At 59.1% G+C, this 115,343-nt stretch carries 96 protein-coding genes and 2 pseudogenes (2 of these 98 running past the window's edge); 54 read left to right on the top strand and 44 right to left on the bottom strand.

The genetic code is table 11. The features are described 5' to 3' along the window. The 11 genes from CAF87_RS04920 to CAF87_RS04870 all read right to left on the bottom strand — a co-directional run. Positions 1–2,550 carry the 5' portion of an autotransporter domain-containing protein gene (locus CAF87_RS04920; RefSeq protein WP_085731006.1) on the bottom strand. Its footprint begins 537 nt before the window's first position, so only the first 2,550 of its 3,087 coding nucleotides appear in the window; it begins with the start codon at positions 2,548–2,550; its stop codon lies off the left edge, out of view. Between the two features lie 41 nt (positions 2,551–2,591). Continuing rightward, entirely contained in the window at positions 2,592–5,543 is a 2,952-nt protein-coding gene (locus tag CAF87_RS04915) for an autotransporter serine protease (RefSeq protein WP_085731007.1), read from the bottom strand. A gap of 42 nt (positions 5,544–5,585) precedes the next feature. Continuing rightward, entirely contained in the window at positions 5,586–6,953 is a 1,368-nt protein-coding gene (locus tag CAF87_RS04910) for a TolC family outer membrane protein (RefSeq protein WP_085731008.1), read from the bottom strand. 2 nt (positions 6,954–6,955) lie between these two features. Beyond that, positions 6,956–8,305 (bottom strand): HlyD family type I secretion periplasmic adaptor subunit, encoded by a 1,350-nt coding sequence (locus CAF87_RS04905; RefSeq protein WP_085731009.1) that lies wholly within the window; start codon positions 8,303–8,305, stop codon positions 6,956–6,958. Continuing rightward, positions 8,302–10,080 carry a type I secretion system permease/ATPase gene (locus tag CAF87_RS04900; RefSeq protein WP_085731010.1) on the bottom strand — a complete coding sequence of 593 codons (1,779 nt, stop codon included), beginning with the start codon at positions 10,078–10,080 and terminating at the stop codon, positions 8,302–8,304. The genes CAF87_RS04905 and CAF87_RS04900 overlap by 4 nt, the downstream gene beginning before the upstream one ends. Before the next feature lie 205 nt (positions 10,081–10,285). Further along, a complete protein-coding gene (locus CAF87_RS04895) occupies positions 10,286–10,714 on the bottom strand; it encodes an AprI/Inh family metalloprotease inhibitor (RefSeq protein WP_170929566.1) in 429 nt (142 codons plus the stop codon). Positions 10,715–10,806: 92 nt separating this feature from the next. After that, the gene (locus tag CAF87_RS04890; protein WP_085731011.1) at positions 10,807–12,264 is read right to left on the bottom strand and encodes a serralysin family metalloprotease; all 1,458 of its coding nucleotides are present in this window, start codon (positions 12,262–12,264) and stop codon (positions 10,807–10,809) included. Positions 12,265–12,667: 403 nt separating this feature from the next. Beyond that, positions 12,668–13,753, bottom strand: coding sequence for a polyamine ABC transporter substrate-binding protein (locus CAF87_RS04885; protein ID WP_085731012.1), 1,086 nt, complete (start codon positions 13,751–13,753; stop codon positions 12,668–12,670). 56 nt (positions 13,754–13,809) lie between these two features. Beyond that, on the bottom strand, positions 13,810–14,154 hold the full coding sequence (locus tag CAF87_RS04880; protein ID WP_085731013.1) for a cupin domain-containing protein: 345 nt from the start codon (positions 14,152–14,154) through the stop codon (positions 13,810–13,812). A 29-nt stretch (positions 14,155–14,183) separates the two neighbouring features. Further along, positions 14,184–15,590, bottom strand: a complete 1,407-nt coding sequence (locus tag CAF87_RS04875) for an FAD-binding oxidoreductase (RefSeq protein ID WP_085731014.1) — start codon at positions 15,588–15,590, stop codon at positions 14,184–14,186. Positions 15,591–15,641: 51 nt separating this feature from the next. Beyond that, positions 15,642–16,457: an AraC family transcriptional regulator gene (locus CAF87_RS04870; RefSeq protein ID WP_085731015.1), complete on the bottom strand. Its 816-nt coding sequence runs from the start codon at positions 16,455–16,457 to the stop codon at positions 15,642–15,644. A 263-nt stretch (positions 16,458–16,720) separates the two neighbouring features. Here CAF87_RS04870 and CAF87_RS04865 point away from each other — a divergent pair, with 263 nt between their 5' ends. Then, on the top strand, positions 16,721–16,993 hold the full coding sequence (locus tag CAF87_RS04865; protein WP_085731267.1) for a DUF1652 domain-containing protein: 273 nt from the start codon (positions 16,721–16,723) through the stop codon (positions 16,991–16,993). A 58-nt stretch (positions 16,994–17,051) separates the two neighbouring features. On the opposite strand, the gene CAF87_RS04860 is transcribed toward CAF87_RS04865, so the two are convergent. Continuing rightward, entirely contained in the window at positions 17,052–19,526 is a 2,475-nt protein-coding gene (locus CAF87_RS04860; protein ID WP_085731016.1) for a UvrD-helicase domain-containing protein, read from the bottom strand. A 279-nt stretch (positions 19,527–19,805) separates the two neighbouring features. On the opposite strand from CAF87_RS04860, the gene CAF87_RS04855 reads away from it, so the two are divergent. Continuing rightward, complete coding sequence (locus CAF87_RS04855) at positions 19,806–20,501, top strand: pirin family protein (RefSeq protein WP_085731268.1); 696 nt, start codon at positions 19,806–19,808, stop codon at positions 20,499–20,501. A gap of 63 nt (positions 20,502–20,564) precedes the next feature. On the opposite strand, the gene pgm is transcribed toward CAF87_RS04855, so the two are convergent. The 4 genes from pgm to CAF87_RS04835 form a co-directional block, all read right to left on the bottom strand. Then, positions 20,565–22,211, bottom strand: coding sequence for a phosphoglucomutase (alpha-D-glucose-1,6-bisphosphate-dependent) (gene pgm, locus CAF87_RS04850; protein WP_085731017.1), 1,647 nt, complete (start codon positions 22,209–22,211; stop codon positions 20,565–20,567). A gap of 108 nt (positions 22,212–22,319) precedes the next feature. Next, positions 22,320–23,720, bottom strand: coding sequence for a PLP-dependent aminotransferase family protein (locus CAF87_RS04845; RefSeq protein ID WP_085731018.1), 1,401 nt, complete (start codon positions 23,718–23,720; stop codon positions 22,320–22,322). Between the two features lie 49 nt (positions 23,721–23,769). Beyond that, complete coding sequence (locus CAF87_RS04840; protein WP_085731019.1) at positions 23,770–25,233, bottom strand: hypothetical protein; 1,464 nt, start codon at positions 25,231–25,233, stop codon at positions 23,770–23,772. Between the two features lie 546 nt (positions 25,234–25,779). Next, positions 25,780–26,802 (bottom strand): zinc-dependent alcohol dehydrogenase family protein, encoded by a 1,023-nt coding sequence (locus CAF87_RS04835; protein ID WP_085731020.1) that lies wholly within the window; start codon positions 26,800–26,802, stop codon positions 25,780–25,782. A 270-nt stretch (positions 26,803–27,072) separates the two neighbouring features. On the opposite strand from CAF87_RS04835, the gene CAF87_RS04830 reads away from it, so the two are divergent. Continuing rightward, positions 27,073–27,987, top strand: coding sequence for a LysR family transcriptional regulator (locus tag CAF87_RS04830; protein ID WP_085709803.1), 915 nt, complete (start codon positions 27,073–27,075; stop codon positions 27,985–27,987). Positions 27,988–28,037: 50 nt separating this feature from the next. Here CAF87_RS04830 and CAF87_RS04825 read toward each other — a convergent pair whose 3' ends face one another. Then, positions 28,038–29,222, bottom strand: a complete 1,185-nt coding sequence (locus tag CAF87_RS04825) for a sugar transporter (RefSeq protein WP_085731021.1) — start codon at positions 29,220–29,222, stop codon at positions 28,038–28,040. A gap of 145 nt (positions 29,223–29,367) precedes the next feature. Here CAF87_RS04825 and CAF87_RS04820 point away from each other — a divergent pair, with 145 nt between their 5' ends. The 6 genes from CAF87_RS04820 (at position 29,368) to CAF87_RS04795 (ending at position 36,965) form a co-directional block, all read left to right on the top strand. Next, entirely contained in the window at positions 29,368–29,898 is a 531-nt protein-coding gene (locus CAF87_RS04820) for a hypothetical protein (protein WP_085731022.1), read from the top strand. A gap of 101 nt (positions 29,899–29,999) precedes the next feature. Further along, a complete protein-coding gene (locus CAF87_RS04815; RefSeq protein ID WP_085731023.1) occupies positions 30,000–30,347 on the top strand; it encodes a DUF4190 domain-containing protein in 348 nt (115 codons plus the stop codon). Positions 30,348–30,362: 15 nt separating this feature from the next. After that, positions 30,363–30,815: a DUF805 domain-containing protein gene (locus CAF87_RS04810; RefSeq protein WP_085731024.1), complete on the top strand. Its 453-nt coding sequence runs from the start codon at positions 30,363–30,365 to the stop codon at positions 30,813–30,815. A gap of 271 nt (positions 30,816–31,086) precedes the next feature. Further along, positions 31,087–32,340: a multidrug efflux RND transporter periplasmic adaptor subunit MexE gene (gene mexE, locus CAF87_RS04805; protein ID WP_085731025.1), complete on the top strand. Its 1,254-nt coding sequence runs from the start codon at positions 31,087–31,089 to the stop codon at positions 32,338–32,340. 15 nt (positions 32,341–32,355) lie between these two features. After that, positions 32,356–35,547, top strand: coding sequence for an efflux RND transporter permease subunit (locus CAF87_RS04800; protein ID WP_085731026.1), 3,192 nt, complete (start codon positions 32,356–32,358; stop codon positions 35,545–35,547). Continuing rightward, positions 35,544–36,965, top strand: coding sequence for an efflux transporter outer membrane subunit (locus CAF87_RS04795; RefSeq protein WP_085731027.1), 1,422 nt, complete (start codon positions 35,544–35,546; stop codon positions 36,963–36,965). The genes CAF87_RS04800 and CAF87_RS04795 overlap by 4 nt, the downstream gene beginning before the upstream one ends. 58 nt (positions 36,966–37,023) lie before the next feature. Here the strand turns inward: CAF87_RS04795 and CAF87_RS04790 are convergent, their stop codons facing one another. The 3 genes from CAF87_RS04790 to CAF87_RS04780 are packed head-to-tail and all read right to left on the bottom strand — an operon-like array spanning position 37,024 to position 40,334. Next, positions 37,024–38,004, bottom strand: coding sequence for an HlyD family secretion protein (locus CAF87_RS04790; RefSeq protein WP_085731028.1), 981 nt, complete (start codon positions 38,002–38,004; stop codon positions 37,024–37,026). A gap of 4 nt (positions 38,005–38,008) precedes the next feature. Further along, positions 38,009–38,209: a DUF1656 domain-containing protein gene (locus tag CAF87_RS04785; protein WP_085731029.1), complete on the bottom strand. Its 201-nt coding sequence runs from the start codon at positions 38,207–38,209 to the stop codon at positions 38,009–38,011. Next, the gene (locus tag CAF87_RS04780; protein ID WP_085731030.1) at positions 38,199–40,334 is read right to left on the bottom strand and encodes an FUSC family protein; all 2,136 of its coding nucleotides are present in this window, start codon (positions 40,332–40,334) and stop codon (positions 38,199–38,201) included. Before CAF87_RS04780 ends, CAF87_RS04785 begins: the two co-directional genes overlap by 11 nt. Before the next feature lie 192 nt (positions 40,335–40,526). On the opposite strand from CAF87_RS04780, the gene CAF87_RS04775 reads away from it, so the two are divergent. The 3 genes from CAF87_RS04775 to CAF87_RS04765 all read left to right on the top strand — a co-directional run bounded on the left by CAF87_RS04775 (position 40,527) and on the right by CAF87_RS04765 (position 44,878). Beyond that, the gene (locus CAF87_RS04775) at positions 40,527–41,582 is read left to right on the top strand and encodes a tetratricopeptide repeat protein (RefSeq protein ID WP_085731031.1); all 1,056 of its coding nucleotides are present in this window, start codon (positions 40,527–40,529) and stop codon (positions 41,580–41,582) included. 126 nt (positions 41,583–41,708) lie between these two features. Further along, on the top strand, positions 41,709–43,211 hold the full coding sequence (locus CAF87_RS04770) for an ATPase domain-containing protein (RefSeq protein WP_085731032.1): 1,503 nt from the start codon (positions 41,709–41,711) through the stop codon (positions 43,209–43,211). Continuing rightward, positions 43,208–44,878: an ATP-binding protein gene (locus CAF87_RS04765; RefSeq protein WP_085731033.1), complete on the top strand. Its 1,671-nt coding sequence runs from the start codon at positions 43,208–43,210 to the stop codon at positions 44,876–44,878. The genes CAF87_RS04770 and CAF87_RS04765 overlap by 4 nt, the downstream gene beginning before the upstream one ends. Positions 44,879–44,890: 12 nt before the next feature. On the opposite strand, the gene CAF87_RS04760 is transcribed toward CAF87_RS04765, so the two are convergent. The 5 genes from CAF87_RS04760 to CAF87_RS04740 are packed head-to-tail and all read right to left on the bottom strand — an operon-like array spanning position 44,891 to position 51,435. Beyond that, positions 44,891–45,268 carry a response regulator gene (locus CAF87_RS04760; protein ID WP_085683718.1) on the bottom strand — a complete coding sequence of 126 codons (378 nt, stop codon included), beginning with the start codon at positions 45,266–45,268 and terminating at the stop codon, positions 44,891–44,893. Positions 45,269–45,312: 44 nt separating this feature from the next. After that, positions 45,313–46,527 (bottom strand): hybrid sensor histidine kinase/response regulator, encoded by a 1,215-nt coding sequence (locus CAF87_RS04755; protein ID WP_085731034.1) that lies wholly within the window; start codon positions 46,525–46,527, stop codon positions 45,313–45,315. After that, the gene (locus CAF87_RS04750) at positions 46,521–47,114 is read right to left on the bottom strand and encodes a chemotaxis protein CheB (RefSeq protein ID WP_085731035.1); all 594 of its coding nucleotides are present in this window, start codon (positions 47,112–47,114) and stop codon (positions 46,521–46,523) included. Before CAF87_RS04750 ends, CAF87_RS04755 begins: the two co-directional genes overlap by 7 nt. Further along, positions 47,111–47,944 (bottom strand): protein-glutamate O-methyltransferase CheR, encoded by an 834-nt coding sequence (locus CAF87_RS04745; RefSeq protein ID WP_085731036.1) that lies wholly within the window; start codon positions 47,942–47,944, stop codon positions 47,111–47,113. Before CAF87_RS04745 ends, CAF87_RS04750 begins: the two co-directional genes overlap by 4 nt. Further along, entirely contained in the window at positions 47,944–51,435 is a 3,492-nt protein-coding gene (locus CAF87_RS04740; protein WP_085731037.1) for a response regulator, read from the bottom strand. Before CAF87_RS04740 ends, CAF87_RS04745 begins: the two co-directional genes overlap by 1 nt. Positions 51,436–51,698: 263 nt before the next feature. On the opposite strand from CAF87_RS04740, the gene CAF87_RS04735 reads away from it, so the two are divergent. The 11 genes from CAF87_RS04735 (at position 51,699) to CAF87_RS04680 (ending at position 64,107) form a co-directional block, all read left to right on the top strand. Continuing rightward, the gene (locus CAF87_RS04735; protein ID WP_085731038.1) at positions 51,699–52,064 is read left to right on the top strand and encodes a response regulator; all 366 of its coding nucleotides are present in this window, start codon (positions 51,699–51,701) and stop codon (positions 52,062–52,064) included. A gap of 97 nt (positions 52,065–52,161) precedes the next feature. Then, positions 52,162–53,451, top strand: a complete 1,290-nt coding sequence (locus CAF87_RS04730) for a glycosyltransferase (RefSeq protein WP_085731039.1) — start codon at positions 52,162–52,164, stop codon at positions 53,449–53,451. 601 nt (positions 53,452–54,052) lie between these two features. Further along, complete coding sequence (locus tag CAF87_RS04720; RefSeq protein WP_085731040.1) at positions 54,053–54,958, top strand: AraC family transcriptional regulator; 906 nt, start codon at positions 54,053–54,055, stop codon at positions 54,956–54,958. A gap of 227 nt (positions 54,959–55,185) precedes the next feature. Then, positions 55,186–56,496 (top strand): sugar ABC transporter substrate-binding protein, encoded by a 1,311-nt coding sequence (locus CAF87_RS04715; RefSeq protein ID WP_085731041.1) that lies wholly within the window; start codon positions 55,186–55,188, stop codon positions 56,494–56,496. 93 nt (positions 56,497–56,589) lie between these two features. Then, complete coding sequence (locus tag CAF87_RS04710) at positions 56,590–57,516, top strand: carbohydrate ABC transporter permease (RefSeq protein WP_085731042.1); 927 nt, start codon at positions 56,590–56,592, stop codon at positions 57,514–57,516. An 8-nt stretch (positions 57,517–57,524) separates the two neighbouring features. Further along, the gene (locus CAF87_RS04705) at positions 57,525–58,355 is read left to right on the top strand and encodes a carbohydrate ABC transporter permease (RefSeq protein WP_085709773.1); all 831 of its coding nucleotides are present in this window, start codon (positions 57,525–57,527) and stop codon (positions 58,353–58,355) included. A 31-nt stretch (positions 58,356–58,386) separates the two neighbouring features. Further along, complete coding sequence (locus CAF87_RS04700; protein ID WP_085731043.1) at positions 58,387–59,490, top strand: ABC transporter ATP-binding protein; 1,104 nt, start codon at positions 58,387–58,389, stop codon at positions 59,488–59,490. 16 nt (positions 59,491–59,506) lie between these two features. Next, complete coding sequence (locus CAF87_RS04695; protein ID WP_085731044.1) at positions 59,507–60,979, top strand: mannitol dehydrogenase family protein; 1,473 nt, start codon at positions 59,507–59,509, stop codon at positions 60,977–60,979. A 14-nt stretch (positions 60,980–60,993) separates the two neighbouring features. Next, positions 60,994–62,490, top strand: a complete 1,497-nt coding sequence (gene xylB, locus CAF87_RS04690; protein ID WP_085731045.1) for a xylulokinase — start codon at positions 60,994–60,996, stop codon at positions 62,488–62,490. A gap of 13 nt (positions 62,491–62,503) precedes the next feature. After that, positions 62,504–63,442 (top strand): carbohydrate kinase, encoded by a 939-nt coding sequence (locus tag CAF87_RS04685; protein ID WP_085731046.1) that lies wholly within the window; start codon positions 62,504–62,506, stop codon positions 63,440–63,442. A gap of 44 nt (positions 63,443–63,486) precedes the next feature. Continuing rightward, complete coding sequence (locus CAF87_RS04680; RefSeq protein WP_085731047.1) at positions 63,487–64,107, top strand: hypothetical protein; 621 nt, start codon at positions 63,487–63,489, stop codon at positions 64,105–64,107. A gap of 70 nt (positions 64,108–64,177) precedes the next feature. On the opposite strand, the gene CAF87_RS04675 is transcribed toward CAF87_RS04680, so the two are convergent. Then, entirely contained in the window at positions 64,178–65,479 is a 1,302-nt protein-coding gene (locus CAF87_RS04675) for an OprD family porin (protein WP_085731048.1), read from the bottom strand. 269 nt (positions 65,480–65,748) lie between these two features. Here CAF87_RS04675 and tssI point away from each other — a divergent pair, with 269 nt between their 5' ends. The 7 genes from tssI (at position 65,749) to CAF87_RS04640 (ending at position 75,106) form a co-directional block, all read left to right on the top strand. Beyond that, positions 65,749–67,944, top strand: a complete 2,196-nt coding sequence (tssI, locus tag CAF87_RS04670) for a type VI secretion system tip protein VgrG (protein ID WP_085731049.1) — start codon at positions 65,749–65,751, stop codon at positions 67,942–67,944. 1 nt (position 67,945) lies between these two features. Continuing rightward, on the top strand, positions 67,946–68,509 hold the full coding sequence (locus CAF87_RS04665) for a transglycosylase SLT domain-containing protein (RefSeq protein WP_085731050.1): 564 nt from the start codon (positions 67,946–67,948) through the stop codon (positions 68,507–68,509). Next, positions 68,506–69,039, top strand: a complete 534-nt coding sequence (locus tag CAF87_RS04660) for a hypothetical protein (protein ID WP_085731051.1) — start codon at positions 68,506–68,508, stop codon at positions 69,037–69,039. Before CAF87_RS04665 ends, CAF87_RS04660 begins: the two co-directional genes overlap by 4 nt. Before the next feature lie 150 nt (positions 69,040–69,189). Further along, a complete protein-coding gene (locus tag CAF87_RS04655) occupies positions 69,190–71,262 on the top strand; it encodes a type VI secretion system tip protein VgrG (protein WP_085731052.1) in 2,073 nt (690 codons plus the stop codon). Then, positions 71,259–72,110 (top strand): DUF4123 domain-containing protein, encoded by an 852-nt coding sequence (locus CAF87_RS04650; RefSeq protein ID WP_085731053.1) that lies wholly within the window; start codon positions 71,259–71,261, stop codon positions 72,108–72,110. The genes CAF87_RS04655 and CAF87_RS04650 overlap by 4 nt, the downstream gene beginning before the upstream one ends. Before the next feature lie 59 nt (positions 72,111–72,169). Continuing rightward, on the top strand, positions 72,170–72,964 hold the full coding sequence (locus CAF87_RS04645; protein WP_085731054.1) for a hypothetical protein: 795 nt from the start codon (positions 72,170–72,172) through the stop codon (positions 72,962–72,964). Positions 72,965–72,976: 12 nt separating this feature from the next. Further along, complete coding sequence (locus tag CAF87_RS04640) at positions 72,977–75,106, top strand: lipase family protein (protein ID WP_085731055.1); 2,130 nt, start codon at positions 72,977–72,979, stop codon at positions 75,104–75,106. Between the two features lie 90 nt (positions 75,107–75,196). Here the strand turns inward: CAF87_RS04640 and CAF87_RS04635 are convergent, their stop codons facing one another. Continuing rightward, positions 75,197–75,493, bottom strand: coding sequence for a hypothetical protein (locus CAF87_RS04635; RefSeq protein ID WP_085731056.1), 297 nt, complete (start codon positions 75,491–75,493; stop codon positions 75,197–75,199). Between the two features lie 495 nt (positions 75,494–75,988). On the opposite strand from CAF87_RS04635, the gene CAF87_RS04630 reads away from it, so the two are divergent. Both CAF87_RS04630 and CAF87_RS04625 read left to right on the top strand, forming a co-directional pair. After that, the gene (locus tag CAF87_RS04630) at positions 75,989–76,255 is read left to right on the top strand and encodes a DUF2790 domain-containing protein (RefSeq protein WP_085731057.1); all 267 of its coding nucleotides are present in this window, start codon (positions 75,989–75,991) and stop codon (positions 76,253–76,255) included. A 91-nt stretch (positions 76,256–76,346) separates the two neighbouring features. Beyond that, the gene (locus CAF87_RS04625) at positions 76,347–76,745 is read left to right on the top strand and encodes a hypothetical protein (protein WP_085731058.1); all 399 of its coding nucleotides are present in this window, start codon (positions 76,347–76,349) and stop codon (positions 76,743–76,745) included. Here CAF87_RS04625 and CAF87_RS04620 read toward each other — a convergent pair. Next, the gene (locus CAF87_RS04620; RefSeq protein WP_085731059.1) at positions 76,742–77,011 is read right to left on the bottom strand and encodes a DUF1652 domain-containing protein; all 270 of its coding nucleotides are present in this window, start codon (positions 77,009–77,011) and stop codon (positions 76,742–76,744) included. The genes CAF87_RS04625 and CAF87_RS04620 overlap by 4 nt on opposite strands. Before the next feature lie 371 nt (positions 77,012–77,382). Here CAF87_RS04620 and eco point away from each other — a divergent pair, with 371 nt between their 5' ends. Together eco and CAF87_RS04610 are read left to right on the top strand one after the other, a co-directional pair. Beyond that, the gene (gene eco / locus CAF87_RS04615) at positions 77,383–77,868 is read left to right on the top strand and encodes a serine protease inhibitor ecotin (protein ID WP_085731060.1); all 486 of its coding nucleotides are present in this window, start codon (positions 77,383–77,385) and stop codon (positions 77,866–77,868) included. A gap of 20 nt (positions 77,869–77,888) precedes the next feature. Next, positions 77,889–78,194 carry an NIPSNAP family protein gene (locus CAF87_RS04610; protein WP_085731061.1) on the top strand — a complete coding sequence of 102 codons (306 nt, stop codon included), beginning with the start codon at positions 77,889–77,891 and terminating at the stop codon, positions 78,192–78,194. A 21-nt stretch (positions 78,195–78,215) separates the two neighbouring features. On the opposite strand, the pseudogene ilvA reads toward CAF87_RS04610, so the two are convergent. From ilvA to CAF87_RS04595, 3 genes and pseudogenes are all read right to left on the bottom strand, one after another. Continuing rightward, positions 78,216–79,214 (bottom strand): annotated as a pseudogene (gene ilvA, locus CAF87_RS04605) (threonine ammonia-lyase, biosynthetic); the annotation flags it as partial. A 201-nt stretch (positions 79,215–79,415) separates the two neighbouring features. After that, complete coding sequence (locus CAF87_RS04600) at positions 79,416–80,339, bottom strand: magnesium transporter CorA family protein (protein ID WP_085731063.1); 924 nt, start codon at positions 80,337–80,339, stop codon at positions 79,416–79,418. A 7-nt stretch (positions 80,340–80,346) separates the two neighbouring features. Continuing rightward, entirely contained in the window at positions 80,347–81,921 is a 1,575-nt protein-coding gene (locus CAF87_RS04595) for a RimK family protein (protein WP_085731064.1), read from the bottom strand. Between the two features lie 92 nt (positions 81,922–82,013). Here CAF87_RS04595 and rimI point away from each other — a divergent pair, with 92 nt between their 5' ends. After that, positions 82,014–83,117: a ribosomal protein S18-alanine N-acetyltransferase gene (gene rimI, locus CAF87_RS04590; protein ID WP_085731065.1), complete on the top strand. Its 1,104-nt coding sequence runs from the start codon at positions 82,014–82,016 to the stop codon at positions 83,115–83,117. A gap of 5 nt (positions 83,118–83,122) precedes the next feature. Here the strand turns inward: rimI and CAF87_RS04585 are convergent, their stop codons facing one another. Beyond that, positions 83,123–84,268 carry a PQQ-dependent sugar dehydrogenase gene (locus CAF87_RS04585; RefSeq protein WP_085731066.1) on the bottom strand — a complete coding sequence of 382 codons (1,146 nt, stop codon included), beginning with the start codon at positions 84,266–84,268 and terminating at the stop codon, positions 83,123–83,125. Between the two features lie 50 nt (positions 84,269–84,318). Beyond that, on the bottom strand, positions 84,319–84,642 hold the full coding sequence (locus tag CAF87_RS04580; RefSeq protein WP_085731067.1) for a hypothetical protein: 324 nt from the start codon (positions 84,640–84,642) through the stop codon (positions 84,319–84,321). Positions 84,643–84,834: 192 nt separating this feature from the next. On the opposite strand from CAF87_RS04580, the gene CAF87_RS04575 reads away from it, so the two are divergent. Beyond that, positions 84,835–85,683: a Ku protein gene (locus CAF87_RS04575; protein ID WP_085731068.1), complete on the top strand. Its 849-nt coding sequence runs from the start codon at positions 84,835–84,837 to the stop codon at positions 85,681–85,683. Between the two features lie 54 nt (positions 85,684–85,737). Here CAF87_RS04575 and lpxO read toward each other — a convergent pair whose 3' ends face one another. From lpxO to CAF87_RS04560, 3 genes are all read right to left on the bottom strand, one after another. Next, positions 85,738–86,637 (bottom strand): lipid A hydroxylase LpxO, encoded by a 900-nt coding sequence (gene lpxO / locus CAF87_RS04570; protein ID WP_085731269.1) that lies wholly within the window; start codon positions 86,635–86,637, stop codon positions 85,738–85,740. 572 nt (positions 86,638–87,209) lie between these two features. Beyond that, on the bottom strand, positions 87,210–87,686 hold the full coding sequence (locus CAF87_RS29460) for a hypothetical protein (RefSeq protein ID WP_085731270.1): 477 nt from the start codon (positions 87,684–87,686) through the stop codon (positions 87,210–87,212). A 179-nt stretch (positions 87,687–87,865) separates the two neighbouring features. Further along, positions 87,866–88,327 carry an anti-virulence regulator CigR family protein gene (locus tag CAF87_RS04560; RefSeq protein WP_085731069.1) on the bottom strand — a complete coding sequence of 154 codons (462 nt, stop codon included), beginning with the start codon at positions 88,325–88,327 and terminating at the stop codon, positions 87,866–87,868. A gap of 351 nt (positions 88,328–88,678) precedes the next feature. Here CAF87_RS04560 and CAF87_RS04550 point away from each other — a divergent pair, with 351 nt between their 5' ends. Both CAF87_RS04550 and CAF87_RS04545 read left to right on the top strand, forming a co-directional pair. Next, positions 88,679–90,265 carry an ABC-F family ATPase gene (locus CAF87_RS04550; RefSeq protein ID WP_085731070.1) on the top strand — a complete coding sequence of 529 codons (1,587 nt, stop codon included), beginning with the start codon at positions 88,679–88,681 and terminating at the stop codon, positions 90,263–90,265. A gap of 138 nt (positions 90,266–90,403) precedes the next feature. Continuing rightward, complete coding sequence (locus CAF87_RS04545) at positions 90,404–91,591, top strand: MFS transporter (protein ID WP_085731071.1); 1,188 nt, start codon at positions 90,404–90,406, stop codon at positions 91,589–91,591. Between the two features lie 4 nt (positions 91,592–91,595). Here CAF87_RS04545 and CAF87_RS04540 read toward each other — a convergent pair whose 3' ends face one another. Together CAF87_RS04540 and CAF87_RS04535 are read right to left on the bottom strand one after the other, a co-directional pair. Further along, positions 91,596–92,633 carry a dienelactone hydrolase gene (locus CAF87_RS04540; protein WP_085731072.1) on the bottom strand — a complete coding sequence of 346 codons (1,038 nt, stop codon included), beginning with the start codon at positions 92,631–92,633 and terminating at the stop codon, positions 91,596–91,598. Between the two features lie 235 nt (positions 92,634–92,868). Beyond that, positions 92,869–93,480: an FMN-dependent NADH-azoreductase gene (locus CAF87_RS04535; protein ID WP_085731073.1), complete on the bottom strand. Its 612-nt coding sequence runs from the start codon at positions 93,478–93,480 to the stop codon at positions 92,869–92,871. Between the two features lie 129 nt (positions 93,481–93,609). Here CAF87_RS04535 and CAF87_RS04530 point away from each other — a divergent pair, with 129 nt between their 5' ends. After that, entirely contained in the window at positions 93,610–94,518 is a 909-nt protein-coding gene (locus CAF87_RS04530; protein ID WP_085731074.1) for a LysR substrate-binding domain-containing protein, read from the top strand. Beyond that, complete coding sequence (locus CAF87_RS04525; RefSeq protein WP_085731075.1) at positions 94,515–94,874, top strand: MmcQ/YjbR family DNA-binding protein; 360 nt, start codon at positions 94,515–94,517, stop codon at positions 94,872–94,874. The genes CAF87_RS04530 and CAF87_RS04525 overlap by 4 nt, the downstream gene beginning before the upstream one ends. Positions 94,875–94,876: 2 nt before the next feature. Here CAF87_RS04525 and CAF87_RS04520 read toward each other — a convergent pair whose 3' ends face one another. Next, positions 94,877–95,305, bottom strand: a complete 429-nt coding sequence (locus tag CAF87_RS04520; protein WP_085731076.1) for a DUF1294 domain-containing protein — start codon at positions 95,303–95,305, stop codon at positions 94,877–94,879. After that, complete coding sequence (locus CAF87_RS04515) at positions 95,302–96,132, bottom strand: undecaprenyl-diphosphate phosphatase (RefSeq protein WP_085731077.1); 831 nt, start codon at positions 96,130–96,132, stop codon at positions 95,302–95,304. The genes CAF87_RS04520 and CAF87_RS04515 overlap by 4 nt, the downstream gene beginning before the upstream one ends. Positions 96,133–96,436: 304 nt before the next feature. Here CAF87_RS04515 and CAF87_RS04510 point away from each other — a divergent pair. The 9 genes and pseudogenes from CAF87_RS04510 to CAF87_RS04470 all read left to right on the top strand — a co-directional run. Then, positions 96,437–98,068: pseudogene (locus tag CAF87_RS04510) on the top strand (methyl-accepting chemotaxis protein); the annotation flags it as partial. 85 nt (positions 98,069–98,153) lie between these two features. Then, complete coding sequence (pnuC, locus tag CAF87_RS04505) at positions 98,154–98,717, top strand: nicotinamide riboside transporter PnuC (protein ID WP_085731078.1); 564 nt, start codon at positions 98,154–98,156, stop codon at positions 98,715–98,717. Beyond that, positions 98,714–99,238 (top strand): AAA family ATPase, encoded by a 525-nt coding sequence (locus CAF87_RS04500; RefSeq protein ID WP_085731079.1) that lies wholly within the window; start codon positions 98,714–98,716, stop codon positions 99,236–99,238. The genes pnuC and CAF87_RS04500 overlap by 4 nt, the downstream gene beginning before the upstream one ends. Before the next feature lie 347 nt (positions 99,239–99,585). Continuing rightward, positions 99,586–100,035, top strand: a complete 450-nt coding sequence (locus tag CAF87_RS04495) for a hypothetical protein (RefSeq protein ID WP_085731080.1) — start codon at positions 99,586–99,588, stop codon at positions 100,033–100,035. A gap of 1 nt (position 100,036) precedes the next feature. Continuing rightward, positions 100,037–100,606: an adhesin gene (locus CAF87_RS04490; protein ID WP_085731081.1), complete on the top strand. Its 570-nt coding sequence runs from the start codon at positions 100,037–100,039 to the stop codon at positions 100,604–100,606. A 69-nt stretch (positions 100,607–100,675) separates the two neighbouring features. Continuing rightward, on the top strand, positions 100,676–101,656 hold the full coding sequence (locus tag CAF87_RS04485) for a heme utilization protein (protein ID WP_085731082.1): 981 nt from the start codon (positions 100,676–100,678) through the stop codon (positions 101,654–101,656). 63 nt (positions 101,657–101,719) lie between these two features. Further along, complete coding sequence (locus tag CAF87_RS04480; protein WP_085731083.1) at positions 101,720–102,400, top strand: C39 family peptidase; 681 nt, start codon at positions 101,720–101,722, stop codon at positions 102,398–102,400. Between the two features lie 44 nt (positions 102,401–102,444). After that, a complete protein-coding gene (locus CAF87_RS04475; RefSeq protein ID WP_085731271.1) occupies positions 102,445–103,191 on the top strand; it encodes a hypothetical protein in 747 nt (248 codons plus the stop codon). A gap of 47 nt (positions 103,192–103,238) precedes the next feature. Continuing rightward, positions 103,239–104,546 carry a hypothetical protein gene (locus CAF87_RS04470; protein ID WP_085731084.1) on the top strand — a complete coding sequence of 436 codons (1,308 nt, stop codon included), beginning with the start codon at positions 103,239–103,241 and terminating at the stop codon, positions 104,544–104,546. Between the two features lie 81 nt (positions 104,547–104,627). Here the strand turns inward: CAF87_RS04470 and CAF87_RS04465 are convergent, their stop codons facing one another. Further along, positions 104,628–105,953: a sigma-54 dependent transcriptional regulator gene (locus CAF87_RS04465; protein ID WP_085731085.1), complete on the bottom strand. Its 1,326-nt coding sequence runs from the start codon at positions 105,951–105,953 to the stop codon at positions 104,628–104,630. Positions 105,954–106,297: 344 nt separating this feature from the next. On the opposite strand from CAF87_RS04465, the gene CAF87_RS04460 reads away from it, so the two are divergent. The 3 genes from CAF87_RS04460 (at position 106,298) to nhaB (ending at position 109,713) form a co-directional block, all read left to right on the top strand. Further along, on the top strand, positions 106,298–106,564 hold the full coding sequence (locus tag CAF87_RS04460; RefSeq protein WP_085731086.1) for a hypothetical protein: 267 nt from the start codon (positions 106,298–106,300) through the stop codon (positions 106,562–106,564). Positions 106,565–106,846: 282 nt separating this feature from the next. Further along, complete coding sequence (locus CAF87_RS04455) at positions 106,847–108,136, top strand: hypothetical protein (RefSeq protein ID WP_085731087.1); 1,290 nt, start codon at positions 106,847–106,849, stop codon at positions 108,134–108,136. A 74-nt stretch (positions 108,137–108,210) separates the two neighbouring features. Beyond that, positions 108,211–109,713 carry a sodium/proton antiporter NhaB gene (nhaB, locus tag CAF87_RS04450; RefSeq protein WP_085731088.1) on the top strand — a complete coding sequence of 501 codons (1,503 nt, stop codon included), beginning with the start codon at positions 108,211–108,213 and terminating at the stop codon, positions 109,711–109,713. A 45-nt stretch (positions 109,714–109,758) separates the two neighbouring features. Here nhaB and CAF87_RS04445 read toward each other — a convergent pair whose 3' ends face one another. From CAF87_RS04445 to gnd, 3 genes are read right to left on the bottom strand one after another with little or no spacing between them, the layout of a single operon-like run. Beyond that, positions 109,759–110,568 carry a Cof-type HAD-IIB family hydrolase gene (locus CAF87_RS04445; RefSeq protein ID WP_085731089.1) on the bottom strand — a complete coding sequence of 270 codons (810 nt, stop codon included), beginning with the start codon at positions 110,566–110,568 and terminating at the stop codon, positions 109,759–109,761. Beyond that, complete coding sequence (gene zwf, locus CAF87_RS04440) at positions 110,565–112,088, bottom strand: glucose-6-phosphate dehydrogenase (RefSeq protein WP_085731090.1); 1,524 nt, start codon at positions 112,086–112,088, stop codon at positions 110,565–110,567. Before zwf ends, CAF87_RS04445 begins: the two co-directional genes overlap by 4 nt. Then, complete coding sequence (gene gnd / locus CAF87_RS04435) at positions 112,085–113,065, bottom strand: phosphogluconate dehydrogenase (NAD(+)-dependent, decarboxylating) (RefSeq protein ID WP_085708172.1); 981 nt, start codon at positions 113,063–113,065, stop codon at positions 112,085–112,087. Before gnd ends, zwf begins: the two co-directional genes overlap by 4 nt. A gap of 273 nt (positions 113,066–113,338) precedes the next feature. On the opposite strand from gnd, the gene CAF87_RS29215 reads away from it, so the two are divergent. Then, entirely contained in the window at positions 113,339–113,509 is a 171-nt protein-coding gene (locus tag CAF87_RS29215) for a DUF6026 family protein (protein ID WP_170929568.1), read from the top strand. Between the two features lie 213 nt (positions 113,510–113,722). Next, positions 113,723–115,343, top strand: partial view of a phosphoethanolamine transferase CptA gene (locus CAF87_RS04430; RefSeq protein WP_085731091.1) — the 5' portion only. The gene runs 128 nt beyond the window's last position; only the first 1,621 of its 1,749 coding nucleotides appear in the window; it begins with the start codon at positions 113,723–113,725; the stop codon falls past the right edge of the window.

Genomic DNA, 115,343 nt, shown 5'->3' with positions numbered 1-115,343 from the left:
GTCGATGCGATGCCAGCTGTAAGCCGCGCCGGCGGTCAGGCGCAGAGCATCGATCTGATGCCCCAGATACGCACCCAGGTGATAACTGTCGACCGAGGCCGACGAATGTGTACCTTTGCCCATGTTCAAAGAGCTGTCGCTATAACCGGTAACGAAACCCAGACGGGTATCTTCAGCAATCAAGCCGTCGACACCCGCCAGCAAGCCGCCAATGGAGCTGTTGGAGTCGGCATTTTTATAACCACCATCGCTCTTGCCCCAGGCGCCCAGCACTTTCAGCCAGGCATTACTGCGGTCATCGGTCGGCGCCCCGGCATCGAACAGATCCCGTTCGCGCAGGCGTTCGCCCACGGCATCGCGCAGGTAATGGCTGTCGTTGATCAGCATCGTGCCGATGGCCGGGTGAATCTCGCCGGACAGTTGCTGGAAGGCGTCTTGTGCAACCGCGGCGGTCGGCGACAGCAGCAGGGTTTCGAACAGCGCGTTGCCAGCCCCCAGACGTTCCACGGCTGCGCCGACCTCACGCTGGTTCGGGGTCAGGCCGACACTGGCGAACGAAGCGCCATTACGCCCGACGTCCAGTTGCACGCCATTTGCCGAGTAATCGAGTGTGCCACCAAGGAACGCATAACTTGGCAGAACCTGACCGAAACGGCCCTGAACGCCACCCGCCGCTTGCAGGATGTTGAACTGGCTGCCGAGCAGGGATTTCACCTCGCCGGTGGTCAGCAAGGTCGGGCTGTTTTCCAGGGACAGCGCAACGGTCGCGCCCTCGATGGTTGCAGTGCCACCGGCCACGACGCGGTCGCTGCTGGTAGGCGAGACTTCCACGGCGTAGGTCGAACCCGGCTCGAAGGTCACATCCCCCGCCACGTTCAAGGTGCCGATGGAGTTGCCCGGCGCAACGATACCGCCGCTTTTCGCGTTCAGCGCAGCGATGCTACCGTTACCGCCGAGAATGCCACCGTTATTGACCGTGACCGCCGATTGCAGCGACCCATTGATCGCCAGACGTCCCTGATTGACCAGGGTCGGGCCTGTGTAGGTGTTGGCGCCGGTCAGCACCAGGGTGCCGATGCCTTGCTTGGTCAGACCGCCGTGACCGGAAATGTCGTTGCGCCAGGTGTCGAGCCCGCAGGTGATGTCGGTGCACACACGCTCGGTGGGTTTGCCGGCATCAATGATCGCGCCGATGCCGGGCAGATCCGCCACGAACTGGCTGGAGCCGTAGGCGCCTTCGATGCGGAATTCGGCCGGGATGTCCTGCTCGGTGACGAACATCGCCGGACCGTCGATGCCCTTGCGCAGGTTGATCATGCCCCAGCCATACAGGGCGTCGATGCCCGGAGCGCCGAGGTCGGTGGCGGTGGTACGCAACACGCTGGCGACCTGAGCGCCGGTCATGTACGGGAAACGCTCCATCAGCACCGCCACGGCGCCGGCCGCGTGCGGAGCGGCCATCGAGGTGCCGTTGTAGTTGGCGTAGCCGGTGGTCAGGTTGTCGGCGTTGGTGCCGCCGATGATCGAACTGTAGATCTGCGTACCCGGCGCCGAAACGCAGAAGCTCGCGGTATAACCGCAACGCGAGGAAAAGGTACTCATGATGTACGGGTTGGCGCTGGCCTGATCCGGGTTTCTTTGCAGAGCCGAGACGGTCATCCAGTTCGGCGCGATTTCCGGCACGAAGTAGCCGAGGCCGGCGATGGCGTCCGGGTTGTTCAGGTTGTAGTCGTTACCGGCGGCAAAAATGGTCACGATCCCGCTGCGCGCGGCAGCGATTGCACCGTCATAGGCGCCGCCGGGTTTGGTGCCGAGCAGCGTGCGGATCTCGTTGAACTGCAATTGCGCGTCGTTGACGGTGAAGTGCGGGTACGCCGGGTCGCGACCGCCGAGGTCGAAACGGTCAGTGATGCCTATGCCCCAGCTGTTGTTGATGATTCGTGCGCCACTGGCGATCAGGGCATCCCAACCGGCCTTGTACACTGCGCCGTCGTTGCCACGGACGATGCCGTCTTCCGGGCCCGGGTCGCCGTTGTCGGCACTGATGATCTGCGCGCCGAATGCCACGCCGTGCATAACGCCACCGTCACGGCTGCCGGCCGCGATGCCGCCGACGTGGGTGCCGTGGGCACCGAGTTTACCGTTGGAGCCTACCGAGGGCGAACCGTCATAGAGGAACGCGTCCCCGGCTTTGACCGGGATGTACGGGTCGGTGTATTCGCGGATACCGCTGGTGACCAGGGTCACGACCTTGTTCGGCCCGGAAAACTCCGGGTGCGCCGCGTATACCGGCTGGTCGAAGATCCCCAGTTTCACGCCTTTACCGGTATAGCCGGCAGCGTAGGCGTAATCCGCGCCGATCGCGCCCAGGCCCCAGTCCGCCTTGAACTCGGCACTTCGCCAACTGGCCGGGTCCCCTGCCCGGCCATTTTCCACGTAGGGAGCAGCGTGTGCGCTGCCCCAGGTGGCCATGGCGCAGAGCAAGGCGCAGTTGAGGGTTTTCAGGCGAAAGCATCCACCCGATTGCGCGGGGGTGTTGTTGTTTTTCATCCAGCGACCTTCCTTAGTGATGTTGCACAAAATCCGTTTGTTCAGAACTGCCAGTTCAGGCTCAGGCCCACGCCGTGACTCTTCTCGCGACTGGCCAGTTGTCCGTTGTAATCAAGGTTCACCCGCACGTCGCGGCTCAGGGCCAGGCTGGCCTGTACCCCCACCAGCGCGGCGTCGCGTACCAGCGGCGAACTTTCGACGCTGTACGGCGCGCTGCCGCTGGCGAAACGCAAATGCTGTTCCGATTCAATGTCGGTGAGGCTGTGCTGCCAGCCGAGACGACCGCTGACATCAAGCTTTTGCGAGCCCGACAGGTTGATCGTCTTGATCGCCCGGACGCCGAGAGTACCGAGCACCGCGTCACGCTGATCGTCATTGCTTTTCAGCGCGGCAGCATCGCCCTTCTCGGTGAATCCGTCGCTGTCCAGATGCACGTAGGCCAGATTGGCGAACGGCTCCAGAGCCAACGGTTGCACGTTCAGTCGGTAGGCCGCCTCGCCGAATACCTGAGTGGTGGCGGCATCGACCTTGGCTTTCTGTTTGGCGCTGACGTCGCCGTATTGCAGGTCCCGCTTCACGTCGGCGCGATGCCAGCTGTAGGCGGCGCCGGTGCTCAAACGCCAGGCGCCGATGTCGTGCCCGGCATAGGCACCGAGGTGGTAGCTGTCGACCTTGGCCGAAGAATGCGTGCCGGAACCCATGCTCAATGAGCTGTCACTGTAACCGGTGACCAGTCCGATGCGGGTCTGCTCGTCCAGCGCGCCGTCGACACCGGCAAGCAGACCGCCGATCGATGTGCTGTAACCGGCGGTGTCGTGTTGCGAATCGGTGGTGCCCCAGGCGCCGAGGGCCTTGATCCAGCCGTTGCTTTTCGCGGTGTTCGCGTCGTGCAGGCGTTCGCCGATGGCGTCGCGCAACTGACGGCTGTCGTTGATAAGCACCGAACCGTGGGCCGGGTAGACTTCCCCGCTCAACTGCTGGAAAGCTTGCCGTGCATCGCTGGCGGTCGACGACAGCAACAGGCTTTCGTACACCGAGTTACCAGCCCCCATGCCTTCGACGGCACTGGCCACGGCCCGCTGGTTCGGCGTCTGGCCGACGCTGGCAAAAGACCTCGCGTTGCGTTCGACATTCAGCGCGATGCCGTTGCCGCTGTACGCGAGGCTTCCGCCAATAAACAGGTAATCAGGCACCACGGCACCGAACTGGCCCTGAATGCCGCCCGCCGCTTGCAGAATGTCGTACTGATGGCCGAGCAGGCTTTTCGCTTCAGCGGTGCTCAGCAGGGTCGGGCTGTTTTCCAGCGACAGGCTGACGGTGGCGCCGCTGATGGAAGCCGTGCCGCCGGCGACGATGCGGTCGCTGGCGGTCGGTGACAGCTCCACCGCGTAGGTCGAGCCCGGTGCGAAGGTCACGTCACCGGCCACATTCAAAGTACCGATGGAGTTGCCCGGTGCCACACGACCGCCGCTGCTGGCAGTCAATGCACCGATCCGCCCGGAACCGCCGAGGGTGCCGCTGTCATTGACCGTGACCGCAGACGTCAGCGATCCGTTGACGCTCAGCAGGCCGCCGTTGACCGTGGTCGGGCCGCGATAGGTGCTGTCGCCGGTCAGGATCAAATGCCCGGCGCCGGACTTGATCAGGCTGCCCTGATACACCCGGCCCGCAGCCGCCGCATCACGGGCCGTGCCGACGGCGTAATCCGTCTGCTCCTGTTGGCTGGCGCCGACCGGAACGCCGTTCTGCCAGCCTTTGTCTTGCAGGGTTTGCTGCCAGGCGCTGTGCTCGGCGAGGTCTTCGCTCTGGCGCTGAATCAGTGCCTTGTCGGAGATGTCGTTGCTCCACACATCGCGTTGCCCGGTGGAAAGATTCGCGTCGAACGCGCCGAGCAATTGACCCGGCCCGCCCATCGCCCGCTTCAGGTTGGCCACGCCCCAGCCGACCCGCTCGTTAGGTGCATCGGTCACGGAACCGTCGAGCTGAGTAGCGGTGGTCAGCAGCACCTCCAGCGCCTGCTGGTTGTTCATGTACGGATAACGCTCCATCACCAGCGCCAGGGCGCCGGTAGCATGGGGCGCGGCCATCGAGGTGCCGGACTTGATCCCGTAGCCACCGTCGGGAATGGTGCTGTCGATCTTCGCGCCCGGTGTGGTGATGCACCAGTATTTAGCGATGCCGCACTGGTTGTACTTCTGCTGATTGCTTTGATCCAGCCCCGACACGGCCAGCCAATGGCCCTCCAGTTCCGGCTGAAAGTACGGCAGTGCCGAGCGCACGCTGGCGTTGGGGTAACCGCTGTTGCCGGCGCTGAACACGTTGATCACGCCGCGGCGCGAAACATCGGCGGCGGCATCGAGCCAGGTACCTTTGTTCCAGTGCTGGGCGTAAGCCGCGTGCAGGTCCGCCAGGGTTCGATAACTGACATCCGGCGGCTGGCTGCCCCAGCTGTTGTTGATGGCCCGCACGCCAGCAGCGGCCAGTGCGTCGTACGCCGCTTTGAAGTAGCGAGGGTCGGGATTGGGGCCGAACAGGAAGCTGTCGTTCTTGTTGGTGTTGCCGACGTAGATCTGCGCATTGAACGCCACGCCGTGCATGCCGGTGCCATCGCGAGAGGCGCCCATGGTGCCAACCACGTGGGTGCCGTGCGAGTCGTTGTTCGGGTTGAGCGTGCCATTGACCGTGAACAGCGAGCCATCGACATAGCTGCCGCTGGCCAATACCGGGTGATAACGGTCGCTGGCGAACTCGGGGTGGGCCGCGTCGAAACCGGAGTCCAGCGCGCCGATCTTCACGCCCTTGCCGGTGATACCAGCGGCGTAGGCCTGATCGGCCTGCATCCGGTCCAGTCCCCAGTCCCGCAGGAACTCGGCGGAACGCCAACTGGCAGCGTCGCCGGGTTTGCCTGACTCCTGGTATTGCGCCTGGGCCGGGTTTAAAAAAATAACAAGCAACAGGATGCCGACCGAAGCCGGCTTGAAGCGTACGTCCATGTTCACCACTCGTTTTTGTTGTTTTGTTTAGAAACTACGGTGCTATTGCGTCCGTGGGCCTTGCCCGAATGCTTCGTCCACCCGAGCCAGATCCTGCTCACTCAAAGTGCCCGCGTAGTAATGCAACTTGGTCCAGGCCATGAGGTAGTCATAGCGTGCCTGGGCCAGATCGCGGCGGGTGGTAAATAGTTGTTGTTCGGCGTTCAACGCATCCAGATTGGTCCGTTCACCGCCGAGAATGCTTTGTTTGGTCGAGACCACCAGCGCTTCGGCCGAGGTTAGGGCTTTCTGGTAGGCGCGCAGTTTGTTGACCCCGGACAGGCACGCACTGAACTGGCGCCGCAGCTCGATCAGAGTCTCGCGGGTCTTGCCGTCCAATTCGTACTCGGCCTGTTCCATGCTGCGGCTGGCTTGACGCGTTGATGCTGAAACTCCGCCACCGGCGTACAACGGCACGCTGACCTCAAAACCGATGGTGTTGGTCTCGTAGCGCTGGTTGTAAGTGTTGCCACTTTCCGACTCGTTCTGGCGCATCGCGGCGTAGGCATTCACTTTCGGAAAATGCCCTGCGCGGTTGCGTTCGACTTCGTAACGGGCCACTTCCACTGCCTGGCGTTGTGATGCCAGATTCGGGTTATTGCTGATCGCCAGTTCGTGCCAGGTGTCGTAGTTGGCCGGCATCAAAGCGAAGGTCTGGAAGTTTTGATCCAGGGGCGCCAGATCAGTGATGTTCACCGCCGGCACGCCGACCAGTGCACCCAGTTCACGCAAGGCAGCATCCTGTTCGTTGCGGGCCTCGATTTCTTCGGCGGTCGCCAGTTCATAGCGCGACTCGGCCTCGAGAATGTCGGTGCGCGTGCCTTCGCCCTGCTTGAACATGTGTTCGTTCTGCTGGAACTGCTGCTCGTAGGCTTTCTTTTTGGCCTGGGCGATGTCGATCTGATCCTGGGCGAACAAGGCCTTGGTGTAATTGTCCAGGACCCGCACCAGCAGCTCCTGACTCTTGCCGCGGAAGTTCTCGTCGGCAAACAGCGACTGCGCCACGCCTTTGCGATAGGCCGCGTAGGCTTCATAGTCGAGCAACGGTTGCTGCAGGGTCAGGGTCGAGCCGTAACTGTTGTAGTTGCGTTCGTCGGTTCGATTGCGCGCCCGCTCGTCCAGCGAGGTGGCCTTCGAGGTGTTATGGCCCTTGTTGTAGTTGTAACCCAGTTTCGGCAACAACCCGGCGCGGCCAATGGCGCGGTTTTCAAGGCCTGCATCGCGCTCCTTGATCGCGCCAAGAAACACCGGGTCGTTACGTAATGCCTGTTCGTAGATTTCGAACGGCCCCATGGCCGCCACCGCACTGTTGCCCGCGAGCAGCGCGAACGCTGCCGCCAGCATGGAAAGCTTATTCATACAGCCGAACATCCTTATTCTTCAGTCAACGCGGAGCCGGCTCGGTCGAGCAGCGGTTTGAACAGGTAGTTGAGGAGAGAACGTTCGCCAGTGCGCACGAACATTTCCGCCGGCATGCCGGGCTTGATCACCAGACCGTTGAGCTTCTCCATGGCCTGATCGCTGACACTGCTACGCAACACGTAATACGGCACGCCGGTTTTCTCGTCGACCATCTGGTCGGCGGAAATAAGGCTGACTTCGCCGGGAACTCGTGGGGTCTTGCTCTGGTTGAATGCGGTGAAGAGGATGTCCACCGGCAAGTGCGTGCCGACCTTGTCGATCAGGTTGATCGGCAAGTGCCCTTCCACTTCCAGGCGAGTGCCTTGCGGAACGATTTCCAGCAGGGTTTCACCCTGGCGCACCACGGCGCCCTCGGTGTGCACACCGAGGTTGACGGCGACGCCGTCCGACGTTGCAACGATCTCGCTGTGTTGCAGGTCGAAACCGGCGGAGGTCAGTTGCTCGGACAGGGTTACGCTTTTCAGTTGCGCGTCGGCCAGTTGGGTGCGGACTTCTTTCTGGTATTCCTCGCCGTGCTGTTGCAGTTTCAGGCGCGATTCGAGAATGCCCTGTTCCACCCGGCCGCTTTCGCCGGTGTTCTCGGCCAGTTGCTGCTGCACTTGCGACAGCTGACGCTGGTATTCCATCAAGCGGTTGCGCGGAATGTAGCCGTTGTCCGCCAGCGGTTGCAGATTGCTCAACTGCTGTTGCAGGGAATCGGCCTGGGCGTTGAGATCGGTACGGGCGCGGCGCATGCCGGCCAGCTGCGCAGTGGCGCCTTCGATGCTGGCACGCAGCGCAGCCTGCTCGCGGGAGAACGCTTCACGACGGCTGCTGAACAGTTGCCGCTGGCCTTCCAGCACCAGCGCCAGACGCGGGTCCGCGTTGTCGCTCAGCTCTGGTGGAAACGTCACCTGCTTGAGGTTGTCGCGCTCGGCCTGCCAGCGCGCCACGCTGGCCCACGCCATGCGGTACTGGGCCTGCAGCGATTGCACGTCGGCAGCGACCTGCGTCTGGTCGAGGCGGAACAAAGGCTGTCCTTGCTTCACGATTTCGCCTTCGCGCACCAGAATCCGGCTGACCACTCCGCTGCTCATCGACTGCACGGCTTTGCGTTTACCGGAAACCACCACGGTGCCCTGCACCGGAATCCCTTGATCCAGCGGTGCCAGCGCGGCCCAGGCAAAGAAACTGCCGGCGCCGGCCAGCGCCAGAATCCAGCCCATGCGGGCGAAGAATTTCGCGTCGCGCTCCGGCCGCTCGGTGATGTAGGCGTGTTCCATGGTTGCTTCGTTTTGCGTGTTCATGCTCGCGCTGCTCATACACCCGAATTCCTTGTCGTGGGCTGGTACTGCCGGCTCATGCTGAGCCCGCCCGGTGCCTGCGCGGTTTTTTCAGTTTGCTGTTGTTGCTGATTGCCCGACAGCGCCTTGAGCACATCATGGCTCGGGCCGAATGCTTGCAGACGACCATCATTGAGTACCAGCAACTTATCGGCCTGGGCCAGTACCGAAGAACGGTGGGTCACCAGGACCACGGTGGTGCCTTGGGCCTTGAGCTGCACGATGGCACTGGACAACGCGGCTTCGCCGACGGTGTCGAGGTTGGAATTCGGCTCATCCAGCACCACCAGGCTCGGGTTGCCGTACAGCGCACGGGCCAGTGCCACTCGCTGTTTTTGGCCGCCGGACAGACCGCTGCCGTCCTCGCCCAGTTGCGTGTCGTAGCCTTGCGGCATGCGCAGGATCATTTCGTGTACGCCGGCCTGCTGCGCGGCGGCCACCACTTTTTGCGGATCTGCGTCGCTGAATCGCGCGATGTTCTCGGCGATCGTACCGCTGAACAATTCGATGTCCTGCGGCAGGTAGCCGATGTAAGGGCCGAGTTCGTCGCGGTTCCAGCGATGAATGTCGGCGCCGTCCAGACGTACCGTGCCGCCGAGGGTTGGCCACACCCCGACCAGCACCCGTGCCAGGGTCGATTTACCGGAGCCGGAAGCGCCGAGCACGCCCAATACTTCACCGGCCGCCAGATTGAAATTGACCATGTGCAGGGTCGCGGCACGTTGCCCGGGAGGGCCCGCGCTGACTTGTTCGAAGGTAATCTGGCCTTTCGGTGCCGGCAGCGCCATGGTGTCGTCGCTCGGCGGGTAAGCCTGTAACAAGGCATCGAGGCGGCGGTAAGCCAGTTTCGCCCCGCTCCACTGTTTCCATACGGCAATCAATTGGTCGATCGGGCTGAGCACGCGGCCCATCAGGATCGAACCGGCGATCATCATCCCGGCGGTCATGTCGCCCTTGATCACCAGCAAGGCACCCAGGCCCAGTACCAGCGATTGCAGGCACAGGCGCAAGGTCTTGCTCAACGAACTGATCACCGCGCCGGTGTCGCTGGCCTGGTTTTGCAGGCCGAGGAAACGCGAATGCACCTGGAACCAGCGCTTGCGCAGCGAGCCGAGCATGCCCATCGCCTGAATGGTTTCGGCGTTGTGCAGGTGACTGGTGGCCAACTGGCTGGACTTCTGCGAGAAACCGGCGGCTTCGCCCAGCGGTTTCTTGGTCATGTATTCGTTGAGACACGCCAGGGCGATCAACAGCAGCGCGCCGGCCGTGGCGAGGACACCGAGCCAGACGTTGAACAGGTAAATCACAAACAGATAGACCGGGAACCACGGCGCATCGAAGAACGCGAACAGCGCAGGCCCGGTGACGAACTGGCGAATGTGGGTCAGGTCGCCCAGAGACTGGCCGGCGTTGCCCTCGCCCTTGAACAGATTGCGCTCGAACGCGGCTTGATAGACCCGCAGGTTGAAACGCCGCTCCAGCTGGCTGCCGATACGGATCACGATGAAGCTGCGCACCACCTCCAGCAGGCCGATGAACGCGAAGAACCCCACGACCATCAACGACAGCATCGCCAGCGTGGTTTCGTTTTGCGAAGACAGCACCCGGTCATAGACCTGAAGCATATAAATTGAGGGCACCAGCATCAGCACGTTAATCAGTGCGGTAAAGCATCCGACGCTGATCAGAATGCTTTTATAGTCACCCAACGCCTTGAATAAGGGAGCGGTGGCCGGGGCCTTCGCCATCTTCATTGATTATTCCTGAAATGATATTCCCCGCCGTGCTTGGCGAGACTTCAATTAATTGCCCCGCACAGAGGACGGGACATACACCGTCAGTATTGGCTTACACTTCAATAACAACTTTCGCGATTTAAACCAGCGTCAGCGTTATTGCAGACTCGCTTATAACTGTAACGGGGCGCCTTATATTTAAACTGTGAGTCGGGTCAGGTGATCAGGGCTGTCTGGCAGCTCGCTCGAGTGTAATCACCAGGCCCGACTTCAAAGTGCTCAGATAAAGCCCATCACGTTGTCGGCTGAAGAACTGGATTCTTGAGCCTTCCTTGCCGGTGATCGAAAGACCGTCCGGATCGGGGAACCAGCCGATGGCGCTGTCCTGCAGCCACGCGCTCAGACATTCGGCGCCTTTGCCCAGCGTCTGGTTGGCTTCAAGGTCAATCAGGCAGGTGTTCGACGGTTTGTCTTGCAAAGCCTGGGCATCGGGAGCGTCGTTGCGGTCGCTCAGGGTCGCTTGCCATTGCCCGGCAAATACCGATGGGTCTTCGAGTCTGAGGCTGCTTGCCATGGTTGTTTCTCCAGAAATCATCATCAGCACCGGCAACAGATACGCTGCCGCTTTGCGGGTAAAAGCGAATTGGATCATAGGAAATTTCACTCCGGCGTGTAGCCTTGCTTACCGGCCAAAGCGATGCAAGTAAAGAAAGCGGCGCGTGATGCGCCGCTTTCTTGTTTACATCACGCTACGATGTCGCTGATCGCCGCCTGACCAACGGTGCTGACCTGGAAGTCCGCCACACCGTGCCCGGAGAAGTCCACCGAGAGCAGGCTGTTGCCGCCCGAGGAAGTCAGGACTGCATCGCCCGCCGCACCGGTGAAGGCGCTAACGAAGTGCAGGCCTGCACCTTTGGTGATACCGGTCAGGTCGATTTTGTCGAGACCGCTGACAAAGTCGAGGATCTGATCGATCGCACCCGGCTTGGAGTCGGAACTGGCTGCGAACACGAAAGTGTCCGAACCCGAGCCACCCCACAGCTTGTCGGCGCCACCGCCACCCCAGATGATGTCGTTGCCGGCACCGCCCTTGAGTTCGTTGGCGGCACTGTTACCGATGATCAGGTCGTTGCCCGAGCCACCGATGGCGTTCTCGATGGTGACGCCCTTGGCGATGGACACGTTGCCCACCAGGCCGCCAACGTCAGAGAACGAGGCTTCATTGAGGTTGATCTTCTGGTTCTGGGTGAAACCCGAGAAGTCGAAGGTGTCCTTGCCGCCCGCATCCCATACCGAGAACACCAGCTTGTCCGTCGACGAGGACGCGCTGAGGAAATCGCGACCGGCATTGGAGTTGAAGCCGTAGGTGGTGTCACCGGTACGGGTGGTGAGGTTGGCGCCGTAGAGCTTCTGGATCGCGGCAATGTCGTCCATCAGCGGGCCGGAGGCATAGGCTTCCACACCGCCCTTGCTGAAGTTCTGGCTGGTGTTGCTTTCACTCCAGTAACTCATGAGGCTGTAGCCGCGGGTATCTTGCCCGTAGGACGCGTCATTGTAGGTCGGATTGCCAGTCCCGGCGTTGTAGTCGCCAGGGTGAGACAGGCCTAGGGTGTGGCCAATTTCGTGGGTCAGGGTCTGACGCCCGTAGTTGTTCACACCTGGGGTTTTGTTGACATCGTATCCACTGCCGGTCAGGTACCAGGACTGACCGTCATAGCCTGGCTCGGTGCCTGGCAGGAACGCGAATGCCGCTGCGCCTTCCTGGCCGCCGCTGTAGTTACCGAAGGTCATGTGGCCGTCGCCACCTTTGGCCGCTTCGGTAAATGTCACATTGGCGACGTCGGCCCAGGATTGCATGGCGAGCACGGCCTGGGCTTTTTGCAGGGAACTGAACTGACTGAAACCGGTGACACCCAGGCCGCTGAAGTTAGCGGTTTTGGAGGTCAGAAAGGTGTAGGTCAGTTCGATCTTGCCGCTGCCGTCGAGGTCGTGCCAGGAGGCACCGTCGCGCAGCAGTTGAGTCGCGGCTTGATCCACCGAGAAGGAGGGTTTGCCATTGACCGTGAGGTTGCCGCCACGATCGTACTGATGGCTGAAGCTATTGATCTGATTGAACGCCGAGCTTGGCGCAGCCAGAGGTGCCGCGTTCAGCTGGAAAGCCTGTTCGGCGGTATCAATAGCGTTAGCTTTTACTTTCGACATAAACACACTTCCTTGTTTAGCAATGGAACAGTTTTTGTCCGATAGCGACAACCTCTGGCGAGATTGTCCTATCACTCGCCCAATGAAGGCGTAAGAAACCTGACACAATTTGAAATCTGTCGTCTAGCGATTTTTCGAGATCAAATTGAACTGTTCCGAGAAAGTCCCGTAAACAAAGCGCGTGCCGCTAAAAGAATGTTGTAAGCGTGGTGAGTTTGCCTAATTGTCTGACGATTTCTTATTTAAATATTAAATATCGGTAAGTTACTTTTTGTTAGCCGCGTCTCACTTCTCTGCACTTTATTAGTGCGGTGCCAGCGAAGTGACATCAAACAAACAAACACAAGTTACAGGCGTCATATACCGCTGTCGGAGCGGGGAAAAAACCGCTCCGACAGATTTTTCAGCTGCCGGTGCGGATCTTGTTCCAGACGCGAGTGCGGATCCGGTCGATGTTCAGCGGCATGGCTTCCAGCGCAAACAATTTGCCCATCATTTCCGGGCTCGGATAAACCTTGGTGTCGTTCTTGATCGCCGGGTCGATCAGGCTGTCGGCCTGTTCGTTGCCGTTGGCGTAGTGCACGTAGTTGCTGATCCCGGCCATCACGTCGGGCTGCAGCAGGTAGTTCATGAAGGCGTACCCGGCCTTGGCGTCCGGCGCATCGGCGGGTATGGCAACCATATCGAACCAGATCGCGGCGCCCTCCTTGGGAATCGCATAACCGATATCGACGCCGTTCTTGGCTTCTTTGGCGCGGCTTTCCGCTTGCAGGATGTCGCCGGAGAAACCGACCGCCACGCAGATATCGCCATTGGCCAGGTCGCTGGTGTACTTCGAGGAATGGAAGTAGCTGACGTACGGCCGCACTTTCAACAGCAGGGCTTCGGCCTTTTTATAGTCTTCGGGATTCTTGCTGTGATGCGGCAAACCCAGATAGTTGAGTGCCGCCGGCAGCAATTCCGGGCCGTTGTCGAGGATCGCCACGCCACACTTCTGCAGTTTTTCCATGTTTTCGGGCTTGAAGATCAGGTCCCAGGAATCCACCGGCGCGTTATCGCCCAGTACGGCCTTGACCTTGGCGATGTTGTAGCCGATGCCGGTGCTGCCCCACAGATACGGGAAGCCATGTTCGTTGCCCGGATCGTTGGTCTGCAAGGCCTTGAGCAATACCGGGTTGAGGTTCTTCCAGTTCGGCAACTGGCTCTTGTCCAGTTTCATCAGCGCCCCGCCCTGAATCTGCCGCGCCATGAAATGGTTGGATGGAAACACCACGTCGTAACCGGATTTGCCGGTCATCAACTTGCCGTCGAGGGTTTCGTTGCTGTCGTAGACGTCGTAGGTGATGCCGAGACCGGTGGCCTTTTCGAAGTTTTTCGCGGTGTCCGGCGCGATGTAGTCGGACCAGTTGTAGACCTTGACCGTTTCCGCTGCCTGAGCAAGGGACGCGGCGAGCATCAAGGGGGCGAGAGCGAGGGTCTTTCGGATCATGGATCGATTCCTGTATTGGCTATTGTTGTTGGCAGGCAATCAAAAGGATCAAAGCGTCAGAAAATCAGGACGTAGGTCTTGCGCACGGTCTCCTGGATGTCCCAGATACCGAGTGTGTTGGCCGGCAACATCAGTGCGTCGCCACCTTGTATGTGCAGGATTTCGCCGCCACCGTCCGGGGTGAACGTGCAGCGTCCGGAAATGAAGTGGCAGAACTCCTGGGCGGTGATCTGCCGCCGCCAGCGACCCGGGGTGCACTCCCAGACGCCGGTTTCGACGCCGTCGTCGCGTTCCACGCTGGTGGTCGAGGCAATCGCCACCGGTGTGCCGAGCGGCACGGCCACCGGGTTGGACTCATCCAGTTGCAACGTGGCGGTGTTCTTGAATTGGGTGATGCTCATGGCGTTACCTGTCTCGTAGTAAACAACGTTTAGTGCATGAAACCTTCCATGAACCCGGCCACCCGACTGGCTAGCTTGCGCCGCCAGGGCGCGGTTGCCGGGTTGGCCAGGGTCTGGTCTTCGTGGACGAAGCTTTTGATGATCGCGTTGTAGCCGAGCCAGCGGCACGGTTCCGGCTCCCAGGCCCGCAGCGCATGGATTCCACCGTCCGGCAGCACCCAGGGCTGATGCACCAGTTCGGTATCGCGCTCGAGAATCAGATCGGCCAGGGTGCGGCCACCGAGGTTGGAAGCCCCGACGCCCTCCCCGCCATAACCGCCGGACAGCGCAATGCCATTGGCCCGATCACAAAGCATGTGCGGTTTGAAATGCCGGGACATGCCGAGGTTGCCGCCCCAGGCGTGGGTGATCGCGGTGTTTTTCAGTTGCGGGAACAGTTCGCCGAACAGATAGCGCCGCAGTTCTACCTCGTCCCGGGTCAGATCGAAGTTGTGCCGTAACTGGCCGGCGAACTGATAGCCACCACGGGCACCGAAAATCAGCCGATTGTCGGCGCTGCGCTGGCCGTAAGTGACCTGACGACTGAATTCACTGAAGGCCTGGCCACGATTGAGGCCGATTTCGTCCCAGGTCGCCGCCGACAACGGTTCGGTGGCGACAATCAGGCTCTGCACCGGCAATTGATAACGCCCCAGCGGCGGCAATGTCACCGAATAACCTTCAATGGCCGGAGCGATCCAGCGACTGCGAACGCTGGCCTTGTCGGTGCGCAGACTGCCCGCCTGCCAGTGGGTTACGGGACTGTTTTCGTAGATCTTCACGCCCATGCCCTGAACGGTTCGGGCCAGGCCGCGCACCAGTTTTGCCGGCTGAATGGTTGCCACATGGGGTGCGTAGATGCCGCCATAAGGTTTGGCGACGCGAATCTGCTGCGCCAGTTGTTCAGGATTGAGCCAGCGATAATCGTCGTCGGTCAGGCCTTGGGCGTGCAGTTTGTTCAGATACTCGCGCAGGCTGGCTTCCTGCTCGGGATAGCGCGCGGCGCAGTACAGCACCCCGCCCTTGCGGTAATCGCAGTCGATGCCTTCGCGCTCGAGGACGACTTCCACTTCATCGGGAATGCTGTGCAGCAGATCGAATGAGGCGCGGCGTTGTTGTGGTGACAGGCCCGCCAGCAGGCGATCCTCGCCCAACAGATTGCCCATCAACCAGCCGCCGTTGCGACCGGACGCGCCAAAACCGGCGGTTTGCGCCTCGATAATGGCGATGTTCAGGCCCGGCGCGTGCTTCTTCAGGTAGTACGCGGTCCACAGCCCGGTGTAACCGGCACCGATGATTGCCACGTCGACGTCAAGGTCTTGTTCCAGCGCCGGGCGCGCGGTGAGCGGCTCGTCGAGTTGGTCCATCCACAAACTGATAGTGCGCCACGCCGGCATGCAAGACTCCGCCAATCCAGATTTCGATGGCGTCGATCCTAGTGGCTGACCTCAAGGACTGTCTTGCGCGCGTGCCCGCAAAGAAATTTGTTTGGCATAAGCCTTGGGTGACTGGCCGGTGTGCTGGCGGAAACAGCTATAGAACGCCGAAATCGAGTTGAACCCGGCGGCGAACGCCAGTTCATCGATGCGCAGCGGCGGCGTGGCGTTGTCCAGCGATTGCAGCAAATGCTGAAGCCGTGCCTGATTCACGTAGCGGTAGAAGCTCTGCCCCAGCACCTGATTCAGGAGATAGGAAATCTGGTTGCGGCTGTAACCGCACTCCTTCGCCACCCGTTGCAGATCCAGTTCGGGATCGAGGTACGGCTGCTGGCGCTGGAAATACTGCTGCAGGTCTTCAGCCATGAAACTCAGCTGGCGTGGCGACAGGCCCAGTCGGCTCGCCGCCGGACGCTGACTCGGCGTCGAGCTACTGGAGCCCTGCTCGCGCACCAGTGATGCGTATTCGTTGACTCGCCAGATTTTCGCGTCCTTGACGGTAATCGCTTCGCTGGAGCGGAACGACACCAGGCCATTGCCGCCGCGCAAGGTCACTTCGTATTGAATGAACGCGGTATTGCCGTCGATACGGATCCGGTCGCAATGCTCCAGCGCTTCGTCGGATTCACGGGGCATGCTGACGCGGACGTACTCGCGCAGTTCATCGAGACCGAGCACGCGGTTCTGGAAGAAATCGTTGTACTGAATGTCCGGATGGTACAGCGCCATGACGCCATCCAGATCCCGGTGTTTCCAGCACAGGTGATAGCGCATGACCGTTTCGGCCGTGGCCGGGGTCTGCTGCGGGCCGTCATCATCGGCGTGCATAAGGGACTCTTGGCAAAAGAACCGAGCTTGCCCAACTTCGGGCGCGGCATCAACAATCCGGACGTGATGGCACTTTGTCGATGATTTCATCGGCCGTGACTTACATCAAAACAATCCCTGCAATCGCCAAACGGCCTGAAAATTCTCACAGGTTTTTCACATTCAGATGCTACTTTTAAGGACAGTCATCGGTTGAGCCAATGAAGGCTCTTCCCACCTACCATGAGCAAACGGAAGCGCTCGATGAAGAAGGCGGGCAACACATGAGCAACGGGTCAAGCAAGGTCACGTTCCCCAATGCTTGCCAGCTGATGCGCTGGCATTTTCATCCCATGGGTTTTGAAGCCACGATGGACGCACCGGGCAGCATGATCGCCCGTCTGTTCGATCGGGCCAGCGGCGAAACCATGATCGCCATTGCCGGCATTCCTTGTGCCACGGTGATGAATGCGGCGGATGTCGAACGAATAATCGAAGCCGTCGAGGACGAACTGGAAGCCTTTGTTCCTCCAGAGTCTCTTAGAAGTTACGCCTAAGCCTTTGATTTAAAATAAAAAACTCGCTTCGCGCGGGCTTTTTTTGTGGGCGATCGGATCAGGCGGTTTTCTTTTCGGGCCGGTGATCGACGAAGAACGGCTTGCCCTTGGCAACCCGGTCCGACGCACGTGGCATGTTCACGGCCTGGGCATCCTGCGGCTCGACGTACCAGTAGCAATGACTCACCGCCCGGGTAATGCCGACATAGGCCAGACGCAGGATTTCGTCCTTCTGCGCCGTATCGTAAGGCTCGTTGTCACCGGCCTTGCCCAGCCCGGCCATGCGGTAGACCTGATTCTTGTAGGGCGAACTGGTGAGGTGCTGACAGTCGCCCAGCAGAAACACCGCATCGGCCTGCAAGCCTTTGGCGCTGTGATAGGTCAGCTGCTTCAAGCGCCGGGACTCGTATGGCAAGCTCGAATCAATATTAACTATCGACATAATATGCTGCTCTATCAATAACTTATCGCTAATTTTTCGATAAAGCATCAGGATGGAATCGCCCTTTCTGTAGTGCTCCGCCAAGCGCTGGCCGAGTGCCTGATCGTCGCGTTCCAGTACGTTGACCGGTTGTAGCAGCTTCTCCTCGCCGCTGGCCTTGGCTTTCTTGCCGGGAATCGCCGGCGCGGCACGGACGATGTGCTCTGCCGCATCAATGATGTGCTGATGGCTGCGATAGTTGTCGCTGAGCATCACCCGCGTGGTGCTCGGCGATGGGAACTCCTTGTTGAACTCCATGAAGTAGCTCGGCGAGCTGCCGCGCCAACCGTAAATCGACTGCCAGTCATCGCCCACGCACAGCAAGGATGAGCGTTGCGCCCCGCGCCCGACATGCATGGCCGGGCCACGGCTGCGGATTTCCGCAAGGCTGGCGCGTATCCACGACACAATCTGTGGCGATACATCCTGGAATTCATCGATCATCAGGTGCGACATGGGCCGCAGCAGTTCATCGCTGAGCAGTTTGAGGTTTTCCGGCGAGTGCTCGCTGAACAGCGCGAACATGCGATTGTAGGTCATGACCGGTGGCTTCTGATCGAGCAAATGATCTTCCAGCGCGCGCCAGAACAGGCTCAGCGCTTCAAAGAAAAACCGGTCCGGATCATCCTTGGCGAAACTCATGCGGCCAACGGCGTCCGGTACATCCAGGCCCAGGTTTTCGATAAAGCCGGCGGCGGCGACAAAACAGTCCAGCAGCGGCGCGGATGCGAGCTCGCCCTTGACCTTGTAATCGAAGCCCGGCCCGGCACTGGCATCCCCTGCCAACGTGGCTAGCACACGTCTAGACGATTCGTAGGTATCTAGCCAAATCAATGGTTTACGGCAGAAAGCTTGAAACAGGGTGCGTTTTACAGCCCACTCTGCGCGGACCGTCAACTTGGCGTTGGGGCGGCAGACTTGCGGGTTTTCCTTCGGATCGAAGCCCAAAATGACCCAGGCATCGAGACTCGGGATGTAGCCATGACAGTGAAAGGTCGCGCCGTTGATCTCGAACGCCTGACGATTCGGCTCGACCCCTTTGATCGGCCAGGCACCGGCGCGAAACCACAGATCCTCGATCACATCGCATAGTTCTTCGTCACGCCTGGCCGCCAGTTCGGTCACTGCCACGCGCTTTTGCACGTCCGGGTGATCGCGCTCCAGTTCCTTGAGCTGCAGGGCATGTCGGGACAATGGCTGGATCAATTGCCGGAAACGCTCGTCTTCGGTGTAGAGTCGGAGATAGCAGGCGTTGAGCTGCTGGCGCTGGGCGTCATTGATCCGCAGATCGAACGGATTGCTGTCGACGTCATCGTCTCCGCCCTGCGGCCGGAGGCTGAGGTTTTCAAAAGCCTGCAAACGCTCGAACCCCGGCAGGCTGCGCACCATCGGCAGAATGCGCGAATGGAAGGTGCGCACCAGATCCCGGGCGGTTTTCTGGCTCAGCGTCTGACCCCACAGGGCAAACAGTTGGATCAGTTTATTGATGAAATCCTTGCGTGACTCCCGGGTGAAAGTCACCACGGTCATCGAATCCAGCTCAAAGCCCAGGTAATGCGTCAGCAGCAGAATGCGCAACACCAGCGTGGTCGATTTGCCAGCCCCCGCCCCGGCGACTACCGACGTTGACGGCGTATCGCTGAAGATCATCTTCCATTGCGCCACGCTCGGCTGAGCGTGGGCCGGCAGCAAGCGGGCAACGTCAGCCTTGATGCGCTTCTTCAGTTCGGCAGTCAGCGGCAGGCGCCAGTCATCGAACAGGTGATTGTCGATCCCCGGCGCACGATGTTCAGTGCTGCGGCTGTCGCGGATCAACAGGACCTGACGGCCCTCTTCCAGCCCCTCGGCCTTGCCTTCCTTGTAGCCGTAATCGAACCCGGCGGTGTGCCCGCTGCGAAAGCCATCGGCCTGACCGTGCAGCCAGGATGCCCGATGCTGAGCGCGCAATTGCGTCAGACCATGCCCGAGGAAACGCGCCGCCAAGCGTTTGAACCACGGCATCTCGGCCAGGGGACGAAGTTCGGGAGGAAGATCGGGGGTGTGTTGCGCCACGCTGACGGACTCCAGAGGCTGAGGCTGTTGAGGACTATGGTGTCTGCATTTGCCGTTGAGTTCTAGCGAAATGCTTACAGGTCATTGAGTTAGGCGATGAACTGAAGGCTGCATGAGAGCGTTTCGAGTTTTATAACATCAGTCAATTCGATGGGAATGCGGCACTTTTTACGCTTTTTCTCGATTATTGGTTGATAGATGATGCTCGCCATCAATCACCGGTCTCGCTTCGTGGCCACGGCCGAAACGCCCCATGACGAACCTTTTGAGGAGAAGATCATGCTTGAACTCAGACCCTTCAGCTCGCTGGGCGGCGCCCATCACGGCTGGTTGGATGCCCATCACCATTTTTCGTTCGCCGAGTACTACGATCCACAGCGCATGAGCTGGGGCAATTTGCGGGTGTGGAACGACGACATCATCGCCCCGGGAACCGGTTTCCCTACTCACCCGCACCGGGACATGGAAATCATCACCTATGTGCGTGAAGGTGCGATTACCCACCAGGACAACCTGGGCAACAAGGGCCGCACTGAAGCCGGCGACGTTCAGGTGATGAGCGCCGGCACCGGGATCGCCCACAGCGAATACAACCTGGAAGCGACCGCTACCAAGATCTTTCAGATCTGGATCATGCCGACCGAAACCGGTGCACCGCCTTCGTGGGGCGCCAAACCGTTCCCCAAAGGCGAGCGCGAAGGCTTTGTGACCCTCGCCAGTGGCAAAGTTGGTGACGATGAAAGCCTGCGCATTCGCGCCGATGCACGGTTGGTGGCAGCCACGATCAAAGCCGGGGAAACCGCCGAGTATCGACTCGATGCCGGACGTCGCGCCTACCTCGTGCCTGCCACGGGTGTGATTGAAGTCAACGGCTTGCGTGCGCAAGCTCGAGACGGTGTCGCAGTGAGCCATGAGCCGGTGCTGACCGTCACGGCCATCGAAGACAGTGAAATCGTGCTGGTGGACCTGGCCTGATTGGCTGAATGACGGGCAAAAAAAGGGCGACCTCTGAGGTCGCCCTTTTTTATTCAGCGCGGATTACTTCGTGGATATTGCACCGTCCACGAGGGTTTGCGCTTCGGCCACCAGTTGCTTGAGGTGGTCGTCACCGATGAAGCTTTCAGCGTAAATCTTGTAGATGTCTTCAGTACCCGAAGGGCGCGCAGCGAACCAGCCGTTTTCGGTCATGACTTTCAGGCCGCCAATGGCCTGATCGTTGCCCGGCGCCTTGCTCAGAATGCTCTGGATCTTCTCGCCCGCCAGTTCGGTCGAGGTGACTTGCTCCGGCGACAACTTGCTCAGCAGGGCTTTCTGCTCAGGGTTGGCCTTGGCGTCGACACGCACCGAGAACGGCTCGCCCAGCTCGTCGGTCAGTGCGCGGTAGGCCTGGCTTGGGTCGCGCCCCGTACGGGCAGTCATTTCAGCGGCCAACAGGGCCGGGATCAGACCATCCTTGTCGGTGCACCAAACGCCGCCGTTCTTGCGCAGGAACGATGCGCCGGCGCTTTCTTCACCACCGAAACCCAGCGAGCCATCGAACAGGCCGTCGGCGAACCACTTGAAGCCGACCGGCACTTCGTACAGGCGACGGCCCAGACGCCTGGCCACGCGATCGATCAGGCCACTGCTGACCACGGTTTTACCCACGGCCGCGTCGGCGCGCCACTGCGGACGGTTCTGGAACAGGTAGTCGATCGACACTGCCAGATAGTTGTTCGGTGCCAACAGGCCGCCTGACGGGGTAACGATGCCGTGACGGTCGTGATCCGGATCGCAGGCGAACGCGACGTCGAAGCGTTCCTTGAGGCCGATCAGGCCTTGCATGGCGTGGCTGGACGATGGGTCCATGCGGATCTGGCCATCCCAGTCGACGGTCATGAAGCGGAACGTCGAATCGACTTCCTTGTTCACCACATCGAGGTCCAGACGATAGTGCTCGGCAATGGCCGACCAGTAGCGCACCCCTGCTCCACCCAGCGGATCGACACCCAGACGCAGTTTGGCACCACGGATGGCATCGAAATCGATGACGTTGATCAGGTCGGCAACGTAGGTGTTGACGTAATCGTGACGATGCGTGGTGGCGGCTTTCAACGCCTGCTCGTAACCGATGCGTTTAACACCAGCCAGTTTGTTGGCCAGCAATTCGTTGGCCTTGGCTTCGATCCACTTGGTGATGTGGGTATCGGCCGGGCCACCGTTGGTTGGGTTGTATTTGTAGCCACCGCTTTGTGGCGGGTTGTGCGAAGGCGTGATGACGATGCCGTCAGCGAGGCCGGTGGTGCGGCCGCGGTTGTAGCAAAGAATGGCGTGGGACACTGCCGGTGTCGGGGTGTACTCATCGCCTTCGGCGATCATCACGGTCACACCGTTGGCTGCCAGCACTTCCAGGGCGCTGGCTCCGGCCGGCGTCGACAACGCGTGGGTATCAATGCCGACGAACAGCGGTCCGGTGATGCCTTGCGCTTCGCGGTACAGACAGATCGCCTGACTGATGGCCAGAACGTGCCACTCGTTGAAGCTCAAATCGAAGGAGCTGCCACGATGCCCGGAAGTACCAAACGCCACACGCTGTGTGGAAATCGAGGCGTCGGGCTGGCCGGTGTAATACGCCGTTACCAGTCGCGGGATGTCGACCAACAACTCTGCTGGTGCCGGTTTGCCCGCAAAAGGACTGAGTGCCATGCAAAACCTCTGAATAGAGTGGTTCAAGAAATTACAGCGGAGTTTACTGGCAGTTTGACCGTAGTGCGATGGGATCTATCCAGTGCATCTCCGATGTTTTTTAACAAGTCAGTCGCCTGGAGCCAAGCGCAATGCATCGCCGAGCAAGCCGACAACCCCTGCCAGTTCGGGTCCACTGCTCCCTATCGCGCTCAGACGCATGTGTTGCCCATACATGCCTTGGGTGCTGAACAGCTCTCCCGGCGCGATCAGCACGTGTTGCTTGAGCAGGCGTTGAAACACGGATCCCATCATCACTTTACGCGAAGAGCGTACCCAGACCGTCGCGCCGCCCTGCGGCTCGTCGATGTGCAGCGCATCGCCAAGCCCTTCGCGCAACAATTCGATCAACTGCCTACGGCGCTCCTTGAGCAAGCCCTTGAGCACCGGCAAATGCTGATCAACGCGACCGCTGGCATACAGGCGGGCAATGGCTTTCTGGCGAATCGGCGACAGGCGAAACGAGCGCAGCAAAAAATGGCGTTGCAAGTCGGCACGCCACTGGCGAGCAAGCACAAAGCCGTAAGGCGCTTCAACACCGATAACCTTTTCAAACGTGGAGAACACCAACAAGCGATCCGGATCCAGCAGGTCACGCAGAGGTCGACGCTCAAGATCGTCGCCAAGCTCGCTGTAACTGTCGTTTTCCAGCACCCACGTGCCGTGGAGCCTGAGCAGGCGTGCTATGGCTTCCCGATTGTCCGCAGGCATCAGGCTGCCTTGGGGCATGTTCAGTTGTGACGACAGCAGGATCAGCCTCACCGGCTCGGTTTCCAGCAACAACTCTAATTGCTGTGGATCGAGCTCCCCATTGGATTGCACAGGCAATTCGATCACCCTCACCTCGGCAGACTGGAGCAAGCGCAATATCAGCCAGTCGCAAGGTGATTCGACCACAATGGTTGCATTACGCAGTTCAAGGACGGCAATCAGGATCTCCAGCACCCCTCTCACATCCGCACCGATATAGACGTCTTCGGCATGCCAGCAATGGGTTGGCGAAGAGGTGTAACGAGCGGCGAGCAGCAGGCGCAACTCCAGCTCACCACAAGGTTGAGCCGGTGCCTGTGATGGACGGGGATACTGACGCATCAGCTCACGCTCGAGCATCAGCAAAGGACTGTCCAGCGGCTGAATCGAAGCCGGATCGTCGGCGCTTAACACCCGCATGCCAAAGCATCTGGCATTGACGTAGACCGTCTCCAACAGATCATTGCCTCGGCCGAGTACCATAACCGTGGATGCCGGCTGTGCGAAATACCCGGATTTGGCCACGGAGTAGACCCGTCCTTCTTTTTCAAGCAGCGCGTAGGCGTACTGGATGGTCGATATCGATACGTTCAGCCGTTCGGCCAGTTGCCTGAGGGAAGGCAGTCGAACTGCCCCTTCACCACCAGGCTCGTCAATCAACTGAACGAGATAACGATAGACCCCCTGATAGGCGAAATCGGTTTCACGCGACGCGTTCATGAACGGTCGTCCGCAAGCGTCCGTTTGTACCCGCGCGCGACGCCCACACTCAACCTTCCGCCGAACGGTCGCCCACGGCAACCTCACTGTTCGCCAGATCCGGAGCGGGTGTTGCCTGCTCGGCCATTTGAATGGAATCCATCGCATCCATCGCATACAGCCGGCTGATCAGGCGTACGGGCAAGCCACTGACATCGACCATCCATTGCAAGACCTGTTCCGGCGCGTGGAGACCCTGCATCGCGCGATGCAGTTCCGGCATGGCAACCAGCATGCCTGGGTGGCAGGTACGCAGGAAATGTTCAAGGCCGGCCGCGTGATCGATGAAAGGAGCAAACAAGAGACAAACCAATTGCGACTCATTGAGCCCGAAGTTTTTTTGCAATACAGCAGAGGCCTGTGCTCGATGCTCGCTCAGGTCCGACAGATTGCCGAACGCCGCCAGAAACCGTTCGCACGTTTGCTCGGGGACGCTCTTGCGGCGCATCGACACCAGGCAGCGCTGCAGGTACTCCGACACCCCGGTCTCATAGTTGCGTCCGCCAATGCAACTGGCCTGCAAGCCGCTGATATGGGCCGCGACCACAGAGTCCGTTGACTCACCGGGCCCGGTCTCAAGCCACGGTTCGTCAGCCTGAAAACCGAGAAAATCGCTTAGCAAAGGCCACCGCTCTTCCATCCTGCCCACAACCATGTCATCGATACCGATGTAACTGGTGCGGCGACAGGCTTCGAACTGACCGAGCGGACGCCAGGGCAACAAATCGGCTTGCGCGTGGAGTTCCCGGTAGCAGTCACCTCCCATGCCGTCTAGTAGAGTGAACAATTCCTCGAACCCGGCCGCCCTTTTCGGCAGTGCGCCAAGACCGGCCTTCTGTGCGGCGCGATGCAGCCCGTGCAGAAAGTGCTCCTGTCTATGGACCGGGTCACTGCTGACCAGCGCATCGACACCGTTGTTCCAGCGAGCAACCTGTCCGTAGAACTCGGCCGTGGCCAGATACGTGTCGTCCCATAGCTCCAGGCTCTCGCGCCTGCTTCGGCGGTGACCAATCATCAGCAGATTAATGCGGTTTGCCTCGCGACCATCGTCGGTAAGGGGATCTTGATGATTGAACGGCAGAACCTCTCGATTATCGATCATCAACAGCTCGACCCGTGGATCGTCATACAGAAAGAGTGCGCTGAAGCTGCGATGCATGTTTTGCAATGCCGACACAGGGGTAGCGCAACCGCGCAGAGTCGCAACCCTTAGCTGAAAGGTGCCTGGAGCGCGTCCGGCGATACTCAGTTGTGCAGCGCGTAACAGGGCCAGGCTGTAACAGCAGTCACGAGTACCGGACTGAGTCACCAGCACCTTGAAGTCGCCGATACGATCCATACCGCCAGCGGCCACCGCCAATCGCTGAATCAACAACTGCAACGCCGTGCGTTCGGCACGGGAAAAAAAGCTCAGCAATCGTTGCAATACTTGCTGGTAGACATAATTCATTGCCTGGTCATGGATCGTGCTCATCAGTACTTCACCCAATATCAAAGGTTTTATATCGCGCAGCCACGAATGCCGAGCGCGCAATCATTCTTCATTAATTAATAGACGCTGAAATGCTAACACTTAAGGTTTTGTAGTTATTTGAAACAGTTGGACTTGCAACAATTAATGCTTATGACCAACACAGCGCAAAGCCCTGGTTTTACTGGGCTTTCTCGAAAGAGTAGTTTTCCTAGGAAAATTCTTACAATGGCCTGCGCATGATGAGCACAAGAAAAAAAGAAGGGATTACATGACCGACCTACAGCAATTAAACAGAAACTGAAATATCGACCATACACTATCGCTTGATATTGCGTTGAGTAAACAGAATGCACAGACATAGCTCATTCCCTGAGATGAAAGTAGTCATTCAATTATCAGGGTCTGAAGGGCGATTAGAAGATACAGATCAAGAGTAAAAACCAGTTCAGTTGCTGAACCTCCCCAGGCATCGGGCCCGGGGTTTCTCTTGGTCTGTAGGATGGAACGCACAAGAGTCCGTGGGGCCACGGACTCTGATTACAACGGTCAGGCAGGTTCGACTTGCAGGGCGACCCGCTCGCGGCAAGGGCATTCGTCCATGTAGCGGTGTGCTTCGACAAACTCGTTGAACGGGAAGACCCGGGTCTTGAGCGGAAGCAGCACGCGGTCGGCTGTCAACTGGTTGATGTCACGCAGGGCGCGTTGCAAGGCGACGTGATCCTGGACGATACCCAGCTCCGGCTTCCCGGTGAAGTTGCCGATGCAGTGCACGAAGAACTGGATGTTCTTCTGGAACGCTGCGCAGGCCGGGAATGGCGTCTGGTTGCCACCCTGCAGGCCATACAAAACCAGGCTACCGCGAGGTGCCAGCACATCACCCAGCAGCGACATCTGTGGCCCGCCGAGACCGTCGAACACGACATTGACGCCGCGGTTATCGGTGATCTTGTTAATCCGCATCAACAAGTCTTCTTCTTCGGTGACGATGACTTTCTCGGCACCGAGGGACAGCAGGTATTCGCGCTCTTCCGCAGTTTTCGTGGCGGCAATCACTCGCACACCCAGCGCCTTGCCCAACTGGACAAAGGACGGACCGGCGCAATGACTGGCGTCGGTGACCAGAGCAAACTGCCCGGGTTTGACGCGTGCCAGATCGACGTAACCGAAATAGGCAATCAACAGCGGCGTGTAATGCACGCTGGCTTCGATCGGGTTCAGCACGTCCGGATAACGGGTCAGCGCGGTACGAGGCAGAACGATCAGTTCGCCATAGACCGGATAGTCATTGGGACTCTCGGCCGGGAAGCTGGCCACCTTGTCACCGACGATCAGGTCTTCGACACCGTCGCCAATGGCGGTGACCACACCAGCCATTTCATGGCCCAGGCCCGAAGGCAGGCGAGCCTGTGACGACGCCAGGTTCTGACGCCAGAGCGTGTCATACCAGCTGATGCCGATCGCCTCGACACGCACCTGCACTTCGCCAGGACCTGGCTGAGCGGCCGCATGCTCTTCGCATTTGAGCACCTCGGCCGGACCAAACTTGTGAAAACGGATCGTGCGGGACATCGCAAACCTCGTCAAAGTAACCTCTAATGCCCTGAACTCTATCTGGGCTTTCCAGCCAAGACTATCAGTGGCTATTAATAGTCGACATGCCTGTCATTGATTCCGCAGTATGGCCAGCATTGAGCAAATCCATGAAAAAACTGCTGCATCCATCTCAGTAAAGCTGAATTACCCGGTGCAGACTACCAGCCTTTCCCCGTAAGATTCATGCCGGCCATTGTTCTCATATGGTCGCTCTCGTCAAGCTTGATGACTCTGCCAGGACTCCAGATGAATCGTAATGACCTGCGTCGTGTCGACCTGAACCTGTTGATCGTATTCGAAACGCTGATGCACGAACGCAGCGTGACCCGTGCTGCGGAAAAGCTGTTTCTCGGCCAGCCAGCGATCAGCGCGGCGCTTTCACGCCTGCGCGGTCTGTTCGACGATCCGCTATTTGTACGCACTGGGCGCAGCATGGAACCGTCCGCCAGGGCAGTGGAAATCTTCGCCCTGCTCTCGCCTGCCCTCGATTCGATTTCGACAGCCGTCAGCCGCGCGGCCGAATTCGACCCGGCCACCAGCACTTCGGTATTCCGGATCGGCTTGTCGGACGACGTCGAATTCGCATTGCTGCCGATGCTGCTCAAGCGCCTGCGCGCCGAGGCGCCCGGAATCGTGCTGGTGGTCCGTCGCGTCAACTACATTCTCATGCCCGGCCTGCTCGCTTCTGGTGAAATCTCGATTGGCGTCAGCTACACCACCGACCTGCCGGCCAACGCCAAACGCAAAGTGTTGCGCCGCAGCCAGCCAAAACTGCTGCGCGCCGATACCGTGCCGGGGCCGCTGAGCCTGGACGATTATTGCGCCCGCCCGCATGCTCTGGTGTCGTTCGCTGGCGACCTCAGTGGTTTTATCGATGAGGAGCTGGAAAAACTCGGACGCAAACGCCACGTAGTGCTGGCCGTGCCGCAGTTCAATGGATTGAGTACATTGCTGGCCGGAACCGACATTGTCGCGACGGTGCCGGATTACACCGCTGATGCGCTGACGTCTGCGGGTGGTGTGCGCGCAGAAGATCCGCCGCTGCCGACCCGTACGTTTGAACTGCACATGGCCTGGCGTGGGTCGCAGGATAACGATCCGGGAGAGCGTTGGTTGCGGTCGCGTATTCAGATGTTTTTTGGGGATCCGGACAGCCTCTGACAAGCCTTTCCGAAACCGCTTTGCTATCGGTAGCAAAGCGGTTCAAGAACTCAAGCAGAAACCCCGGGCTGAGTAAGCCGATAGACCGACAGGCAATAAATCAACAACGCCAACCCCGCCAGCATCCCGCCTACAACCCCGACATAAGCAAAACCAAACTGGCTCCCCACCCAGCTCCCCATCAACGCCCCGCCACCAATGCCGATGTTGTAGATCCCAGAAAACAGTGCCATCGCCACATCGGTCGCGTCAGGCGCCAGCACCAGAACTTTGGACTGCAACGCCAGACCAAATCCCATGATCGCCATCCCCCAGAAGATACTCAGCGCGCACAGGTATGAGACCTTGCCGTTCAATGGCAGCAGCAACGCCAGACACAACGCGAGCAACGACACGGCGACGATCAGAAAGCGCTGCGGGCTGTATCGGTGCAGCCAGCTGAACAGCAGCGATCCGAAAATCCCCGCGCCGCCGAATAACAACAGAATGAGCGTGACCGTCTCGCCACTCATGCCCGCCACGACCTGAACGAACGGTTCAATGTAGCTGTAGGCGGTGAAGTGAGCCGTCACAACCATCGCGGTCAGGATGTAAATCGCTACGAGCGCCGGTCGCTTCAACAACAAGGGCAGACTTTTCAGTGATCCCGAGTTCTGGCTGGGCAACAACGGCAGAACCCTGGCCAGCCAAAACACCAATGTTGCCGCCAACACAGCGATCGCAATAAAGGTGGTTCGCCAGCCCATCGCCTCGCCCAATATCCGGCCGAGGGGAATGCCCAACACCATCGCCAGGGAGGTGCCGGTTGCCAGCAAACCCAATGCCTGGACCTGCTTGCCCGGTGGCGCCAGTCGCACTGCCAGAGAAGCGGTGATGGACCAGAACAATGCATGGGATAACGCCACGCCGATCCGGCTCAGCAACAGGACGGCGAAGCTGGTCGCCAGACTCGACAGGATATGACTGACGATGAACATCGCAAACAGCACGATCAACAGCTTGCGCCGCTCGACGTTGCGCGTCAGTAGCATGATCGGCAGCGACGTCAGAGACACCACCCACGCATAGATGGTCAACATCAAACCGACCTGAGCCGACGTCATGTCGAAGCTGCTGCCGATCGAACTCAACAGACCGACAGGGACAAACTCTGTAGTGTTGAAGACAAACGCAGCGAGTGCCAGCGCAATGACCGCATGCCAATTGCCGCTGGTTGTAGTCGTAGAGTTGCTCATTTGAATGTCGTGCCCATCTGTCGGTTTTGCGTACACCAATTGCCGGAAAGCCTCAGACGACAGGTGGTTCGATGGCGACTTTACTATAAAAGCAACGGCGACTTGTCCGTCGCGTGGGAAACCCTCATTCACGCTCAAGACTGAAATGCCTGAACAATTCAATGTCTACACCACCACGTATTACAGCGAGCTGTTCGGAGGGGTATGCATGTTGCCCGACGATTACGCGGGCGATCCGCAGCCTGATAGAAAAGAGTTCTATGCCGATGCCCACGCCACGCCTTTCACTTCCGAGTTCGAGATAGCGGTGAGTCGCAAGGTCGGAGATTGTTTCTTGGTGCTCAGTGGCATTGATTTCAATATCGGTGGTCACTCTGCGACAGACGAAAAAACGATCGGCACGTCCTCGGTCGGCCTCAAGGTTGAAACATTCCTTGGGGAGAATGAAAAACTGGCGACACGAATCGATGAGCAAATACTCGCCGTGCGTTGCCATTGGCAAGATCCATCGTCTGATCGTTCCCTGAAATCCAGTCTTCACTGCCGAGGGCTGGACGCCAATGGCAACGAACGCAAGGGGCCGGAACTGGGTATGTTGAAAAACAGACAGCTTCAAGGTCTGACGTTGCGCTTGAAGGTCAGTGTGGACGATGAACCCGGAAACTCTGGCTCATGAGTAATGGCAAAGTGCCTAATGACAAAACCGGTAATAAAGTTTAATTTAGCGCCGCCTCGACCGACGGAAGGTCGGGCATTCGCACTCAGTTAAGGAAAACGATGGCAATGGTCTATTGTCGTGCTTGCGCCAAGGAGCTACACGAAACGGCGCTCACCTGCCCCCAATGCGGGGCTCCTCAGCAGGCCTCAGTGCCGCAAACGCAAGCCGAAATGCCTTGGCTGGCCATCGTTTCGTTGATCCTCGGAATTATCAGCGCACTCACCCTGTTTGATGATTCCGAATGGGACAGAGACGCGATTGTCGGAGTGGGAATTCTCAGCCTCGCGGGCCTCATTTGCGGCATCGTCTGTATCAACCAAAAACACTCAGGAAGAAACCTCGCGATTGCCGGCATTGTTTTGTCAGGTATTGCCGCGTTTGTTTTGTCCTGTTTATCGATTGAATAATTTTAGGGAAAAAATATGAGCATGGTTTTCTGCCGCGGTTGCGCCAAGGAAATTAGCAGCCTGGCCGTGGCTTGCCCTCAGTGCGGGGCACCTCAGGCGACCCAACAGTCCTTTGCAAGTGGGCCTGCCATTGCAACGGGCAACCCCTACCTGGAAGCACTGAAGAACTACGCCGAATTCAAAGGCCGCGCCACTCGCCGCGAATACTGGATGTTCGTTCTGATCAACATGGGCATCTGCATTGTCATCGGTGTTCTCGATGCGATGCTCAATACCAAGGGTGTCCTTTACAACCTCTACAGCCTGGCGATGTTGTTGCCGAGCATCGCGGTAGGTGCACGCCGCATGCACGACACCGACCGTAGCGGCTGGTGGTTGCTGCTGCCGATCGTCAACCTGGTGTTTCTGGTGCAAGACAGCCAGCCAGGTCCGAACCGTTTCGGGCCGAACCGCAAAGGCATCAACTGAGTCACTGCGCTACACGTTGATCGAGACGGCCACCATGGCCGTCTCTTTGTATCTGCCGTACAGAATGCTGTTTGACCTCATCCTTGCAAGTCGCGCAATACAGATTTGTCATCATTTCATTTGATAGCCCCCTAACGAAAGGTGCATGCTAGAGGGCTTCGCTCGGTCTTATATCATTCCGAATGATAGTTACCTTCGTGTCATTCGATTCGTTTGCTATCTACCTGCCGAGCATCATCCGCCCATCTTCAATACATTGGCGGATGCATCCATGGAACAATCACTCAAACATTTGCGCTTCCCGTTGGCTCTGTTGGCCGTGATGGTGATGAGCGCCTGCGGCAAGACTCCAGAAACCGCAGCCGCCATGCCTGCTGCCAAGGTCAGTGTGGCCAAGGTGCTGGAACAACCGGTCAACGAGTGGGACGAATTCACCGGGCGCCTCGAGGCACCGGAAACCGTAGAAATTCGTCCACGGGTCTCCGGCCAGATCGACGAAGTCGCCTTCACCGAAGGTGCGCTGGTCAAGAAAGGCGACCTGTTGTTCCAGATCGACCCGCGTCCGTTCCAGGCTGAGGTTCGCCGCCTTGAAGCTCTCGTAGCCCAGGCTCGCGCCAACGCCACCCGCAGTGAAAACGAAGCCGGCCGTGGCGAACGCCTACGTGCCAGCAACGCCATTTCCGCCGAACTGGCTGACTCGCGTACCAGCGCTGCACAGGAAGCACGTGCCGCTGTCGGCGCCCTGCAAGCACAACTGGATCTGGCCAAACTGAACCTGAGTTTCACCCGTGTAACCGCACCGATCAGTGGCCGCGTCAGCCGCGCCGAGATCACCGCGGGCAACCTGGTGACCGCCGACACCACTCCGCTGACCAGCGTTGTGTCCACCGACAAGGTCTACGCCTACTTCGACGCCGACGAGCGTGTGTTCCTCAAATACACCCAACTCGCCCGTCAAGGTCAGCGCGGTGCAACCACTCCGGTGTACATGGGCCTGTCCAACGAAGACGGCAACCCGCACCTGGGCCAGATGAACTTCGTCGATAACCAGGTCAACCCGAAGACCGGCACCATCCGTGGTCGCGCCGTGTTCGACAACAGCGACGGCACCTACACCCCAGGCCTGTATGCACGCCTGAAACTGGTCGGCAGCGGCACCTACAACGCCATGTTGATCAACGATGAAGCGGTCGGTACCGATCTGGGCAAGAAGTTCGTGCTGGTGATGGATGGCGACAACAAGACCGCCTACCGCGCCGTAGAACTCGGTCCGAAGATCGAAGGCCTGCGCATCGTGCGTAGCGGCCTGAACAAGGACGACACGATCATCGTCAAGGGTCTGCAACGGGTTCGCCCTGGCTCCCCGGTCACGCCTGAAGTGATCCCGATGGCCAGCGAGCAAACCATTGCTGCACTGGCTCAACAACGACAAGCGCTGGAAGCCAGCAACCTGCCCAAAGTCGCACCAGCCAAAAGCGCGACTGGATCGGTTGTGAAACTGGCTGCTGCGACCCCACGCGGTTAAGGGACGACAACTCCGATGAATTTTTCCCAATTCTTCATTTCACGGCCGATCTTCGCAGCGGTACTTTCGCTGCTGATCCTGATCGCCGGTGCGATCTCGCTGTTCCAATTGCCGATCAGCGAATACCCGGAAGTCGTGCCGCCGACCGTGGTAGTACGTGCCAACTTCCCGGGTGCCAACCCAAAAGTCATCGGTGAAACCGTGGCGGCTCCACTGGAGCAGGCCATCACCGGCGTCGAGAACATGCTGTACATGTCCTCGCAGTCCACCGCTGACGGCAAGATCACCCTGACCATCACCTTCGCCCTGGGTACTGACCTGGACAACGCGCAGGTGCAGGTGCAGAACCGCGTGACCCGGACCGAGCCGAAACTTCCAGAAGAAGTGACGCGCATCGGTATCACCGTCGACAAGGCCTCGCCCGACCTGACAATGGTTGTGCACTTGACCTCGCCGGACAAACGCTACGACATGTTGTACCTGTCCAACTACGCAATCCTCAACATCAAGGATGAGCTCGCTCGTCTTGGTGGTGTCGGTGACGTGCAACTGTTCGGTATGGGCGACTACTCGCTGCGTGTATGGCTCGACCCGAACAAGACCGCTTCGCGCAATCTGACGGCCACTGACGTGGTCACTGCCATTCGCGAGCAGAACCGTCAGGTCGCCGCCGGCCAACTGGGCGCGCCCCCTGCCCCGAATGCCCAGAGCTTCCAGCTGTCGGTCAACACTCAGGGCCGTCTGGTCTCCGAGGAAGAGTTCGAGAACATCATCATCCGCGCCGGCGACAACGGTGAAATCACTCGCCTGAAGGACATCGCCCGCGTCGAACTGGGTTCCAGCCAATATGCTCTGCGTTCACTGCTGAACAACCAGCCGGCCGTGGCGATCCCGATCTTCCAGCGTCCGGGCTCCAACGCCATCGAAATCTCGAACGAAGTTCGCGGCAAGATGGAAGAACTGAAGAAAAGCTTCCCGCAAGGCATGGACTACAGCATCGTCTATGACCCGACGATCTTCGTGCGCGGCTCCATCGAGGCGGTGGTCCACACCCTCTTCGAAGCGCTGATCCTCGTGGTTCTGGTGGTGATCCTGTTCCTGCAGACCTGGCGCGCCTCTATCATTCCGTTGGTGGCGGTTCCGGTATCGTTGATCGGTACGTTTGCGGTGATGCATTTATTCGGCTTCTCGCTCAACGCGCTGTCGCTGTTCGGCCTGGTACTGGCGATCGGTATCGTGGTGGACGACGCCATCGTGGTGGTGGAGAACGTCGAGCGGAACATTGAACTGGGGCTCAACCCCTTCGATGCGACCAAAAAGGCCATGGGTGAGGTGACCGGCCCGATCATTGCCACGGCGCTGGTGCTGTGTGCGGTGTTCGTACCAGCGGCATTCATCTCCGGCCTGACGGGTCAGTTCTACAAGCAGTTCGCACTGACCATCGCGATCTCGACCGTGATCTCGGCCTTCAACTCGCTGACCCTGTCGCCGGCGCTGGCCGCTGTGTTGCTTAAAGGTCACGACGCACCGAAAGACCGCTTCTCGCGGGTGCTGGACAAGATCTTCGGTGGCTGGCTGTTCCGTCCGTTCAACCGCTTCTTCGACCGTGCCAGTCATGGCTACGTCGGTACCGTGCGCCGGGTTATCCGTGGCAGTGGCATCGCCCTCTTCCTGTACGCAGGCCTGATGGTGCTGACCTTCTTCGGCTTCTCCAGCACGCCGACCGGTTTTGTACCGGGCCAGGACAAGCAATACCTGGTGGCCTTCGCGCAACTGCCGGACGCCGCGAGCCTGGACCGTACCGAAGACGTGATCAAGCGCATGTCCGACCTGGCACTGAAACAGCCGGGTGTGGAAAGCGCCGTAGCGTTCCCGGGCCTGTCGATCAACGGCTTCACCAACAGCCCGAATGCCGGCATCGTGTTCGTGACCCTGAAACCGTTCGAAGAGCGTAAAGACCCGAGCATGTCCGCCGGTGCGATTGCCGGTGCCTTGAACGGCCAGTACGCAGGGATTCAGGAAGCGTACATGGCGATCTTCCCACCGCCGCCGGTACAAGGTCTGGGCACCATTGGTGGTTTCCGCCTGCAAATCGAAGACCGGGGCAACCTGGGCTACGAAGAGCTGTACAAAGAGACCATGAACATTATTGCCAAGAGCCATAACGTTCCGGAACTGGCCAACCTGTTCACCAGCTACACCGTGAACGTGCCGCAAGTCGATGCCGCAATCGACCGGGAAAAAGCCAAGACCCACGGCGTGGCCGTCAGCGACATCTTCGACACCCTGCAGATCTACCTGGGTTCGCTGTATGCCAACGACTTCAACCGCTTCGGGCGCACCTATCAGGTCAACGTTCAGGCCGAGCAGCAGTTCCGCCTCGAATCCGACCAGATCGGCCAGCTGAAAGTACGCAACAACAAGGGCGAAATGATCCCGCTGGCGACCTTCATCAAGGTCAGCGACACCTCGGGGCCGGATCGCGTGATGCACTACAACGGGTTCATCACCGCTGAAATCAACGGTGCGGCAGCCCCCGGCTACAGCTCCGGCCAGGCCGAAAAAGCCATCGAGAAACTGCTCAAGGATGAACTTCCGAACGGCATGACCTACGAGTGGACCGACCTGACCTATCAGCAGATTCTGTCCGGCAACACCGCGCTGTTCGTGTTCCCGCTCTGCGTATTGCTGGCGTTCCTGGTGCTCGCCGCTCAATACGAAAGCTGGAGCCTGCCACTGGCGGTGATCCTGATCGTACCGATGACCCTGCTGTCGGCCATCACCGGCGTGATCATCTCCGGCGGCGACAACAACATCTTCACCCAGATCGGTTTGATCGTACTGGTGGGTCTGGCCTGTAAGAACGCGATTCTGATCGTCGAATTCGCCAAGGACAAACAGCAGGAAGGTCTCGATCCGCTGGCCGCTGTACTGGAAGCTTGCCGTCTGCGTCTGCGGCCGATCCTGATGACCTCGTTCGCGTTCATCATGGGTGTGGTGCCACTGGTGTTCTCCAGCGGTGCCGGTGCAGAGATGCGTCATGCCATGGGTGTGGCAGTGTTCTCCGGGATGCTCGGGGTGACCTTCTTCGGTCTGCTGCTGACGCCGGTGTTCTATGTACTGATCCGCAACTTCGTGGAACGCGGCGAAGCTCGCAAAGCGGCCAAAGCGCACAACCTTCCAAAGCCGCTGGAGGCGCACCAATGAGTCTGAAAGTCTTCCTGCCAAGCCTGCTGATACTGGCCCTGAGCGCCTGTGCAGTCGGTCCCGACTACAAGACCCCAGCCACGGAGGCGGCCAACATCACGGCCGCCACCGACGGCGCCGCCGGCCAAAAGAACTTTGACCGTTCGAAGTTTGAAGGCATCTGGTGGCAGCAGTTCGACGATCCGACCCTCAACCAGTTGGTGACTCAATCGCTGCAAGGTAACCGTCAACTGCGCGTGGCGTTCGCTCGCTGGAAAGCTGCACGGGCGATCCGCGACGACGTCAGCAATGACGCCATGCCAACCATCACCAGCCGCGCCAGCAGCGATCTGGCCAAGGGACAGATTCCCGGCCAGACCACCAAACGGGTCAACAGCGAACGCTATGACCTGGGTCTGGACATGGCCTGGGAAATCGATCTGTTTGGCCGCATCCAGCGCAATCTGGAAGCCAGCGACGCCGACCAGCAGGCTGCCGAAGCGGATCTGTACCAGCTGCAAGTCACCATGATTGCCGAACTGGTGGACGCTTACGGTCAACTGCGCGGTGCACAGCTGCGGGAAAAGATCGCCGTGGCCAACCTGGAGAATCAACAGGAGTCGCGCAAGATCACCATCAGCCTGCGTGACGCCGGAGTTGGCGACCAGCTCGATGTCGAACGTGCCGATGCGCGTCTGGCATCGGTCGAAGCCAGCGTGCCGCAATTGCAGGCCGAACAGGTTCGCCAGAAAAACCGCATCGCTACCCTGTTGGGCGAGCGTCCGGACAAGCTGACCGTCGACCTGAGCCCGAAAGACCTGCCAGCCATCGCCAAGGCATTGCCGATCGGCAATCCAGGCGAGCTGCTGCAACGTCGCCCGGACATTCTCAGCGCCGAACGCAAACTGGCTTCCGCCACGGCGCGTATTGGTGTGGCCAAGGCCGACCTGTTTCCTCGGGTCAGCCTCAGCGGTTTCCTCGGCTGGACGGCCGGGCGTGGCTCGCAGATCGGTTCCTCGGCGGCCAACGCCTGGGCGCTGGGCCCGAGCATCACCTGGGCAGCGTTCGACCTTGGCAGCGTGCGGGCCCGTTTGCGCGGTGCCGACGCCGATGCTGAAGGCGCACTGGCGACCTACGAGCAACAAGTGCTACTGGCCCTTGAAGAGTCGGAAAACGCTTTCAGTGATTACGGCAAGCGTCAGCAACGGCTGATTTCGCTGATCCGCCAGAGCGAATCAAGCCGCAAGGCTGCCGATCTCGCTGAAATCCGCTATCGCGAAGGCACCACGGACTTCCTCGTGCTGCTCGACGCCCAGCGTGAACGTTTGAACGCCGAAGACAGTCAGGCGCAAGCCGAAGTCGATCTGTATCGCGGCATCGTCGCGATCTACAAGGCCCTCGGTGGCGGCTGGCAGCCAGAAACGGTCGCCAGCAAGTAACAGTTTTTTAAAGAGCTCCTTTGGTTGGCCGCAACCAACCAATTTTTTGCCCCGCGTATCATTCGGTCGCGGGGCTTTTTTGTGCCTGTCTTTCATGGTTTTCCAGCACCGTGACGGTCGCCGTGGTGCCTGCCCTCAAACGACCCTTGCCAGCGTAATCCGGGTCGATCCCGATTCGCACGGGCACTCGCTGTGCAAGTTTTACCCAGGTGTAGCTGGGGTTGATGTTGGCCAGCAGTCGGCTGCCCGGGGCGTTCTCCCGGTCAGCAATGGCAAAGGCGATGCTTTGCACAGTGCCGCCAAACTTTTCGCCGCTCATCAACTCGATCCGCACGCGGTCGCCCTCCTCGATCCTTGGCAGTTTGGTTTCCTCGAAATAGCCACTGACATAGAACGAATCGCTGTCCACCAGTGCCAGCAGCGCGCCGCCAGCCACCGCGTAATCCCCCTGACGGGTCAACAGGTTGGTGACATAACCGCTGACCGGCGATTCGACACGGGTACGTTGCAAGTCCAGCTCGGCCTGGGTCAGTGCTGCGATCGCCAATTGCACGTTGGCTTCCGCCAGGCCCAGATTGGCCTGGTTGCGCAGCAGATCGGCCTGAGCCACGGCCACTTCGGTGCTGGACTTTTCCCACTCTTCCCCCGAAATCGCAAAGCCCTGCTTGAGCGTACGCCTGCGCCGTTCTTCGCTCTCGCGTTGCTTGAGCAAGGCCTCGCTGGCGACGATGGCGGCACGGGATTGACCGAGCGCGGCCCTGGCCACTTCCACCGAACGCTTCGCATGTTCAACCGCCAGGCTGTAGCGAGCCGGATCGATCTCCAGCAGCAATTGGCCCTTGTCGACATGCTGGTTGTCCTGCACCGCCAGACTGACGATACGCCCCGAGACATCCGCTGAAAGGGTCACGACATCCGCCCTCACCCGCGCATCTCGTGTCCATGGGGCTCGGGTGTAATGCTCCCAGGCGAACCAGCCGAGCACGATTGCCAGCAGCACCACTGCCAATGTCGTCAATCGAGTTAGCAACGTCTTCAAGGCATCAGGCTCCCATCAGCAAAATCAAAGTGGCGCAAACACAGGCGTACAGTGCGCCTTCGAACAGCGCTTCATGCCAGACCAGACGCAGCACACCGAGGCGGCGCAATACCCAGTCCAGCAATAGAAAGATCGGTATGGCCAGAATCAGGGCCTGAGCAATGGGCGGTAGGTAGACGCCACCGACCTCGAAATCAATGGGCAAGGGCCGGTACTCCTTCAGGGGCGTTGTGTTGCAGATACTCACCATGACGCTCAAGGAACGAGACGACGATCAACAGCGCCACACGCATGCGAAACACTGACCACAGATGCTCGTGCGTGGCGGCATGCAGGTCATCCAGCTGGTCACCGAGAGCATGCAGCGTCGTCAGCAAGGCTGGAAGGCGCACATCCGGACGGCCAGCGACAAAGCGGCCGGCCTGGCGCAAGGCGGCCATCAATTGCTGGCCGAAAGTGTCCGTGAGCAAGGCGTTGCCCTGCACCTGTTGCCTGAGCTGGTGGATGGCCACGCCAAGTGCCACACAGGCGAGGCTGATTTCGTAGCGTCGTTGCATGTCCGGATCATTGGCTGCCGGCAATAGCCCCAACATGGTTGTCAGGCGATCGACCATGCGGCTTTCGAACGCGAACTGCTGTTCGTCTGTAGCGGGCACTTTCGTCAGTTGATACACCTGCTCCCGCGCTTCGTTGTAGAACCGACGGATTCGCAATACCGGGCGAAACGGAAAAATCCATGCATAGACGATCAGTGCCAGCATCGCCGCACTGACATAGGCACCTGCAAACTCGAACCACTGAATAGCGGTGTTCTGCCCGGTGCCGATGTTCTGCGGACCGAGTATCAAAAAACTCGACAATCCCAGCCCCATGCCGATGCCCGCCGTGGCCGGGCTGGCCAGCCCAACCGCGATCACATAGAGCAGAGGCGCCAGTAACAGCGCCAGCCATTCGAAATCGTTGACCGCCGGCACCAGCATGAACTGATACAGCGCCGAAACCACCAGTGCCAGGCCCAATCCCCGGGCGTAACTCTGTGCGGCTATCAAAGGTCGCGGGAACGTTGCCATCAGTGAACACAGAATTCCCACCAGAATCATCCCGCCACGCGCACCGTCCCATGCCGTTTCGATCCAGATCAGCCCGGCCACCAGCAATGCACTGAAGGCCCGGATGGCATTCATCGTCGCCAGGGTGAAGTCCAGGTGCAGCGCACTGGACTGGCCGCGAAACATGCAACTGGCCTCCCGCCCTTCCTGTATCGCTTCGCTCAGTTCGAGTATCTGCTCCAGTTGTTGCAGCAGTCGGGCCTGCTCCCAACGCAGTGCCCATGCCAGCGAACGCAAGGTCGCGCTCATGTCTTCGGTCAACTGTTCAGCCCTGTAGGCCAGCGCTTCGAATTGTTGCTGCAGGACAACCAATTGGTGCCTCATGTCTTCCGGCAGTGAACGCCCGTACTGTGCCAGTTGATCGAGAAACGCCAGCTCATCGGCACGCAAACGCTGGACCTCCAGCGGCAGGTCGCCGTCCCAGCGCTCGGTCAGCAATTGGCGTTGATGACGCAGGGCCGTCAGTCGCGAAGTCAACAGCATCAGTTGATTGCCCAGCATCAACACCAGATTGTTGGCACTGCGCAGACGCGGGGCATCGAAATACAGATGTCGGCGCAGGCCTTCCAGCGCACTGATTTCTCCGAGCAGCTGCATTTGCCGTCGCTGGAAATCGGCTTCGCTCTCTTCGGTGCGAATCACCGCAGCGGCATGGGTGGCAACCAGTTTGATTACCTGATCGACTTTGGCAAAGTAGTTGCGCGAAACCGCCTCGGGCCGCGCCGTCAGCAGGCTGACAACACAGACACAGGCCACCGCGAGCAATGTTTCTGTGACCCGGGTAACCGCCAGCAGGAAGGTCCCGTCCTGATCCGGGATCGCCAGCAGTGCCACCACCACGGCGGTGTAACCACTGAGTACGAACGCCTGGGAACTGGTGTAGCGCAGCAGTGTGCCACCGGCCGTGCACAGGGCCAGCCACAGCGCCAGGGTGGTGATGAACGGCAATGGCGCCTGAGGGAAAATCGCCATGATCAGCACCGCCACGGCAGCGCCGAGGGTGGTGCCGATGACCTGACCAAAACTGCGGGCCAACGCCATTCCGGCCAGAGGCTGACTGATGATGACCACCGCCATGATCGACCATTTGGGTTGATCCAGGTCGAACAGGAACGCCAGGTACAGCGTCAGCAGCCCCGCCGCGATGGTGCGCAGGGCAAACAACAACACCGCCTGACCAGGAAGGATCACTGTCTTGAAATAATTGAACAGGGCTTGCATGAACACGCTCGTCAAAGGAACTTCACAAAGCGTAGTCACTGCATCGCGAGCCCGACGGTTTCCAGAGCCGACAGATGTTGTAGGGATCTTCATCCTCAGTCGCAGGCCATATCGGGCAGAGCGTTTGACTCAAGGCTTCAGCTGACCGAAGCTTGGCCCCTCTGCGTCAATAGAAAAGCTTCGGATACTTGCATGCCTCAGTCCCGCCGCTATTTGCTCATCAGTCTTGGCCTCGTGCTTGCCCTCCTGGTTGCGTGGCTGTCCCTGCGCAGCACCGCGCCCGTTGTGCCGGAATCAATCAAGCATGGTTTCAGTGAAGCGCTGGCCGCCGCCCGAGCCGGTCAACCGGGCGCGGCGCGGGTTTTGTACCAACAACTGGGGCGTCCGGACCTGTCGGTCAAGCGGCGTGTCTGGCTGCATGCCGAACTGCCGAACTACCCGAGCCCGCAAGCGCTGAAACTGGCCGATGCCGATCTGCAGAACGAATCCCCGGATGTACGAATGGCGGCGATCAGGAGCGTGACCGGCCTGGTGCCGGGCGGCCAGCGCAGTCTTTTGCTCGGCCCGTTGCTCGACGATGAGGATCAGGACGTTCGATTTACCGCGATCAACGCCCTGCTCGGTTTGTCCCCCGATCAGTTGGGCCTGTATTTCGCGCCGTTGCAGCAAGGCATCGACGTGTGGGAGCAGGCACTCAAGAGTCAGCCGGAAAGCGCCGCCAACTATGTCCAGCTGGCGCGCCTTTATCTGCACAATGCCGAGCTCAAGCAGGCGCAGGAAGCCCTTGAGCAAACCCTGCGCCTGGATCCCGCCAACCTGCCGGCGTTGGTGATGCAGATCGAAGTGCTCGACCGTCAGGGCCAGAGTGATGCCGCCCGACAATTGCTGGCCCGACAATTGAAGGCTCAGCCGGATTCGGCCTATCTGCAACATGCATTGGGTCTGTGGCTGCTGCATCACGATCAACGCGAATTCGCCCTGCTCGGCCTGTCCAAGGCCGTGGAACTGGAACCTGACAACAAGGAGTATCGCTACGACCTCGCCACCACGCTGCACAGCGCCGAGGAGCTCGAAGCGGCGCAGAAACAGTTACAGGAAATCGTCCAGCGCCACCCGGCCGACCGAAAGGCGCGGGTACTGCTGATCAATTACTGGAAGGAAAGTGGTCAATTGCAGAACGTGCAGGTTTTGCTGGCCCAACTCGAACAGATGAATCCGGACGATCCGTCGTTGCAGCAAGGTCTTTGAACGAGGTCTGACGCCTCCACAAGAAATTCGGAACCGCCGTCTCGGCAAAGGGTCAAGTAAACAGGCAGCCCGCAAAGGCGTACACCGCCCGCTGCCTCGTTTCCCCTAGTCATGAGAGGGCATTTTTTGTCTACATCGAACGAGTTGATCAGCGCAAAAGCCGCCACGGGCATCGAAGGGCTGGACGACATTCTGGCCGGTGGCTTGTCTCGCAGTCATGTTTTCCTGCTGGAGGGCGAGCCCGGTACCGGTAAAACCACGGTCGCGTTGCATTTTCTTCTGGCCGGCGCCCGTGCCGGCGAACGCTCGTTGTACATCACACTGTCCGAAACCGAGCGCGAACTGCGCCAGGGTGCGGCGTCCCACGGCTGGGAGCTGAACGAGAACATCGAGATTTTCGAGCTGACGCCACCGGAAAGTCTGCTCAACGCCGAGCATCAACAGAGCCTGCTGTACTCCTCGGATCTGGAGCTGGGCGAAGCCACCAAACAGATTTTCGAAGTGGTCGAGCGATTCAAACCGACCCGTGTGGTACTCGACAGCCTGTCGGAGATCCGCCTGCTGGCGCAAAGCTCCCTGCGTTATCGCCGCCAGATCCTGGCGATCAAGCACTACTTTGTGCGATATGACGCGACGGTACTGCTGCTGGATGACCTGACGACAGAGTCCCTCGACAAGACCGTGCACAGCGTGGCCCACGGTGTAATCCGCCTGGAAGAACTGACCCCCAACTACGGCGCCGAACGCCGACGCGTGCGGGTGATCAAGTACCGCGGCCAGAAATATCGTGGCGGTTTTCACGACTTCATCATCATGGGCGATGGCGTACACGTCTTTCCGCGCCTTGTGGCGGCCGAACACCGCGGCGATTACCCGCGCGTGCAATTGACCAGTGGCATCAACGAAATGGACGCGCTGCTCGGAGGCGGGATCGAAACCGGCTCCAGCACGTTGATACTCGGCCCGGCCGGTACCGGCAAATCGCTGATATCGATGATCTTTGCTGCCGCTGCGGTCACGCGTGGCGAGAAAGCGGCACTGTTCATTTTCGATGAAGAACTGGGGCTGCTGTTCGAGCGCATGAGAAACATCGGCATTGACCTAAAGGCTCTGCAAGCCACCGGTAATCTGCTGATCGAGCAGGTCGACGCTGCCGAACTTTCTCCCGGCGAGTTCTCCCACCGGGTACGCCGCTGCGTCGATGAAGCCGACATCAAGACCGTGGTGATCGACAGCATCAACGGTTATCAGGCCGCGATGCCGGAAGAGAAAGCACTGGTCCTGCACATGCACGAACTGCTGCTGTACCTGAACCGCAAAGGCGCCGCGACCTTCATGACCGTCGCCCAGCACGGTCTGGTCGGCGATATGCAGACGCCGGTCGACATCACGTACCTGGCCGACACGGTCATTTTGCTACGCTATTTTGAAGCTCTCGGTAAAGTGCGTCGGGCTATTTCGATCATCAAGAAACGCACCGGCAGCCATGAATCGACGATTCGTGAATACCGGATTTCCGCTCAGGGAATGACCATCGGCGAGCCGCTGGAAGCTTTCCAGGGTGTACTGCGCGGTGTTCCGACCTACTTCGGCGCGAGCAATCCGCTGCTCAAGGAAGACAACTTGTGACCGTCACCGTCCCGCTGTCCGAACGGGCGCTGATCCTCGCGCCCCTGGGTCGCGACAGCCAAATTGCGCTGATGATCCTAAAAGAGGCCGGTTACGGTGGCCTCATCACCTCCGGCCTGAGGCATCTGTGCGCTGAACTGGAACCCGGCGCCGGTTTGCTGCTGATCGCTGCTGAAGCCTTGAATGGCCCGGAGCTCGAAGGCCTGCTGCTGTATCTGGAGCAGCAACCGGCATGGTCGGACTTGCCGATCGTCCTGCTCACCCATCACGGAGGATCCGAACAAGGGCCTTCTTCGCGTCTCAGTGAATTACTGGGCAACGTGACATTCCTTGAGCGCCCTTTCCATCCGGCGACCCTGATAAGCCTGGTTTCCACTGCTCTGCGCGGGCGACGACGACAGTACGAAGCCCGCGATCGTCTGATCGATCTGAGCGAAAGCGAACGACGCCTGCAATCGACTCTCGAAACCCTTGAGCAACAAGTCGAGGAACGCACGGCGCAGTTACGGCACAACGAAGAGGCCCTGCGTCAGTCGCAGAAAATGGAAGCGGTCGGCCAACTCACCGGCGGTATCGCCCACGACTTCAACAACATGCTGACCGGGATCATTGGCAGCCTCGAATTGATGCGCCGGCGTCTTGCCCGTGGTCGGACAGATGATCTCGACAGCCTGATCGATCTGGGCGTGACCTCCGCCAACCGCGCCGCCGGCCTGACTCATCGTCTGTTGGCGTTTTCCCGCCGGCAGTCACTGGACTCCAAAGCGGTGCAGATGAATGACCTGGTGCGATCGATGGGCGAACTGCTGCAACGCAGCCTCAACGAAAGCATCCAGTTGGACATGCGCCTGCACGAACAACTGTGGGTGGCCGAGGCGGATCCCAATCAACTGGAAAGCGCCCTGCTCAACCTGGTGATCAACGCACGCGACGCGATGCCCGATGGCGGCAATCTTGTAGTCGAAACCGGTAATCAGGTGCTGGATCGCGACTTCACTGCGACTTACAGCAATCTGTCGCCGGGCGATTACGTAGTGCTAAGCGTGACCGACAATGGCTGCGGCATGCCGCAGAGCGTGATCAACCGCGCATTCGATCCCTTCTTCACCACCAAACCCATCGGCCAGGGCACAGGTCTGGGTCTGTCGATGATCTATGGTTTCAGCAAGCAATCCGGTGGACATGTTTCGATCGACAGCGAAATCGATCAAGGCACCACGGTGAAACTCTATCTGCCACGTTTCCAGGGCGAATCCCTGCCCCACACCGTGGTGGACATGGAGCAGGCGCCCGATGCCGTGGAAGGCGAAACCGTATTGATCGTGGAAGACGACCCAGCCGTGCGCGTGCTGATCAGCGCGGTATTGAGTGAGTTGGGCTATGGCTTTGTCGAAGCCAGTGACGCCGATGGCGCAGTGCCGATCCTGGATTCGGCGCAACGTATTGATCTGCTGATCAGTGATGTCGGCCTGCCGGGCATGAATGGCCGGCAACTGGCGGAAATCGGCCGACAATATCGGCCGGAACTGAAAGTCCTGTTCATCACCGGTTACGCCGAGCACGCGGCGGTGCGCGGCGGGTTTCTCGACCCCGGCATGCAGATGATCACCAAGCCGTTCACCTTCGATCTGCTGACGGCGAAGGTGCGGGAGATGATCAAGAGCTGAGACGGTTAACGCTCAAGCCAGCAGTTCCTGAATCTTCTCCTGCAACACATCCAGATCGAACGGTTTTTCCAGGATCGGCGCCCGGCGGGTGATGGGGCTGCCGGTCTCGCGGATTTCCTGCGGATAGCCGCTGATGAAGATCACCTTCAGATCCGGACGTAACTTGACGGCGGGTTCGGCGATCTGCACGCCGGAGATCCCGCCAGGCAGGCGGAAATCAGTAATCAACATGTCCAGATGCGGCTTGCTCGCCAGAATCTCGAACGCCTGCTCACCGTTTTCGGCCTGCAATACGCGATAGCCCTGGCTTGACAGATAGTCTGTCAGGACCATCAGGATCACCGGTTCGTCCTCGACGACGAGTACTACATCTTGTGCATCTACACTCATGGGAAGCCTTTGTTCGTTCAATAGCTGCTGATACGACCGTGTGGTCACTCAGAGGTTGCGTTTGTTTTGCCGTTTTCCTGGAGCGGCAGACAAACGCGAAACAGGGCGCCCTCGTTGATCTTGCTTTCGACGACGATGGAGCCGCCATGGGCGGCGACGATCTGTTCGGAAATGAACAGACCCAGCCCGAGGCCGGCCACCACCGTCTTGGCAGAGACCCGTTCGAACTGTTGAAAAATGCGCTTCTGGTTCTCCTCGCTGATGCCGATGCCCTGATCCTGAACTTCGACCCGGGCTTCATTGCCTTCGCGATAGACCCGTACCTGGATCGGACTTTTACCGCCATAACGCAACGCGTTGGTCAGCAGGTTCGACACCACCTGCTCGATACGGAATTCGTCCCACTCCCCTTCCACCGGCTCGGCAGCCGTGAAGCTGACTTCAGTCTCGGCGGCTTCGATCTGCTGGGCGAAATTCTCCAGCAGAGTGCCCACCAGTTGCACGAGATCGAAGCGACTCGGCCGGATCGACAACTTGCCGGTGCGGATTCGCGACACGTCGAGCATGTCCTCGATCAGGCGGATCAGGCTTTTGATCTGGCGCTCGTCGCGGTCGACCATCGCGTGCATCTTGTCGAGGGTAAACGCGGCGGCGTTGTCCCGGGCCAGGTGCATCTTGCGCAACTGGGTTTCGAGGATAAGGCCGTTGAGCGGCGTGCGCACTTCGTGGGCGACGATGGACATGAAATCGTCACGCATGCGCACCGCTTGCTCCAGTTCGCCTTGCGTGCTCTGCAACTGTTGAAGCAGCGCTTCCTGCTCGCGGCGACTCTGCTCGAGCGCCTCGACCTGTTGCTTCATCGCCTTGCTCTGGCGGTACAGGTCGACGAAGACGTTGACCTTGCTCTTCACCGCGTGGATATCCAGCGGTTTGTGCAAGAAGTCCACCGCGCCGCTTTCGTAGCCCTTGAACGCGTAATTGAGTTCACGGCCGGCGGCGCTGACGAAGATGATCGGGATGTTCTTGGTCTTCTCGGTGCCACGCATCAATTCCGCCAGTTCGAAGCCATTCATGCCTGGCATCTGCACATCGAGAATGGCCATGGCGAATTCGTGTTGCAGCAGCAGAGACAGCGCTTCGTCCGCCGACAGCGCTTTGTAGACGGTGCGGTCTTCGCGTTTGATCAGCGCTTCGAGAGCCAGCAGGTTCTCGGGCAGATCGTCGACGATCAGCAGTTTTGCCTGGATATTACTCAGCATGCGATTCGTTCCAGCTCGACAAGCAGACGGCCGATGTCGTGGATGGGAAGTATGTAATCCGGTTGATGTGTCTTCAGCGCCGCGCGAGGCATGGTCGCGACCTGCGCTTCGTCCGGATCCTGCACGATAGTCAGCCCGCCCTGACGTTTGACCTGCGCCAGGCCCCGCGCACCATCATGGTTGGCACCGGTCAACAGTACCGCGGCCAGCGCTGGCCCGTAGGCATCGGCGGCGGACTCGAACAGAAAGTCGATCGAAGGTCGCGAATGATGCAAACGGTCTTCAAGGCTCAGCGACAGGCTGAGATCCTGCTCCACCGAAAGGTGATAACCCGGCGTCGCGAAGTACACGGTGCCGGGCGAGATGTCCTGTTTGTCGATGGCTTCTTTCACCGGCAGCGCCAATCGGCGGGCGAACACATCGGCGAGCTGGCTGCGACGCTCTTCCGGCAGATGCAGGACGATGATGATCGGCAGCCCGAACCCCGCCTGCAGCGAACCGAGTAGCGTCAGCAAGGCCTCGACGCCACCGGCGGAAGCTCCGACGACAATCGCCTCGACCCGAGGCAAATCCGCTGCACTGTTCATGATTTGCGGTAGATCCGTTCTTGTTTCACCAGCGGCTCGAACTGGTTGGAGTAGCCGGAAAAATCCAAAGTTTCCTTGCTGCCCAATACCAGGAAGCCTCGGTGGCACAATGATTCATGGAACAACCCGAATGCTCGATCCTGAAGTTTTTTGTTGAAGTAAATCAACACGTTACGACATGAAATTAATTGAGTTTCGGAGAATACACTATCGGTCGCCAGGCTGTGATCGGCGAAGGTCACGTTCTCGCACAGGCTCTTGTCGAAAATCGCGTAACCATACGCAGCAGTGTAGTAGTCGGCAAACGAGCGCTGGCCGCCGGCCTGCTGATAGTTGGCGGTGTAAGCGCGCACGTTTTCCATCGAAAAGATTCCCTGCTTGGCCTTTTCCAGCGAGTGCGGGTTGATATCGGTGGCGTAGATGATCGTGCGGTCGAGCAGACCTTCTTCGCGCAGCAGGATCGCCATCGAATAGACCTCTTCGCCGGTGCTGCAACCGGCGATCCAGATCTTGATCGACGGATAGGTCTTGAGCAGCGGCACCACTTCCTGGCGGATCGCCAGGAAGTGCGACGGATCGCGAAACATCTCGCTGACCGGAATCGTCAGCAATTGCAGCAACTGCATGAACGCTGTCGGGTCGTGCAGGACCTTCTCCTGCAACGCCGAGATGGTTGCGCATTCGAACTGGCTCAACGCATGTTGCACCCGGCGCTTGATCGAAGCGCCGGAATAATCACGAAAGTCGTAGCTGTACTTGAGGTATATCGCCTCGATCAGCAGCCGCAGTTCGATTTCACTGTTTCGTTCAACGGAATTACTACGTTCCACTAAATGCGTTCCATCTTCGGCAACCACACGCGAATCAGCGAGAACAGGCGATCCAGATCGATGGGCTTGGCCAGGTAATCATTGGCGCCCGCCTGCAGGCAGCGCTCCTGATCGTCCTTCATGGCCTTGGCCGTCACCGCGATGATCGGCAGCTTGCGCCAGCGCGGATTCTTGCGGATTTCCATGGTGGCTTCAAAACCGTCCATTTCCGGCATCATCACGTCCATCAGCACCAGGTCGATGTCCTCGACTTCATTCAGTTTTTCAATCGCTTCGCGACCGTTACGGCCGATCACCACGACTGCACCCTTGGTTTCCAGCGCACTGGTCAGGGCGAAGATGTTACGTACATCGTCGTCCACCAGCAGCACTTTACGACCTTCGAAGACCTTGTCGCGGCTGCGGGCGGTCTTGAGCATCTTCTGCCGTTCATGGGACAACTGCGATTCGACTTTGTGCAGAAAGAGTGTGACCTCGTCCAGCAGGCGTTCCGGCGAGCGCGCGCCCTTGATGATGATCGAGCGCGAATACTTGCGCAGATCAGCCTCTTCGTCGCGGGTCAGGTTGCGTCCGGTGTAGACGATGACCGGCGGGAACGAGCAGATGTCCTCGGTGGACATGCGTTTGAGCAGATCGTTGCCGAGCATGTCCGGCAGCTTCAGGTCGATGACCATGCAATCGAAGATCGTCGTGCGCAGCAGCTCCAGCGCGTCCTGCGCCAGGCCGACGGCGGTGATTTCAATGTCGTCGTCGCCGATCAGGCGGGCAATGCTTTCCCGTTGCAGATCATCATCCTCGACCAGCAGCACGCGTTTGACCTTCTGGGTCAGCTTGGCTTCAAGGCGCGCGAACACGTCCTTGAGTTCTTCGCGGGTGGTCGGTTTGACGGCGTAACCGATAGCGCCCATGTGCATCGCGGCTTCGACGCGGTCTTCCACGGAAATCACGTGCACCGGGATGTGCCGGGTTTCGGCGTGTTCTTTCAGACGCTGCAGAACGGTCAGGCCCGAATGATCCGGCAGGCGCATGTCCAGCAGGATCGCGTCCGGAACAAACTCTTTCGCCAAGTCATAGCCTTCATCTGCACCGTGGGCGACCAGGCACTGATAACCCAGTTCGTGGGCCAGGTCGTAGAGGATGTGGGCGAAATTCGGCTCGTCTTCCACCACCAGGATGCAGCGGGTGTCGAACGGAGCCTTGTTACGGTCGTCGTTGAAACGCGGGATATCGACGGTGGCCAGCGGCGAAACCGCGACGGTAGGTGTAATAACCGGTGCGGATGCTGGCGGACTGAAGGTCAGCGGTGCGACCGGCGCATCGCCCGGTTCGCGGTATTGCTGCGGTAACACCAGCGTAAAGGCACTGCCCTGCCCCGGCGCGCTGCTGACGCTGATCGAGCCGCCCAGCAAGGTCGCCAGGTCCCGGGAGATCGACAGGCCCAACCCGGTGCCGCCGTATTTACGGTTGGTAGTGCCGTCGGCCTGACGGAAGGCTTCGAAAATGCTTTCCTGCTGGTCCTGCGCAATCCCGATCCCGGAATCACGGACGATGAAGGCGATGCGTTCGTCCGGCTGGCCGGCGATGGTCAGGCTGACCGTACCGTGCTCGGTGAACTTCACAGCGTTGGACAGCAGATTTTTGATCACCTGCTCCAGGCGCTGGCGGTCGGTGAACAGCGTGCTCGGTGCGTCTGGTTGCAACTCGACGCTGAACGCCAGTTTCTTGTCCGCCGCCAGTGGTTCGAATACACCGCGCAGCCCCTCGGCCAGGCGCGAGACGCTGGTATTTTCCGGAACCACTTCGAGTTTGCCGGCCTCAACCTTGGAAATGTCGAGAATATCGTTGATCAGGTTGAGAAGATCGTTGCCGGCGGAGTAGATCGACTCGGCAAATTTCACCTGCTCGGCGCTGAGGTTATCCTGCGGGTTTTCCGCCAGCAGCTTGGCCAGGATCAGCGAACTGTTCAGCGGTGTGCGCAGTTCGTGGGACATGTTGGCGAGGAACTCGGATTTGTATTTGCTCGAACGCTGCAACTCTTCGGCGCGCTCTTCGAGTTGCACCTGGGCCTGATTGAGCTCGGTGTTCTTCTTATCCATGGCGTCGCGTTGTTCGGCCAGGGTCTGGGCCTGTTCGGCCAGTTGCTCGTTGGTCTGCTCCAGCTCCACTTGCTGGGTTTCCAGGTGCGCCTGGGACTCCTTGAGAATCCGCGACTGCTCTTCCAGTTCTTCGTTGGCGGTTTTCAGTTCTTCCTGTTGTACCTGCAACTCTTCGTTTAGCTGCTGGGTTTCGGCCAGGACTTCCTGCAGACGCTGACGATAACGCGCCGCCTCGATAGACGTGCCGATGTTGCCGGCAATCAATTCGAGCAGCGCCACGTCGCGCTCGGTCAGCGGACGCAGGAAGCCCAGTTCGATCACACCATTGACCCGGTCGTCATCGCTGGTCGGCACTACCAGCACGCTGTGCGGCAGGCCTTCGCCCAACCCGGAGCTGACCTTGAAATAATCCGATGGCACCGGGTCCAGGCGAATCAGCCGCGCCTGCTGTGCGACCTGCCCGACAATGCCTTCACCGCTGTAGATCGATTGTCCCTGTTCTTCCTGCTCGCGGGAGAAGCCATAACTTGCCACGCGCTTCAGGCCGCCATGCTCTTCACGCACATAGAGCGCGGCCACGGCGGTGCCGAGGTATTGGGCACAGAATTGCAGAATGTTGCGACCCAGCAGGTTGAGCGTCAGTTGCCCCAGCACCTGCTCGGCCAGTTCGGACTGGCCATTGCGCAACCAGGCTTGTTCCTCCAGACGATCGGCACTGGCCTGTTGTGCAGCGAGGTTGGCGCTGTAACTGTCCGAAAGACTGACCAGATCGCGACGGCCGACGTAGGCCAGTAAACCGCTGATCCCGGCGATGAACAGTAAATACAGGCTGATGCTCCAGATCGTGGTGCGGCGCACGTCTTCATTGCGGGCGGTGCGCAACGTCTGCTCGGTATCGATCACGTCTTCGAACTGCTTGCGAATCTCGTCGGTCAGGCGCTTGCCGCGCCCGGCCTTGACCGCAGCCTTATAGTCGCCACTGGCGCGCTGCAGGTCGATCATCGATTGAGCGTAGGTCGTCCACTCGGTTTGCAAGGCTTGCAAGCGACGCAGGCGGTCGGTCTGCACCGGGTTGTCGGCGGTCAGTTCAAGCAAGGTGTCGAGCGCCACGTTGATACGCGGCTTCGCCGTTTCATACGGATCGAGGAAGTGCTCGTCGCCACTGAGCAGGAAACCGCGCATGCCGGTTTCCAGGTCGACGGTGAGTTTCACCGCCTCGTTGGCGTTATTGATCACCCGGTCGGTGTGTTCCACCCACTGGATCACTGACAACAGATAGGTGATCAGGGAAATGAAGAACACCGCGCTGATCGCACCCACACCCAAAGGCAGGCTGACGTTACGACTCAGTAGTTTGCGAAACCGTTGTTCATCAACCGAAGACGGAGAGGACATGTGGCAGCCTTGTCGAACTGTTGAAAACCAGGGAGTTTGCCCCAAAACGGCGGCATGGATCCATTTTTCTCACAGTGTTAGCACTGTTTTCCCACATTTGCCTACGCCGAATCGCAGGCCTACGGTTATCCTTGCGCGCCCGTTTGCGCCTATTCTTTTTTGTATCCATTCGGGAACTTGTGGCTATGCGCCACTTACTCATGCAAGAGCCCGGCATTTTTGATCGACCGGCGCCCCATCCCCCATTCTTGAGAGCCGCCACTATGTCCACCACCGCGTCCACCATCCTTGTAGTAGAAGACGACACCATCGTGCGCATGCTGATCGTCGACGTACTGGAGGAACTGGACTTCAAGGTGCTGGAAGCGGACGGCAGCGAACAGGCCCTGGCAATCATCAAGGACGCGAATCAGCACATCGATCTGATGATGACCGATGTCGGGCTGCCGATCATGGATGGCCGTCAATTGGCCACCGAGGCCCGCAATATCCGCCCTTCACTGCCGATTCTGTTTGCCAGCGGTTATGCCGAGACCATTGAAGTGCCGGCAGATATGCATGTGATCGGCAAACCTTTCTCGATCGATCAACTGCGCGACAAGGTGAAAAGCGTTCTAGGTCAAAACTGACACAAACGGCCTTTCCAACGCGGATTCAACCTCAGGATATGTTCTAATCCGCGCGCTTTTTTCTTCTTCCCTCTCGTTCTTCAGGAAACACTTTTTCATGAGTCAGCCCGCGACCAAAGTCCTCGTCATTGGTTACGTCTGGCCGGAACCCCGTTCCTCCGCCGCGAGCGGGCATGTAATGCAGATTCTCGAGACGTTTCTTCAACAGGGCTGGGACATTACTTTTGCCAGCCCGGCGGGCGTTGGCGAACATCCGGCCGATCTTGCCGAACTGGGCATCCGTACTGTTCCGATCGAATTGAACAACAGCAGCTTCGATGTATTCGTCAGTGAACTGGCACCGGATATCGTACTGTTTGACCAGTTCATGATCGAAGAACAATTCGGCTGGCGCGTGGAAAAGAACTGCCCCGATGCATTGCGCGTTTTGGAAACTTCGGATTTGCAAAGCCTGCGGCAGGCCCGGCACCAACGGTTGAAGGATCGACTCAAGCTCAGCGATGACGCTAACGATTTCGATCAGTTGTTTGCCCCGGCGCTGGCCGAAGAGTTCGAGCTGATGGCTGACACCGACTTGGCCAAACGCGAGATTGCAGCGCTGTTTCGCTGCGATCTGAACCTGATGATCTCGCCTGTGGAAATCGAATTGCTGGTGCAGCAGTTCAAGTTGCCGCCCGAGTTGTTGCACTGGTGCCCGTTGATGGTCGAATCGCCCAGCGCACCGGCAAAACCTTTCGAAGAGCGCGCGCATTTCCTCAGTATCGGCAACTTCCGCCACGCGCCGAACTGGGACGCGGTTTTATGGATGAAAGCCACTGTCTGGCCGCTGATCCGCGAACAACTGCCAAAAGCACAATTGCACATTTACGGCGCTTACACGCCGCCCAAGGCAGCAGCTCTGCACAATGCCGCACAGGGTTTTCACATCATGAACTGGGCGGAAGATGCATTGCAGGTCATGTCCGATGCGCGCATCTGCCTGGCACCTCTGCGCTTCGGCGCCGGCATCAAAGGCAAACTGATCGATGCCATGCTCTGCGGCACGCCGAGTGTCACCACGCCGATTGGTGCAGAAGGCATGCGCACCGACCAGCCTTGGCCGGGCGCTGTCTGCCGCACGGCGCAGGACCTGGCCAATGCCGCCGTTGAACTCTATCGCGACGAGGTCCGTTGGCAGGCAGCTCAGTCTCAGGGACAAGCACTGCTCAACGACGTTTACCCGCAAGCCATACATGGACCGGCGTTGATCAACAAGTTGCAGGAGTGTCGCAAAAACATTGCTCAACTAAGACGCCAAAATTTTATCGGCAGCATGCTGCGCCACCACTCGCACAAAAGTACCCAGTACATGGCGCAGTGGATTGAAGCGAAGAACCAGAACAAGTAATTCACTTGGACACTTTCAAAAAACAACCCCCAACAACTTGAATTGATCCCTACATAGCCAACCAGAACATCAAACACTATAGGCACCCTGCAAGTACCGCCCTGAACACTTGACAGAGCGGCATCTTTTTAAACTTATGCAGGATGCACTCATGAGCACTAAAACGTAATTCCCGAACTCTGGAAAATCTGATCAACGACGTCAATAGGTTTCTGGACAGCAATCCGGATGAATTCATTATTCTGGACTTTCACAGTATTGACGGGAGCGACTTCGATTACGACTACTTCAATAAAATGATGATCCACTTTCTGGGCCATCGACTTGTTCCTCGCCAGAACTTGTCATCGAGTCTTCGTGAACTCAAGCGCGCCAGCACGCAACAACGTGTGGTCGCTGCAGCCAGGATAAAAGTGACTGGGCACTGAAGTGCAACATCATCAGTGTCGACTTCATGGAAGAGTCGCATCTGGTGGAGTTCTGCCGGATTGCCAGCTTGATAAAAGCCCGGCAACGCACGCTTTAAGCCGTAATGGAAACTGGCGCAATCCGCGCGCGAAGAGGCATGATCGCCGGGCGATAACAAAAAAAGCGCCCGACCATGACCCGAACCGCCCGCGTGACCGACCCCTCCTACGAGTTGATGGATGACCACAACGGATTGTCCATCATCTATCGCCAGCACGGTTTCCCCTGCCCGCTGGTGCGCTGGCATTTCCACAAGGAATACGAACTGCACCTGATCGTCGCCAGTTCGGGCAAGGTGTTCATCGGCGACTACATCGGCAACTTCTACCCACAGACCCTGTTCCTGACCGGCCCCAATCTGCCGCACAACTGGATCAGCCAGGTGGCCGAAGACGAAGTGGTCGAGAAGCGCGACATGCTGGTCAACTTCACCGATGAGCTGTTCGAAAGCGGTCATCAGGTGTTCGCCGAACTCAAGACCCTGGCGCCGCTGCTGGAGCGTGCGCAATACGGCATCGAATTCCGCTGCCCGCGCACCATTCGCCAAGCGACGAACCTGATGCAAAAGATCGCCGATACCAGGGGCATCACCCGTCTCGGGCACTTTCTCATCCTGATGGAATTGCTGGCGGCCTGTGATGACTACCAACTGCTGTCCGGCGCAACCACACCGCAACTGGCCGACGAACACAACATCGACCGCACCAACCGCGCGGTGGATTACATCTTTGCCCACTACGCTCGCGAACTGCCGCTGGAGGAAGTCGCCGAGCACCTGGGCATGAAACCCACCTATTTCAGCCGGGTGTTCAAACAGGCCACCGGGCGCAATTTCATCGAGTTCGTCAATCGCCTGCGCATCAGCAAATCCTGCGAACTGCTGGCAGACGGTGACAAACCGGTGACCGAGGTGTGTTTCGAATCGGGCTTCAACAACATCTCCAATTTCAATCGACGCTTTCAACAGCTCAAAGGCATGACGCCGTCGCATTATCGGCGGTTGGTGGTGCAACGCCTGACCGAGCAGAACCACGGCTGATACCTGAAAACCTGTACGGTTTCATCAACGCTGCCCTGCTGAACCCCCCTTACCTGCGTTAATCACTCCAATCACGAGTGCAAAAAAGTATCGATTCAAGTGCTAGGGATGATTTGTCAGCCCTGCGATTGAAGGCTGTAATCAGTGCACATTCTTCCTGCAGCCGGAAGACACAAAAACAATAACTGTCCTTCTGTCCCCCGCCGGGTGCAGAAAAGGAGTGCACGATGCAACCCACTGCAAAAGCTCTGCTTGCCCTCACCTGCATGACCCTCAGCAGCGTCAGCCTTGGCGCCCAGACCCTGACCATCGCCACCGTCAACAACAGCGACATGATCCGCATGCAAAAACTCTCGAAAACCTTCGAGACCGAGCACCCGGACATCAAGTTGAATTGGGTCGTGCTGGAAGAAAACGTCCTGCGTCAGCGCCTGACCACCGACATCGCCACCCAGGGCGGTCAGTTCGACGTGCTGACTATCGGCATGTACGAAGCCGCACTCTGGGGTGCCAAGGGCTGGCTGGAGCCAATGAAGGATCTGCCGGCCAGCTACGCCCTCGACGATGTGTTCCCGTCGGTGCGTGAAGGCCTGTCGGTCAAGGGTTCGCTGTACGCCTTGCCGTTCTACGCCGAAAGCTCGATCACCTATTACCGCACCGACCTGTTCAAGGACGCCGGCCTGACCATGCCGGAGCGCCCGACCTGGGAGCAGATCGCCGGCTTCGCCGAAAAGCTCACCAACAAGGACAAGGAACAGTACGGCATCTGCCTGCGCGGCAAGGCCGGCTGGGGCGAGAACATGGCGCTGATCACCACCGTGGCCAACGCCTACGGTGCGCGCTGGTTCGATGAGCAGTGGAAACCCGAATTCAGTGGCCCGGAATGGAAGAACGCGCTGAACTTCTACGTTGACACCATGAAGAAATCCGGCCCGCCCGGCGCATCGAGCAACGGTTTCAACGAAAATCTCGCGCTGTTCAACAGCGGTAAATGCGCGATCTGGGTCGATGCCAGCGTTGCGGGCTCGTTCGTCACCGACAAGACCCAGAGCAAGGTCGCCGATCACGTCGGCTTCACCTACGCGCCGCATCAAGTCACCGACAAGGGTTCAGCGTGGCTGTACTCGTGGGCGCTGGCGATTCCGACCAGCTCCAAGGCCAAGGACGCCGCCAAGGAATTCAGTGCCTGGGCCACCTCCAAGGAGTACGGCGAACTGGTCGCCAAGACTGACGGCATCGCCAACGTACCGCCGGGCACTCGCGCCTCGACCTACAGCGAGGCTTACATGAGCGCAGCGCCGTTTGCCAAGGTGACACTGGAATCTCTGAAAGCGGCCGACCCGAGCAAACCGACCCTCAAGACCGTGCCTTACATCGGCATTCAACTGGTGACCATTCCCGAGTTCCAGGGCATCGGCACCCAGGTCGGCAAACTGTTCTCGGCCGCGCTGATCGGCCAGACCACGGTCGACCAGGCCCTGGCCGCCGCACAGCAAACCACCGAACGCGAGATGAAGCGCGCGGGTTATCCGAAGTAACCCTGCGAAAGCCTCTCCTGCCTCCTGCCGGAGCGAGATTGCTCGCTCCAGCACGGTATCTCCATAGGTCTGTATGACTCGGTTGTGATCCCCATGAATACTTCAACTGCCAAAGCCCACATCGACCTGTCGCAACCCCGGCGCAAAAACCGTGTGGCCAATCCCGGCTGGTTTCTGGTCAGCCCTTCGGTGGCCCTGTTGCTGCTGTGGATGATCGTGCCACTGGGCATGACCGTCTATTTCTCGACGATCCGCTACAACCTGCTCGACCCGGGCATCAACGAATTCGTCGGGCTGGATAACTTCACCTACTTTCTGACCGATTCGGGCTTCCTGCCCGGCGCCACCAACACCTTGTTGCTGGTGGGCAGCGTGCTGCTGATCAGCGTGGTGTTCGGCGTGTTGATCAGTGCTTTGCTGGAGGCCAGCGAGTTCTTCGGTCGCGGCATCGTGCGGGTGATGCTGATTTCACCGTTCTTCATCATGCCCACGGTCGGTGCGCTGATCTGGAAGAACCTGATCTTCCACCCGGTCTCCGGCATCCTCGCCTACATCTGGAAGCTGTTCGGCGCGCAACCGGTGGACTGGCTGGCACACTACCCGCTGCTATCGATCATCATCATTGTGTCGTGGCAATGGCTGCCCTTCGCGATCCTGATCCTGATGACCGCCATGCAGTCTCTCGACCAGGAACAGAAAGAAGCTGCCCGCCTCGACGGCGCAGGCACCGTCGCGATCTTCTGGCACCTGACCCTGCCGCATCTGGCGCGGCCGATTGCCGTGGTGGTGATGATTGAAACCATCTTCCTGCTGTCCGTGTTCGCCGAAATCTTCACCACCACCAACGGCGGCCCCGGCTACGCGTCGACCAACCTCGCCTACCTGATCTACAACCAGGCGCTGGTGCAGTTCGACGTCGGCATGGCCTCGGCCGGCGGCCTGATCGCTGTGGTCATCGCCAACATCGCCGCGATCATTCTGGTGCGGATGATCGGCAAAAACCTGACTGACAAAGCCTGAGGCCTGCCATGACTCTTCAACAATCCCGCCGGCTGCAAAGCCTGCTGCTCGGCACGCTGGCCTGGGCCATCGCGATCATCATTTTCTTCCCGATCTTCTGGATGGTACTGACCAGTTTCAAGACCGAAATCGACGCCTTCGCCACACCGCCGCAGTTGTTCTTCACGCCGACGCTGGAGAACTACCTGCACATCAACGAGCGCAGCGATTACTTCAGCTTCGCCTGGAACTCGGTAGTGATTTCCTTCAGCGCCACGGCCCTTTGTCTGCTGATCGCGGTGCCGGCAGCCTACTCGATGGCGTTCTACGAAACCCAGCGCACCAAAGGCACGCTGCTGTGGATGCTCTCCACCAAAATGCTGCCACCGGTGGGCGTGCTGATGCCGATCTACCTGCTGGCCAAGAGTTTTGGCCTGCTGGACACGCGCATCGCGCTGATCGTGATCTACACGCTGATCAACCTGCCGATCGTGGTCTGGATGGTTTACACCTACTTCAAGGACATCCCCAAAGACATCCTCGAAGCCGCCCGCCTCGACGGCGCCACCCTCGCTCAGGAAATGCTCCGCGTGCTGCTGCCGATCGCCAAGGGCGGCCTCGCGTCGACCGTGCTGCTGTCGCTGATCCTGTGCTGGAACGAGGCGTTCTGGTCGCTGAACCTGACCTCGTCCAAAGCCGCCCCGCTGACCGCGCTGATCGCCTCCTACTCAAGCCCCGAGGGCTTGTTCTGGGCCAAGTTGTCGGCCGTCTCGACCCTGGCCTGCGCGCCGATCCTGATCTTCGGCTGGATCAGCCAGAAACAACTGGTCCGCGGCCTGTCGTTCGGCGCCGTGAAATAGCCCTCAAAGAATTCGCAAAAGGAGCGCCACCATGGCCAACCTGAAAATCAAGAATCTGCAAAAAGGCTTCGAAGGTTTTTCCATCATCAAGGGCATCGACCTTGAGGTGAACGACAAGGAATTCGTGGTATTTGTCGGCCCGTCGGGCTGCGGCAAATCCACCCTGCTGCGATTGATCGCCGGCCTCGAAGAAGTCAGTGGCGGCACGATCGAACTAGATGGGCGCGACATCACCGAAGTCAGCCCGGCCAAGCGAGATCTGGCGATGGTGTTCCAGACCTATGCGTTGTATCCGCACATGACCGTGAAAAAGAACATGTCATTCGCCCTCGATCTGGCCGGCGTACCGAAAGCCGAAGTCGAGAAGAAAGTCGGCGAAGCGGCGCGCATTCTCGAACTCGGGCCGATGCTGGAACGCAAGCCCAAACAACTGTCCGGCGGCCAGCGTCAGCGTGTGGCCATCGGTCGCGCGATCGTGCGCAACCCGAAAATCTTCCTGTTCGACGAACCGCTGTCCAACCTCGACGCCGCCCTGCGGGTGCAAATGCGCCTTGAGCTGCTGCGCCTGCACAAGGACCTCAAAGCGACCATGATCTACGTGACCCACGATCAGGTCGAAGCCATGACCATGGCCGACAAGGTGGTGGTACTCAATGGCGGCAAAATCGAGCAGGTCGGCTCGCCGCTGGAGCTGTATCACACCCCCGCCAACCTGTTCGTCGCCGGCTTCCTCGGCACGCCGAAAATGGGCTTCCTCAAAGGCCAGATCGCGCGGATCGATGGCGCGAGCTGCGAAGTTTCGCTGGACGCCGGCACTCGCATCACCCTGCCATTCAACGCGTCGAACCTGAGCGTCGGCAGCGCCGTGACCCTGGGCATTCGCCCGGAACATCTGGAACTGGCGCAACCGGGCGACTGCACCCTGCCAGTCACTGCCGACGTCAGCGAACGACTGGGCAGCGACACCTTCTGCCACGTCAAGACCAACGCCGGCGAAGCCCTGACCATGCGCGTGCGCGGTGATCTGGCGAGCCGTTACGGCGAACAACTGAACCTGCACCTGGACGCCGCCCACTGCCATCTGTTCGATGCCGACGGCGTGGCGTTGACCCGCCCGTTGCGCGCCGCCGCCTGATTTCGAGACTGATCCGATGAAACTGAACCAACAGAACCTCAACCGCCTCGCCGCCGAAGTGAAACTGCCGGCCTACAACCTCAGCGACACCCGCCAGGGCATCGCCCACATCGGCGTCGGCGGTTTCCATCGCGCACATCAGGCGTATTACACCGATGCGCTGATGAACACCGGCGAAGCGCTGGACTGGGCCATTTGCGGTGTCGGCCTGCGTGCCGAAGACCGCCGCGCCCGTGACGACCTCAGAGAACAGGATTATCTGTTCACCCTGTTCGAATTGGGTGACAGCGACGACACCGAAGTCCGAGTCATCGGGGCGATCCGCGACATGCTGCTGGCCAGCGACAGCGCTCAAGTGCTGATCGACAAACTCGCCGATCCGCAGATCCGCATCGTCTCGCTGACCATCACCGAAGGCGGCTACTGCATCGACGACAGCAACGGCGAGTTCATGGCGCATCTGCCGCAGATTCAGCACGACCTGACCTACCCGCAGCAGCCACAAACCGTGTTCGGCTTCCTTTGTGCGGCGCTGGCCAGTCGACGCAAAGCGGGTGTTCCTGCGTTCACGGTGATGTCCTGCGATAACCTGCCACACAACGGCGCCGTCACCCGCAAGGCTCTTCTGGCCTTCACTGCGTTGCTGGATCCGGACTTGCGCGGCTGGATCGACGCCAACGTCAGTTTCCCCAATGCCATGGTCGACCGCATCACGCCGATGACCAGCACCGCGCATCGCCTGCAACTGGCGGACAAACATGCCGTCGACGATGCCTGGCCGGTGGTCTGCGAACCCTTCGTGCAATGGGTGCTGGAAGACAAATTCGTCAACGGCCGCCCGGCCTGGGAAAAGGTCGGCGTGCAATTCACCGACGATGTTTCGCCCTACGAAGAGATGAAGATCAAACTGCTCAACGGCAGCCATCTCGCCCTGACTTATCTGGGTTTCTTGAAGGGTTACCGCTTCGTTCACGACACCATGAACGACCCGCTGTTCGTGCGCTACATGCGCGCCTACATGGACCTGGACGTGGCCCCGCAACTGGCGCCGGTGCCGGGCATCGACCTGACCGAATACAAGAACACGCTGGTGGCGCGGTTCTCCAATCAGGCGATCGCCGATCAACTGGAGCGGGTATGTTCGGACGGTTCGTCGAAGTTTCCCAAGTTCACCGTTCCAACCATCAATCGCCTGATTGCCAATGGTCAGGAAACCAAACGCGCAGCGCTGGTCGTCGCTGCCTGGGCGCTGTACCTCAAAGGCGTGGACGAGAATGGCGATACTTACTCGATTCCGGATCCTCGGGCGGCGTTTTGTCAGGCGCTGGTGGCGGATGATGCACTGATCACTGAGCGGTTGTTGGGAGTTGAGGAGATTTTCGGGATGGCAATACCGCGTTCGACGGAGTTTGTGGCGGCGTTTGAGTGGTGCCTGAAAAGCTTGCGGGAAGAGGGAGTAACGCGGACGCTGGAACGAATTCTGTCCTGACGGCAGAGGTACTCATGACAACCCAACAACTCTTCCTCGGCATCGACTGCGGCACCCAAGGCACCAAAGCCATCATCCTCGACGCCACCAGCGGTCAGGTCCTAGGCCAGGGCGCCGCGGCCCACACGATGATCAGCGGCGCCAACGGCCGTCGCGAACAGGATACCGCACAATGGCTGGAGGCCTTCGCCCTTGCCACCCGGCGTGCATTGCTGGCGGCAAATGTCGACGGCCAGTCAATCCTCGGCATCGGTGTTTCCGGCCAGCAGCACGGTCTGGTACTGCTCGATGACCAAGGCCAGGTCCTGCGCCCGGCCAAGCTCTGGTGCGACACCGAAACCACGGCAGAGAATGACCGTCTGCTGACTTACCTGGGTGGTGAAAAAGGCTCGCTGGAACGCCTCGGGGTGGTTATCGCGCCGGGCTACACCGTGTCCAAGCTGTTGTGGACCAAGGAACAGCATCCCGCCGTCTTCTCACGGATCGCGAAAATCCTGCTGCCCCACGACTACCTGAATTTCTGGCTCACCGGCCGTAGCTGCAGCGAATACGGCGACGCATCCGGCACAGGTTATTTCAACGTGCGCACCCGCCAATGGGACTTGCAGTTGCTGCGCGACATCGACGCCAGCGGCCGTCTGCAAGCGGCGCTGCCGGAGTTGATCGACGCCCATCAAGCGGTCGGCACGATACTGCCGGCGATTGCTGAACAGCTCGGCATCAACCCTAACGCGCAGGTATCCAGCGGCGGCGGCGACAACATGATGGGCGCCATCGGCACCGGCAATATTCAACCCGGCGCGATCACCATGAGCCTCGGTTCTTCAGGCACGGTGTACGCCTACGCTGAGGTGCCGAAGGTCAGCCCGGACGCTTCAGTGGCGACCTTCTGCTCGTCCAGCGGCGGCTGGCTGCCGTTGATCTGCACCATGAACCTGACCAACGCTACGGGCGCGATCCGCGAGTTGTTCGACCTCGATCTCGACGCTTTCAACGCCTTGGTAGCCCAGGCGCCGATCGGCGCCGAGGGTGTGAGCATGTTGCCCTTCCTCAACGGCGAGCGCGTGCCTCCCCTGCCCCACGCCACCGGCAGTCTGCATGGTCTGACGATCGATAACCTGACCCGGGCCAATCTGTGCCGCGCCGCCGTCGAGGGCACCACCTTCGGCTTGCGATTCGGACTGGATCTGTTGCGCCAGAATGGTTTACAAAGCCGCAGCATTTGCCTGATCGGCGGCGGCTCGAAAAGTGCGGTGTGGCGGCAGATCGTCGCCGACATCATGAACACCCCGGTGATCTGCACCGAGCAAAGCGAAGCCGCTGCGCTGGGCGCGGCGATTCAGGCGGCGTGGTGCAAGTCTTGGTCGAACGGCCACGAAGACACCCTGACCGACCTGTGCCAGCGCTGCGTGAAGCTCGACCTGAACAGTGAAACCCTGCCGATTGCCGCGAATGTCGCAGCCTTCCAGCAGGCCTATGAACGCTATCGACTGCATGTCGCAACCTTATAAAGAGCAAACAACTATGTACCTGGTGTGTGGCGAAGCGCTGTTCGATTTCTTCAGCGAAGACGATGCCGGCGGGCAGGCGTCGAAAGTCAATTTCAAGGCAATCGCCGGTGGCTCGCCGTTCAACGTGGCGGTGGGCTTGCGCCGACTGGGCGTGGACTCGGCGCTGTTTGCCGGGTTGTCCACCGACTACCTCGGCCGGCGCTTGCAACAAGTACTGCAGGACGAAGGTGTCCGCCCGGATTTTCTGGTGGATTTCGCCGCGCCGACCACGCTGGCCATGGTCGCAGTGGGCGCGAACGGCTCGCCGCATTACAGCTTCCGGGGCGAAGGCTGCGCTGACCGGCAGTTGAGTCCGGCGCATCTGCCGTCGCTGAATGATGAAGTACGCGGTTTGCACTTCGGTTCCTTCTCGCTGGTGGTGCAACCGGTTGCCGATACATTACTTGCGTTGATTCAGCGCGAAAGCGGCAAACGCCTGATCAGCCTCGACCCGAACGTGCGCCTCAATCCCGAGCCGAACATCGAGTTGTGGCGCGAGCGGATTGCCACGCTGGTGCAGTTGGCGGATCTGATCAAGGTCAGCGACGAGGATTTGAGCCTGTTGTATCCCGAGCAGGATCCGCAGCGAGTGATCGAAGGCTGGCTGCAGCATCGTTGCCAGGTGGTGTTCCTGACCCGAGGCGGCGAAGGCGCGACCGTGTTCAGCCGTGCTCACGGCTCATGGTCAGTGCCGGCCTCTGCAGTGAAGATCGCCGATACCGTCGGCGCCGGCGATACCTTCCAGGCCGCTTTGATCACATGGCTGACCGAACATGAACTGGATTCAGTGGAGGGTGTACAGCATCTGAATCGCGAGCAAATCGACGCCATGCTCAGGTTTGCCGTACAGGCGGCCGCCCTTACATGCAGTAAAACAGGTCCGGATTTGCCTTATCGCCACCAGTTGACCTGACCGCGTAGACTGGCGCCCTTTTTTGCACGACGGGATGACGGCTTTTGAATTCGCGGCGCACGGTTGGACTGTTGGTATTGGCGGCATTGTTGAGCGGTTGCGGAACATCGCCGCCGCGTTCGCCGGAAAACCTCTGCGAGATTTTCCGGGAAAAGAGTGATTGGTACGACGCGGCGCAAGTCACGCAAAAGCGCTGGGGCGTACCGATCCAGGTGCCGTTCGCGATCATGTATCAGGAGTCCGGTTACCGCTACGACGCCAAGACGCCGCGCAAATACCTGTTGTGGGTGATCCCGTGGGGACGCGTCACGACCGCAGCGGGTTATGCGCAGGCCAAGGATGAAGTCTGGGCCGACTACCAGAAAAGCACTGGCCGCCATGGCGCCGACCGTGAAGATTTCGATGACGCCATCGACTTTGTGGGCTGGTACATGGACAAGACCACGTCGATCAACGGCGTATACAAGTACGACGCCTACAACCAGTACCTCAACTACCACGAAGGCTGGGGCGGTTTCCGGCAGAAGACCTACGCCAGCAAGGCGTGGCTGCCGCCGGTGGCGCGCAAGGTGCAGAACCGCTCGGACATGTACGGCCAGCAATACGCAGCGTGCAAGGATGATTTGAATCGCGGGTTCTGGAGTCGGTTCTGGCATTGGCTCTGATCGCAGATCAAAAAAAACCATCACGAGTTAACTCGCGATGGTTTTTTTTCGACCGATGACCTGAACGGATTTACAACACCGAAAAGTTGTAACTCACAATCAACCGGGTCTCATCCACATCCCGGGCAAACTTCTCGTAGTTGGTGCGGTAGGTCGCATTACGCAAGCGCAGGCTGACATCCTTGAACGTGCCGCTCTGGACCACGTACTTCAGTTCGCTGTCGCGTTCCCACTCTTTGCCTTCCTGATCGCTGCCCGGCACCTTGATGTGATCGCCGTTCACGTAACGGGTCAGGAAGCTCAGGCCGTTGATGCCGATCGCCTTGAAGTCATAGTCGTAACGCAACTGCCAGGAACGTTCCTGCGCGGCGGCGAAGTCGTTGACCTGCACGTAATTCACCAGGTACGGGTTACTGCCATCGAGGTATGGCATCGAATTGTCGCCGTTCATGCGCTGCCAGCCGGCGCTGAAGGTGTGGCCGCTGATGCCATAGGACAGCATGCCGCTCAAGGCGCGGTTGTCGATGGAGCCGGCTTTTGCATCGCCACTGTCGGCGCTTTTCAGTAAACGCAGATCGGCTTTCAATACGCCGTCACCCAGTGGCTGGTTGGCCAACAGACCGACGAAGTGCTGGCGATAGATGTCTTCCAGCTCGGCGTAGTGATACTGCGCGGTCAGGCGATCGTTGATCTTGTAGTCGAGGCCGTACATGTCGAAATGATCGGCAGTGGTGTTGCAGGCATAGCGCTTGTTCTTGCAGTGCACACGGATGTCTTGCGAATCGGTCGAGTCCCGGGCGGTGTACTTGTCCAGGCGTGCAGCCATGAAAGTCAGGTCCTTCACTTCCTTTGAAGTCAGCATCGCGCCGTTGAACATGGTCGGCAGCAGACGGCCGTCGTTGTACTTGAGCAGTGGCAGATCCGGCAGCAGCGCGCCATATTTCAGCACCGTATCCGAGACTTTCACCTTGGCGGTCAGACCCATCTTCGCGTACTGGCCTTTCGAACCGCGCGGGTTGTCGCCACTGGACGGCAGCAGGCCGCTGTTGCTGCGGTCGGGGCTCGAATCGAGCTGGAAACCCGCCATGCCCAGCGCATCGATGCCGAAACCGACGGTGCCTTCGGTATAACCCGATTGCAGATTGAGAATGAAGCCCTGCGCCGACTCTTCGCGCTTGGACGCGCCCTGATCATTGGAGGTGTGCCCATCACGGAAATCACGGTTGAAGTACACCGTGCGCGATTCGATCTTCGCCGTGGTGTCTTCGAAAAAACCGCTGGCCTGAACCTGCGCGGTAAAACCGGCGCACAGCACCAAGGCTCCGAAGCCAAACGACTGGCGCGGGGTGATGAGGGGAAATGGGGGACGCATTGAAAACTCCAACAGAACAACGATTGCGCGGGGGCGCAAACAAACCAGAAATAGCTCCCGTCCCAGGTCGATAAAAGAACCGGGAGGCAGTGAACACGCGGGGGTGAGCGCCCATGATGGCAGATGGCTTTGACGTGCTACAGGCGACTTTAGTCTGAAGCTGACTGATTGTTCAGCCTCGCATGCGGTCTACAGGATTTTTCGATTGTGCGTTTTTGGCGAATCCCGCTACATTTGCATCTTGCTTATTCACGGATGGAATTCAAAGCATGCTGGACGCTAATGCCATTCACATCAGCTTCTCCATTGAAGGCGCCTCCGCCGATCTGCAAGTCCTCCGCTTCACCGGTCGCGAAGCCCTCAACGAACCGTTCCGTTTCGACCTCGAACTGGTCAGCGCCCGTCCCGACCTCAATCTTGAAGAACTCCTGCACAAGCCTGGCTGCCTGACCTTCGGCGCCACTGGCGAGGGCAAGATCCATGGTCTGGTGTATCGCATCGAGCAAGGCGATTCCGGCAAGACCCTGACCCGTTACAGCATCAGTCTGGTGCCGCAACTGGCCTACCTGCGGCACAACCATGACCAGCAGATCTTCCAGCAACTGACGGTGCCGAAGATCATTGCCCAGGTGCTGGAAGAGCGCGGCATCCTGGCCGACGCCTACAGCTTCCAGCTCGGCGCCGAGTACCCGCAGCGCGACTACTGCGTGCAGTACGACGAATCCGACCTGCATTTCATCCAGCGCCTGTGCGAAGAGGAAGGCATTCACTTCCACTTCCAGCACAGCAGCAGCGGCCACAAACTGGTGTTCGGCGACGACCAGACCGTGTTCCGCAAACTGAAACCGGTCAACTACCAGCAAGACTCCGGCATGACCGCTGACAAACCGGTGATCAAACGCTTCAACCTGCGCCTGGAAACCCGCACCAGCCGCGTCAGCCGCCGCGATTACGATTTCGAGAAACCGAAGATCCTGCCTGAAGGCGCGGCCAAATCCGCGTTCATGCCGGACCTGGAGGACTACGACTATCCCGGCCGTTTCACCACCCGCGAGCGCGGCAAGTTCCTTTCGACCCGGGCACTGGAGCGTCATCGCAGCGACTACAAACTCGCTGAAGGCAAAGGTGACGAACCGACCCTGACCAGCGGCCATTTCCTGACCCTGGCCGAACACCCGCGCGCCGAATGGAACGACCTGTGGCTGCTGCTGGAGATCTTCCACGAAGGCAAGCAACCACAAGTGCTGGGCGAAAACGTCACCAGCGACGTCACCGACAGCAAGAGCGATTTCCACCAGGGCTACCGTAACAGCTTCGTGGCCACCCCGTGGGACGCCCACTACCGCCCTGCCCTCGAACACCCGAAACCGAAAGTCCTCGGCAGCCAGACCGCCATCGTCACCGGCCCCGCCGGCGAAGAAATTCACTGCGATCAGTACGGCCGCGTGAAAGTGCAATTCCATTGGGACCGCGACGGCCAGGCCGACGACAAGACCACCTGCTGGCTGCGCGTCGCCAGCGGTTGGGCCGGCGCAGCCTACGGCGGCATCGCCATCCCGCGTATCGGCATGGAAGTGCTGGTGACCTTCCTTGAAGGCGACCCCGACCAGCCGCTGGTCACCGGCTGCCTGTACCACAAGGAAAACGTCGTCCCCTACGACCTGCCGGCGAACAAGACCCGCAGCACCTTCAAGACCCTGAGTTCCCCGGGCGGCAAGGGCTACAACGAGTTCCGCATCGAAGACAAAAAAGGCGTGGAGCAGATCTACATCCACGCCCAGCGCGACTGGGACGAAAACATCGAGCACGACCAGAAGATCCGCGTCGGCAACGAACGGCATGACACGGTCGAAGCCAATGTTTTAAGTGAGTTCAAGGTCGAGGAACACCGCATCACTCATCTGGATCGCAAGAGCGAAATGCGCGCCAACGATCACCTGACCGTGGGCGTGACGCAGCATGTGAAGGTCGGCACCGGGCAGTTTGTCGAGGCAGGCACGGAGATTCATTACCACGCTGGCGAAAAAGTCGTGATCGAAGGCGGAATGGAACTGACGGCCAAGGCCGGGGGGAGTTTCGTCAAGGTGGATGCAGGAGGTGTGACCATCAGTGGTGCGGAGGTGAAGGCCAATACCGGGGGTGCGCCGGGTGCCGGCACCGGGATCGCGATTCTGCCTCCCCTGATTCCAGCCGCAGCCGCCGTAGGGAGTGTCGGGCAATTGCTGGAGCGCAAGATTGTCCCCGAGAAATCCGAACATGACTTGGACTTTCTTGTCACCAGTCAGGACACCGGGCTACCGCTCAAGAACTTTCCCTACGTTATCAGGACCACCTCCGGCAAAAGCATCGTCGGTCGCACCAATGAAGAAGGCAAGACCGCAAAGATTTCGAGCACTGAAGCGGAAATGGCAGTAATTGAAGTCTTTGATGACATTCCACCGATCAACCCGGGATGGGACGATTGAAATGGCTGGAAAAAAACCACTGACCACCACTCAGAAACCACTCACGCCGAAAGCGGACACGGCCTCAGCAAAAGTTGCCGTGGATGACAGTAAACGCTTGAAAGAAATCCGCAAACTGGTTGAAGCCAATAACCAATCCACGATTGATACCAACACCGTAATTTGCCAGATCTACATGGAATCGCGTTTCGATCCTGAAGCCGGTCGAGGGAAGCACGCAGCCAGGGGACTCATGCAAATGCAGGAACCGGCAGTCAAGCAAGTCTATAAATACCGTAAGAAAAAGGAACTGGGTCGTATGCCCAACCAGGCCCAGACGGACGAGGCATTCAGTGCCGGAGCGGCTTTTTACGCGTCTCCCCTTATCTGGGACGAAGCCCAGAACATCAGAATCGGTACCGAGTACATGCAATATTGGCTGGACATTTCGAGTTCCACCGAGGAGGCATACAAAAAGTACCGCGGTAAATCGAACGGGGTTTATTACCGCAAAATCAATGAGTGCGCCAGAAAGCTGGACGCCAGCCCCAACTCTATGGAAGTGCTCAGGGATACATTGAAATGAAAAAACTGTGGTTCCCTTTCCTCCTCGCACTTGCCTGTGATCCCGCTTTTGCAGACGTTCCAAAAGCCCTTCTGGACTGCCCCCTTTCGGACGGCTCGGTGGCCTCTCTGCTGTCCACCTCCAGCGAGGACGGGCAAAGACTTTCCGTCAAAATCGATAACCACACCGAAACGGCTTTCACCGACATGCCCGATTCAGACTTTGTTGGTGAAGTCGCCATGGCCAAATGCACGGGTTCCGGGCTGATCTACGCCATGAACTATGGCTCTCCGTATTTGAAAGGTGCCTTTATTCGCAGGCATCCGGGCAGCAAAGTCCTGGAGCGAATCGACTTTGCCGAAAAAGCCCTCCCGGTTTTTCTGTACCTGAATGCGCAGCAGATGCGCCTGGTCATCCCCAACGATGGTTATGAGATCCCTGAAAAATTCATCGTCTACAACTACATCAGCCCAAAGGGCCAGCCGGAAGAACCCGAAGGGATGAACGCGACGCCCGACAAAAAGGGCTTTGAAGTCATCGAGCTGAAATGACCGGGCAGTCGCAAAAGCCTCGTATCCATTGGCGGAACCGCCCGTTCTAGGGGAAAACCCTACGCCCCTGACGGGCATTTGCGGGTTGTACGAGCCCGGCTAATCCTGCACCATCCGTCCCTTGCTTATTCAATGGACGGAAATCAAGGCATGCTGGACGCCAATGCTACCCACATTACCCTCACGCTCGAAGGCGCTTCCGCCGATCTGCAAGTCCTCAGCTTCACCGGTCGCGAAGCCCTCAACGAACCGTTCCGTTTCGACCTCGAACTGGTCAGCGCCCGTCCCGACCTCAACCTCGAAGAACTCCTGCACAAGCCCGGCTGCCTGACCTTCGGCGCCACTGGCGAGGGCAAGATTCATGGCCTGGTGTATCGCATCGAGCAAGGCGATTCCGGCAAGACCCTGACCCGCTACAGCCTCAGCCTGGTGCCACAGCTGGCCTACCTGCGGCACAACCATGACCAGCAGATCTTCCAGCAACTGACGGTGCCGAAGATCATTGCCCAGGTGCTGGAAGAGCGCGGCATCCTGGCCGATGCCTATAGCTTCCAGCTCGGCGCAGAGTACCCGCAGCGCGACTACTGCGTGCAGTACGACGAATCCGACCTGCATTTCATCCAGCGTCTGTGCGAAGAGGAAGGCATTCACTTCCACTTCCAGCACAGCAGCAGCGGCCACAAACTGGTGTTCGGCGATGACCAGACCGTGTTCCGCAAACTGAAACCGGTCAACTACCAGCAAGACTCCGGCATGACCGCCGACAAACCGGTGATCAAGCGCTTCAACCTGCGCCTGGAAACCCGCACCAGCCGCGTCAGCCGCCGCGATTACGATTTCGAGAAACCGAAGATCCTGCCTGAAGGCGCGGCCAAATCCGCGTTCATGCCGGACCTTGAGGACTACGACTATCCCGGCCGTTTCACCACCCGCGAGCGCGGCAAGTTCCTTTCGACCCGGGCACTGGAGCGTCATCGCAGCGACTACAAACTCGCTGAAGGCAAAGGTGACGAACCGACCCTGACCAGCGGCCATTTCCTGACCCTGGCCGAACACCCGCGCGCCGAATGGAACGACCTGTGGCTGCTGCTGGAGATCTTCCACGAAGGCAAGCAACCACAAGTGCTGGGCGAAAACGTCACCAGCGACGTCACCGACAACAAGAGCGATTTCCACCAGGGCTACCGCAACGCGTTCGTGGCCACCCCGTGGGACGCCCACTACCGCCCTGCCCTCGAACACCCGAAACCGAAAGTCCTCGGCAGCCAGACCGCCATCGTCACCGGCCCGAGCGGCGAAGAAATTCACTGCGACCAGTACGGCCGCGTGAAAGTGCAATTCCACTGGGACCGCGAAGGCCAGGCCGACGACAAGACCACCTGCTGGCTACGCGTCGCCAGCGGCTGGGCCGGCGCAGCCTACGGCGGCATCGCCATCCCGCGCATCGGCATGGAAGTGCTGGTGACCTTCCTCGAAGGCGACCCCGACCAGCCGCTGGTCACCGGCTGCCTGTACCACAAGGAAAACGTCGTCCCCTACGACCTGCCGGCGAACAAGACCCGCAGCACTTTCAAGACCCTGAGCTCCCCGGGCGGCAAGGGCTACAACGAATTCCGCATCGAAGACAAGAAAGGCGTCGAGCAGATCTACATCCACGCCCAGCGCGACTGGGACGAAAACATCGAGCACGACCAGAAAATCCACGTTGGCAATGAACGGCATGACACGGTCGAAGCCAATGTTTTAAGTGAATTCAAGGTCGAGGAACACCGCATCACTCATCTGGATCGTGTCAGTGAGATGCGGGCGAATGATCACCTGACCGTGGGCGTGACTCAGCATGTGAAGGTCGGCACCGGGCAGTTCGTTGAGGCGGGCACGGAGATTCATTACCACGCCGGCGAAAAAGTGGTGATCGAAGGCGGGATGGAGCTCACTGCCAAGGCTGGCGGGAGTTTCGTCAAGGTCGATGCGGGTGGCGTGACCATCAGCGGTGCGGAAGTGAAGGCCAATACCGGCGGTGCGCCGGGTGCGGGTTCCGGCATTCAGATCCTTGAACCGGTCATTCCATGGGCCGCTGCCAAAGACAAGGCAGGAGCCCTGCTTGTCCCGGCGGCCGCCCAAATGGCATTGGCCAAAGCCGCGCGCAAGGCAGGCGATACTCGCTGCCCGATCTGCGAGGCCTGCCGGGAAGGCAAATGTGATCTGGGGGCCGTGGCATGAGTGATGCGCTCAACAACTGGCTGGGCGAACAGTCCCGTCTCGATCGTGTTTTGATCCTCGTGATCGACAGCCTCGCCGAACCGAACCCGGTCACGCCGTTGTACAGCGCCGGCGTGATGCAGCGCTCGGTGCAGCTCTACCGACGTGCCGAGTTTGCCCAGTTCGCCTCCATCAGCCCATGGCTGACCGAACTCGAAAACCCGGGTAACGAAGCGTTCACTCAATTGCTGGATGACGCGCAGCGCAACTGGGGCTGGATCGGCAGCATGGACAAGGCCGATCTCGACAGCCTGACCCAGCACTGGATCGCCCGGATGGTCATCGACGAGGATGGCGACCGCTCACTGTTTCGCTTCCAGGACAACCGCGTACTTGCCCGTTGCCTGGCCAACATGAAAGACACCGAATGGCCGCTGCTGCTCGGCCCGATCAGCAGCGTGCTGTATTGGGATGAGGATCAGTGGAAAAGCGCGGATAACAATAGGCCGGGCATGTATGCAGTGCCGAATCCGGCGCCTTGGCTGCAAGTCCCTACTCCACCGGAACGAACCCGTGAAATCCTGCGAGCCAACCTGAAACGCTGGCTGCTGGTGTATCACGCAGAAACAGCCGCAAAACTCTCCGAAACCCGCCCAATCCTCGAATGGCTGGAAGAACAGATGGACCTGCTCGAAGCCTGGCAATGGAACACACCAGAGCAACGGGAGTTCATGTTGACCCTGCGCCTTGACCCCAAAAATGCCGGGGATGTGGCTTGGCAGCCCTTGCCGGGGGAAACGCCGGATAAGCATTTCGAACGGTGCGAACGGTTTTTCGCTGATCACAGCGATGACGCCGCACTGAATTGAATTCAAGACCTTGGGCGTCACTCGCTCGAAACGACCGCCACGGGACAAAGGACAATCAAATGCGTCAACGCAATGTTTTCAATGGGTTTGTTCGCAGCTTGATGATTGGGCTGGGTGCGATTGGGGCTACTGGTTGTTCAGTTGCTCAGCAGGACAGCTTTACATTGGTGACGGAGCTTCCGCCGGGGTTTGAGATACTAATTGAGGCGAAGTATGTTCCTCGGATGGGTGAGACGTGCAGTGTCCCTGTCAAGAAGGGACGTGAACATCCGGGTTACAAGTTCTTCGAACAGAAACACAGTGATAAGGCCCAAACTGCGAACTTTCAAGTTCCGTTGACCAGTATCGAAGGGGGATGCCCGCTCGTTTTGGATAATTTCGATTACGAAATTTATGCCAAATATGCCGCCGGCCGTTCTGACGTTGGAAGAGAGTACTCAGGAGTTGGATTTCAGGAAGGTACGGCTGACAAAGGAAGTCTTCCCTCTCCTCTGATGCTACAACGACAGTGTGAGTGGTTGTTTCGCACCACTGGGCCGGATCGAAATATCGTTAAGATCTTAAAATGCGCTCCAGTGGACACAGCGGAACAAGTAAACGGCTCCGTTGCGAAGGGGCCTTTGCAACGCACGCAGTTGGCAGGAAAGACGTTGAACGTTTCTTTCTCAATGTCCAATGAGGAAAGGCCAGCTGTCGGAGACAACTGGGTGAAATTCCCCAATGGATGGAAGAGGTGCATGGGCAAGAGTCTCGAAGACCCCTATGCGTTCTGTCGCGGTAACACAACCGATTTCAAACCTTTCAAAATGCCGGACGGACGCGATTGCACCATCTATCCGACGTGTACCGAATAAGGACATTCATTAATGACGGTCAAAAAAGTAGAGCAACCGCTACTCAAAAACACCAAAGAACCCTGTCCGCTCAGAGGCACAAAAGTCCGTTTTCGACTGGTAGATGAGTCTGGTGATGGCAAGCCCTATGCCGGTTTGAAATATGTCGTAACCGACAGCGTCGAACAACGCTATGAGGGTACGCTTGATGCGGCTGGCTTTGGAGAAGTTTTGAACCACTATGAAGGCCCTGTTGTTCTGACAGTAGATCAGCCTTACGCCGGAGGGGAAGAAGAATATAACTGGTTGATGACACGTCCGAACTACCCGCTGAAAATCAGCGAATTACAAGTTCGAGCCGAAAAAACGCGCTTTATCCGTAAGGATGGCCAACGGGTTGACAACAACCCTGCAAAAGCTGAGGCGGGCCAGTTTTTTCATGTCGAAGTACGCCATCTTGTTGAAAAGAATTCGCATCTTCCTCCAGAGTCGAAAGCGAAATATCCTCCTAATCAAAACCTGCTGAAAGTCATGGGAGACATCGGTTTTGGTCCGGAGCAATCAAAGCTTTGGGGCGTTGCCCTAGTGCCAAACACACTCACAGTTCTTGAAGTTCGCCCGTTACGGGCTTTCCGCCCAATGCTTTCAAGAGACAATAAATTCAGCGCATTGAATTTGTACCAGCTCTCATTGTTTGCCACATTGAGCTATTGCGACTTCGGACAGGTACCAGCAGAACAGCCTACCGACACCGTCAGTTTCCCTCTCGACCCGAGCGTAGGAAACATGTTCGGCGAAGGCATGGCTTGCTATAAAGAATCGTGGAAGATCGATCCCAAACAATCATCGGCTTACTATCCACTGTATGAAGATGTGCCTTATTCAAAACGTTTCGAAATCCTACCGTTCGACCCTGCCTTGTATGATCAAAACAAGCCTGAGCGTGGGCCAGAACAGGAGCATCCAGCGAAGTGGCACTTTTTCGATGACAGCAAAAAGAAAGGGGGCACCAATACTCAAGCATTCATCACCCATCACGACGAAGTCATTCTTATTTCCATACGTGGGACATTAGAAGGCGTTGACTTTTTGCGTGATACCGATGCGGAGCAAATTCCGGTGAACCCCGGTGTGGGCAAGGCGCACCAAGGTTTCTACCAGGCCTATGAAGCGATGAGTAAGTTTGTCGACACTTATCTGAATAGCTTTCATGTAAATCAAAAAGTCATCATTTGCGGCCATAGTCTTGGAGGCGCCATTGCGACTTTGCTTGCAGAAGCACTAAGACAGGGTTCAACAAAGTACGACATTCTCCTCTATACATATGGTTCACCCCGCGCAGGCGATGCAGATTTTGTTCAAGGCGCAGCGGCCCTGGCACACCATCGCATGGTCAACGATAACGACCCGATTCCAAGCGTGCCAGCGCCGTGGATGAACACTCGCAAAAGAATCTGGATGTCTGGTGCCGTTCTTAGCTTTATCACGGCGCCATTGGGCGCGCTGATTTTTGCCTTGGGTCTGAGTCGAACAGGTGGTGCACCTTACGAGCATCAGGGCAATCTGCACCACTTCATGCCTGTACACTTCAAAGGACGTGAGCAATCTTCCGTGCTATGGAATCCGGGTTGCGAGTCCATCGAAGAAGCCGCGTGCACCCGGGCAGTGAAAAAGTTCGGCGACTTGCCTGATCGCGACATGTTTATCCGTCAGCTGTTCAAGATGTCTGACCACTTCATGCTGGCATCTTACATTCCAAATGCATGGGCAACGTTGCGCCGCTGGCAGCAGACCCAGGAAGGCGGCGGCACGGTGGTGACAAAGACTGAATACGACCAAATCTACTACCAATTGCAGGAAATGCAGGATCGCTTGAAAGCCAAAGAGGCGGAGTTGAACAGTCCTTTCCAATCCGATCGCCGAGCCGCCATGCAACAGGCAAGCATATTGAGAGCGGAAATCGGTAGACTGGACACCTCTCGCCAACGTCTTCATACCCTGAACTATCTCAAGCTCACGCCTGAAGACATTTACGGTTCTGCCACTCAGGCACCTGAACACGACCAGAACGTTAAACGCTGGCTGGCGAAGAAAGAGAACAATGTGGCGGTTCAGCTTGCGATGGTTCCTCAGGTGGGCAATGCTCAGCTACGGACTGCGTAATTCGGTATGAACATCCGATATAACCGACTTCATCCAGCCCAATGACCAAGGGGAGTCCAGACGGACTCCCCTTTTTGCTTTTGCATTCCGTTAAACCGGCGCCTGCCAGTTCAACATCCGCTGCTGCGCAACCTGCAGCAAATCGCTGCCATCCTGCGTCAGCAGGTACAGCGCATGGGTGATGTGGGGAATGTCCTGGACGTCGGCGTGTTTGAAGCACAGGCAGTGCAGGGTTTCGAGCAGGTCGGCTGCGGCGCGGATGCGTTGCACGGCGGCTTCGAAGATGTCTTGGGGGTTGGCTTCGGTGTCTATGACCAGCGGTGCGCTGTCGGTGACGCCGCTGTTGAGCGGGAGATATCGGGCGGAGCTTAATTTCAGGATTGGCATTGGAATTACTCAAGGCAGCTTGATAGTAACCGCCAGCACCGTGACCAAACGATGGGGAGGCGGACTGTGTACAGGCTTGGTCAACCGAGAACCACCTGACTCGGTTCGCCCGAAGGCGACCCTGCACACAGCCGCCACAGCAATGCACTCCACGGACACGAATGTTCGTCGGGGCGAATAATGGCACACATGCACAGGTGATTACGTTAGGTGACCAAACCTAAGTCGCTGATTTTGCAGCGACGCCAAAACCATAACCGCCCCGCTCCAGCCGCCGGAAGCAGACAAGGCAGCGGTTCCTGTAGGAAGGCGCCGAGAATCCCCCGAGAAACAATCCCCCGTCAGACAGCCGGCATTCAGCCGGGTTAACCCTCGCTTAACGCCGTGGTCAAAGACTCTAGTCATCCGCACGCTCTCAGCCGATGCTGACGCCCAGTGCGGCAGGTCCGGCGTGTTTCACGCCGGGCTTTCTTTCCGTCGCACGGGAGTCTCTCCATGAACATTCGTCCGTTCCTCCTCACTACCGCCCTCGCCTGCACTGCGTTTGCCGGGCTGGCCCAGGCCAATGACACCACGACCACCAAAGCGGTGCCGTACACCTATGGCATGCCGTTGAATGTGGCCAAAGTGGTCTCGATGACCGAGCAGCCAACCAAGGCCTGCAAAGTGATCGAAGCCGACATGAAGTACATCGACACGTCAGGCAAACCCGAAGAAATCACTTACCGGAAAATGTCTGACGCCTGCAGCTTCCAGAACTGACAGAAAGCTCTGATTTGCGCCTTTGCGGTAGGCGGGCAAGGGTCTCGAGGGGTATGCTCGGGGCCCCTCCTCACTGCCGCAAGGATTCGCCATGCAGTTGTCGTTTCGCACGTTGTCGACCATCACCTTTTCCCTGTGTTTTTTGTTGGCGCTGGCCTGGGGCCTCGTGCCGCAAATGCTGCTTTCGATGTGGAGCATCGAATACTCCGAGGCAGCAGGATTTGTCGCACGACGCATGGCAGTGCTGTTCGCGGCGTTGGGGGTGATGTTCTATCTGGTGCGCAATGCTCCGGTGTCAATCGCACGCAATGCAATGAACAACGGTTTTATCGTCGGCTGTTTTGGTCTGGCGGTGCTGGGGTTTGCTGAATGGCTCAACGGCCACGCCGGCCCCGGGATTCTGCTCGCGGTGCTGGTCGAGTTCGCGCTGGGCCTTGGCTTCTTGCAGGCCCGGCGCGTGACGGTCGAACTGGGTGAAACGGCGCGTTAAACGACTTTCGATCGCGCGGTATAGGGCTGAGTTGTCGCGTTTTGCGCCAGATCAGAACGCAACCCGGCAATCAGGCCATTGATTTCGCGACAGCTGTTCAGGTGACTGGCATCGATGCCACTGACCAGCAAATCAACCTGATCGGTCTGGTGATCGCCATAGACCTTGACGGTCATCGACAGATCCGGGGACAGCGTGCACTGACAGCGTTTCGGCAAAAAGCTGCTTTCAATGATATTGCGTAGTTCCAAGGCAGACAGAAACATGGCGAACCCTCTCCTTACTGTGAGACTGCCAATCAAGTATTCACATTGACCGTTGCCACTGTTCCCGGCGGGTGTATCCCCGCTGAATCCCTGGGTATGGCAAGCGGTTGTACTGCGAAATGCCCATTGGAGTGTAGGCGCACAAACTCGGTGCGCCGCACCAAATCAACGCATAAAACGTGCCTTTCATCGGGTCGACTTCACCTCCTGCCAAATCAATGACTTGGCGAAAATGCGGGCAAGTGGCCAGTTGCAAAATGCAAGATTCGATCGTGCAGGCACTGCAATTTGCATGCGGCTGGCGGTTTGCATTCATCGCCCATGGCAGTGAGAATGCCCGTCAACCAACGTACACCCGCCAGGAGGCTTCAATGGGAAATTTCACTGTTTACGCGACCGCCGGCCTGATGCTCGCGAGCGTCTCCACCCTCACCCACGCCGCCAAACTCGAAGACACGGCGCCCTACCCCAAAGCCGAAGCCGGATTCACCCGCCAGGTCATTCACCTGCCGCAGCAGGCCCAGGAAGACAACTTCAAAGTCGAAATACTCGCCGGCAAAACCCTCGAGGTGGATTGCAACCGCCAGCGCCTGGGCGGCACCCTGGAAGAGAAAAACCTCGAAGGCTGGGGCTATCCGTTCTACCGCCTCGAGAAAGTCAGCGGCCCGATGAGCACGATGATGGCCTGCCCGCCCGGCACCCAGAAAAAGCGCGCCTTCGTCCCGGTGATCGGTGACGGCTTCACCGTGCGCTACAACAGCAAACTGCCCATCGTGGTTTACGCACCGTCGGACGTCGAAGTGCGTTATCGCATCTGGTCGGCTTCGGACAAGGTCGGCACTGCCATTCCCGAGTAACTCGCCAAGGAGCAGCGGCATTGATTACCTGCCACGTCAGATACGTGATTGATCCCTACCAGCTCGACGCCTTCGAAGCCTATGCCAAAACCTGGCTAGGCATCGTCGAACGGCTGGGAGGGACGCATCACGGCTATTTTCTGCCCTCGGAAGGCGCGAGCGACATCGCTTACTGCCTGTTCAGTTTTCCGTCGCTGGCGGATTACGAAAGCTATCGCCACATTGCACTGACCGACCCGGAAAGCACCGCGTTGGTGGCGGACCTGATGGAGAAGAAGTTCATCATCAGCTACGAGCGCAGCTTTCTGCGCCCGCTGCTGCCCTGAACACCTTTACGCCTCAATCCCGCCGGCCGCAGCGCGCTCGGCGACGTGGCGCAAGCTGTCGAAGTTGATATTGGCGCCGGAATCGATGGCGATCAGCGTCTGATTCCGTGCGCCAGTCTGCGCCACGTACTTTTTGATGCCCGCAACCGCCAACGCGCCGGAAGGCTCGGTGATCGAGCGGGTATCGTCATAGATGTTCTTGATCGCCGCGCAGAGCTCATCGTTGCTGACAGTGATCACTTCATCCACGCAGAAGCGACAAACCTCGAATCCGTAGGCGCCGATCTGCGCCACCGCCACGCCATCGGCGAAGGTGCCGACGCTGGGCAACACCACCCGCTCATCCGCTTGCAACGCAGCTTTCAGGCAGGCCGAGTGCTCCGACTCCACGCCGATGATCCGCACCTCCGGCCGCAGGTATTTCACATACGCTGCGATACCGGCGATCAAACCACCACCGCCCACCGGAACGAAGATCGCGTCCAGAGCGCCTTGGTGCTCACGCAGGATCTCCATTGCAACCGTGCCCTGGCCGGCGATCACATCGGGATCGTCGAACGGCGAGACGAACGTTCGCCCGGTCTGCTGCGCCAGTTGCAGTGCGTGGGCCAGGGCGAACGGAAAGCTTTCGCCATGCAATAGTGCCTCGCCGCCGCGACTGCTGACACCCAGTACTTTCAACTCAGGCGTGGTCGCCGGCATCACGATCGTCGCCGCAATCCCCAGCTCACGGGCCGCCAGCGCTACACCTTGAGCGTGATTGCCCGCTGATGCCGTAATCACGCCACGGGCCTTCTGCGCATCGCTCAATTGCACCAGTTTGTTGTAGGCGCCGCGGATCTTGAAAGAGAACGTCGGTTGCAGGTCCTCGCGCTTGAGCAGGATTCGGTTGCCCAGCGCTTCAGACAGTGCCGGCGCAGATTGCAGCGGCGTGCGCACCGCCAGTTCATACACCGGCGCGGCGAGGATCTTTTTCACGTATTGCTCAAGCAAGGCTTGCTGGTCGGGGCTGTGGCGCATGGTCGTCTCCTGACTTTTTATTCAGAACCCCGGAGACAGAAAGTAAAAACCCGCCTCTAGGGCGGGTTGGGTGCTGCAGTCGTGAGCTAGCCCGCCAAATGAGGAATGGCGGTAATAATGCTTGGCTGGCAGCGCAATACGGTGGAAGTCATGGCCCCGAAATTAGCTCGGGCATTGCTGGCAAGTCAATGGCGAATTTTGTCATTTCGCCAGACGCCTGAGCCCGAACAGCATCCCCCCCGCCCCCAACAGCATCGCCGCCAGGAATATCGGGTACGACACCCACCACGGTGTCCCGGCGGTCATCATGCTGAATTCGGACATGCCGCCGATGCTCGCAATCAGGTTGAGCGGCAGGAACACCACGTTGATCAGCGTCAGTTTGCGCAGCAGGTTGTTCATGCTGTTGTTCATGAGGTTGCCCCGGGCGTCGATCAGCCCGGAGAACACCGTGGAATAGATTTCCGCCTGCTTGTAGCACTGGTTGTTTTCGATGATCAGGTCGTCGATCAGGCCGATGGCTTCGCTGCCGAAATGCTGTTTTTCGGCGTGGTTGCGCAGCCGCGTCAGCACCGCGCCGTTGCTGTGCAGCGCGTTGATGTAATAGATCAGGCTTTCGCTGAGGTTGAACATCTGCACCAGATGCTGGTTCTGCATCGAGGCGTTGAATTTCTGCTGCAACTCCCGGGCGACCAGTTTGATCACCTTGAGGTGCCCGAGGTAGTGATGGATGTTGTTGAACAGCAGGTCCAGCAACACATCCAGCGGCGTATTGAGCGGCCGGCCCATACCGAGACCGTGCAGCGGCGTGTCGTCGGTGGCGATCACCAGCAACTGGCCCGGCGAAAACAGCAAACCGCAGGACGACACCTCGAACGCCAGACTGCCGCCCCCGGAGTAGTTCTCGGGGCGTTTCCAGATCAGAAACAGGTGATCGGGATGAAACTCGATCCGCGACACCTCGTCCGGGTCCAGCGCAGAGGCCAGAGCATGCTCATCCAGTTTGAAGTGACTGTGGAGGAGGTCGCGTTCAGCCGCGTCGGGGTCGCTGAATAACATCACCTCGGCGTCCAGTCGCTCGACCCGTTGCAAGGCGCCGTGGCTCAGTGCAAAGCTGTTGATCATCGGCCGGTCACCAGGCCTGACCGCGGCGTTTGAGTTCCAGACGCCTCACGAACTCCTCCAGGACCAGCGAATACAGGTCGTCCTGCAAGTAGGCGTCTTCGATACCGGCGTCGAGGTTCGGGTTGTCGTTGACCTCGATCACCACCACTTTGTCGCCCGCCTGCTTCAAATCGACGCCGTACAAGCCATCGCCGATCAGGTTGGCAGTCTTCACCGCCAGTTCCACTACCGCGCGCGGCGCTTCGTGGATTGCCAGCGTGCGGCATTCGCCGTTGGCGTCCTGGCCCTTGGCCTTGTGGTTGTAGATCTGCCAATGGCCCTTGGACATGAAGTACTGACAGGCGAAGATCGGTTTGCGGTTGAGCACGCCGATGCGCCAGTCGTACTCGGTGTAGAAGAATTCCTGGGCCAGCAACAGCACCGAATGTTCGAACAGTTCGGCGGTGGCCTCCAGCAAAGCTTGCTGGCTCTCGACCTTGATCACCCCCCGAGAGAAACAGCCATCGGGAATCTTCAGCACCAACGGGAAACCCAGGCGTTCGCCGACCCGTTCGAAGTCCTCCGGTCGTTCCTTGTAGAGAATTTCCGTGGCCGGCATACCCAGTTGGTGGCTGTTGAGCAAATCAGTGAGATAGACCTTGTTGGTGCAGCGCAGGATCGACGTCGGGTCGTCCATCACCACCAGCCCTTCGCTTTCTGCTTTCTTGGCGAAACGGTAGGTGTGGTTGTCGACGCTGGTGGTCTCTCGGATCAACAAGCCGTCGTACTCGGCGAGCCTTGCGTAGTCCTTGCGTTCGATCAGTTCGACATCGATGCCCATGCCTTTGCCGACCCTTACGAAGTTTTCCAGCGCCCGGGCGTTGGACGGCGGCAAGGCTTCCTGCGGATCGTGCAGGATCGCCAGATCATAACGCGCCACTTGCGGTGAACGCGGAACACGCCAGACCTTGCGGCTGAAGCCGTCCAGCGCATTGGCGAACTGATCTTCCTGATCGTCGCGCAACTTGTGCAGCGCACCGGACTTTATGCCTTCGATGTGCCATCCGTTAGTTCGACGGAATTCAACTAACAGAATCGGACACGGGAACACTTCAAACAATTGCCGGGCCAGATCCTGTAACGGTTCGATATGCGTTCTGCCGAAATAAAGTGTCAGCGTGAAACCTTCGGTATCGCTGTAGAGGTGATGACTGAGGGCCTTTTCCAGAGTTTTATCCAGGTCATCCAGCGCCAGACCGTAAAGAGATTTGCGGGTCAGTTCGCTGATGGTTCGCACTGACGGGATCACCTTGTGCCCCCGGGCCTCGGCCAGCAATGAGCAGTAGTAGCCGTGGCCTAGATACTTGTAGCTGCGGCACAGGTTGATCACTTGCACCCGTTTTCCCGGCTCGCTGTCGGGCGGTTGTTCGAGGTATTCCTGGGCCGTGAGGATGTCTTCACTGGGAAAGTACGAGGCCCAGTCCTCCTTGCGTTCGACGATGATCAACACTTGACTGGAAGTTCTGATTTGCGGTTTTAAATAAGTTGCCGGTGGCAAACTTTGACTGGATACTTCGCGCCAATGACCCTGTACCGCTGACATAGAAATTGATCCGTTGGAGAACAAGACCTTTTCTATTAAGCACGAACTTTTTCGAAAGTCCCGTTTCGTTACGCAACTTTTACGGCGGTCATATGAACACTGTTTTTCGCTTGGCGACAGTTGATGATTTAGCGGCGCTGCTGGCACTGGAAATGCACTGCTTCACCACAGACCGGCTCACTCGCCGCAGCTTTCAATGGATGATTACCCGAGCCCACGGCCAATTGCTGGTGGCCGAACGTGAGGGCCAGTTGCTGGGTTATGCGCTGGTGCTGTTCCATCGCGGCACGTCGCTTGCGCGGTTGTATTCCATCGCCATTTCCCCCGAAGCCCGGGGCGGTGGCCTGGGCAAGCAGTTGCTGCAGCGCATCGAAGCCTGCGCCCTTGAGCATGACTGCGCTTACCTGCGGCTGGAGGTACGCACTGACAACCCGGCCGCTATCGCGCTGTACGAACGCAGTGGCTATCGGCGCTTTGCACTGATTCACGACTACTACGAAGACCACGCGGACGCGTTGCGCCTGGAAAAGCGCATCCTTCAACACCACGACTCACGCAGCATCAACGTGCCCTATTACCGGCAGACCACCGATTTCACCTGCGGTCCGGCCTGTTTGCTGATGGCCATGGGCGCCTTGCAGGCTGATCGTCTGCTGGAGCGTCGCGAAGAGCTGCAGCTCTGGCGCGAAGCGACCACCGTGTTCATGACCGCCGGTCACGGCGGTTGCAGCCCTCAAGGTCTGGCGTTGGCCGCGTGGCGCCGAGGGTTTCGCGTACGATTGCAACTGAGCATGACCGGGCCGCTGTTTCTCGACGGCGTGCGCGACGCGCATAAAAAAGACGTCATGCGCCTGGTGCACGACGAGTTCATGGCACAACTGAACGACACCGATGTCGATCAAATCATCGGCACGACACTGGATTTGCCCCGCCTGCTAAACGCCGGCGGGCAACCTTTGGTGTTGATCAGCAGCTATCGTCTGACCCGCTCCAAATCGCCACACTGGGTGATCGTCACCGATTGCGACGAAGATTTCGTCTACCTGCACGACCCGGATGTCGACCACAGCCAACATCGCCAGCCCATGGACTGCCAGCACGTGCCGGTCAGCCATGGGGAGTTCGAAAAAATGTGCCGGTTCGGGCGCGGCAAGCTGCGGGCGGCGGTGGTGCTCTACGCCCGCTCACCCGCATGATGCGTTCATTTGAGTCCGACCTTGTACAGAGCACCGTCGGACTCATCTGTCAGCAGATACAGATAGCCGTCCGGCCCTTGGCGCACATCCCGGATGCGTTGCTTCAAGTCGCCCAGCAAACGCTCTTCATGCACGACCTTGTCACCGTCGAATTGCAGCCGGATCAGTTCCTGGGTGGCAAGCGCCCCGATGAATACGTTGTGCTGCCAGGGTTTGAAACGATCGGCATCATAGAACGCCATGCCGGTGACGCCGGGTGATTTTTCCCAGACATGATGCGGTGCGACAGTGCCTTCGGCGGTTTTACCCTGGGCTTCCGGAATGGGCTGCATCGAGTAGTTGATGCCGTGAGTTGCCAGCGGCCAGCCGTAGTTCTTGCCGCGCTCGATGATGTTCACCTCGTCGCCACCGCGCGGGCCGTGTTCGTTCTCCCACAACGTGCCAGTCCATGGATTGAGCGCTGCACCCTGCGGGTTGCGATGGCCATAGGACCAGATCTCCGGACGCACACCGGACTGACCGACAAACGGGTTGTCATCCGGCACCTTGCCGTCCGGATAGATCCGCACGACTTTGCCCTGCAGCTTGTCCAGATCCTGCGCGGTAGGCCGGTCGTTGTTTTCGCCGAGGGTGATGAACAGATACCCGTCCCGGTCGAACACCAGCCGCGAGCCGAAGTGATTGCCGACCGACAGCTTCGGTTCCTGACGGAAAATAACGTTGAAGTCCTTCAGGGTTTTCAGATCATCCGACAGGCGCCCGCGCCCGACCGCCGTCCCGGCCTTGTCACCGGCGCCGCCGCCCTCGGCGTAAGACAGGTACACCAGACGGTCCTGTTTGAAGTCTGGCGACAGCACCACATCGAGCAACCCGCCCTGCCCCTTGGCCCAGACCTTCGGAACGCCCTCGATGGGCGCCGATCGCTTGCCGTCCACACCCACTACCCGCAGATTGCCCGGACGCTCGGTCACCAGCATGCCCTGTCGATCCGGCAGGAACGCGAGCGCCCATGGATGCTCAAGCCCCTGAGTAATCGTCGTGACTTCAAGTGTGCCCTGCTCGCTTTGTAGTTCCTTGGGAGCGGCGGCGAATGCCGGGCCGCAGATCACTGCGCTGGCACACAGGCCGGCTAAAAGGGTTTTACGCAACATGCACGATTCCTTTTGTTCGATTGAAGGGCTGACAGAAACGGTTCTGCCATTCAACGGTTGCTGTCGCCGTCACGGGCGGGTGGATTGGGAATGAATTTCGGCGGTGTGCTCGGCACCGAACGCAGTGGCTGGCCATTGCCGATGCCGCCGTTTTCCACGGTGGGCGGTCGAGGGACGGGGACGGTATTCGGCCCGCGGACCACCGGGTTGGCTGGTTGCGTACCCTGCATGCTGTTGGGATTGGCCCGGTGAATCGGGCTGTTGTAGGGGTTGCTGCTGTTGCCGGTCGGGCTTTGCGCCAGCAACAGGGTATCGGCATGAACCGCCCCGCCACTGAGGGCCAGCAATGCGATGCCAAGCAGAATACGGTTCATGGACGGCCTCTCTCGATGCGCGTGGATTAGAGCCTTCGAGTCCACGCTACGCCGAGGGTTCGGATTTGTTAACCCGTGATCGATAAACAAGATGTAACACGGCTTGACCTGTCGTTTACCGGCGTCGCGCAAACAACGGAAACTTTTGCGCCGGGCCACAGGTCACCCGAACATCACTCGGAGAACGGCACCATGGCTCGGGCAATCTGGAAAGGCGCAATCAGTTTCGGTCTGGTGCACATCCCCGTGGCGCTGGTTTCGGCAACCTCGTCCCAGGGCGTGGACTTTGACTGGCTGGACAGCCGCAGCATGGACCCGGTTGGCTATAAACGGGTCAACAAGATCACTGGCAAGGAAGTCACCAAGGAGCACATCGTCAAAGGTGTGCAGTTCGAAAAGGGCCGGTATGTGGTGCTCAGCGAGGAGGAAATCCGTTCGGCGCACCCGGTGTCGACCCAGACCATCGACATCTTCGCCTTCATCGACAGCGAGCAGATCCCGCTGCAAAACATCGACACGCCCTACTACCTGGCACCGGACAAGCGCGGTGGCAAGGTTTACGCATTGCTGCGCGAAACCCTCAGCAAAACCAAAAAAGTCGCCCTCGCCCGTGTGGTGTTACACACACGTCAGTACCTGGCGGCGCTGATGCCGCTGGAGTCGGCACTGGTGCTGGTGAAACTGCGCTGGCCACAGGAAGTGAGAAGCCTTGATGAACTGGCGCTGGGCAGCGAAGTGACCAAACCGCAACTGGCGAAAGCCGAACTGGACATGGCCAAACGACTCGTTGAAGACATGAGCGCCGACTGGAATCCCGAGGATTACCGCGACGAATTTGAAGACAAGATCATGGCCCTGGTGGACAAGAAGGCCCATGAAGGCAAGATCGAGGACGTTGAGACCCTTGAGGGCGAAGAAGAACGCAAGTCTGCGGATGTGATCGACTTGACCGAACTGCTCAAACGCAGTCTCGGCGGGAAATCACCGACCAAACCAGCGAAGAAGACAACCCCGGCGAAAAAGACCAAAAAAGCGTCGTGAAAATGAAATCGGGCGACTGTCTTTCAACAGTCGCCCGATTGATCAGATCAGTTATCAGATCAGAATGAAGATCGCCAGCAGGCCACCGAAGATCGCCCACTTTTCCAGGTAATAGCGCGCGCGATTGCGCTTTTTCAGCTCTTTGCCGCGCAGGCGGACCTTGTAGATTTTGGTAAACAAGCGGTTGATACCGCCGGTGCGGTCGCCCGCATCGTTCGGCGCACCGGCCGCCGACATCACAGTACGGCTGAACCAGCCGTTGAACGCGGCTGCCCAGCGATATTTCATCGGGCGCTCGACGTCGCAGAACAGGATGATGCGGTTCTTGTCAGTGGTGTTTTCGGCGTAGTGAATGTAGGTCTCGTCGAACATCACGGCTTCGCCGTCGCGCCAGTGATAGTTCTCGCCATCGACGTTGATGTAGCAACCGGCGTCGTTCGGCGTTTCCAGGCCCAAGTGATAACGGTAGGAACCGGCATACGGGTCACGGTGACGCACCAGTTTCGAGCCTGGCGGCAGTTCGGCGAACATCGCCGCCTTGATCGAGCCGATGCTCTGCACCAGTTCAGTGGTACGCGGGCACAGTTGCAGCGCCGACGGGTGACTGTCGCCGTACCATTTCAAATAGAAACGCTTCCAGCCAGTCTTGAAGAAAGAGTTGAAACCGACATCGTCGTACTGGTCCGAACGCTTGATCGCACCGGCACGCAGAAGATTCTGACCTTCCTCGCGGATTTCTTCCCAATGGGCCTGCAACGGGCTCAGATCGGGAAAGTCCTTCGGGTCGAGGTAGGGTTTGTTCGGTTTCTTCGAAAACAGATAAAGGAAGCAGTTGATCGGCGCGAGAAACGTCGAGTGATCGCTCAACTGACGGCCCAGTTTGTGACGCACACGACCACGCAGGTGAACGTATGCAATGGAAATGACATAAATAGCAGCAATGATGAGTTTCACGGAAATCGTCACACGTCAAAAGTGAACAAACTGCGCGCCTGCCAGCCGTTGGCCTAGGGTCTGATGCAGTGGCATGAATACAAATACTGTCCCGGTGGCACTTCCTTGAGCCCTTGCCGTTAGCGGCTATTGGGTGATCGGATGGCATTTTAGCCATACTTTGTAACCAATGGTGAACCTCATCTGTGAAAAACTGTCCGCTGAATCGGCCAAACGGCAGCCGTTGCGCTCGCGCGCGCGCCAGCCATGCCAGTGACATCAGCGTTACGGCAGATTGAGTTCGACGAAAAGAAGTGGCGGCAGTGCGCCAGACGTGGTGCTGACGGCAGCATGAGGCGTTGATTTCCTGGAGCCAGACCGAAGAATTCAGAAGAGCACTGCAGAGTTTGTCTCTGAATGTTCGTGTGCCTGGCAGGACTTTTCAGGATCGGAGCAGATAGGAACCCGGCCACAACAAATGACTGGCCCGGGGGACTGAAGCAGAGTGCCGCAAATGCTGAAGCGAGATACTGATGATCCGCCAGGCCAGAGGTTCAATGAAACCAATCGACCTGGCGGGCCGTGAGCCGCGCTTATTTGGAGGTTGAAAGGCTAGCCTTGCTCAATCCCTTGGTATTGTGATCGCCAGGCGTTGTAGCCGAGATCGCCGTCGCCTTCGACAAGCCCCGTGTCGCTTTAGAATGTGCAACACCTGAAGTCGCTGTGCCGTGTCCACGGTCAGCGTTGTGGTCACGTCCCGTGTGCTGACCACTCACACCGTGATCCCGAACGGCTCTGCCTTCATGATCCGCCTCCTGGCCTTCGGCACGACCATTATTGGAAGCGCTGGCCGAGTGCCCGGCGCTATCGCCGCTATGCCCGGCACCGCCGACACCGCCACCGTGACTGCCGCCACCGCCACCCGCACCACCGTTACCACCACCATGACCACCGCCATCCTTGGCATAGGCGGAGGGCATGACGGACATTCCGGCAGGCAGCAACGGCGCCGCAGCAAACATCATTACGCACGACATGACGGCAACGAGGTTTTTACTTTTGAAACGCATGATGGCATCCACAAAGGTTGATTTTACTGCCATCTAGGACGCACTCAGGAACATCGAGTTCAACCACGAGCGATAAGACAAGGCAGCAATACCTCACATAAAAAGTGGGTGAGAAGATGTCGCTATTGCTACCCGTGAAATGGTCAGGAAACATCCGAACCCGGCGCTACAAAACCGGGCTAGTCGAATGCTCCATTCAAGACTTCGTAGATAATCCCACTGGCGATAGCCACCAGAATCAGGTCCGTTCCCGCCTGCTGCCACTCATATCCGTCGTAGTGAGGCAACCGGCCGGCCAGCCGGCCATCCAGTTTTTTGGCAATACCCGGTGGCAAGGGTTTACCGCGCGCCAGTTTTTTCTGAATGCCCGGTGGTAGCGCAGGGCCCGGGCTCCAGTAATCTCTGTAACCGTTGAGCACGCCCAGGACACCGCCTCGATCGACAACCGGTGCATTGTCCCAGTGTCCTGAGCTCGCGCCCTTGTATTTCCCGCCCTGGTTGCCGTGGCCCTGACTGTTCTGCTGTCCGCCCTTTCCATTCCCTTTGCCATGGTCATTTCCCGGATCAGCCAACGCCGTCACCGAACTTGCCGCCAAGGCCAGGCTGGTAAGAGTTGCGACAAGTAAGCGTGCTTTAAACATGGCTGTTCCTCAGTGAAAAAAAAATCCCTTGTTGAAACCTAGACGATATTGCAGGTTTTAGCGTCTGTGCGGAGTGAACGAAGGACGCGACGCCGCCGACTGGGCTGGAGGTTCGTTATCGTCCGCCATACAACTGCCGCATTACTTATGCGACAATGCGCGCAATGTCTGGCATGAATCCCGCCTTTATTGCCCAACAGCTTGGACGCTGCGTCCAGAGGCTGCTCTCGCCCCACGCCCGTTGGCTCGACGCTGACGGTGTCCGTGCCCGGGAAGAAAAAGCTCCAAAATGCCCCAAAAGTGGCCCAAGCGCCAAATGTGTGGCTCGCAACCCATTGATAGGTAAAGCAATTGATCTCCACAGCTAACATCACGATGCAGTTCGGCGCCAAGCCGCTGTTCGAAAACGTTTCGGTGAAATTCAACAACGGCAACCGTTATGGCCTGATCGGCGCCAACGGTTGCGGCAAGTCGACGTTCATGAAAATCCTCGGTGGCGACCTGGAGCCGTCCGCCGGCCAGGTGATGCTCGAGCCGAACGTGCGCCTCGGTAAACTGCGTCAGGATCAGTTCGCCTACGAAGAATTCACCGTGATCGACACCGTGATCATGGGTCACGAAGAGCTGTGGAAGGTCAAGGCCGAGCGCGACCGCATCTACTCGCTGCCGGAGATGAGCGAAGAAGACGGCATGGCCGTGGCCGAGCTGGAAACCGAATTCGCCGAGATGGACGGCTACACTGCCGAATCCCGCGCCGGTGAACTGCTGCTGGGCCTGGGCATTCCGCTGGAACAGCATTTCGGTCCGATGACCGAAGTTGCACCAGGCTGGAAACTCCGCGTTCTGTTGGCTCAGGCACTGTTCTCCGATCCGGAAGTGCTGCTGCTCGACGAACCGACCAACCACCTGGACATCAACACCATCCGCTGGCTGGAAACGATTCTGACGGCGCGTAACAGCACCATGATCATCATTTCCCACGACCGTCACTTCCTGAACAGCGTCTGCACGCACATGGCCGACCTGGACTACGGCGAGCTGCGCCTGTTCCCGGGCAACTACGACGAGTACATGACCGCGGCGACCCAGTCCCGCGAGCAACTGCTGTCGGACAACGCCAAGAAGAAAGCGCAGATTGCCGAACTGCAGACGTTCGTCAGCCGCTTCTCGGCCAACGCCTCGAAAGCCAAGCAGGCCACTTCCCGTGCCAAGCAGATCGACAAGATCCAGCTGGCCGAGGTCAAGCCATCGAGCCGCGTGAGCCCGTTCATCCGTTTCGAACAGACCAAGAAGCTGCACCGCCAGGCCGTGACCATCGAGCAGATGTCCAAGGGCTTCGACGGCAAGACCCTGTTCAAGAACTTCAGCTTCACCGTTGAAGCCGGCGAACGCGTCGCGATCATCGGCCCGAACGGTATCGGCAAGACCACCCTGCTGCGCACCCTGATGGGTGAACTGACCCCGGACGCCGGCACCGTGAAGTGGACCGAAAGCGCGGAGCTGGGCTACTACGCTCAGGACCACGCCCACGACTTCGAAGACGACGTGAGCCTGTTTGACTGGATGGGTCAGTGGACTCAGGGCGAGCAAGTAATTCGTGGCACCCTGGGCCGCATGCTGTTCTCCAACGACGAGATCCTCAAGTCAGTGAAGGTCATCTCCGGTGGTGAGCAAGGTCGCATGCTGTTCGGCAAGTTGATCCTGCAAAAGCCGAACGTACTGGTGATGGACGAACCGACCAACCACCTGGACATGGAATCGATCGAAGCGCTGAACCTGGCGCTGGAAAACTACCCGGGCACGCTGATTTTCGTCAGCCATGACCGTGAGTTCGTATCGTCCCTGGCCACGCGCATCATCGAGCTGAGCCCGAACGGCGTGACCGACTTCAGCGGCACCTATGACGATTATCTGCGCAGCCAGGGCGTCGTGTTCTGATAGCAGCCTAGAGTCGAAAGCCCCGCCCCATGGCGGGGCTTTTTATTGCGTCCGGGAAAGATAGTTAGCCTGCTTTCTTTTATTTCACACCCAAGCCATGATGCGGACTCTCCCATCGCCGCCCGCGAACGAGCCCTTATGTCTGCGCAGCAACAGCCACCGCAAAGCTCCATGGCGATCACCCTGCAGATCGTCTCCATCGTTTTCTACACCTTTATCGCCTTCCTCTGCATCGGACTGCCGATTGCGGTGCTACCCGGTTACGTGCACGAACAACTGGGTTTCAGTGCTGTCGTTGCGGGTCTGGTGATCGGCTCACAATACCTGGCCACCCTGCTCAGCCGCCCCATGGCCGGGCGCATGTCGGATACCGTCGGGACAAAACGGGCGATCGTTTATGGCCTGTTGGGGATCGTCCTCAGCGGTGTGCTGACATTCATATCGACCCTGCTTCAGGACTTTCCACTTCCGAGCCTTATCATTCTGATCGCAGGGCGCTTGCTGCTCGGTATTGCACAGGGACTGATCGGCGTCGGCACCATCAGCTGGTGCATGGGCCAGGTGGGTGCGGAACATACCGCCCGGTCCATCGGCTGGAACGGCATCGCCTCTTATGGCGCCATTGCGATCGGCGCGCCGCTGGGTGTGCTGATGGTGGCCGATTATGGCTTTACCAGCCTCGGTATTGCGCTGTCGGTACTGGCCGCTGGCGCCCTGCTGCTGATCCGCAACAAACCTTCCGTGCCGGTGGTGCGCGGCGAGCGGTTGCCGTTCTGGGCGGTATTCGGGCGGATTGCACCGTTCGGAGCCAGTTTGAGCCTCGCCTCCATCGGTTACGGCACCCTGACCACGTTCATCACCCTTTATTACCTCAATCGCGGCTGGACCGGTGCGGCGTACTGCCTGACGGTGTTCGGCGTGTGCTTCATCCTGTCGCGGCTGTTGTTCATTTCTGCCATTGCTCGATTCGGCGGCTTTGCTTCGGCCATCGCCTGCATGAGTATCGAAACCGTCGGGTTGCTGTTGCTGTGGCTCGCACCGTCCACCGGCTACGCACTGATCGGCGCCGGGCTGGCAGGGTTCGGGTTGTCGCTGGTTTACCCCGCGTTGGGCGTTGAAGCCATCAAGCAGGTACCCAACTCCAGCCGTGGTGCCGGGTTGAGTGCTTACGCGGTGTTTTTCGATCTGGCATTGGCGGTCGCCGGGCCGCTGATGGGGGCGGTGGCGTTGAATCTGGGGTATTCGTGGATATTCCTGGGCGCAGCACTGCTGTCCGTGAGCGGACTGGCGCTGACCTTGTGGCTCAAGCGTCGGGCGATGGCCTGAGCCTTTACTGGTCCGCCGTCTGCATCCCCGCCCGGGAAGGCTTGCCCAGCGCATTGGAGAAAAACCGCCCGGCCTCTGAAATCAAATTGCGGTGAATGTCTTCGCGATCCACGCCATCGGCATCGGTGCACAGCGCAGGCATCGCACGAATCTGCTCTTCATTGCACGGCGCCATAAATACGAAGTGCCCTGCCCCGGCCAGCAACTTGAAGTCCGGCGCAGTCGGCAGTTTGCGCGCCAGGGCGGCAGCGTTCTTGTCGAAAGCCACCAGTTTGTCGCCGTCACCGCTATAGAGCAGCACCGGCACATGCACGTCAGCGAGGGTGTGACGACCGAATTTCAGGCTCAGCGGCGCCATCAACAGCAAAGCGTGAACCCGTGGGTCGGCCACTGGTTGCAAGTCATCGCGGTCGACAATCAGCTCGCCTTGGGTGTTACAGGCGTCGCGGTCGTCCGGACGCTCCTGGCAGTAACGGCGCAGGCGATCCAGGTCGGGCTGCGCGCCTGAAAGGATCAACGCGGTCTCGCCACCCGCCGAATAACCGATCACGCCGACCTGGTCGGCATTCACGAACGGTGCGAGCATGCGGTCGCCAAGGGTTGCGGTAATGGCTTCGGAAATCTGGATCGGGCGCCCATAGAGGTTGCTCAAAGTGCCAAGGCGGCTGTGATCCCTGGAATTGTCGCCGGGATGAATCACTGCCACCACCACAAAGCCTTTGCGAGCCAACGAAGTGGCGAGGTCGTGCAGCGCCAGCGGCGTGCCGGTGTTGCCGTGGGACAACATCAGCATCGGAAAGCGGCCGAGGGCGACCTTGGCATCTTCGCCGGCTTCGACCGAATAGCCCTCGAGCAGGCTCATGTGCTCGCGGTCGCTGGAGGGATAGAACGCGATGGCACGCATCGGTTGCAGGTCGAGCGGATCGAGGAACGTCATCTCGTGATAACCGACGCTCCAGCGTGGGTGCTGGCCGGGGGCTGCGTGCACTGAATTCAGGCTGCCGAGCAGGCAAATCAGTAACGTTGCACAAAGACGCATCATGGGATGCCCCACCCTGTTGTTACTCAATCGAAAGATCCGTTGTGTTCGACGCCCGAAACTCCGTGGTTCGGTGATCCGGCGCGGCGTTGCACTCAGACGTTGATCATCAGACTGCATAACCCGGGCCAGATTATGTAACAGTCAGACACAAAAAACTCCGTATCTGGCCCTTGCAGAACCAGAATACAGAGTTTTTTGGGGGTTGCCTGAACGCGAGCTGTTCTTTACGAAAGCCTTACGCTGCAGCGAACAGTTGCTCACTGATGCGGGTTTGGGCCGCGCTCATGGCGTTGTTGCGAAATTCTTCACCGTAGGCCAGACCTTCGGCGCGGACGATTTCGATGTCGGTGATGCCGAGGAAGCCGAAGACCAGTTTCAGGTAGTCTTCGTGAGCCACGCCCGAAGCCTGACCGGCGTGGATGCCGCCCGAAGTCGATACGATGATCACTTTCTTGCCACCGCACAGGCCTTCAGGGCCGGCTTCGGTGTAGCGGAAAGTCTGGCCGGCGACGGCGATGCGGTCGATCCAGGCTTTGAGCTGGGTTGGTACGGTGAAGTTGTACATCGGCGCGGCAACGACAATGGCGTCAGCAGCGATGAATTCGGCCAGGGTGTTGGCGCTCAGCTCGGCTTCGTGCTGTTGTGCGGCGTTGCGCAGTTCAGCGGTGGTGCCGGCGGCGACCAGCGTGGTGGACGAGAAGTGGCTGATGGCGTCGGCGGCCAGGTCGCGGTAGGTCACGACAGCGCTTGGCTCGGCGGCTTGCCAGGCTTTGACGACCTCGGTGCTCAGCTGACGGGAAGCGGAGTTGTCCCCCAGAATGCTCGAATCGATGTGCAGCAGTTTCATAGTGGAATCTCCTGGAAAGAATCGCCGGTGGCGACGGAATGGAGACAATCCTATCTACGAAACCAATAGCTGATTAGACGGCAATAATGCGATAGTTTGTCCCACTGATAGAACAGTTGGATTTCCCACATGCAAGACCTCAACGATCTCTACTATTTCGCCAAAGTGGTCGAGGCCGGCGGATTCGCCGCGGCCGGCCGTTTACTGGGCATTCCCAAGTCGCGCCTGTCGCGGCGGATTGCCGAACTGGAAGAACGCTTGGGTGCACGCTTGCTGCAACGCACTACCCGTCAATTGAAGCTGACTGCGGTTGGCGAGCGCTATTTGCGCCACTGCCAGGCGATGCTGCTGGAAGCGGAAATGGCCGATGAAACGGTGGCCAGCATGTCCAGCGAACCCCGTGGCCGCCTGCGGGTGTCAAGCCCGACCGGGCTGGCCCATGAAATGCTGCCGGTGGTGATCAGCAATTTCCTCGGCAAATATCCCCAGGTGCAACTGGAAGTCACCTTGATCAATCGCCGGGTCGATCTGATCACCGAAGGTATCGACGTCGCTCTACGGGTGCGCGAACACGGCGACGAAGAACCGATGCTGGTGACCCGCCGTTTGCGTCAGGCGCAAATGGTGGTGGTCGCGAACCCTACCTTTATACAGGGCGTGGAGATCAGTCATCCGCAGGACTTGAAAAGCCTGCCGGTGCTCGGCGCGCTGGAAGCCGATCGCATGGTGCACGTGCGCCTGCTCGATCAGCACGGCAAGAGTTGCGATCTGGCGCTGGAAGCACGGCTGGGTATCGACGACTTCATCGTGCGCAAGGCCTGCGTGCTGGCCGGCCAGGGTTTCACCCTGCTGCCGATGATGTATTGCGAAGCAGAGCTGAACAACGGCACGCTGGTGCAATTGCTGCCGGAATGGTCATTGCCTGGCGGCTGGCTGCAAGCGGTGTATCCGCACCGGCGCGGGGTGATGCCGGCGGTGCGCGCGTGGATCGATCATCTGGTCGAATCGTTCAATGCCTGTGGAGAACGGCTGTTATGAAACAAGGAAAGATGAGCGAAGCGGACGTCGCGGACTTCTGCCTGGCATTGCCCGGTGCCCGTGAAGATTACAAATGGGGCGGTGTGCGGGTGTTTTCGATTGCCGGTAACAAGATGTTCGCCTTGCAGGGGCTGCGTGGCGAGTCGCTGGCGTTCAAGGTCGACAAGGATCTGTTTCTCGGCCATTGCGACCGGCCGGGCATTCACCCGGCGCCATATCTGGCGCGGGCACAGTGGATCATCATGCACCCGCCCTACCCCTTGGGCGCCGAGGAACTGCGAGGGTTACTGCAACGTTCTCACCAGTTGGTGGTGAGCAAGCTGCCGAAGAAAACCCAGGTGGGTTTGCTGCTGTAGTTCTAACCCAGCGCCAACAGGTTCGAACCGAGGAACAACTGGTCGATCCAGAACACCTGGTGCAGCGCGACGATCACCCAGAACAGAATCTGAAACGACACCTTGCGCGTCTTGTGCCGGAAGACTTGCTGGGCGATCAACGCGCCCGGCCAGCCTCCCGCCAGTTCCACGGCGTGCAGGACGTTCTCCGGCGTGCGCCAGGCGTCGGCGCGAGCCTTGCGCTTGTCGGCCCAGTACAGGAAAAACGCCAGCACGCTGACCAGCCCATAAGCCGTCAGCGGCACCCGTGAGATTCCGCGCAGCCACATCGACAGCGAACCGAACAGCGGCAACGCACAGACGATCAGCAAGATCATCAGCTTCAACTTCAGATGCTGGATGCTGCCACCGGAAGGACCGCGATCCGGGCGGCGTGCGCGGGAGTCACTCATGCCTTGGCTGCCGCCCAGTCCACCCAACCGAACTGCCAGGTCGCCAGAATCAACAGACCGAACACGATCCGGTACCAGGCGAATGCCGCATAGCTGTGGCTGGCGATGAACTTCAGCAAACCGCGCACGGCGATCATGGCGAAAACGAATGCCGTGACAAAACCGATGGCAAACACCGGGAAGTCCGCCGGCACGAACAGCGCGCGGTACTTGTAGCCCGAATAGACCGCCGCACCGACCATGGTCGGCATCGCCAGGAAAAACGAGAACTCGGTGGCGGTCTTGCGCGACAGACCGAACAGCAGCCCGCCAATGATGGTCGAGCCGGAGCGCGAGGTGCCCGGGATCATCGCCAGACATTGGGCGAAACCGACCTTCAGCGCATCCTTCCAGGTGATTTCGTCCACGGTTTCGGCGTGCACTTCATGCTGCCGGCGCTCTGCCCATAACATGATGAAGCCGCCCACCACCAACGCCGTCGCTACGGTGATCGGGTTGAACAGGTATTTGTGAATCAGATTGGCAAAGATCACGCCGAGCACCACGGCGGGCAGGAAGGCGATCAGCAGGTTGGCGGTAAAGCGTCGCGCACTCGGCTGGGTCGGCAAGCCGATGACCACGTCGAGAATCTTGCGGCGAAACTCCCAGACCACCGCGAGAATCGCGCCGAGCTGAATGATGATGTTGAACGCCATGGCGCGTTCGCCGCCGAAATTCAGCAGGTCGGCGACAATGATCTGGTGTCCGGTACTGGAAATGGGCAAAAACTCCGTCAGCCCTTCTACAACTCCAAGAATCAGTGCCTGCAAGGCGGTCCAAAGGTCCATCAATCCCCCAAAGAGCGATGCGTTCAGGCATGCCCCGATAGTATTTTTTTACGTTCACTGCGATCAGCGTAGCTGTTTGTTGCTGTACCGATTCCGCGCGCCAAGGATCCACACGAAACGGTCAAAATTCCGTGAAATGGCAACTTGGGTTCAGGTTTTCACGCACGGGGCCGAAATCCTAACAGACAAGCCGTAATAGCGCTGCCGCGCTCTACGACTTGGGTCGCGTATGCCCGGCCAAGGAAACGTGGTTGGATGCTGGCGGTGATTTATTACAAGAAAAAGAAATCGGAGTGACAGCGTTATGAACAGCTTGCGCAGTGTGTCGATCAGCCGACGCTTGTGGCTCATCTTGATTGTGGCGGTGGTCATGCTGCTGACCCTGGGCCTGTTGATGCTCAAGCAGATCCACGATGACCTGTATCACGCCAAGGCCCAGAAAACCCAGCATGTGGTGCAGACCGCCAGCGGTTTGCTGACCTATTACCAGGGCCTGGAAGCGGCGGGAACCCTGACCCGCGACGCCGCGCAGAAGCAGGCGCTGACGGCGATTCGCGGCCTGCGTTATGACCAGAACGATTACTTCTGGATCAACGATCTCACGCCCGTGATGGTCATGCACCCAACCAATCCGAAGCTCGAAGGCCAGAACCTCTCGGCGATCCGCGACCCGGACGGTTTTGCAGTGTTCAACGAGATGGTTGCCATCGCCAAATCCAAGGGCGCCGGGATGGTCGACTACCGTTGGCCGAAACCCGGTGCCAGTGAACCGGTGGCCAAGACCTCCTACGTGAAACTGTTCGAGCCATGGGGTTGGGTGCTGGGTTCCGGCGTGTACGTCGACGATGTGCAGGCTGAGTTTCAGGGCCAGGTGATCAAGGCTTCCGTTGTCGGTCTGGTGATTGCACTGATCATGGGCGTGCTGGTGATCCTGATTGCCCGCAGCATCGTTCGCCCGTTGCAAGAAACCGTGAACGCCATGGCCAACATTGCCAGCGGCGAAAGCGACCTGACCCGCAGCCTCGATACCCATGGCCAGGACGAAGTCACGCAACTGGCCCATCACTTCAATGCCTTCACCGCCAAGCTGCGCCGGGTGATCGGCGATTTGCAGGTGTCGGCCAGCGCGCTGGGCCAGTCCTCCACTGAACTGGGCAACGACGCGAGTCAGGCCCAGCAACGCAGCCAGCAACAATCGCAGCAGATGGAGCTGGTGGCGACGGCCATCAACGAAGTCACCTACGGCGTGCAGGATGTGGCGAAGAACGCCGAGCATGCCGCCAACGAAATGCGCGATGCCGAAGCCCAGGCGCAGCAGGGCCAGATCAACATCGACGGCAGCCTGCAACAGATCGACAAATTGTCCGGCACCATCGATCAGGCGGTCGAAGTCATTCGTACTTTGGCGACCGAAAGCACACAGATCGGCAGTGTCCTGGAGGTGATCCGCTCGATTGCCGAACAGACCAACCTGCTGGCACTCAACGCCGCCATCGAAGCCGCCCGCGCCGGTGAACAGGGCCGTGGTTTTGCCGTGGTGGCCGATGAGGTTCGCCTGCTGGCACAGCGCACGCAGAAATCCACGGCGGAAATCCAGTCAATGATCGAGCGCCTGCAAAACCATTCCGAAGCCGCGGTGAAAGTGATCGGCGACAGCAGCAAGGCCTCGCAACTGACCATCGAGCAGGCCGGACTGGCCGGCGCCAGCCTCAATGCGATCGGCCAGGCGCTGCGCAACCTCAACGGTCTGAATGCGTCGATCGCCAGTGCGACCCTGCAACAGGCGCACGTGGTCGAGGACATCAACCAGAACGTCACCCAGGCTGCCGGCCTGTCCCACAGCACCGCACTGGCTGCCGAGCAGTCGAGCGCCGCCAGCGTTCGGCTCGGCCAGTTGAGCGAGCAACTGAACGGTTTGCTGCGCCAGTTCCGCGTCTGGCGCTCTCAGCCTGTGGGAGGCTCACTCCCACAGGTTTTTGGGTACAATCCGCCCCCTCTTCTACTCCCTCCAAGGATCTTGCATGTCCGGGCTCGAACTGTTTGCCGCCGCCCTCGGTGTGATCGCCGTCTGGCTGACGGTCAAACAGAACCCCTGGTGCTGGCCGATCGGGCTGGTAATGGTCTTGCTCTACAGCTGGGTCTTCTTCGAGGTGAAGCTGTATTCGGACATGTTGCTGCAGGTGGTTTACGCCGCGCTGCAAGTCTACGGCTGGTGGCAATGGACCCGGGCCGGGACGATGCATGACGGGCGTGAGGTCAGCCGGCTCGACTCCCGTTCGATTCTGCAAGGACTGGCCATCGGCGCCGCCGGCAGCCTTTTACTGGGCGCCGCCATGGCGCACTGGACCGATGCCGCGCAGCCTTGGCTCGACGCGGCGTTGACCGCTTTCAGCCTGGTCGCGCAATTCTGGATGGCGCACAAGCGCCTGCAATGCTGGGCACTGTGGTTCGTGCTGGATGTGATCTTTGTCGGCCTGTTTCTTTACAAAGACCTTTACCTCACCGCTGCGCTGTACGCCCTGTTCACCCTGATCGCGGTGCAGGGCTGGCGGGAATGGCGCGCCGATCCGGCGTTGCGCACATGAAAGTCGTTGTTCTGACCGGGCCGGAATCCACCGGCAAGAGCTGGCTGGCGGCCGGGCTGCAGCAACAGTTCGGCGGTTTGCGGGTGGATGAGTACGTGCGCTGGTTCATCGAGCAGAATCCCCGGAATACCTGCCTCGCAGACATTCCTGAAATTGCTCGCGGCCAATTGCAGTGGGAAGACGAGGCGCGAGCGCAGCAGCCTTCGTTGCTGATTCTAGACACTCATCTGTTGAGCAACATTCTCTGGAGCCAGACGCTGTTCGGGGACTGTCCCGACTGGCTGGAACCGGAACTGCTGGCGCGTCATTACGACCTGCACCTGTTGCTGTCCCCGGAGCAGATCGACTGGACCAACGATGGCCAGCGCTGCCAGCCGCAGTTGAGTGAACGACTGGCGTTCTACGACGCCACAAAGGTCTGGCTGGAGCAGCATCGCCAACCGGTCCGGATCATTCAGGGCGACTGGGCCGCACGGCAGATTCAGGCCTTCGACGCCGTGCGAAACCTGCTGGAAGATTGAGCCCGTTTCCCGGGGGCGGGTTCCCCTGTTTTGGGGCCAAAGTGTCCGATCCTGAAACACTCCCTCGGGTGCAAAGTGCCCGTCTCAACGGCCTTCATCGCTTTGTCACCCGACTTGTTACACCTTTGAAACACCTGCTCGCAAACCCTTGTTCCAGAGCTTTGCAATGGGTATGGGCGCTTGTACCGATGGCGCGTTGTTTCAATGTTGAAACAGCATTTGTATCAGCGCTGCATACCTTCGAGCCAACCTGTTGAAATCCAAGAACATTTAAAAACCGGCACAGCTTTCGCTCTCTCCTTCACAACGCTGACTAGGGCCAGCCCACTGAAGAAGGAATTGCCGCCGTGGGAAACATCAACAAAGCCTTTACCTGCCTTCTGCTGATCGGATCTGCAGCCAGCACGTTCCTCAGTTTCAACGTTCAGGCCGAGGGCAATGGCGTGATCGTTCTCAATCGCGACGTACAGCCAATTCCGATCGGACGTAGCGCTCCGGGCAAGGACCCTTACCCGACCACCGTGAATGCCAACCCTTCCGGCCGCATCGACCAGGCAATGACCAGCACCGAACTCAATGACGGTGAATTTGCCAGTGTAGCCAGTGGCTCATCGATCCGCGGCAACATGGCAGTTGGCTCCAACCTGCCAGGCTCCAACGTCCTGACCAACCCGAATGGCCTGCCCGGTATGAGCGCCGGCCATGGTGGCGGCGGTGGCGGCACGATCTCCAACACCATCAACCGCTCGCTCAGCAGTGGTCTGGCTCCGCTGACCCGCATGGCCGGAGGCCAATGAGATGAATCGTTCCCTGCTCCTTTTGGCACTGCTTGGCTGCACCAGTGTAATGGCCGACCCAAGCGCCGTGGACAGCGCCAACATTCAGAATTCCGGCGTGCAGTACAACGGTAACTTCAACGTCAACCAGGCCGCCGGCGACCAACAGCAACAAGCAAACGTCAAGTCGATTGCCATTGGCACGTCAGCCAGTGCTACCACCAGCATTCACCAAAAACTCGATACACCGGCCGACCGCTCGATCAATGCGAGCTCCACAATCGGCGGCACCTCATTCAGTAACGGCAACGGCGCACTGGGCGTGAACCAGGGTTCCGGGGCCAACAACCAGATGGCCAACGCCATGCGTATCAGCATCAGTGCTGCACCGCAGAGCGTTGACGATAGCGCCCTTTCCCAACAGAACGTGGCGTTGTTACCGAGCTCAGGAGCAACTGGCACCCCCGGCAGTCGCCAGGTCACGACAAGTGATCAGGCCTTCACCGGCAGTCGCGGGGTTATCCAGGTGAACCAGAGTGCCGGGGTGGGGAACCGAATGGCTAACACCCTGAGCATCCGGGTCGCTGACTGACCCACACAAAGCAGTGCAATTAGAAAGTACCAACACTTAACCAACTAATAAGCACGACGGAGAAACACCATGAAACCTACAATGGCTCTCAAACCACTGGTTTTCGCACTTGCAGCAGTGATGGCAATCGCAGCACAGGCAGGCGGTCGTGATGATCACGGTCATGGTCACGGTCACGGTCCAAAAGGCCCAACTCTGGAAGAACTGCTGCAAATCACCGCCGGTGCAGGCGCTGCGGTCATCGACCAGCAAACCAGCGAAGGCAACGGGGTGCTGAACCAAGGTACCAACAACAATGCCAACGCCACCAACGCTGTCAACGGTGCCAACGGCAACATTGGCATGAACAACGCCGCAGGCGATGGTAACCAGCAAGACAACGCCGCTGCTTTGGCAACTGCTGACGAAAGCTTCATCTTCGGCGCAGCGGTTTCCGCATCCAGCGCCACTCAAATCAACGCCAACAATGGTGTCGCCAACTACTCCAGCACTGCCAGCGCCAGCCTCAACAACGTCGGCAACGGTGGTTCGGGCAACATCGGCGTGAACAACGCTGCTGGCGACTTCAACCAACAGAAAAACAACCTGGCAATCGCTGTATCCGGTGGTCGTGTAGCTAATGCCGCCGCTGCTGCCAACCAAAGCTCCACTGGCCTGGGTGTCTCCAACTACGGCACACAAACCTACAAAAAAGATACCCTCACCGGTACTTTCAACGCAGCAGGTGTGTTCGTCGCCAAAGGCACCGCTACCATCGAAGACAACGATCATGGTCATGGTCACGGCTACGGCAACGACAATCGTGGCCATGGCGACGACAGAGATCAAAAAGCCAAGTTTGAAGCCGTGGGTGTCTTCGGTCTGGCTGGCGTGACCACTCAACAAGTGCTGACCCCAGACGGCTGGAAAAACCCTGTCACCAACACTGCCAGTATGAACAACGTAGGCAACAACTGGTCGGGTAACGGTGGCTTCAACAACGCCGCCGGTGTTGGCAACCAACAAAGCAACTCGCTGTCCATCGCTGCAGGTTGCAAAGCCTGCATGTAATCGCGATCGAAACGAAAGCCCCGGAAACGGGGCTTTTCCTCAGTCCGAAAAGGCGTATCGATCATGCGTAAGACTACCCTCCTCGCTCTGCTTTGCCTGTCTGGCCTGACCCAGGCCGCCCAGATGCCCGTGGCTGCCCTGCCCGGTGGCACCCTCATCTACAAGCACGTGCAAAGCATTCGAGAACGCAAGTTTTCCGACATCGTCGAACAAAAAACCGATTTCAGCTGCGGCGCCGCCGCTCTGGCAACGGTACTGCGCCAGGCTTATTGGCTCGACGTCGATGAAGAGCACATCATCAAAGGCATGCTGGTCAATTCCGACCAGGAGCTGGTCCGTACACAGGGCTTCTCCATGCTGGACATGAAGCGCTACATAGAAAGCATCGGAATGCGCGCCAGGGGCTACAAGATCCCGCCGGAAAAACTCGACGCGGTCACTATCCCGGTGGTGGTACTGATGGAAATTCGCGGCTACAAGCATTTCGTGGTGTTGCAGCGGGCGGACAAGGATTGGGTCTACATCGCAGACCCGGTCTTAGGGCACAAACGCTACAACCATGATGACTTTGTCAAAGGTTGGAACGGCATCGTTTTTGCGATCGTCGGCCCCGGATACGACAAGACCAATGCACTACGCAGTCCTCCGGTACCGCTGACCGCCAAGAACAAGCTGGATACTTTCAATCCCGTCAAAGATGCTGAATTGATGGACTTCGGGTTCATACAGAGCGACTTCTTTTAATCGCCGATTATAAAGAGTGGGGCTGGATGTCCCGGGAGCAGCAGATGAAAACCTCATACTGGCTGGCCGCCGCCTGCCTGGCAGCGAGCGCATCAGGCTATGCCAATGCAGGATTCAAACCCATCGAAATCCAGGATCAGGAGCTGGCTCAGCTTCGCGGTCGTTACATCATGCCGGGCCGGATTATCAGCTTCGGTATTGTCATGAGCAGTACCTGGCGCAACGCCAGCGGAGATCTGATCGGGGCTACGTCCTCGATGCAATTGCAGGCGGCAACCGTAAAACCCGAATTCTATGTCTCAACCATCAAGGAAACCGGCAACGGCAGCACCCTGCAAACGGGTACCGGTACAGTCGTTGGTGGCGCGGGACTCAACAGTTCCCAAGGCGTGACCCAAAGCGTTCGCGCCGCCGGTGACGGCAACTCGGCCTATAACAACGTTGCGATCAACGTTTCCGAGGCCAACCAGGCACCGGCACTGGTACCGGCCCAGGGGCAAGCCTTGATGGCCGGACAAACAATCTCCGGCAGCAATGCGGCCGGTAGCGTCGCGGTTTCCGCCACCGGTGGTGGCGTGCAAATGGCCATCCAGGCCGCAGGCAACCAGGGCACCGCCCTGCAACAAGTGGCCCAAGGCGGGCTGCTGCAAAATACGCGTTTGCTGGGTAATTCGAACGTCGTCAACAACCTGACAACGCTTAACGTTGTCCTTAACAATAACGGCATGAGCGCCGGAGCGCTCGATTGCAATCTGAGTCAACTTAGAGCACTACGCAACATCGGATATTGAACTACGCTGAGTCTCGATCATTAGCCTTAAAAAGGGACGGCTTATTCATGTATCGATCAGTATCACTGCGTGCCGCTGTTTGTCTGAGTACTCTTCTCCCCGCGGCGATGCTGCAAGCAGCACCCGATGCGGATGTGGAAACCTTGAAACGGGAGCTTCTGGAGCTTAAGCAACGATACGAAGTGCAACAGAAAGCCCTGGCGGTACTCGAACAACGGGTCCGCCAGGTAGAAGATCAACCGGCTTCACCACCACCCAAGCGTCTGGCCAAGTCGCCAGCGGACATGAAAGGCAATCCCAAAGTGGCCACCGGTACCGGGGCCGCAGCAGCGTCGGGGGGCGCAGCCGGTGGCAGTGGGGCTTCTTACGGGCAGTCACTGGCCGATGACTCGCAACCGGCACAGAGTGTGTCCAACCTGTACGACGAGGCCAGCGGCTTCTTCGGCGGTGGCAAGTTCAGCTTTGAAACCGGTATTACCTATTCGCGTTATGACACGCGCCAGTTGATTCTCAACGGTTTCCTGGCACTGGATTCGATCTTCCTGGGCAATATCAACCTCGACCGGATCAAGGCCGACACCTGGACCCTCGACCTGACGGGTCGCTATAACTTCGACAACCGCTGGCAATTCGACCTGAACGTGCCGGTGGTGTACCGAGAGTCGACTTATCAGTCCGGCGGCGGCAACGGTGGTGCCTCCAACGTCACCACCGAACAGGACGTCAGTCGCGACCCAACCCTTGGCGACGTCAACTTCGGCATCGCCTACAAGTTCCTGGACGAATCGGTCAATTCGCCGGATGCAGTGGTGTCCTTGCGCATCAAAGCCCCTACGGGCAAGGACCCTTTCGGTATCAAACTGCGCAAGACAGACGCCAACAGCAACCTCTTCGTGCCTGACACCCTGCCCACCGGCAACGGCGTCTGGTCGATTACACCAGGCATCTCGCTGGTCAAGACATATGACCCTGCCGTGCTCTTCGGTAGCCTGTCCTACACCCATAACCTGGAGGAGTCATTTGACGACATCAGTTCCACGGTCAACCAGAAAACACCGGGCAAGGTCCGGATCGGCGACAGCTTCCAGATCGGTGCAGGCATAGCCTTCGCACTCAACGAAAAAATGAGTATGTCGTTCTCGGTTTCCGACCTTGTACAGCGCCAGAGCAAGCTGAAACAGGACGGCGGGTCCTGGGAATCGGTGGTATCCAGCGATGCCAACGCCGGTTATTTCAACGTCGGCATGACCATCGCGGCCACCGACAACCTGACCATCGTACCCAACCTGTCCATCGGCATGACCGACGATGCCCCGGACTTTTCCTTCAGCCTGAAATTCCCGTACTACTTCTAACCCGCCACACAATGAAAAGGCCCGCTGCGACTTGCATCGCAGCGGGCCTTTTCAGCTTCTTGCCGGAAGAAGCACCGCGCCCTAGCGGATCTGGTGTTTGTGCAGCAAGCGATAGAACGTCGGCCGAGAGACGCCCAGCACTTTAGCGGCCACACTTAGATTGTCGCTGTGTCGGTTAAGCACATCGCATAACGCCTGGCGTTCAGCGCGGGTCTTGTAGTCTTCGAGGGTGCCCATCGGGGTGGCCAGCGACTGCTGACTGATCAGCCCCAGATCACGCGCCTCGATCTGCCGCCCCTCGGCCAGCACCAGTCCGCGACGCACGCGGTTGGCCAGCTCACGGACATTGCCCGGCCAGTCGTGCTTGCCCATGGCGATCAGCGCGTCCTCACTGAAACTGCGAGGGCGACGACCGGTTTCGTGACTGTAGAAATGGGAAAAATGGTTGGCCAGCATTGACAGATCGCCATGACGCTCTCGCAACGGTGCAGTAACGACCTGCAGCACATTCAGCCGGTAGTACAAATCCTCACGGAAGCGCTTTTTCTCGATCGCGGCTTCAAGGTCAACGTGGGTGGCCGCCAACACCCGGACATCCACCGGGATCGGCTGGCTGCCGCCGACGCGTTCGATGTGTTTTTCCTGGAGGAAGCGCAGCAGATTGGCCTGCAGTTCCAGCGGCAGATCACCGATTTCGTCCAGAAACAGGGTGCCGCCGTTGGCCGCCTCGATGCGTCCGACCTTGCGCTGATGGGCGCCGGTGAACGCACCTTTTTCATGGCCGAACAGCTCGGACTGGATCAAATGTTCGGGAATCGCCCCGCAGTTGATGGCCACGAACGGTTTGCTATGGCGCTGCGATTGTCGATGCAGGGTACGAGCGACAAGTTCCTTGCCGGTGCCGCTTTCGCCGCGAATCAATACTGGCGACTCGGTGGGCGCAAGTTTGCTCAACAGCTTGCGCAATTCGCGGATCGGTTTGCTGTCACCCAGCAGCTCGTGTTCCGGCTGGTCCACATGGACATTGCCCTGGCCACGCAGGCGCGCCATGCCGAACGCCCGGCCGAGGGTGACCTGGACCCGCGACACGTCGAACGGCAAAGTATGAAAGTCGAAAAACCATTCACAAACGAAGTCGCCAACGTTCTGCAGGCGCAGCACTTCCTGATTAAGAACCGCGATCCATTCCGCGCCACTGCGACTGATCAGTTCTTTGACCGACTCGGGACGCTCCAGATGAAAAGGTTGCAAACGCAACAAGCCGACATCACAACTTCGGTCGGCAGCATTTTCGAGGCTGCAACTGTCGACATCCCAGCCTGCCGCACGCAAACCGGGCAATAATCGGTGACAGTCGTCGCAGGGGTCGACTACCAACAAACGTCGTAACGCGGACGCTTCGATCATGACTGTTCCTTGGCGCCAAATTATAGGAAATGATTGTAAAAACAGTCATTTGGCAGACCTGGCTGTAACATTAGCAAGAATTTGACGGCGCCTTGTATCGATTGCTTATAGGCGCACAAGTGAAGTAGTTATAAGAACCTGTTTTATTAGTTAGCTATCGACTCGATTCTTTCATCCAGCTTTCAAAAAACGCCATAACAGAGATTGTATGAAAGAAAGTCGAAATTTCTTCAAATCCTGTGTGACCTGTCAGCGGGTTGCGTGCATCAGTACAAGTAACTCGCCGCACGGTAAGCCCAACCGACGGCACATCACTTGATTGGGCACTACAGAGAGAAGAACCCATGACCGCCCCGCTCCGTATCAACGAAGCTCTTTTGATTGCCAACCACGCGTTTAAACCTTTCCAATGCGTGGCCTGGGCCCCACAAGACGGCAATGGCGAACTGAGCCTGACCGTTATCGACCGCACCAATTCGCAGATCGGTCGCACCCGTATTCCAAGCAGCGCCTATTCCGATCCGGCTCAGCTTGAGTTCCTGTTGCAACAGGCTCGCGCAGAACTGAGCGATGAGGGCTATGCACTGCAGTCCTGGTCGATGCCACACTGATCCGAGGGCCATGCGGATGACTTTCAAGTCATCCGCCCTCTTCTTTGAAGTTGCTGAATCCTTTTTAACTTCAGCCACTTTGTACAACTTTCCTCCACACTTTCGCGCCTGAATGCTTGGCAGGCTTGCGACTGGTTCAAAAAGTCATTGTTCTGGCACAGAACGACGCTCCACCTGTTAGTTCTGTCAGTTGTACTTGTGCGTCTACAGGGATTGAATGTTTCGCCATGCAGTTTCCGACCCGGCTCCCGGCTGTTGGTCAACTTGCAAGGAGGAGCAGGCATGTCAATCCAGTCCGCTATTGCGCTCCCGGCGCTGGCGAATAACGCCGGACAACTCGACAAGAGATTTGCCAATAACGGCGTGACTCAGGTGTATTTTTCCGGCAGCACGTCCAGCCTGACCCAGCATGTCGCACTTGACCCGCAAGGTCGTATCCTGATCGCCGCCAAGGTCGGCACGCCTCAAGGCAGCCGTTTCGGCCTGGCCCGTCTGCTGGATGATGGCTCCGCGGATCTTGGCTTCGGCTTTCAGGGCAGCGTGATCGGCCAGTTCGCCTCTGGTTTCGAAGCCACGGGCAGCAAGATCCAGGTCTTGCCTGATGGTCGGATCCTGCTGGCAGGCCTGCATTACGAGTCCGTACATCGCACGTTGCCCGCCCTCGCCCTGTTCGATGCGCAGGGCCGACCGGTCCCGGAGTTCGGCGACAACGGCCGGAAAATAGTGCGTTTGCCCGGCGATCTGTCCATGGGCACTCGCGACACCTGGCTGCCACCCGGCGTCCCGGGGGCAGAAGCCTGCGATTTCGCCGTCCAGAATGACGGACATATTCTGTTGATTGCCAACCACCACTGCTCACTGGCCGACCATGTCGGCATGCTGATCCGAGTCACGCCCGCCGGCAATCTCGACCAAACCTTCAACGGTCGAGGCTTTGTGATGGTCCGGCACTTGTTGCTCAACACATGGCTTGGCGGCTTATTGCTGCAAGAAGACGGGCGAATTGTCGTGGCCGGCGCGATCGACTTCCCTCAGGAAGGCCTGCTTGCACGTTACCTGCCGGACGGGCAGCTCGATGAACGCTTTGCGCTGGACGGCTTCCTCGCGTTCAAGGCTCAGGGCCACAGCGCGCTGGCTAACCAAGTCATCGAATCCACGGACCGTCTGCATTGTTTTGGCAGTAGTCGGGACCCGATTCGGTGCATGGCACTGACCGTCCACATTAACGGTCGCCCCAACCTGCACTGTAACAATGGTCAACCCAACCTGTTGGACATCGGCCCCAGCGGCTGTCAGTGGAGTGCCGCGCAACGCATGCCGGACGGGCGACTGATCGCTGTTGGCGCGACGATTGGCGGGGTCGAGGCCGATTTCATTGTTGCGCGTTATCTAGCTGACGGTCGTCTCGACCAAGGTTTCGGCGCCGGCCATGGCTGGTTGCGTACGCGACTGGGCCGCAGCCTCGACACCGCCACATCGCTGGCAGTGCAGCCAGAAGGTGGAATTCTGGTCGGCGGCTATTCACTGGATGGCAACTACCGCGCCGTGGTTGCGCGCTATCTGAACCCATGAACAGAAACTTCCTGCACTTGATCTTGCTCAACGCTTACGGCAACTTGCGCGCTTCTTAAAACAAGGAGCAACCGATGTCCGGTTCGTTGGCCCAGGCGTTCGCGCACAATTTTCTCGGGCATTCGCCCCGCTGGTACAAGGCGTGCATCGTCGGGTTCCTGATTCTCAACGCCGTGGTGCTGTGGTCGGCAGGTCCTGTTGCTGCCGGCTGGCTGTTGGTAATCGAGTTTATTTTCACCCTGGCCATGGCGCTCAAATGCTATCCGCTGATGCCCGGCGGTCTGCTGCTGATCGAAGCGCTGCTGTTGAAGATGACCACGCCCCAGGCGCTGTACGAAGAGTTGCAGCACAATTTTCCGGTGATTCTGCTGTTGATGTTCATGGTCGCCGGCATCTACTTCATGAAAGACCTTCTGTTGTTCCTGTTCTCGCGGCTGCTGCTCGGCGTGCGTTCGAAGATGCTTCTGGCGCTGATGTTCTGCTTTTTGTCGGCGTTTCTTTCGGCCTTTCTCGACGCACTGACCGTGACTGCCGTGATCATCAGCGCTGCCGTCGGCTTCTATTCGGTCTATCACCGTGTCGCCTCCGGCAACGATCCGCGTCAGGACAGCGAATTCAGCGACGACCAACACCTGCCCAAGCTGCATCACGAGGATCTGGAACAGTTCCGAGCCTTCCTGCGCAGCCTGCTGATGCACGGCGCGGTCGGCACGGCGCTGGGCGGTGTCTGCACACTGGTCGGCGAACCGCAGAACCTGCTGATCGGTCACGAGATGGGCTGGCACTTCGCCGAGTTTTTCCTCAAGGTTGCACCGGTGTCCCTGCCGGTGCTGGTGGCCGGTCTGTTGACCTGCATGCTGCTGGAAAAGCTGCGTTGGTTCGGCTACGGCACCTTGCTGCCGGACAATGTCCGCACGGTACTGGCCGATTACGCCCGTGAAGATGATGCCGAACGCACGCCTCACCAGCGCGCCGCGCTGCTGGTACAAGGCGCGGCCGCGTTGATCCTGATTGCCGGGCTCGCGTTCCATGTCGCCGAAGTGGGCCTGATCGGTCTGATGGTCATTATCCTGATCACCGCATTTACCGGCATCACCGACGAGCATCGTCTGGGCAGCGCCTTCAAGGACGCCATGCCGTTCACTGCGCTGCTGGTGGTGTTTTTTGCCGTGGTGGCGGTGATCCATGATCAACAACTGTTCGCGCCGTTGATCCAGTGGGTACTGGCACTGCCTGCCGAGCAGCAACCGGGGATGCTGTTCATTGCCAACGGTCTGTTGTCGGCGATCAGTGACAACGTGTTCGTGGCGACGATCTACATCACCGAAGTGAAACAGGCATTCCTGTCCGGCCACATGAGCCGTGAACACTTCGAGACGCTGGCCATCGCCATCAACACGGGCACCAATCTGCCGAGTGTGGCGACGCCCAATGGTCAGGCTGCGTTTCTGTTTCTGCTGACGTCGGCGATTGCACCGCTGGTGCGGTTGTCCTACGGGCGGATGGTATGGATGGCATTGCCCTACACTGTCGTGATGGGACTGCTCGGCTGGTATGCCGTGAGTTACTGGCTGTAGAAACAACAACGGGAGCCTTTGGGCTCCCGTTTTTTTATGCATCGATCAACGCGGCAAAATGTACTTGCCTATGGCCTGCGCCACACCATCCTCGGTGTTCGGCCCGGTCACCACGTCCGCCTGACGCTTCACGGCGTCTTCTGCCTGGCCCATGGCGATCGACAGGCCAGCAACATGAAACATCGCCGGGTCGTTGCCGCCGTCGCCAATCGCTGCGGTCTGCGCCAGCGGCACGCCGAGATGCTCGGCCAGAGTGGCCAGTGCGGTGCCCTTGTTGGCCTCCCGCGCCGTCACGTCCAGATACACCGGCTGCGAACGCGAGACCTGCGCCATGCCCTCGACCTTCGGCAGCAAACGTGCCTCCAGCTCGATCAACAGGTCGGTGTTGTTGCTGGTCGCGACGATCTTGTCGATGCGTTCCAGAAAAGGCTCGAAACTGTCGACCACTACCGGCGGATAACCCAGACCATGCTGTTCGCGAGGAACCATAGGCCCATGCGGATCCTTGAGCAGCCAGTCGCCGCCGCTGAACACCCAGATCTCGACCTCCGGCTGATCGGCAAACAACGCCAGCGCCGTGAGTGCCGCAGTGGCTGGCAGGTAGTGAGCGACCAGAATGCTGCCGTCCGAGTTGACGATCGTGCCGCCGTTGAATGCCGCCGTCGGCAGATCGACGCCCAGGGCCTCGATCTGCTGAAGCATGGCTTTGGGCGGACGCCCGGTGGCGAGGCTGAACAACACGCCGGCTTCACGCAGCGCACGAACAGCATCGATGGTGCGCTGGCTCAGGCTGTGATCGGGCAGCAACAGCGTGCCGTCCATGTCGCTCAACAGAAAGCGGATTGGCTCTCTCATCCGAGACCATGCCAGACGCGACCATCGCGAGTCAGCAGATCATCGGCGGCCTGAGGCCCGTCTTCGCCGGCAGCATAAGGCTGAACGCTCGCGTCCTGTTGCCAGGCATCGAGGAACGGCTGCACCGCACGCCAGCCGTTCTCGATGTTGTCGGCACGCTGGAACAGCGTCTGGTCACCGGTCAGGCAGTCGTAGATCAGGGTTTCGTAGCCGGTGGACGGCTGCATTTCAAAGAAGTCCTTGTAGGCAAACCCCAGTTCGATGTTGGCCATGTTCAGCGCCGGCCCCGGCCGCTTGGCCAGCAGGTCGAACCACATGCCTTCGTTGGGCTGGATCTGGATACGCAGGTAGGTCGGCTGCAGTTCGTCGACCTCGGTGTCGCGGAACTGCGCATACGGCGCCGGTTTGAAGCAGATGACGATTTCGGTGTCGCGCACGCTCATGCGCTTGCCGGTACGCAGGTAGAACGGCACGCCGACCCAGCGCCAGTTGTCGATCATCACTTTGAGCGCCACGTAGGTTTCGGTGGTGCTGTCGGGCGATACGTTGGCTTCTTCGCGATAGCCTGCCAGCGGCTTGCCATCGATTTCGCCGGCACTGTACTGACCGCGCACCGAGTTGGCCCGCGCCTCTTCGGTGGTCCATGGACGGATCGCGCCGACCACCTTGGCCTTCTCGCCCCGCACCGCATCGGCGCCGAACGCGGCCGGCGGCTCCATCGCCACCATGGCCAGCAACTGGAACAGGTGATTGGGCACCATGTCCCGCAGGGCGCCGGTGTGTTCGTAGAAACTGCCACGGGTCTCGACGCCGACGGTTTCGGCGGCGGTGATCTGGACGTGGTCGATGTAGTGGTTGTTCCAGAACGCTTCGAAAAGGCTGTTGGAGAACCGGCTGACCAGAATGTTCTGTACGGTTTCCTTGCCCAGATAGTGATCGATCCGGTAGATCTGCTTTTCCGACATGACCTTGAGCAGGCAGGCGTTCAACGCCTCGGCGGTCTGCAGGTCGGAGCCGAACGGTTTTTCGATCACTACCCTTCTGAAGGCTTCCGGGGTTTCTTCCAGCAGTTTCGCAGCGCCGAGGCGACGCACCACTTCGCTGAAGAAACGCGGCGCGGTGGCCAGGTAAAACACCGCATTGCCGGTGCCGCTGTCGGCGATTTTCGCCGCCAGCGCAGAATAAGTGCTGTCGTCCAGGAAGTCGCCCTGGACGTAGCTGATACCTTTGGCGAGCTTGGCCCACAAGGCCGGATCAAGCATCTGATCGCCCTTGCCGACCTTCGCGGCCACTTCGGTACGGATGAAGTCTTCGAGCTTTTGGGCGAAGGCTTCATCCGTGATGGCGTTGTGGTCAACGCCAACGATCCGCAGATTTTCGTCAAGCAAGCCGTCGCGACTGAGGTTGTACAGCGCCGGCATCAGCAAGCGCTTGACCAGGTCGCCGTGGGCACCGAACAAAAACAGCGTGGTCGGTGGTGCGGGTTCTGCCTTGGATTTTCTGCGGATCGTATGGGTCATTTCTTCGCAGTCTCTACGTGGCCGCCGAAGCCGAAGCGCTGGGCCGAAAGGATCTTGTCACCGAACGTGCCCTGACCGCGGGAGCGGTAGCGCGAGAACAGCGAGTTGGACAGCACCGGTACCGGCACCTTTTGTTCCATTGCCGCTTCGATGGTCCACTGACCTTCGCCGCTGTCGGCCACGGAGCCGGAGAAACCGTCGAGTTTCGGGTCGACCGCCAGGGCATCGGCGGTCAGGTCGAGCAGCCACGACGACACCACGCTGCCACGACGCCAGACTTCGGCGATGTCGGCCACGTTCAGGTCGAAACGCTGATCTTCCGGCAGAAGCTCGCTGGACTTGGTCTTGAGGATGTCGAAGCCTTCGGCGAAGGCCGCCATCATGCCGTACTCGATACCGTTGTGAATCATCTTCACGAAGTGACCGGCACCGGCGGGACCGGCGTGGATGTAGCCGTGCTCGGCACGGTGATCATCGGACTTGCGATCCTTGGTGCGCGGGATGTCGCCCATGCCCGGCGCCAGTGCGGCGAACAACGGGTCCAGACGCTTAACGGTCTCGGCATCACCGCCGATCATCATGCAATAGCCGCGCTCCAGACCCCAGACGCCGCCGGAGGTGCCGACGTCGATGTAGTGCAGGCCCTTCTCGGCCAGGGTCTTGGCCCGGCGGATGTCGTCCTTATAGTTGGTGTTGCCGCCATCGATGATGGTGTCGCCCGCCTCGAGCAGCGTGCTCAAGGTTTCGATGGTGTCTTCGGTCGGCGCGCCAGCCGGCAGCATGACCCACACGGCACGCGGCTTGGCTAGGCCTGCGACCAGCGCAGGCAGATCGGCTACGCCGGTAGAGCCCTCGGCGGCCAGGGTGTCGACAAAGGCGGTATTGCGGTCGTAAACAACGGTGGTGTGACCGTTGAGCATCAGACGCCGTGCAATATTGCCGCCCATGCGGCCCAGTCCAATAATCCCGAGTTGCATGTGCTGATGCTCCTTACTACAAATAAAAGTGTGTCAAAGGTTATAGCCCAACGCTCTCATGGAGGTTAGTCCTGAGCGTCGGTGTGAAGTTTCCGGGCATTGTGCCCGATCCAGACTGATAACGTCGGGAAACGTGGCGAAGACACAACGACCATGAAAAATAAAAAAGTTCCATTCACGAGCAAAAGAAACCAGAATCGGCGCCGATAGCAGATTCAGCGCCCGTTATCGGGAGCGATCTGCAGTTGAGACACGCCATTTGCGAGGTGAGCAATGGGCACAGTACATACAGCAATGCCGCCACAAACCCTGTACGTCACGATCCGCCGCGATGAACTGCGTCAATTGAAAGACGAACGCGACCAGCTTAAACAAGAGCTGGCGCAACTGCGTCTGATGACCCAAGGCGTTGAGCCACGCATCCAGCGCTCACCCCACGCCTGAGCGCCCGCCTGATCGGGAACCGCTGCCCTGCCGTTCCCGACATGATCCGCCCTCTGCCATTTGCGGCAACTAACGAAGTTTTCACATTCGCTTGTTGATACTCCGGCCCATTCTGCCGTGCGCGTCCGCGCGCGGCTTCCGTTCGTCGGTTTCATGCTCCCGAGTTCATGAAACGTCCCGGCGGTGGCAATGGTGACTGAGTTGGAGTGCTGAATGGCATGGTTTAAACGCAGCAAGACTGCTGCGGCAGGTTTTGACTGGGCCGGTTTCATCTGGCTGTTTGTATTCTTCTGGTACTTCTCCGGTATCACTCAACTGCTGATCCAGCTGACCGGCACCTCTGGCTTCACCGGATTCCGTCAAGCGTTCGTGATGAGCGCCGTCTGGCTGGCGCCGATGCTGCTGTTCCCCAAGCGCACCCGTCTGCTTGCCGCCGTGATCGGCGTGGTGTTGTGGGCCTGCTCGATGGCCAGCCTGGGCTACTTCTTTATCTATCAGCAGGAATTCTCCCAGAGCGTCATCTTCATCATGTTCGAGTCGAACGTGTCTGAAGCCGGCGAGTACATCACCCAGTACTTCGCCTGGTGGATGATTCCTGCGTTCCTCGCTCACACCGCGTTCGCCTATTTCCTGTGGACCCGCCTGCGTCCGGTCTACATGCCCCGTGGCCGGGCCTTCGTGGCAGCCATGGCGATCCTGTTCGCGGTGGTCGGTTACCCACTGATCAAGCAGACCCAGCGCACCGGCAGCTTCGCCGGCGGTTTCGAGAAATTTGAAACCCGCATCGAACCGGCCGTGCCATGGCAGATGGCCGTGGCCTACCACCGCTACCTGGAAACCCTGGGCGAGATGCAGGGCATGCTTCACAGCGCGAGCAAGATCCCGCCGCTGCATAACCTAAAGGATGCCGGCGCCAACCAGCCTGCGACCCTGGTGCTGGTGATCGGCGAGTCCACCAACCGCCAGCGCATGAGCCTCTATGGCTATCAGCGCAAGACCACGCCGGAACTGGACAAGCTCAAGGACCAACTCTCGGTCTTCGATAACGTCGTCACCCCGCGCCCGTACACCATCGAAGCCCTGCAGCAGGTGTTGACCTTCGCCGACGAAGAGAACCCGGATCTGTACCTGTCCACGCCGTCGCTGGTCAGCATGATGAAACAGGCCGGCTACAAGACGTTCTGGATCACCAACCAGCAGACCATGACCAAGCGCAACACAATGCTCACGACCTTTTCCGAACAGGCTGACGAGCAGGTGTACCTGAACAACAACCGCAACCAGAACGCCGCGCAGTATGACGGCGACGTGATCGAGCCGTTCAACAAGGCCCTGACCGATCCGGCACCGCGCAAGTTGATCGTCGTGCATCTGCTCGGTACGCACATGAGCTACCAGTACCGTTATCCGCCGAGCTTCGACAAGTTCCAGGACCGCACTGGCGTCCCGGCCGGCGTGCGTGACGATCAGGTGCCGACCTACAACAGCTACGACAACGCGGTGCTGTACAACGACTTCGTGGTCTCGAGCCTGATCAAGGACTACGCCAAGTCCGATCCGAACGGCTTCCTGCTGTACCTCTCCGACCATGGTGAAGACGTGTTCGACTCGGCGGGTCACACCACCCTGGGTCGTAACGAAAACAAACCGACCGCGCCGATGTACACCATTCCGTTCATGGCCTGGGCGTCGCCGAAGTGGCGTGAAAACCACGACTGGAGTTTCGCCGGGGATCTGAGCCGGCCTTACAGCAGCGCGCACCTGATCCACACCTGGGCAGACCTGGCGGGTTTGAGCTTCGATGAACTGGACCGCAGCAAAAGCGTGGTCAGCG

The sequence above is a fragment of the Pseudomonas sp. R38(2017) genome, assembly GCF_002112395.1.
Classification (GTDB): Bacteria; Pseudomonadota; Gammaproteobacteria; order Pseudomonadales; family Pseudomonadaceae; genus Aquipseudomonas.
Note: the sequence above shows the minus strand (reverse complement) of the source record. Positions and strands in the feature narration are given on the sequence as shown.

Bases quoted from the DNA above. Each gene is read 5' to 3' on its own strand.
- CAF87_RS04915 (WP_085731007.1), bottom strand. From the start codon at position 5,543: ATGGACGTACGCTTCAAGCCGGCTTCGGTCGGCATCCTGTTGCTTGTT.
- CAF87_RS04910 (WP_085731008.1), bottom strand. From the start codon at position 6,953: ATGTTCGGCTGTATGAATAAGCTTTCCATGCTGGCGGCAGCGTTCGCG.
- CAF87_RS04905 (WP_085731009.1), bottom strand. From the start codon at position 8,305: ATGAGCAGCGCGAGCATGAACACGCAAAACGAAGCAACCATGGAACAC.
- CAF87_RS04900 (WP_085731010.1), bottom strand. From the start codon at position 10,080: ATGAAGATGGCGAAGGCCCCGGCCACCGCTCCCTTATTCAAGGCGTTG.
- CAF87_RS04895 (WP_170929566.1), bottom strand. From the start codon at position 10,714: ATGATCCAATTCGCTTTTACCCGCAAAGCGGCAGCGTATCTGTTGCCG.
- CAF87_RS04890 (WP_085731011.1), bottom strand. From the start codon at position 12,264: ATGTCGAAAGTAAAAGCTAACGCTATTGATACCGCCGAACAGGCTTTC.
- CAF87_RS04885 (WP_085731012.1), bottom strand. From the start codon at position 13,753: ATGATCCGAAAGACCCTCGCTCTCGCCCCCTTGATGCTCGCCGCGTCC.
- CAF87_RS04880 (WP_085731013.1), bottom strand. From the start codon at position 14,154: ATGAGCATCACCCAATTCAAGAACACCGCCACGTTGCAACTGGATGAG.
- CAF87_RS04875 (WP_085731014.1), bottom strand. From the start codon at position 15,590: ATGCCGGCGTGGCGCACTATCAGTTTGTGGATGGACCAACTCGACGAG.
- CAF87_RS04870 (WP_085731015.1), bottom strand. From the start codon at position 16,457: ATGCACGCCGATGATGACGGCCCGCAGCAGACCCCGGCCACGGCCGAA.
- CAF87_RS04865 (WP_085731267.1), top strand. From the start codon at position 16,721: ATGAGCAACGGGTCAAGCAAGGTCACGTTCCCCAATGCTTGCCAGCTG.
- CAF87_RS04855 (WP_085731268.1), top strand. From the start codon at position 19,806: ATGCTTGAACTCAGACCCTTCAGCTCGCTGGGCGGCGCCCATCACGGC.
- pgm (WP_085731017.1), bottom strand. From the start codon at position 22,211: ATGGCACTCAGTCCTTTTGCGGGCAAACCGGCACCAGCAGAGTTGTTG.
- CAF87_RS04845 (WP_085731018.1), bottom strand. From the start codon at position 23,720: ATGAACGCGTCGCGTGAAACCGATTTCGCCTATCAGGGGGTCTATCGT.
- CAF87_RS04840 (WP_085731019.1), bottom strand. From the start codon at position 25,233: ATGAGCACGATCCATGACCAGGCAATGAATTATGTCTACCAGCAAGTA.
- CAF87_RS04835 (WP_085731020.1), bottom strand. From the start codon at position 26,802: ATGTCCCGCACGATCCGTTTTCACAAGTTTGGTCCGGCCGAGGTGCTC.
- CAF87_RS04830 (WP_085709803.1), top strand. From the start codon at position 27,073: ATGAATCGTAATGACCTGCGTCGTGTCGACCTGAACCTGTTGATCGTA.
- CAF87_RS04825 (WP_085731021.1), bottom strand. From the start codon at position 29,222: ATGAGCAACTCTACGACTACAACCAGCGGCAATTGGCATGCGGTCATT.
- CAF87_RS04820 (WP_085731022.1), top strand. From the start codon at position 29,368: ATGCCTGAACAATTCAATGTCTACACCACCACGTATTACAGCGAGCTG.
- CAF87_RS04815 (WP_085731023.1), top strand. From the start codon at position 30,000: ATGGCAATGGTCTATTGTCGTGCTTGCGCCAAGGAGCTACACGAAACG.
- CAF87_RS04810 (WP_085731024.1), top strand. From the start codon at position 30,363: ATGAGCATGGTTTTCTGCCGCGGTTGCGCCAAGGAAATTAGCAGCCTG.
- mexE (WP_085731025.1), top strand. From the start codon at position 31,087: ATGGAACAATCACTCAAACATTTGCGCTTCCCGTTGGCTCTGTTGGCC.
- CAF87_RS04800 (WP_085731026.1), top strand. From the start codon at position 32,356: ATGAATTTTTCCCAATTCTTCATTTCACGGCCGATCTTCGCAGCGGTA.
- CAF87_RS04795 (WP_085731027.1), top strand. From the start codon at position 35,544: ATGAGTCTGAAAGTCTTCCTGCCAAGCCTGCTGATACTGGCCCTGAGC.
- CAF87_RS04780 (WP_085731030.1), bottom strand. From the start codon at position 40,334: ATGCAAGCCCTGTTCAATTATTTCAAGACAGTGATCCTTCCTGGTCAG.
- CAF87_RS04775 (WP_085731031.1), top strand. From the start codon at position 40,527: ATGCCTCAGTCCCGCCGCTATTTGCTCATCAGTCTTGGCCTCGTGCTT.
- CAF87_RS04760 (WP_085683718.1), bottom strand. From the start codon at position 45,268: ATGAGTGTAGATGCACAAGATGTAGTACTCGTCGTCGAGGACGAACCG.
- CAF87_RS04755 (WP_085731034.1), bottom strand. From the start codon at position 46,527: ATGCTGAGTAATATCCAGGCAAAACTGCTGATCGTCGACGATCTGCCC.
- CAF87_RS04750 (WP_085731035.1), bottom strand. From the start codon at position 47,114: ATGAACAGTGCAGCGGATTTGCCTCGGGTCGAGGCGATTGTCGTCGGA.
- CAF87_RS04740 (WP_085731037.1), bottom strand. From the start codon at position 51,435: ATGTCCTCTCCGTCTTCGGTTGATGAACAACGGTTTCGCAAACTACTG.
- CAF87_RS04735 (WP_085731038.1), top strand. From the start codon at position 51,699: ATGTCCACCACCGCGTCCACCATCCTTGTAGTAGAAGACGACACCATC.
- CAF87_RS04730 (WP_085731039.1), top strand. From the start codon at position 52,162: ATGAGTCAGCCCGCGACCAAAGTCCTCGTCATTGGTTACGTCTGGCCG.
- CAF87_RS04720 (WP_085731040.1), top strand. From the start codon at position 54,053: ATGACCCGAACCGCCCGCGTGACCGACCCCTCCTACGAGTTGATGGAT.
- CAF87_RS04715 (WP_085731041.1), top strand. From the start codon at position 55,186: ATGCAACCCACTGCAAAAGCTCTGCTTGCCCTCACCTGCATGACCCTC.
- CAF87_RS04710 (WP_085731042.1), top strand. From the start codon at position 56,590: ATGAATACTTCAACTGCCAAAGCCCACATCGACCTGTCGCAACCCCGG.
- CAF87_RS04705 (WP_085709773.1), top strand. From the start codon at position 57,525: ATGACTCTTCAACAATCCCGCCGGCTGCAAAGCCTGCTGCTCGGCACG.
- CAF87_RS04700 (WP_085731043.1), top strand. From the start codon at position 58,387: ATGGCCAACCTGAAAATCAAGAATCTGCAAAAAGGCTTCGAAGGTTTT.
- CAF87_RS04695 (WP_085731044.1), top strand. From the start codon at position 59,507: ATGAAACTGAACCAACAGAACCTCAACCGCCTCGCCGCCGAAGTGAAA.
- xylB (WP_085731045.1), top strand. From the start codon at position 60,994: ATGACAACCCAACAACTCTTCCTCGGCATCGACTGCGGCACCCAAGGC.
- CAF87_RS04685 (WP_085731046.1), top strand. From the start codon at position 62,504: ATGTACCTGGTGTGTGGCGAAGCGCTGTTCGATTTCTTCAGCGAAGAC.
- CAF87_RS04675 (WP_085731048.1), bottom strand. From the start codon at position 65,479: ATGCGTCCCCCATTTCCCCTCATCACCCCGCGCCAGTCGTTTGGCTTC.
- tssI (WP_085731049.1), top strand. From the start codon at position 65,749: ATGCTGGACGCTAATGCCATTCACATCAGCTTCTCCATTGAAGGCGCC.
- CAF87_RS04665 (WP_085731050.1), top strand. From the start codon at position 67,946: ATGGCTGGAAAAAAACCACTGACCACCACTCAGAAACCACTCACGCCG.
- CAF87_RS04660 (WP_085731051.1), top strand. From the start codon at position 68,506: ATGAAAAAACTGTGGTTCCCTTTCCTCCTCGCACTTGCCTGTGATCCC.
- CAF87_RS04655 (WP_085731052.1), top strand. From the start codon at position 69,190: ATGCTGGACGCCAATGCTACCCACATTACCCTCACGCTCGAAGGCGCT.
- CAF87_RS04650 (WP_085731053.1), top strand. From the start codon at position 71,259: ATGAGTGATGCGCTCAACAACTGGCTGGGCGAACAGTCCCGTCTCGAT.
- CAF87_RS04645 (WP_085731054.1), top strand. From the start codon at position 72,170: ATGCGTCAACGCAATGTTTTCAATGGGTTTGTTCGCAGCTTGATGATT.
- CAF87_RS04640 (WP_085731055.1), top strand. From the start codon at position 72,977: ATGACGGTCAAAAAAGTAGAGCAACCGCTACTCAAAAACACCAAAGAA.
- CAF87_RS04635 (WP_085731056.1), bottom strand. From the start codon at position 75,493: ATGCCAATCCTGAAATTAAGCTCCGCCCGATATCTCCCGCTCAACAGC.
- CAF87_RS04630 (WP_085731057.1), top strand. From the start codon at position 75,989: ATGAACATTCGTCCGTTCCTCCTCACTACCGCCCTCGCCTGCACTGCG.
- CAF87_RS04625 (WP_085731058.1), top strand. From the start codon at position 76,347: ATGCAGTTGTCGTTTCGCACGTTGTCGACCATCACCTTTTCCCTGTGT.
- CAF87_RS04620 (WP_085731059.1), bottom strand. From the start codon at position 77,011: ATGTTTCTGTCTGCCTTGGAACTACGCAATATCATTGAAAGCAGCTTT.
- eco (WP_085731060.1), top strand. From the start codon at position 77,383: ATGGGAAATTTCACTGTTTACGCGACCGCCGGCCTGATGCTCGCGAGC.
- CAF87_RS04600 (WP_085731063.1), bottom strand. From the start codon at position 80,339: ATGATCAACAGCTTTGCACTGAGCCACGGCGCCTTGCAACGGGTCGAG.
- CAF87_RS04595 (WP_085731064.1), bottom strand. From the start codon at position 81,921: ATGTCAGCGGTACAGGGTCATTGGCGCGAAGTATCCAGTCAAAGTTTG.
- rimI (WP_085731065.1), top strand. From the start codon at position 82,014: ATGAACACTGTTTTTCGCTTGGCGACAGTTGATGATTTAGCGGCGCTG.
- CAF87_RS04585 (WP_085731066.1), bottom strand. From the start codon at position 84,268: ATGTTGCGTAAAACCCTTTTAGCCGGCCTGTGTGCCAGCGCAGTGATC.
- CAF87_RS04580 (WP_085731067.1), bottom strand. From the start codon at position 84,642: ATGAACCGTATTCTGCTTGGCATCGCATTGCTGGCCCTCAGTGGCGGG.
- CAF87_RS04575 (WP_085731068.1), top strand. From the start codon at position 84,835: ATGGCTCGGGCAATCTGGAAAGGCGCAATCAGTTTCGGTCTGGTGCAC.
- CAF87_RS29460 (WP_085731270.1), bottom strand. From the start codon at position 87,686: ATGCGTTTCAAAAGTAAAAACCTCGTTGCCGTCATGTCGTGCGTAATG.
- CAF87_RS04560 (WP_085731069.1), bottom strand. From the start codon at position 88,327: ATGTTTAAAGCACGCTTACTTGTCGCAACTCTTACCAGCCTGGCCTTG.
- CAF87_RS04545 (WP_085731071.1), top strand. From the start codon at position 90,404: ATGTCTGCGCAGCAACAGCCACCGCAAAGCTCCATGGCGATCACCCTG.
- CAF87_RS04540 (WP_085731072.1), bottom strand. From the start codon at position 92,633: ATGATGCGTCTTTGTGCAACGTTACTGATTTGCCTGCTCGGCAGCCTG.
- CAF87_RS04535 (WP_085731073.1), bottom strand. From the start codon at position 93,480: ATGAAACTGCTGCACATCGATTCGAGCATTCTGGGGGACAACTCCGCT.
- CAF87_RS04530 (WP_085731074.1), top strand. From the start codon at position 93,610: ATGCAAGACCTCAACGATCTCTACTATTTCGCCAAAGTGGTCGAGGCC.
- CAF87_RS04525 (WP_085731075.1), top strand. From the start codon at position 94,515: ATGAAACAAGGAAAGATGAGCGAAGCGGACGTCGCGGACTTCTGCCTG.
- CAF87_RS04520 (WP_085731076.1), bottom strand. From the start codon at position 95,305: ATGAGTGACTCCCGCGCACGCCGCCCGGATCGCGGTCCTTCCGGTGGC.
- CAF87_RS04515 (WP_085731077.1), bottom strand. From the start codon at position 96,132: ATGGACCTTTGGACCGCCTTGCAGGCACTGATTCTTGGAGTTGTAGAA.
- pnuC (WP_085731078.1), top strand. From the start codon at position 98,154: ATGTCCGGGCTCGAACTGTTTGCCGCCGCCCTCGGTGTGATCGCCGTC.
- CAF87_RS04500 (WP_085731079.1), top strand. From the start codon at position 98,714: ATGAAAGTCGTTGTTCTGACCGGGCCGGAATCCACCGGCAAGAGCTGG.
- CAF87_RS04490 (WP_085731081.1), top strand. From the start codon at position 100,037: ATGAATCGTTCCCTGCTCCTTTTGGCACTGCTTGGCTGCACCAGTGTA.
- CAF87_RS04485 (WP_085731082.1), top strand. From the start codon at position 100,676: ATGAAACCTACAATGGCTCTCAAACCACTGGTTTTCGCACTTGCAGCA.
- CAF87_RS04480 (WP_085731083.1), top strand. From the start codon at position 101,720: ATGCGTAAGACTACCCTCCTCGCTCTGCTTTGCCTGTCTGGCCTGACC.
- CAF87_RS04475 (WP_085731271.1), top strand. From the start codon at position 102,445: ATGAAAACCTCATACTGGCTGGCCGCCGCCTGCCTGGCAGCGAGCGCA.
- CAF87_RS04470 (WP_085731084.1), top strand. From the start codon at position 103,239: ATGTATCGATCAGTATCACTGCGTGCCGCTGTTTGTCTGAGTACTCTT.
- CAF87_RS04465 (WP_085731085.1), bottom strand. From the start codon at position 105,953: ATGATCGAAGCGTCCGCGTTACGACGTTTGTTGGTAGTCGACCCCTGC.
- CAF87_RS04460 (WP_085731086.1), top strand. From the start codon at position 106,298: ATGACCGCCCCGCTCCGTATCAACGAAGCTCTTTTGATTGCCAACCAC.
- CAF87_RS04455 (WP_085731087.1), top strand. From the start codon at position 106,847: ATGTCAATCCAGTCCGCTATTGCGCTCCCGGCGCTGGCGAATAACGCC.
- nhaB (WP_085731088.1), top strand. From the start codon at position 108,211: ATGTCCGGTTCGTTGGCCCAGGCGTTCGCGCACAATTTTCTCGGGCAT.
- CAF87_RS04445 (WP_085731089.1), bottom strand. From the start codon at position 110,568: ATGAGAGAGCCAATCCGCTTTCTGTTGAGCGACATGGACGGCACGCTG.
- zwf (WP_085731090.1), bottom strand. From the start codon at position 112,088: ATGACCCATACGATCCGCAGAAAATCCAAGGCAGAACCCGCACCACCG.
- gnd (WP_085708172.1), bottom strand. From the start codon at position 113,065: ATGCAACTCGGGATTATTGGACTGGGCCGCATGGGCGGCAATATTGCA.
- CAF87_RS29215 (WP_170929568.1), top strand. From the start codon at position 113,339: ATGGGCACAGTACATACAGCAATGCCGCCACAAACCCTGTACGTCACG.